Source organism: Serratia sp. JUb9 (assembly GCF_014298095.1).
GTDB classification, from domain to species: Bacteria; Pseudomonadota; Gammaproteobacteria; order Enterobacterales; family Enterobacteriaceae; genus Serratia_B; species Serratia_B rhizosphaerae.
Genome location: NZ_CP060416.1, coordinates 4,761,181 through 4,876,523, shown reverse-complemented (window position 1 = coordinate 4,876,523; position 115,343 = coordinate 4,761,181). Strand labels below are relative to the sequence as shown.

Here is a 115,343-nt window from a genome sequence, read left to right as displayed (position 1 = left end):
CAACCAGCGCAGTTACCTCGGCAGCGCCACGCTGGACGCCAACCTCAACTGGCACCGCGGCACCGGGGCCTTCGGCGCCAAACCGGCGCCGGAAGAGGCAATGCACAGCGGCAGCGCCCGCGTCGGCTTCGCCATGGGGGATGTCAGCCTGAACCAGCCATTCGCCCTGGGGCAGCAGCCCTGGCGCTATTACACCAGCCTGCGCGGTCAGTGGAGCGCCAACGCCCTGACGCCGCAGGAGCGGATGGCGATCGGCGGCCGCTACACCGTACGCGGCTTCGACGGTGAATTGTCGCTGTCCGGCGAGCGCGGCATGGTGTGGCGCAACGAACTGGCGTGGAACGTACAGTCGCGCGGCCATGAACTGTATACCGCGCTGGACTACGGCCGCGTGGGCGGCCCCAGCGCGCGTCGGCTGGTCGGCAAACAGCTGACGGGGGCGGCGCTGGGCGTGCGCGGCGCGCTGTGGAGGCGCTTCAGCTATGACCTGTTCGCCGGCGTACCGCTGAGCAAGCCGGATGCGTTCCACACCTCGGGCGCCACCGCCGGCTTCAGCGTCAATCTGGAAATTTAATCTGCCGGATGGCCGCGGGCTGTTCACTGGATGGATCTTTTACACGGACGTGACTCATGAATAAACATTGCTATCGCCTGATTTTTAGCCGCACCCACGGGGAGCTGCGGGTGGTTTCCGAACTGGCGCGCAGCTGCAGCGCCGAGCCCGGCCAGAGCCGCGGCGGGCATGCGCCGCGCCTGTGGGTGACGGTGCGCCGGGCGGTGTGGCTGCTGGGGCTGGCATTGTTCACCGGCCCGGCCTGGGCGGGCGGCATCGTGGCCGATGGCCCGGCGGGGCAGCGCCCTGAGGTGATCGCCACCCAGAACGGGCTGCCACAGGTCAATATCACCGCGCCCAACCAGGCCGGGGTGTCGCATAACAAATACCAACAGTTCGACGTCGATCGGCAGGGTGCGATTCTCAATAACTCGGCGACGATGACCTCAACCCAACTGGGGGGCATGATCCAGGGCAACCCGAACCTGAACCCCAACGGCGCGCCGGCGCGGGTGATCCTGAACGAAGTCAACAGCAATAACCCCAGCCAGCTGCGCGGCTTCCTGGAAGTGGCCGGCGGCCGGGCGCAGGTGATCGTCGCCAACCCGGCGGGGATCGTCTGTAACGGCTGCGGCACCATCAACGCCGGGCGCATGACGCTGACCACCGGCAAACCGCAGCTGAACGCCGACGGCAGTCTGGGCGGTTATCAGGTGGAGCGCGGCATGGTGCGCATCGAGGGCGGCGGCCTGAATGGTGACGCCCGGCATGACACTGAATATGTCGATATTCTGGCGCGCGCGGTGGAAGTGAACGCCGGCGTATGGGCCAAACAGGGGCTGAAGGTGGTGGCCGGACGCAACCGCGTCAGCGCCGACGGCAACACGGCGACGCCGCTGGCTGCCGACGATAAAAAACCGGAACTGGCGATCGATATGGGCCAGATGGGCGGCATGTACAGCGGCTATATCCAGATGATCGGCACCGAAGCGGGCGTCGGCGTGCGCAATCAGGGCGGCCATCTGCAGGCGGGCAAAACGCTGACCGTCAGCAGCGAAGGCAAACTGAGCTGGCAGCCGGCAAAACAGGAGGCGGTCACCCAGGCCGGCGGCGATATCCAACTGGCCGCCCGCGACGACATTGACTACCACGGCAAGCTGCACAGCGGCGGCACGCTCTCGGTGCAGAGCCGTGACGGCGAGCTGCGCCAGTCCGGCACGCTGGCGGCGGCCGGCGACGTGCGGCTTAACGCCGCGCGCGGCATCCGCAGCAGCGGCAACCTGCTGGCCGGCAGCGATATTAACAGCCAGCTGGTGCGCGAGGCGGATCTGACGCTGGCCAGCCAGGGCGAGGTGCAGGCAAGCGGTCAATTACTGAGTAAGAAAACGCTGAAGGTCAGCGGCCGGCAGGCCGATCTCAGCCAGGCGACGCTCAGCGCGCGCCGTGCGGAAGTCAGCGCTACGGCAGGCGGCGTGGCGCTGCGGCAGGCCACTGTGGACAGCCGGGAACTGGCGCTCAGCGCGACGGGCGATATCGACGCGCAGCAGGCGCACATCAAGGCCGGGCGCTGGGACGTCAGCGGCAATAACCTGTTCGGACAAGGAGCGATCTGGTCGCAGAGCGGGGACGGCGACAGCCGTTTCGCGCTGGGCGGCGCATTGGATAACAGCGACGGCAGCATCGAAGCCCGACGGCTGCAGCTGGATGCGGCGTCTTTGAATAATCAGCGCGGGCGTCTGGTGGCGCTGGATGACGCAGCTCAGCGCTGGCAGATCGGCGGCTTGCTGGATAACCGCAGCGGCGTATTGGGCGGCAACGGCAGCCTGACGCTGACGGCGGGTGAACTGCATAACCAGGCCGGCGTGGTGCAGAGCCAGTCGGCGCTGGATCTTACCTCGGCGGCGGGGATCGACAACGATCGCGGTCAGCTGCTGGCCGGCCGGCAGCTGATGTTGAACGCCGGCGGTGCGCTGAGCAACCGCGACGGCGATATCAACGCTGCAGGGGTGAGGCTGACGACGCACAGCCTGAACAACGCGCAGGGCCGGCTGGTCAGCCAGCGCGGGCTGCAGCTAACGGCACACGAAGGGCTGGACAACCGGCAGGGGCTGCTGGAAGCGGGCGAAGAATTAACGGTTAACAGCGCGGGCGACTGGGATAACCGCGGCGGTCGCGCTACCGGCGGAAAACGGGCGACCGTTACCGCCCGCCAGATCAATAACGACGGCGGCAGGCTGCAGTCCGGCGGCGCGCTGACGCTCAACAGCGCCGGCAACGTCAGCAACCAGGGCGGGCTGTTAACGGCGCAGCAGGGGCTGAGCTGGCAGGGCGCTGCAGGCAGCCGGCTGAACAACGACGGCGGCAAGGTGCTCAGCGACGGCGATCTGTCACTGCAGGGCGGCAGCCTGAGCAACCGGCAGCAGGGACTGATGCAGAGCCGACAGGCGCTGACGCTGGGTCTGGACGGCGGCTGGGATAACCGGGACGGCACGCTGCTTGGCGGCGGGATGACGCGGGTGCGCGCCGGCAGCCTGCTGAACGCCGGCGGCGCGGTGCAGTCGCTGGACGCGCTGGATATGCAGTTTACCCGCCAGCTGGATAACGGCAACGGCAAGATTTTCAGTCAGCTGTCGCAGACCCTGCGGGCGGAAGATCTGCTGAACCATCAGGGCTGGATGGGCAGCCAGGGCGGCTGGTCCGCCGTCGCCCGGCGTTTTGACAACCGGGACGGCAGCGTACAGAGCCAGCAGGATGCGCAGCTGGCGAGCGACGCGTTGGACAACCAGCGCGGCAGCATTCAGTCAGCGGGGGCGCTGGTGCTGCATATCGGCCAGGATGTGGATAACCGCGGCGGTAAGCTCAGCGCGCAGGGGCAGCTGGCGCTGCGCGGCGCGAACGCGGACGAGGCCGCCGGCACGCTGCACAACGCGGCGGGTCAGCTGCTGGCCGGCGATGCGCTCAGCGTGGCGGCGCAGAGCCTGGACAACCAGCAGGGCGGCCTGCTTTACAGCCAGCGGGCGATGCGGCTGAACCTGAACGGCGCGCTGGATAACCGCCGGGGGCGGCTGCAGAGCGGGGAGCAGCTACAGCTCGACGCGCAGTCGCTGCTCAATGAAGGCGGCACGCTGGATGGCCAGCAGCAGGTGGCATTGCGGATCCTGGGGCTGCTGGACAATACCCGCGGCGCGATCAGAAGCAACGGCGCGCAGCAGGTTAGCACGCAGCAGGTCGAGAACCGCGAAGGTGTATTCAGCAGCCGTGGCTCGCTGGCGCTGAGCGCCGGGCGGCTGGATAACCTGAACGGCACGCTGATTGGTCAGGGCGACGGCGACTACCGTATCGACCTGCTGAATAACCAGCAGGGCAAGATCCACAGCGGTCAGGCGCTGACGCTGCGCGGCCAGCAGTTGAACAACCAGGGCGGGCAGCTGGTTTCCACCGGCGTCCAACGGCTGGAGGTGGTGCAGATCGATAACCGCGGCGGCGCCGTTACCAGCCAGGATCGGCTGTCGCTGCAGAGCAGCGGCCTGAACAACCGCGACGGCGGCCTGCTGATGGGCACGACGCATACCGACGTAAGCGCGCAGACGCTGGATAACGGCGGCGGCCGCCTGCAAAGCGCCGGTTCGCTGACGCTGTCGCTGCTGGATACGCTGAACAACCAGCAGGGGCGCATAGTGGCCAACGGCGCGCTGGCGATTAACGGCGAACAGCGCGCCGTCTCCGTCCTGAAGCTGCTGAACCAGGGCGGGCTGATCCAGAGCGGCGCCACGCTGGCGGTGGACGCCGGCACGCTGGACAACCAGGGCGGCACGCTGCTGAGCCAGCAGGCGCTGACACTCTCGCTGCAGCAGGATTACACCCAGCGCGCCGGCGATACGCTCAGCAGCAACGAAGCGCTGACGCTGACGCTGGCCGGCGGCCTGACCAACCTGACAGAGTGGCTGCTGCCGGGCAGCCTGACCGTCAACAGCACGCATATCACTAACCTGGGTTCGCTGGTGGGGAAAACGCTGCGGCTGACGACCGGCGCGCTATTGAACAAGGGGCGGCTGGAAGCCGACAGCATGACGGTCGACGCCGACACGCTGGATAACCTGGCGACGGTGATGGGCGATGACATCACGCTGCGCGGCAAAACCATCGACAACCATGGTCGCGATGCGGTGATCGCCGCCACCGAGCGGCTGCATCTGCAGGCCGGCGAACGTCTGACCAATCGTGACGGCAGCCTGATCTACAGCGCCGGCAGCCTGCATCTGGGCAGCGGCGATTTGATTGAGAACCGGGCGAGCAATATCGAGGCGGACGGCGACGTGACGGTGGAGGCCAAGCGGCTGGACAACCTGCGTGAAGGGCTGGAGATTGAGCGCGAGGCGGAAAGCAGCGACTACAAGTGGCACCGTTACAACTACTACTGGCGTTCTTACGGCTCCAAGGTCAACCCCGACAAAGAGACCATGGCGCCGACCACGCAGAACCTGACGTTCCGTGATGACGCGGCGGCGGACAGCAACCCTTACGGCACTCTGTTGGCGATTGACCCGGCGGGCAAACGCGCGCAGGTGCGGGTAAAAAGCGCGCAGGGAGAGATGCTGGAGGTCTGGGTAAACTACCTGGCGCTGAAGCCGAACGACGACGGCGGCTACGCCATGACCTTCTACGAGACGCGCGGCTTCCGGCAGAACAGCGTGCCGACGCCGTACCACAATACGGTGTGGCGCGAGCACGATCGCGGGCGTCTGGAACAGTGGGACCCGGAAAAGCACCTCGATATCATCAACGCGCCTTTTGTTACCGATTACAGCAACTTCCGCGAGCGCACCACCACCGGCACGGTCACGCGCGACCGGCTGGTTTCCGCCGGCATCGGCGGGCAGATCCTGGCGGGCGGCAATATGGTGCTGCGTATCGCCAGCCAGCTGTTGAACGACGCCAGCACCATCGCCGCCAACGGCAACCTGACGATTGACGGCGACGGCAAGGTGATCAACCGCGGCTATTCGGTCAATGAGCGGCGTCAGGAATATATCGTCGATCACTATGACAAGGATACCCACCACTGGTACCCGACGTTTAACCGCGACGAGACCACGGCGCTGACCACCATTGACGGCATTATCAGCGGCAACGGCAGCGTCGCCATTCGCGGCGCCAGCATTGAGAACACCACGGTCAACCAGGCGCAGATCGGCAGCGTGGAGGCGGCGCAGAAGGCGGCGGAGGCCGAACGCGCGGAGCTGGAGCGCAATCCGCTGGCGGTGACGGTTGACGGCGTGGAGTGGCAGTCCGGCGATACGCAGCTGACCCCCGGTGGCCGGCCGCTGACGCCGGGCGAGCTGGCGCTGACCGACAAGCAGCATCTGGGCGACGTGGCGACCGCGATCCCGGACAATGGCCTGTTCCGTCAGCATCTGGAAGCGGACAGCCCGTATCTGGTGGTGACCGACGAGCGTTTCACCAGCCGCAGCAAATTTATCAGCAGCGACTATATGCTGCAGCGGGTGGGCTACGACCCGGCGCAGGTGCATAAGCGCCTGGGTGACGGCTTCTATGAGCAGCGCCTGGTGCGCGAGCAGATGCTGAAGCTGACCGGCCGGCCGTCGGTGCGCGGTGAAGACGCGATGGCGCAGTACCAGCGCCTGATGAACAACGGCATCAAGGTGGCGCAGGACTTCCAACTGGTGCCGGGCGTGGCGCTGCGTCCTGAACAGATTGCGGCGCTGACGCAGGATATCGTCTGGCTGGTGAGTGAGACGGTGCAGACCGCCAATGGCCCGCAGACGGTATGGGTGCCGAAGGTTTATCTGGCCAATAACACGCTGCGCCTGAACGGCGACGGCGCGCTGATCGCCGGCGGCGAGCTGCAGCTGTCGGCGGACAGCATCCACAACGCCGGCAACCTGTTTGCCGATAAGGCGCTGACCATCGACGCCGGCCAGCTTATGCATCAGAGCGGCGATATCCGCGCCGACCGCATCAACGTGCAGGCAGACAGCCTGACCATGAGCACCAACCTGCAGGACGCGCTGCGCCAGGCGTCGATGAGCGCCAATGACATCAGCCTGAGCGGCGGCGATATCCGTCTGCAGGGGGCGAAGCTGGACGCGACGCACAACCTGAGCCTGAGCGCGCGTAACAACCTGGAGATCGGCGCCGCCAGAAGCAGCCACACGGCGGATCTGCAGGTGATTTCCGGCGCGATGGGCAACCGCACCAGCGGCGGGCTGGAAGAAGCCGGCTCGCGGATGGCGCAGGTCAGCGGCGAGTGGCAGCAGGCGCTGGGCAGCACGCTCAGCGCCGGCAACAACCTGACGCTGAAGGCCGGGCAGGATATTACGCTGCAGGGCAGCCAGGCCAAGGCCGGCGGCCAGCTCGGTGTACAAGCGGGCGGCGACGTTAAGCTGCTGGCGGAGAGCACCACCAACCGCACCAACCTGAAGGCTGACAGCCGCACCTCGTCGGTGAACAACAGCCGTGAGGAAGAGCGTCTGCTGCTCAGCACCCTGAGCGGCGACCAGGGCGTGACGCTGACGGCGGGCAACAACCTGCTGGCGGAGGGCGCGCAGGTTGACAGCCAGGAGGGACGCATCGGCCTGAGCGGGCAGAACGTGACCATCAAAGAGGCGCGGCAGCAGGTTAACGACCGCGACAGCGAGAACAAACGGGTCGGCAAGACCAAGAGCCGGCGCGAGGAAGAGAGTTCGCGCAGCGAGGCGCTGGGCAGCACCTTCAGCGGCCAGAACGGCGTGACGGTGGTGGCGCGCGACGGGGATGTGACGGTCACCGGCAGCACGCTGCACAGCGACGACGGGGCGATCGCCCTGCAGGCGAAAAATGACGTCATGCTCAACAGCGCCACCGAAAGCGAGGCGACGTACTCGGAAGAGCGTTCCGAGAAGAAAGGCTTCCTGAAGAAGCAGAGCAGCCGCACGGTGAAAAACGACCGGGTGACGCGCGAGAAGGGCAGCCTGCTGAGCGGCGACAGCATCAGCATCAGCGCCGGCAACGATCTGACGGTGAGCGGCTCGGCGGTTGTCGCAGACCATGACGTCAACCTGCAGGCGGGCAACAACGTCGATATTTCCGCCGCCACCGAGACCGACGCGCACTACCTGCTGGAAGAGAAGAAAAAGAAAGGGCTGCTGAGCGGCGGCGGGCTGGGCTTCACCATCGGCAGCCAGTCCAGCCGGCATCAGATTGACGAGAAGGGCACCACCCAGAGCCAGAGCGTCAGCACGGTGGGCAGCAATCAGGGCAACGTGAACATCACGGCGGGCAAGCAGCTGCATATCGGCGGCGCCGATCTGGTGGCCGGCAAGGATATGACCCTGAGCGGCGACAGCGTGCAGATCGACCCGGGCTATGACCAGCGCACCCGTACGGAAACCTTCGAGACCAAACAGAGCGGGCTGAGCGTGGCGCTGTCGGGCGCGGTGGGCAGCGCGCTGAATACCGCGGTGAGCACCGCCCAGCAGGCGCGCAAAGAGAGCAGCGGCCGGCTGCAGGCGCTGCAGGGCACCAAGGCGGCGCTGTCCGGCGTACAGGCGATGCAGGCCAATGAGCGGGTCGGACTGGAAGACGGTGAAAAAGGCAGCGGCTTTGCGGTGAGCGTATCGCTCGGCAGCCAGAAGTCTTCGTCGACGCAGAAGCAGGAACAGAGCATGGCCAGCGGCTCAACGCTGAATGCCGGTAATAACCTGACGGTGACCGCCACGGGCAAACACGGCGAGGCGGGCAGCGGCGATATTGCTATCGGCGGCAGCCAGCTGAAGGCCGGGGGTGACGTGACGCTGGACGCCCAGCGCGATCTGCTGCTGAGCGGCGCGGCGAACATGCAGAAGACCGAGGGCAGCAACAAGAGCAGCGGCGGCAGTGTGGGGATGAGCCTGGGCGTGGGCAAGAACAGCGGCCTGAGCATCTTCGCCAACGCCAACTCGAGCAAGGGTTCGGAACACGGTGATGGCACCAGCTGGAACGAGACCACTATAGACAGCGGCAACAAAGTCACGTTGCACAGCGGGCGCGACACCACGCTGAAGGGCGCGCAGGTGAGCGGCGAGCAGGTGAGTGCGGACGTCGGGCGCAACCTGACGTTGCAGAGCCAGCAGGACAGCGATCGCTATGACGCGAAGCAGACCAGCGTCAGCGGCGGGGTGAGCGTGCCGATCGGTGCGGGCAGCGGTTCAGCGAACCTGAGCGCCAGCCGCGACAAACTGCACAGCAACTACGACAGCGTGCAGGAGCAGACGGGGATCTTTGCCGGCAAGGGCGGTTTTGATGTCAAGGTGGGCGAGCACACCCAGCTGGACGGGGCAGTGTTAGCCAGTACGGCGGACAAGGAGAAGAATCGTCTGGAGACGGGGACGCTGGGGTGGAGCGACATCCACAACAAGGCGGACTTTAAGGCCGAGCACAGCGGCGGTTCGCTGAGCACCGGCGGCCCGGTGGGTAAAGATTTGCTGACCAACATGGCGGGCGGCATGCTGTCGGGTGCTAATAACAGCGGTCATGCGGAAGGCACCACCAAGGCGGCGGTGAGCGAAGGGACGATTGCCATTCGCGAGCAGGATAAACAGCAGCAGGACGTGGCGGAACTGAGCCGGGATACGGAGAATGCCAACGGCAGCATCGGGCCGATCTTTGATAAAGAGAAGGAGCAGAACCGGCTGCGGGAAGCGCAGCTGATTGGCGAGATTGGCGGTATGGCGATGGACGTCATCAGCACGCAGGGCGATCTTATCGGGCTGAAGGCGGCGAAGGAAAAGCATCAGGGACTGAGTGCGGATGAGCTGCGGGAGACGAAAGAGTACCAGGCGGCGATGAAGGAGTACGGCACGGGCAGCGATCTGCATAAGGCGGCGCAGGCGCTGACCGGGGCGCTGACGGCGCTGGCGGGCAACAACCTGGCGGGTGCGCTGGCAAGCGGCGCGTCGCCGTATCTGGCGACGGAAATCAAGAAGCGGGTGGGTGAAGATAACGTTGCGGCGAACGCGATGGCGCATGCGGTGCTGGGGGCGGTGACCGCGCAGTTGAACAACCAGTCGGCGGTCGCTGGTGGGTTGGGGGCCGGCGGTGGCGAGCTGGCGGCACGGTATATCGCCGGCCAGCTGTTCCCGGGCAAGAAGGCAAGCGAGCTGAGTGAAAGTGAGAAGCAGCAGGTGAGCGCGCTGAGCCAGTTGGCGGCAGGACTTGCGGGCGGACTGGCGACGGGCGATACTGCAGGTGGCGTGACGGCGGCGCAGACCGGGAAGAATGCGGTTGAGAATAACTTGCTGGGTGCGATTGCCGGCGGTGTTGCAGAGGGCGCAGTGGTTGCGGGCGGTGTTGGCCATGGTAGTCAATCGTCAAACAACGCTGATGAAGCCTGGGATGCTGACGATGGGAGCTATGACCCAAGCAAATCTCGTGAAGAGAATGCGCGACAACCGAATGTGGCGCAGGATCTGACGGATGAAGAGAAAGCAGAGTTGGGTGGAGCAGGATCTGGAACTCCGGGCGGTCATGGGCCGGAGGATGAAGAGAATGCGCGGAACAGTGAAAAGCAGAATATTACCGTTGAGGATTTAACCTCGACATCATCGAAAGGTAATGAGACTACAGGTCGTTCAAAACTCTTTGAAAGAACAGGCGGTAGTAACGCTGCTAATAAGGAGTTCGATGCCTTATCTCCTACAGAAATTAAAGACATACCAGGTGGAAGAGTCGGTAAGCTACCTGATGGGCGAATGGTTATAGTACGTGAGCGTAGCACTGATGGTCGTCCAACATTGGAGATCCAATCAGGGAAGAATAGGATCAAGTTTAGGTATGACGAGTAGCCATATATGACTGAAAAATTGATTAAAATCCCCCTTTCTGAGGGTTCTCTTCAAGATAGCCAACTAGAGGATTTTCACTATTCCTCTGGTTCCCTTGAGCTGATTCTCTCTTCTGAGAATAATGCAGAAGGCAGCAAAGTTAAGGTGTTGTTCGATTGGATTTATTCCTTCCGAGTGACTGATGAAGGCGACCTATTGAAAATGCAGGAAGAGCAGAAAGGGGAGATGCTTACTGGGCTTTATCGCGTTGAAAAATCTAAGTATCTAGAATGGTTTAATGAGCAAAATGGTAATGTGCACGATGGAATCGTTCATTATATGCTCTCGACGGTGGACGATGTTATAGATATCTTAGCCTCCATTAGTCCTTCAATATCAATCAGTAAGTAACATTATCTCCGGCAAGTGACTGGAGTTAATGTTACCTAAACGCGTTCACTTCCTGTCATCGCAGCCCGGCCATTGAGCCGGGCTTTTTTATGCAAGTCAGTCGACAGAGCTAAGCCATATAGTCAAAAATTGATTACAAACTTATATACGAAATTATGCAAAAGTGAATACAACGAAACCTGCAAACTAATCGCTTAATCGGTGAAATTGATCGATCTATAATCCAAACACATAAAAAATTTAGCAACCAAAAGAGAGTGATTGAAAATGGCCTTTGTCTCTTTATCTAATATTGCAGCGAAGACCGGGCGTATAGCTCAGAGCAATCACGTCACGGTCACACAAAACAAACGGGCGAAGACAGGTGCTGTTGAACTGGGCTTCCGTCTCAGCCGTTCAGCGATGGACGCAGCGGGTATCAACATTGGTGACCGCGTTGACATCCTTCACGATGCAGAATCTTCGTTATGGATGATAAAAAAAGTTACTGACGGTGGTTTCGCTGTGGCTGGTCAGAAAAATAAAGCGGGAGAGTACTCATCTTGTGCCATCCGCCTGACAATGCGCCCTGGCTTCCCGCGTCTGTCGGACGATGATGATGCATCAGAAAAACAGTTTTCACAGGATTCAGACACGCAGATGGAGAAAGGTCAGATTATCTTCAGGCTGGGTGATGAGTAGGAAGGCAATGTAAGGAAGCAAAGGCAGGGAACAGATCTATAGTTTGGCGACTTGCTCTGAACCCTGCCTTCTCTGACCATCGTAATTCCAGAAAGGTAGTACGAAAGGTTGTGCCTAATATTAGGCTCAACAGTGTACTTCTGGCTAGCATTTTCAGGTTAAGTAATTTTAACCATGGTGCTGTCATGGGTGTTGCGAATGGTCATCCTGAATGTCTTATTGTTTAAAATCAATAGAGAATAGGTGTCCATATGGCTCTTTTAGAAGTCCCTCCCTCCGTTGCCCGTACAGAATTAGGCAACATGTTCTCTTCAAATCCTGCCATGTTGTTGCAGATTAACGCTATGCGGGACTCACTCGTAGTGGTTCTGTGTTCCTTGCTGCGTGGAGATCGGCTGACGACTGCGGGTAATAATGTTCCGGCTGACTATGAAGTATTACGTCTCTCTGCTGCCATCGAAGATCTGGAGAAAAAGTATTTTATTCCAATCCAACATCGCAATGTAAGTACGGTATCTGTTGTTGCTGGCGGCAAAAAAACCAATCAGATGTATTACGACATGGATAAAGATGTAATCGCTCGGCTGCAATCAGATCCAGAACCTGTGCTCAGGGAGCAACGAAAAGATCTTTCTTCCAAAGAATGGATGAGGAAACAGAAGAAACTTGATGATTTACTCAAGAATCACGGTGGAGTTACAGAGACCTTCTTGACTCTAGTTCACCATGCATACAAGGATAAGCCGTTGAGCAATGAAAAGTGGGCAGAGCTTGAGGCGAAGTTCAGGGATTTACTGAATGGACTGGATGCAGCGTAATATTATACTGAATTAAACAACAGCCCCGGCTTCAAGTCGGGGCTGTTGCGTTGTAATAACCGTTACGTTATTGAAAGGATCAGTGGGAGGGTGAAAATGATGTTCATACGTCCCCCTCCGTGGTTGGCGCTATGCGGATGATCAACTGACCAGGTTCGGTGATCACCTCGATCTTCTGCCCGGTGGTAAAGCCCAGCGGCTCCAGCCATTTACCGGTGAGGGTGAGCTGCGGGGGCGGGTTGGGCCTGCCGCCGTTGGGGCGATAGCCGATAATATGTCTGCGGGCTTGGGGTGTGGCGGGTTCTGACTTATGATGTTGCTAAGCCATATCAATGAGTTGCGCTGAATACGGCGGTGAGCACCGCCCAGCATACGCGCAAAGAGAGCAGCGGCCGGCTGCAGGCGCTGCAGGGCACCAAGGCGGCGCTGTCCGGCGTACAGGCGGTGCAGGCCGGGCGGATGGATGCGGCGAAGGGTGACGATCCGTCGAACAATAATTCGGTGGGGATCAGCCTGTCTTACGGCAGCCAGTCTTCCAAGTCCGTGCAGCACAGCGGGCAGAGCTCCGCGCAGGGTAGCAGCCTGACGGCGGGCGACAACCTGACCATCCGCGCCAGAGAGGGCGACGTCAACGTGACGGGCAGCCAGCTGCAGGCGGGCAAGGACGTCAGTCTGGAAGCGGCGCGGGATGTGAACCTGGTGTCGGCGAAGAACAACGAGGTCCTGACTGGTAAAAACAGCAGCAAGAGGGCAGCGTCAGCCAGTGCGTTAACCTTGTCGCGACATCAAAAAACCACCGGCGGTACAGTTTGCCGGCTCAACGTCGCCGCCCGCTGCAAGGCGTGCCGATCGCCTTGCTCGCTTTCGGTTTTTTCCCCGGAGAAAGTACGCAGCGCCAGCATCTTGCCGACTTTTTCGCCGTCAACGGCAAACAGCTGCTCGGCCTGGGTGCCCATATGCGTTTTGGAGGTGACATAAATCGCAGGCCGGTTGTTAACCGTGACGAAAGCGGCCTTGCCGAGCGCCCTGCCATAATAGCGCACGGCCGTCATGCCTGAGAACGTCTCGTTGGCCCCGATGCGCACCAGATAAGGCTGTTCATCAAACCCGGCGTCGACAATCAGATTGACCACGCACAGATCGTTGGCGCAATCGACGATGTGTAATTTGGGTTTTCGCCCTTCCTTGATGACGTTGGTCCAACCGCCTTTTTCCATGCTGTCGCTATAGGCCTGATAAAACGCGGAGCGAAAGGCGTCTTGCCTGTCCGGCGTCAGCGTTATCGGGGCGGCGTTGGCAAGGGCCGGCAGGCAGGCGGTGATGCCGAGCAGCACTCCGGCCAGTTTTCCGAACCATTTATTGCTGTTGGCTGATTGTCGGTAAGGCATGCGGCGTTCCCTCTCATTGAAAAATATCTCGGCGCCACAAAAGTGTAGCAGCGCCAGAGAGGGGATGCTTGACTACGCTCCCGGCCCGATCAACTGCCGCTGGACTGCCGCGCCGGGCATCATCGCCTCCAGTCCCTGGATCAGCGCGTCGCCGGCCTGCTGCAGCGCCTCGAGCGGCATCTCCGGCAGGCTTTCGAGGATAAACCACATCAGCGGGCTTTCCACGCTCAGGCGGGTTCTGACGCCCTGACGCCAGTTCCAGCGCCGGCAGGTGACGCCGGTATCATCACGCCATACCACTTCCCCCGCTTCCGGCGCTTCGTGGGCCGGCTGCCCCTCTTTGATGGTGTCGAACAGCTCTGTGCCGTCGGCGATGACCAGCCGCGGCTGACCGGCGTAGGCGGCCAGGTTCTCGCCGCCGACCGGCACCGCATAGCGCAGGCTGACCGCGTTGTAGAGATCCACCACCGGGTCGATGGCGGGCATCATGCCGTCGCGCTGTACGCGTTTGCGCAGCGCCAGTGCCGAACAGGGGGTGCGTTTGGGTTTGGCGCCGAATGCCTTGAACACGTTATCCCAGGCCGCCAGATGCGCGTCCGCCCACGTCGGCTCGCCGGCCATCACCGCCTGGCAGGCCTGCTGCAGCGCGGTTTCCCCGACGTCAGGGTGGCGTACCGGCGCGGGTTCCACCAGAATGCTCAGCGCCCGGAAGGCTGGCGCAAGGCGGGTAATCTGCGGATCGATTGACGGGGTGACGCTAGGCATAGAATAATCCTGTAATGACCAATTTATTGCATACTAGCGACCAATGACCAAAAAAGTCAATAAAACGACCGAGGCGGGGGCCGATGTCGTCTCGGTAAGCGCCGCCGTCGCCGGGCGTATCCGGGAGTTTCGCCGTCAGCAGAAGCTGTCGCTCGACGAACTGTCGCGCCGCGCCGGCATCAGCAAAGGCATGCTGGTGGAGGTGGAGAAAGCGCAGGCTAACCCCAGCATCGCCATTTTGTGCAAAATCGCCGCCGCGATGGGGCTGTCCGTCGCCGATATTGTCGATGTCGCCAGTAAACCGCAGGCGCACCTGATCCCACAGCAGGATATCCCCACGCTGTGGCGCGGGCCGCAGGGCGGCAGCGCCCGGCTGCTGGCCGGCACCAGCGGCCCGGATATGCTGGAGCTCTGGCGCTGGGACATGCAGCCCGGTGAAGATTTTGCCTCAGAGGGGCATCCGGCAGGCACCACGGAACTGCTGCATGTTGAAAGCGGTAGTCTGACCGTGCAGGTCGGCGATGTGTCGCTGACGGTGCCGGCGGGCAGCTCCGCCGTCGCCAAAACCGATGTGCCGCACGCCTACCGCAATCAGGGCGCGGATGTGCTGGTGTTCACCATGACGGTGATGGAACGCCATATTTATCAGTAGCCTGATAACGTGATAGCGGCCGTAGTGGCCGCCGCCGTTGCCGTGATTTACCGCTTGTAAAACATTTGGTGATATGTGAGCCAGCACTTTTATCACGATGAACTATAGTTAACCTTCATCACGGAGGGGGAGCTATGCGCTTTATCGTCATCAGGCATGCAGAATCACAGGGAAGTCGCGAAGGGATCATTCAGGGACAGCATGACAGCCCGGTGACGGCCGATGGCTATCGCCAGATCGCAGCACTGATGGCGGCGCTGAAAGACACCACGCTGACGCAGATTTTCAGTTCTCCTTCCGGCCGGGCAATGACCACCGCGCAGGCGCTGGCGGCGCACTGCAAGTGCGTTGTGCGCAGCGATGAGCGCCTCTATGAACAACATTTCGGTTGTTATCAGGGCCAATCCTACCATCAGGCCATCTCCAGCGACCCAAGCGGTTTCGCCCGTATTTTTGCCGGCGAACCGACGGCGACTGCGCCGCAGGGCGAGTCGGCGCTGCAGGTGGTACAGCGGCTGATGTCTTTTTTCCGCAGTTTCCCCGCCGGCTCCTGCGGCACCGCCGGGGTGGTGACGCACGGCCATGCCATTCAGGCGCTGATCTGGCAGTTACAGGGCGCCAACCCCAAAGAAGAAACCAGCAAGTACGGCCATCTGAGCGGCAGCTATTCGATTGTTGAAGCCGGCAGTCAGGGGCTGACGCTGCAGCACTGGGGCATCGCCAGCCATTTACGCGCGTTGCGCCGCTCGCCGATCTGAGCAACGCTCAGACAAACCCCAATAAACGGAAAGCATCATCCTGCGGGTGATAATCCAGCAGGCGGGAGGTTTCCTCCAGCGACAGCCGTTTGTAGCGGTTGTCGGAGATGCCGTGCACTACCGCATAATGCACACCATCGACGCGAATACAGCGGTCCAGCAGGTCGGCAGCGTCGCGGTGGCTGAGGAAGGCGCTCATATCGCGGGCGCTGACCTGCTGGCCCGGCTCCAGCGTGCAGAAGTTGGCGAGACGCACCGACAGCGCGGATAATCCCTCCTGATAGGCAAAATAGGCGGCGATGCCTTCGCCGAACGCCTTGCTGGCACCGTACAGGTTTTTCGGTCGCGGCGCGTCGTCCGGCCGCACCTGATAATCCAGCGGATAGCCTTCCACCGCCTGCGCGCTGCTGGCGAACACCACGCGCCGGCAGCCGGCGTCTTTGGCGGCGCGGAAGATATTAAAGGTGCCGAGGATATTGTTGTCTTTGAGCGAGCCGCAAAAATCGGCGTCGGGCGAGGGGGCGGCGGCCAGGTGCAGCACGGTGTCGATGCCGTCGCAGGCGCGGCGGCAGGCCTGCAGATCGCGGATGTCGCAGGCGATGATTTCATCATGCGCGCCGATATCGGTCAGGAGGGCGGTATCGCGCTCCGCCAGCCGCAGCGCATGGCGTCCGGCGATAGCCCGTCGATAGACGGTGGCCACCCGGCCTCCGGCGCCGGTAATCAGGATACGTCCTATCTCATTACGCAACGTCATGGCTTTTAATCCCTAAAGCAAATTACGCTGGTCCAGTAATAATCCCATGAAGTATTTTTGTCCAGAATAATATTAATAATTCTGATGGTTATTGTTGGTAAGACCGCTGAAGGGATAGGTAACGCGCTGATGTAAAATATTTTACATACAGACGGCTGAAAATAACGCTATTTTACGTCAGGGTATGGATATAAATACCGAGTTTTCACCCGGTTATTTCTCCGCCACCGCCGGCAGCGCACGCCTGGTGGCAGATTATTTAGTTAGTTAAGCTTATCTATTTGCGGGTGTTGTCCGGCGCTCAGGCGGATGCGCGTTCACTGTCGCGGTAGCGCTGACGCGCATGCTCAAACCAACTGGCGGGTACGCTGTGCGGCGGCAGCAGCAGCGCCGCCAGCCCCTGTTCGACGATATGGTGGGCCTGCTGCCAGAGTTGGCGATCCCCTTCGGTCAGGACTTCCAGCAGGCGCTGTTTTTCAATCAGATAGGTGCGGGCGAAGTGGCTGTCGTAGGTCAGCAGCGAGCGGGTGTTGTCGATCAAATCCGCCAGCTTGATGGTTTTTGCCTGCGGTGAGGCCTGCGCGCTGTGGCGTCGGTCGTCATTCTTACGCTGGTAACGGTTGCCGCTGCCGGGCGTGCTGACGTTGGTCAGCATGCCGACCAGTTCCGCCACCTGCGGGCCAAAGCGGCTTTCCAGGTCGGCCAGCGTGGTTGGCGTGTCTTCCACCGTGTCGTGCAGCCAGGCCGCCGCCAGCATTTCGTCGGTATGGGGAACGCTGCGGACCAGCTCCATCACCGCCTGCGGATGCACAATATAGGGATCATTGGTGTATTTACGGCGTTGATCGATGGCCGCATGCGCCTTGGTGGCATAGCGGCGCGCACGTTCTACCAGCGTTGCGCTCATGGCTGTTCCCTCCCGTCCTGTGGCACGCAAATGCGTTCCTGTAAATAAAAAAATAGCACAATCGTCGGGTGTTAGCTTGCTATTTTATCGTGTGCTATATATGTTTAAACAATGAAAGATAACAATACATTCAACGAAAAAAACGCGCTGCAGCTCGATCAACAGATGTGTTTCGCGCTCTACTCGGCCAACCTGGCGCTGCATAAGGTGTATCGCAAACTGCTCAGCCAGCTGGAGCTGACCTATCCGCAATATCTGGTGATGCTGGTGCTGTGGGAGCGGGATGAGATCACCGTATCCGATATTGGCGAGCGGCTGTTTCTGGACTCCGCCACGCTGACGCCGCTGCTGAAACGTCTGGAGGCCGCCGGGCTGTTGGTGCGCTATCGTGCCGCCGCCGACGAGCGGCAGGTGATTATTGCGCTGACCGACGCCGGCCGTGCGCTGCGCGCCAAGGCGCAGTCGGTGCCGGAAGCGGTGATGTGTGCTTCTGCCTGTAGCCTGGAGGACGTACAGAGCCTGAAGCAGCAGCTGGAAACGCTGCGCGGCAACCTGCTCGGACAGGTGTAACGCTGGGTGGCGGGCAGCACGCACGATCGTCGATCGTGCGCTAAACTGAAAATGAGTCTGTTAAGTATATAGCGTGCGATTTAATCGCGAGCTCATCTGGCGCCGCGGCATCTATGACGGGCGACGCCTGTTGGCCCACTCGAAAAAAGGAAGCAAAGATGTCTATTGAAAAAGTTGTGTACCGCGCTCATGCAAAAGCCACCGGCGGCCGTGATGGTCGTGCTACCTCATCTGACGGCGTACTGGACGTGAAACTGGGCGTGCCGAAAGAGATGGGCGGCGCCGGCGGCGAGGTCACCAACCCGGAACAGCTGTTTGCCGCAGGGTATTCCGCCTGTTTTCTCGGCGCGCTGAAGTTCGTCGCGGCGAAGGAAAAGGTCAAAATTCCTGCCGATGCCGCCATTGAGGGCACGGTGGGCATCGGAGAAATCCCGAACGGTTTCGGCATTGAAGTGCAGTTGGATATCAGTCTGCCGGGGGTTGAGCGCAGCGTGGCGGAAGATCTGGTGCAGAAAGCGCACGTGGTTTGCCCATATTCCAATGCCACCCGTGGCAATATTGATGTTATATTAAACGTGAAATAACGCGTTCGAGCGCTGATCAATGGAGGGGAAACCCTCCATTTTTTGTTTTTTCTCCTGCCTCGCCCCGCGTCCTGAAGCGGCAACACGCCCATTGCTTAAGAATCATCCTGATTCTCGACTAAAAAATAGGGCTTATTGTCGATCGGCTGAACCTGCCGACGCATTGAGTGTCTGAATGGTTTCAGAACAGTTTAAAAGTCCCCCGGAGTTACCGCGTTGCATGAACAAAGTTAAATCGCTATCACAGCAGAATTTATCGTTATTGTTAGCGATCTATATCGGCATCTTTTTAAACCTTTCCGTTTTTTATCGTCGTTTTGATTCATTTGCGCACGGCATTCAGGGGATTAAGGTTGTTTCCGCAATAACGGAAGTTGTTGCTATCGTTCTGTTCACCTTCTTTATCATGCGTCTGATATCGCTGGGCGGCCGGTTGTTTTACCGCATCGTCGCCTCGCTGCTGGTATTGATCTCGGTGGCGGCCAGCTATTACATGACCTTCTTCAACGTGGTGATCGGCTACGGCATTATCGTGTCGGTGATGACCACGGATATCGATCTGTCGAGAGAAGTGGTCGGCATGCACTTTGTGGTGTGGATGCTGGTGGTCAGCGCGTTGCCGCTGCTGCTGATCTGGCGCAACGACCTGCGTGATACGCTGATTGAACAGCTGAAAACGCCGGGCCGGCGGCTGAAGCCGCTGCTGGTGCTGCTGGCGGTGGTTGCGCTGGTGTGGCTGCCGCTGCGCACGCTGGATAAAGAGCAGACCGCGCAGGAGAAAATCACCAATATCGACCTGCCGAGCTATGGCGGCGTGGTGGCGCACTCTTACCTGCCGTCCAACTGGCTGTCGGCGCTGGGGCTGTTTGCCTATACCCGCTACGATGAAAGCCAGGACGCCGCCAATATGTTCGACCCGGCGCAGCACTTTACCTACGTGGCGCCGGACGGCCTCGATGATACCTATGTGGTGTTTATCATCGGCGAAACCACCCGCTGGGACCATATGGGCATGCTGGGCTATGAGCGTGACACCACGCCGAAGCTGTCGAAAGAGAAAAACCTGGTGGCGTTCCGCGGCGAGTCCTGCGATACCTCGACCAAGCTGTCGCTGCGCTGCATGTTTGTGCGCGAAGGCGGCACCTCGGACAACCCGCAGCGCACGCTGAAAGAGCAGAATATTTTTGCGGTGCTGAAAGAACTGGGCTTTACCTCCGAGCTGTTCGCCATGCAGAGCGAGGTATGGTTCTACAACAACACCGACGTGAATAACTACTCCTTCCGCGAGATGATCGCCTCCGAGAAGCGCAATGACGGTAAATCGGTCGACGATATGCTGCTGGTGGATGAGATGAAAGAGTCGCTGGCGCGCTATCCGAAGGGCAAGCACCTGGTGGTGCTGCATACCAAAGGCTCGCACTACCTGTACTCGCAGCGCTATCCGCGCAGCTATGCGCGCTATCAGCCGGAGTGCATGGGGGTGGATGATTTCTGTTCCAAAGATCAACTGATCAACGCCTATGACAACACCGTGCTGTATACCGACAGCTTTATCGATAAGGTGATTGACCAGGTGCGCGATAAGAAAGCCATCGTGTTCTACGCTGCCGATCATGGCGAATCGATCGGCGAGAACTCGCACCTGCACGGCACGCCGCGTGAGATGGCGCCGCCGGAGCAGTTCCGCGTGCCGATGATCGTCTGGGCCTCGGACAAATATCTGGCGGACGACCATAACCGCAGCGCGTTTGAGCGTCTGCAGGCGCAGCAGCGGGTGGGCAAATCCCACCGTCACGTCGAGCTGTTTGACACCATTCTCGGCTGCCTGGGCTATACCTCGCCGGACGGCGGTATCGTCGCCAAGAATAACTGGTGCAACAACCCTAATGCGGCACCGGTATCGGCCAAGGCGACGCCTGCTCCATCGGCGCCGGCTGCCGGCGCGGTCGCCAAGCCGTAACCTGACCGACCGGGCGCCGTCGCTGCTTTTTTGGCAGATTCGGCGCTTTTATCGCCGTTTGCAACGGCGGGGCGAAAAAGTGATTGACGCCCCTGTGCGCCAGCAGTAAGATGCGCCCCGCATCGGCGAGTAGCGCAGCTTGGTAGCGCAACTGGTTTGGGACCAGTGGGTCGGAGGTTCGAATCCTCTCTCGCCGACCACCATTCGAAAAACCTGCTTTTTAAAGCAGGTTTTTTTTCGTCTGTAGCGGATAGAGGATGAGACAAAACTGTCGGGAACAGTTTTGAACAACGCGTTAGCGTTGGCCCGTAAGGGTGAGCGCAGGATGCGCGAAATAGCCTCCGAAGGAGGTTTGAGCCGAGCGCAGCGAGACCACGTTGCGCAGCAACGCCCGAAGGGGGCGCATCTTTGATGCGCATAATCCTCTCTCGCCGACCACCATTCGAAAAACCTGCTTTTTAAAGCAGGTTTTTTTTCGTCTGTCGATCGGCCATACCGTGGCCGTGAGGATGGAGATACGCCGCCACAGGCTCCCCCCACTTTTTTCCCTGCGCGCAGATAGTTGCCGAGCGGCGCGAAAAAAGCGCGCATCGGACTCACTCTTTCGGGGTATTCGTCAGCATTTCGTTCTGCTTTTGCAGCCAATCGTAAAAATAACCGTTCAGATTTTCAGCATTTAACAACAAACTTTTTTAGTTTTTTCTCGGAGTTTAACGCTGGTTAATTTTTGTTACTCAGGGAATCACACTGAAAAATTGTCACATAGCATAAGTTTAATGCTGTATATGTTAACAAATGGTTTTTTTTATGTTTGTTTGCTGTTTCTCACAGTCTGCGTAAAACCCCACTGGTTATATTGACGCCACCCTCAACAGTTGGCAACTTGATAGCCTTAGGGGTTAGAGCGAGAGCTGTTTGAGTGGCGACCACCCGCTTAAACGCCTATTTCCGGATGCGTTCCATCCGGCTCATTTCTGACCCTGGCCGCCGCACAGACCGCGCAATAAAAAAATACAGGTCTGGCGGACATTAACCCCCACGATTTCATGCTGCAGGAAAGCGGCACCCCAGAACGGCGCACTGCCTTGGCAGTGGGCCGGGTAAGGGCCGCCGCCGCACCGGCCAGCGGAAACGTGACGGGTATACACACATCACATCACAAATGGAGCACTAACGATGACGAGTTCCTTGACCAAATCGGGGATGCTGAAATTCGGTATAGGACTGGTGGCGCTGACCGTCGCCGCCAGCGTACAGGCGAAAACGCTGGTTTACTGTTCTGAAGGTTCGCCGGAAGGTTTTAACCCGCAGCTGTTCACCTCCGGCACCACCTATGACGCCAGCTCGGTGCCAATCTATAACCGTCTGGTGGAGTTCAAGCTCGGCACCACCGAAATCGAGCCGAGCCTGGCCGAAAAATGGGACGTCAGTGAAGACGGCAAAACCTACACCTTCCACCTGCGTAAAGGCGTGAAGTGGCAAAGCAGCAAAATCTTTAAGCCGACGCGCGATTTCAACGCCGACGACGTGGTCTACTCCTTCGAACGCCAGCAGGATCCCAAACACCCGTACCACAAGGTCTCCGGCGGCAGCTATGAGTACTTCCAGGGCATGGGCATGCAGGATTTGATCGCCAAGGTGGAGAAGGTGGACGATCACACCGTGCGCTTTGTGCTGACCCGCCCGGAAGCGCCGTTCCTGGCCGATTTGGGCATGGATTTCGCCTCGATTCTGTCGGCGGAATATGCGGACAACATGATGAAAGCCGGCACGCCGGAAAAAGTGGACCTCAACCCGGTCGGCACCGGTCCGTTCCAGCTGCTGCAGTACCAGAAAGACTCGCGCATCCTGTATAAAGCGTTTGACGGCTATTGGGGCACCAAGCCGAAGATCGACCGTCTGGTGTTCTCCATCACCCCGGATGCCTCCGTGCGTTACGCCAAGCTGCAGAAAAACGAATGTCAGGTGATGCCGTATCCGAACCCGGCCGACCTGGCGCGTATGAAGCAGGACAAAACGATCAACCTGATGGAACAGCCGGGGCTGAACGTCGGCTATGTGTCGTTTAACGTCGAGAAAAAGCCGCTGGATAATGTGAAGGTACGTCAGGCGCTGACCATGGCAGTCAACAAGCAGGCCATTATCGATGCGGTCTATCAGGGCGCCGGTCAGGCGGCGAAAAACCTGATCCCGCCGACCATGTGGGGCTACAACGACGCGGTGAAGGATTACGCCTACGACCCTGAAAAAGCGAAGGCGCTGCTGAAAGAGGCCGGCATGGCGGAAGGCTTCACCATCGACCTGTGGGCGATGCCGGTACAGCGTCCGTACAACCCGAACGCCCGCCGTATGGCGGAGATGATTCAGTCCGACTGGGCGAAGATCGGCGTCAAGGCCAAAATCGTTTCCTATGAGTGGGGTGAATACCTCAAGCGCGCCAAAGACGGCGAGCACCAGACGGTGATGATGGGCTGGACCGGCGACAACGGGGATCCGGATAACTTCTTCGCCACGCTGTTCAGCTGCGCGGCGGCGAAGGACGGTTCCAACTATTCACGCTGGTGCGACAAGTCGTTCGAAGCGCTGATTCAGCCGGCGCGCGCCGCCTCTGACCATAACAAGCGCATCGAACTCTACAAGCAGGCGCAGGTGGTGATGCACGACCAGGCGCCGGCGCTGATCATCGCCCACTCCACCGTTTACGAGCCTGTGCGTAAAGAAGTCAAAGGCTACGTGGTGGATCCGCTGGGTAAACATCACTTCGAGAACGTATCCCTGGATTAATGCGTAACCGGGCCGGGTTTACCCGGCCCTGACAAGCCGGGGATGGCGCATCAGCCGCAGGCACAACGCGTTGCGCCTGCGGCTGCCCGTCCCCGCCAGGATCTTTTCAGAAGATGTGAGCTTAATAAGCCCGGCGGACGATGAGCTGTCGGGCGCCTATACAGAGAGTTCGGGATATGTTGCAGTTCATACTCCGACGTTTGGGGTTAGTTATCCCAACGTTTATCGGCATTACTTTGCTGACTTTTGTCTTTGTGCACATGATCCCCGGCGATCCGGTGACGATCATGGCCGGGGAACGCGGGATCTCCGCAGAGCGCCATGCGCAGATCATGGCGGAAATGGGGCTGGACAAGCCGCTGTATCAGCAATATTTCACTTACGTATCCAATGTGCTGCAGGGCGACTTGGGTACGTCCCTCAAGAGCCGTATTTCCGTCTGGGACGAGTTCGTGCCGCGCTTTAAGGCGACGCTGGAGCTGGGCATCTGCGCGATGATATTCGCCGTGCTGGTGGGTATTCCGGTCGGCGTGCTGGCGGCGGTGAGGCGGGGATCGATTTTTGACCATACCGCGGTGGGCATCTCGCTGACCGGCTATTCGATGCCGATTTTCTGGTGGGGCATGATGCTGATCATGCTGGTATCGGTGCAGCTGAACCTGACGCCGGTCTCCGGCAGGATCAGCGATACGGTGTTCCTTGACGATACTCTGCCGCTGACCGGCTTTATGCTGATCGACACCCTGTTCTGGGGCGAGCCCGGCGATTTTGTCGATGCGGTGATGCATATGATTTTGCCGGCAGTAGTGCTGGGCACCATTCCGCTGGCGGTGATCGTGCGTATGACCCGTTCGTCGATGCTGGAAGTGCTGGGGGAGGACTATATCCGCACCGCGCGCGCCAAGGGCGTCAGCCGTATGCGGGTGATTGTGGTGCATGCGCTGCGCAACGCGCTGCTGCCGGTGGTGACGGTGATTGGTCTGCAGGTCGGCACGCTGCTGGCGGGCGCCATTCTGACCGAAACCATCTTCTCCTGGCCGGGCCTTGGCCGCTGGCTGATTGAAGCGCTGCAGCGGCGCGACTACCCGGTGGTGCAGGGTGGGGTGCTGCTGGTCGCCTGTATGATCATCCTGGTTAACCTGCTGGTAGACGTGCTCTACGGCGTGGTTAACCCACGTATTCGTCACAAGAAATAAGGGGCGCCGTAATGACTCAAGTAACTGAGCCGGTAGCCGCCGGCGCGCCGAAGCCCATGACGCCGCTGCAGGAGTTTTGGCACTACTTCAAGCGCAATAAAGGGGCCGTGGTCGGCCTGGTCTATATCATCATTATGCTGGTTATCGCGCTGGGCGCCGGTTTCCTGGCGCCGCATGCGCCGGCGGAACAGTTCCGCGACGCGCTGCTCAAACCGCCGGTCTGGCAGGAGGGCGGCAGCTGGCAGTTTATTCTCGGCACCGACGACGTGGGCCGCGACGTGCTGTCGCGCCTGATGTTCGGCGCACGCCTGTCGCTGCTGGTCGGCTGTCTGGTGGTGGCGCTGTCGTTGATTATGGGCGTGGTGTTCGGCCTGCTGGCCGGCTACTGCGGCGGCGTGGTGGACGCCGTCATCATGCGCGTCGTCGATATTATGCTGGCGCTGCCGAGCCTGCTGCTAGCGCTGGTGCTGGTGGCGGTATTCGGGCCGTCGATCGTCAATGCGTCACTGGCGCTGACCTTCGTCGCCCTGCCGCACTACGTGCGCCTCACCCGCGCGGCGGTGCTGGTGGAGGTCAACCGCGACTACGTCACCGCCTCACGGGTGGCGGGCGCCGGGGCGCTGCGCCAGATGTTCGTCAATATTCTGCCTAACTGTCTGGCGCCGCTGATCGTGCAGGCGTCGCTCGGTTTTTCCAATGCCATTCTCGATATGGCCGCGCTGGGTTTCCTCGGTATGGGCGCACAGCCGCCGACGCCGGAATGGGGCACGATGCTCTCCGACGTACTGCAGTTCGCGCAAAGCGCCTGGTGGGTGGTGACCTTCCCGGGGCTGGCGATTCTGCTGACGGTGCTGGCGTTTAACCTGATGGGGGACGGTTTGCGCGATGCTCTCGACCCCAAACTCAAGCAGTAACTGAGGAATGGATCATGGCGTTATTAAATGTAGATAAGCTTTCGGTGCACTTTGGTGACGAAGGCGCGCCGTTCCGCGCGGTTGATCGCATCAGCTACAGCGTGGAGCAGGGGCAGGTAGTGGGCATTGTCGGCGAATCCGGCTCCGGCAAGTCCGTCAGTTCGCTGGCGATTATGGGGCTGATTGATTATCCCGGCCGGGTGATGGCCGATAACCTGGCGTTCAACGGCCAGGATTTGCAGAAACTGTCAGAGAAAGAGCGCCGCCAGCTGGTGGGCGCCGAAGTGGCGATGATTTTCCAGGACCCGATGACCAGTCTGAACCCGTGCTACACCGTCGGTTTTCAGATTATGGAAGCGCTGAAGGTGCACCAGGGCGGCAGCCGCCGCACCCGGCGTCAGCGCGCGGTCGATCTGCTGACGCAGGTGGGGATTCCCGACCCGGCGTCGCGGCTGGACGTCTACCCGCATCAACTGTCCGGCGGTATGAGCCAGCGCGTGATGATCGCCATGGCGATCGCCTGCCGGCCCAAGCTGCTGATTGCCGATGAGCCGACCACCGCGCTGGATGTCACCATCCAGGCGCAGATCATCGAGCTGCTGCTGGAGCTGCAGCAGCGTGAAAACATGGCGCTGGTGCTGATTACCCACGACCTGGCGCTGGTGTCGGAAGCGGCGCAGCACATTATCGTGATGTACGCCGGCCAGGTGGTGGAGTCCGGCAAGGCGTCGGAAATCTTCCGCGCGCCGCGCCATCCGTATACCCAGGCGCTGTTGCGCGCGCTGCCGGAGTTTGCCGCCGACAAGGCGCGCCTGGCGTCGCTGCCGGGCGTGGTGCCGGGCAAGTATGACCGCCCGGGCGGCTGTCTGCTCAACCCGCGCTGCCCGTACGCCACCGAGCGCTGCCGCAATGAGGAGCCGGAACTGCGCAGCATTCCCGGCCGTCAGGTTAAATGTCACACACCGCTGGATGATGCGGGGAGGCCGACCGTATGAGCCAGAATCAACCTTTACTGCAGGCCACCGGGCTGAAGAAGTATTACCCGGTGAAGAAAGGCCTGTTTGCGCCGGAGCGGCTGGTGAAAGCGCTGGATGGCGTCTCTTTCACCCTGGAGCGCGGCAAGACGCTGGCGGTGGTGGGGGAATCCGGCTGCGGCAAGTCCACGCTGGGCCGCCTGCTGACCATGATTGAGACGCCGACCGACGGCGAGCTGTACTATCAGGGGCAGGATCTGCTGAAGCCGGACGTCACGGCGGAAAAGCTGCGCCGGCAGAAGATCCAGATCGTGTTCCAGAACCCCTACGGATCGCTCAACCCGCGCAAGAAGGTCGGGCAGATCCTTGAGGAGCCGCTGCTGATCAACACCTCGCTCAGCGCCGCCGAGCGGCGGGAGAAGGCGCTGGCGATGATGGCCAAAGTCGGGCTGAAAACCGAGCATTACGACCGCTATCCGCATATGTTCTCCGGCGGCCAGCGGCAGCGTATCGCCATCGCCCGTGGGCTGATGCTGAATCCGGACGTGGTGATCGCCGATGAGCCGGTCTCCGCGCTTGACGTGTCGGTGCGGGCGCAGGTGCTTAACCTGATGATGGACCTGCAGCAGGAGCTGGGGCTGTCCTACGTGTTTATTTCGCACGACCTGTCGGTAGTGGAGCATATCGCCGACGAGGTGATGGTGATGTATCTGGGGCGCTGCGTGGAGAAGGGCAGTAAGGACGCCATTTTCAACAATCCGCGCCATCCGTACACTCAGGCGCTGCTGTCGGCGACACCGCGCCTGAACCCGGATATGCGTCGGGAGCGCATCAAGCTGAGCGGCGAGCTGCCCAGCCCGATGAACCCGCCGCCGGGCTGTGCGTTCAACGCCCGCTGCCGCCGGGCGTTCGGCGCCTGTACGCAGCGCCAGCCGCAGCTGCGCCAGTATGGCGAGCAGATGGTGGCGTGTTTTGCCGTCGATCAGGATGAGGAGCGCGGATAACCCGTAGGGGAGCAGGGGCCGTAGCGGCGGCCCCTGTTATTCAGCCAGGCAGAAATAAGGTCGCCGGCGACGAGCGGATAAGGAATACGGCCATTTTTCCTGATGTCGGAAAGGTTAAATAGCGTCGCCTTTTTATGTCATAAAATGGCGAAAGTATGCAGAGTGACTAGCAGGGTAATTATTTTTTTACCGCGGTTAAAAACAAGAATAGTATTTGTATTCAGAATGTTCCTAGTCTCGATTTTGACATGATTCAAATAAAACGGGCGCATATTTTATGCGCCCGTTTTCTCTTTGCCATCCTTGCTATTGCGGGTAGGGCACCCAGTCGCCGCCGTTAAGGCGAATATAGGTTTTACCCTGATATTGCATCACCACCGCATTATCATTCTCAGAGATTGGCGCGGTCTGCGGCAGCCCCTGAGTCAGCGTCTGCCAGTCCACCTGGTCGGCGCTAAAGGCTTTGCCGTCCACCAGGCGCGCCACCAGTTCGGAAATTGCCAGATAGCTGCTTGGTGTTTTCACCTGCAGCGGGCTGCCCGGGTGCGCCGCTGTCATGCCGACCAGCTTAATGCCGACCGGAATATGGGTGATGCTCGGGCTGGGGATATCGCGCAGGCCGGACATCTGCATTTTGTCGCCGACCAGCGCCGCGCCGTGCTCCGGCACGATGACCACCATGACTTTACGGCCGGACTTCTCCAACTGGTCGAGGAAGGTGTTCAACTGGTCGAACAGCTGCTGCGCCCGCGGCGCATAGTCGGCGGTCTTTTTCGAACCGACGAAGCGGTTGCCGTCGTGCAGCGGAATCAGGTTGAAGAAGGTCGCGGTGCGCGCTTCGCCGCCGTTTTTCTGCTGTTCCAGCCAGCGGCTCAGCAACTGCAGATCGTTGTAAATCGGTTCGCCGTCAAACGAGCCCAGCTCATTGCCGATGCCGTTCTGCGACATCAACGGCGCCTGCATATCACCTTCCTCGCGCAGCTCTTTCAGGTAATTGCCGAACACGCCGGAGTGGTCCATCATCAGTTGCTCTTTGAAGCCCAGTTTCGCCAGGTTATCAAACAGGTAGCACTGCTGGTTCACCGGCTGGTACAGGTCGCGGTGCGACGTCTGGCCGCAGCTGGCGCGCAGCAGGCGAATCGACGCCGGGCCGCTGTAGGCGGTCGCCGAGTTGAAGTTGTCGAACATGATGTCCATTTTGGCCCACAGCGGGTGATTCTGCAGCCCGGAGGCCTCAATATCCGACCAGGCCAGCGAGCAGATATTGATCACCAGCAGGTCGAACGGCTGGGCATCGGCCGGCAGCGACGCCGGGAAGGCGGTGGCGCGCTTTTTCTCCTGCTGATAGAACCGATCGAGGTAGGCCGTCAGATTAGCGCTGGTGGGCGGCCCGCTGGCGGCGGGCAGCTGGCCGTTGGCGGTGTCGTCGCCGGACGCCGGCGTAGCGGCAGGCCCCGGCGTCGCCGCGGTGCTGGGGGCGGATGGCAGCAGGGAAAACGCCGGGCCGCCGATGGCCAGCAGGTTGAGCCAGACCAGCGCCGCGACGGTAAATACCGTCACGCGGATCCACTGCGACAGGAACAGGTAGCCGATCAGCGCCACAAAAGCCGCGCCGACCATTTGCCAGTTGATAAAGCGTGTTACCAGTTCCAGCAGGTAGTCGGCGCTGAAGCCGGTGAGCTGCGAGCCCTGGCTGAGAATGCTGCTGATACCCGGTAGCCAGGTGTCGTGATAGAACAGCGCGAAACCTATCGGGATCGCCAGCCAGTGGCGCCAGCGGTGCAGCCGCAGCGAAGGGAGCGGCATCAGCAGGAAAGCCATAAATACCAGGTTGGCCAGCGGGTGGAAGTTCAGATATCCGAACCACAGCAGACCGAATTTAATCAGAAAATAGTAGTTCCAGCCGCCGAGACCGCGCCAGTAGCGCCACAGCGCGTGCGTGGTGTGCGTCGTGTTTTTATCGTTCATTGCGGTTTCTTACGCTTAGTCTGAGAGGTGGAACCATCGCGCGACCACAGTCCGGCCGACTGCAGATAACGCGGTGAAAGAAAACGGTTTTTTATATTGCGCCAGCCGTGGGGGAAGCGGCGGTGCAGTCCATAGCCCAGCGGGAGAAAGATAATCGCGCACAGCAGCACCAGCTGTACGATGTCGTCCAGATTGATCATGCCTGTTTCTCCTGAGCGACGGGCAGGGTGATGGCCACCGGCTGACGGCGCACGGGCGGCGCGGCGTCCGCGTTTTTCTCCGCCGTTTTGGCAGCGATCGGCGTTTCCTGCCGGGCGGCGGGGGTAGCGACGCCCTGCGCCATACGCTTGATTTCCGAGTTGATATCGACGTCCTGATACCATACTACGCGGTTGCTGAACGCCTCCTCCACCGGCAGGCGCAGGATGTGCCGCAGCGCGGTGTCCAGATCGTTGATGCGGCAGGTGGAGAGAAACAGCAGCAGCCGTCCCTGCGCCACGGTCATCACGTCGCCGAAACGGCGCAGCTGGCACAGCGTCATCGCCTGTTCGGCGCGCAGCCCCGGCGCCGGACGCAGCGCCACCATCACGCCTTTGCCGTCTTCCGGCAGCAGGGTATTGCCCATCAGCGAGCGCACCGCCGCCGTAAACGCCTCAGGGCGCAGATAGCCTTTCAGCTGCAGCGGGCGCAGGCCGGACAGCAGCACGTCGATATCTGCCGGCACGTGGCGTGAGAAGCGCTGCCCCTGGATGCCCTCCAGCATGGTGAGAAAGCGCGACAGCGGCGCGACGTGCGGCACAATCAGGTTGGCGCCGCAGGCCAGCAGCAGGCGTTCGTCGCTGTAGCGCAGGCTGGCGCGCATTTCACGCACCACGATTTTCAGACCGTTGCCGCGCTGCCGGCGCAGGCTGTGGATCTGCTGCGCCAGCGTATCGATCTCTTCGCTGTGGTACAGGGCGAACACCAGCGTGGCAGACAGCATCAGCATGCCCTGCTGCGCCAGTTGGGCGTTGTTTTCCAGCAGTTGCCAGTTGGCGGACAGCGGCGGCGCGCCTTCCAGCACGCGCTGTTCCGCCAGGTAGATATGATCGTCGTTGCGTGCGGCGCTGGGGGCGGGTTTCTGGTCGTCTTCCCCCTGCCAGCCCTGCTGCGCGGCGTACAGCGTCAGCAGTTGATTGGCGTTGACGCCGTTTGCCGTGCCCCACCAGTTCACCAGGTACTGCGCGCTGTCCTGCTGCCACAGCAGGCTGGCCAGCCCGTCCAGCGCGCGATGCTGTGCCGCCAGCTGGCCGCGCAGTTTATTGACGCCGTTGCCATGGCTGAGCACCACCAGGGTGCACTGCCGGCGGCGCAGCCAGTGACCCAGCTCGCGCAGCCAGGCGTGGAGCTCTTCACGGGTGAAGGTTTGCCACAGGCTGGCGTGGGCCAGCAGGATCAGCAGACGGTTGTGTGGCTTCAGGGCGCGGGTCAGATCGTCGCTGAGGCTGAGCAGGGCGGCTTTTTTTTCCGGCAGGGTATACAACGGCAGCTTGTGCAGCGCCGGCGCAGCCAGTTCGCTTAACAGTGCGTCGGGTTTGTCGCCGCTGCAGATCAAGGCGCCGCGGCTGTCTGCGGATTGCGCGGCGATGATTTGACGGCAAAGCAGGTTGGCGTCGGGTTGGCGGTCGCAGTTAATCCAATAAAATCCAGGGGACTGCATGACAGAAAGTTCTTCCCAAATCTGTCGTATTCCTAATGAGAAAGAGTGCGCCATAGGTTTTTCTACTTTCGTTGAAAGCGTCGCGGGTCAATAACTGGCAACTGGATTAAATTAATAAACGATTGTAACATTGTCATCAATAATAACAAATTCGCCACCTGAGTAATAATATCCGACGGGATTTATCTTATTGGGCGTTTCTTTCCATATCATTGCTATAGTTATGTAATATTAGCCTATTTTCAGAGACCGCAGGATGGATAATCAATTAATACGCTCCGATGCGGATTTATCGTCAGAAACGCCGGATGACCTGCAGGCGCTGCGTCACGCTTTCTCCTTACCCCCATTACGTTATATCGATATTTTGCAGCAGGAACGTTTAATGCAAATGATGACGCGTTGGCCGCTGCTGGATGAATTGTCCAAAGAATCAGGGAGTCACTAATTTATGCCGGTAATTGCGCTGCAGGGGATGCGGGGCGGAATAGGAACGACGTCGGTCACGGCGGCGTTGGCCTGGGCATTTCAGCAACTGGGTGAATCGGTGCTGGCGATCGACTGTTCGGCGGATAATTTACTGCGCCTGCATTTCAACACGCCGTTCGCGCTGGCGCGCGGCTGGGCGCGCGCGGAGCTGGACGACGGTGACTGGCGACAAGGGGCGATGCGCTATAGTGAAAACCTCGACTTTCTGCCGTTTGGCCGGCTGAGCGATGCGGAACGCCGCAATCTGCAGCAAAGCCCGACGCCGTGGCGGGAAAAGATCCGTCAGCTGCAGGACGCCGGGCGCTATCGCTGGATCCTGCTGGACGTCCCGGCGGGCGACGATGCGCCGGCACGGCAGGCGCTCGACGCCGCCGACCGGGCGTTTGTACTGCTGACGCCGGACGCCAACTGCCATGCGCGCCTGCATCAGCAGCCGTTGCCGGAGCACGGCCATTTTCTGATTAACCATTACAATCCGCACAGCCAGCTGCAGCAGGATCTGCACCAGCTGTGGCTGCAAAGTCTGCATAACCTGCTGCCGGTGATGGTGCATCGCGATGAGGCGCTGGCGGAGGCGCCGGCGATGAAACAGCCGCTGGGGGAATACCGCCCAGAGAGCCTGGCGGCGGATGAAATTCTGACGCTGGCCAACTGGTGCCTGCTGCATCTGCAGGACAGCGCTGCATGAGCCGGGTGATGCATCTGCTGCTGATGCCGCCGGTCTATCAGGCGGTGCAGACGCGCTATCGCGGCTACCGGCGCAACGGTTCGTCAGCGCTGACCGCCCTGCTGACCACGCTGCTGGTCGCCTGCGGCTGGGCGCTGCTGCGCTTTGAATCACCGTCCTGGCAGCGCATTCGCGCCGGCCGGACTTACTGGTTCCCGCATCTTTCCTCTACCCGGCCGCGTCCGGCCGACGCGCTGCGCTATCTGCTGCAGGCGCTGTGGCTGCTGCTGTTTCGCAGCGGGCGCGGGTCGCGCACACGTTTTACCTTCAGCGGCTGGCGCACGCTGCGCCTGCGCTACCTCAACTGGATGCAACGTTTGCCGCACCGGCTGGCGGACGCCGGCGTCGAGCAGCAGACTACGGCGCGCCTGGGGCGGATGAACCGCCATCTGCGCCGCATCCTGTTTATCTTTGCCGGCGTGCTGGCGGCGATCCTGGCGCTGCTGTGCATCTCCCAGCCGTTCGATCTGTCCGCGCAGTTTGTGTTTGTGCTGCTGCTGTGGGGCATTGCGCTGGTGGTGCGGCGGGTGCCGGGGCGTCTGCCGGCGCTGATGCTGATCGTGCTGTCGCTGACCGTCTCCTGCCGCTATCTGTGGTGGCGCTATACCGCCACGCTGAACTGGGATGACCCGCTCAGCCTGATCTGCGGCCTGTTGCTGCTGGTGGCGGAAACCTACGCCTGGGTGGTGCTGGTGCTGGGCTATTTCCAGACGGTGTGGCCGCTGAACCGTCAGCCGGTTGAGATGCCGCCGGACAGCCGCCAGTGGCCGACGGTCGATCTGATGGTGCCGACCTATAACGAAGATCTCAGCGTGGTGAAACCGACTATCTATGCCGCGCTGGGCATCGACTGGCCGCGCGACAAGCTGAATATCTTTATTCTGGACGACGGCAACCGCCCGGAGTTCCGCGCTTTCGCCGAAGAGGTGGGGGTGAAGTATATTGCGCGCGCCACGCACGAGCACGCCAAGGCCGGTAATATCAACCACGCGCTGCAGCACGCCAGCGGCGAATTCGTGGCGATCTTCGACTGTGACCACGTGCCGACGCGCTCTTTCCTGCAGCTGACCATGGGCTGGTTCTTTAAAGACCGCAAGCTGGCGATGCTGCAGACGCCGCACCACTTCTTCTCACCGGATCCGTTTGAGCGCAACCTGGGCCGCTTCCGCCAGACGCCGAACGAAGGCACGCTGTTCTACGGGCTGGTGCAGGACGGCAACGATATGTGGGACGCCACCTTCTTCTGCGGTTCCTGCGCTATTTTACGGCGTTCGGCGCTGGATGAAATTGGCGGTATCGCGGTGGAAACCGTCACGGAAGACGCGCATACCTCGCTGCGCCTGCACCGTCTGGGCTACACCTCGGCCTATATCCGCATTCCGCAGGCGGCCGGGCTGGCGACCGAGAGCCTGTCGGCGCATATCGGTCAGCGCATCCGCTGGGCGCGCGGCATGGTGCAAATCTTCCGGCTGGACAACCCGCTGTTCGGCAAGGGGCTGAAGCTGGCGCAGCGACTGTGCTACGCCAACGCCATGCTGCACTTCTTGTCGGGCATCCCGCGGCTGATCTTCCTGACCGCGCCGCTGGCATTTCTGCTGCTGCACGCCTATATCATCTTCGCCCCGGCGCTGGCCATCGCGCTGTACGTGCTGCCGCATATGATCCACTCCAGCCTGACCAACTCGCGCATTCAGGGCAAATACCGCCACTCGTTCTGGAGCGAAATCTACGAAACGGTGCTGGCGTGGTATATCGCCCGGCCGACCACCGTGGCGCTGCTCAACCCGCACAAGGGTAAGTTTAACGTCACCGCCAAGGGCGGCCTGGTGGAAGAGGAACACGTCGACTGGGTGATTACCCGGCCATATATGGTGCTGGTGCTGCTGAATCTGGCCGGCCTGTGCTTCGGCGTCTGGCGCATGATGTACGGCCCGGCGGATGAAATCATGACGGTGATCGTCAGCCTGGTGTGGGTGCTGTACAACATGACCATTCTCGGCGGGGCGGTAGCGGTGGCGGTGGAAGCCAAACAGGTGCGTCAGTCGCACCGGGTGGAGATCGCCATGCCGGCCGCGCTGTCGTGCGAAGACGGCCACCTGTATCCCTGCACGCTGCGCGATTACTCCGACGGCGGCGTCGGGGTGGAAATGCGCCTGCCGGATCGGCTGCAAGAGGGCGACAAGGTCGGGCTGCTGCTCAAACGCGGCCGGCAGGAATACAGCTTCCCCTGCGTGGTGACGCGCGCCTTCGGCGCCAAGATCGGGCTGCGCATGGTGGCGCTGACCACCCGCCAGCACATTGATTTTATTCAGTGCACGTTTGCCCGCGCCGATACCTGGGCGCTGTGGCAGGACGGCTTCCCTGAAGACAAGCCGATTGACAGCCTGCGGGACGTGCTGGCGCTGGGCTTCCGCGGCTATCTGCGGATGGCGGACTATGCGCCGCCGCTGGTGCGCGGCGTGCTGGTCGGCGCGATGTCGCTGCTGAGCTGGCTGCTGTCGTTTATCCCGCACGGCGTCGGGCGCAGCGCGACGTTCAGCCAGAAAGAAACCGTGGTGTAGGCCGTGTAACAACAGCCGGCGGGCTTCCGCGCCGGCGCTAACTTTGATGATGATACGATGACGAGAAAAATTACCTGGTTAACCGCGCTGGCCTTAGGCATCAGTACGTTGTCGCAGGCCGCACCCGCCACCGCGCCGGAGGTGACGCCGCCGGCGAACGCCGATGCGCCGCTTGTCGCGCCGCTCAACCCGGCTGCGCCGCAGGATCCGAACGCGCCGGTGCGCGACGTACAGCTGCCGTTTGCGCAGATTGCGCCGCCGCCGGGCACTTTTACCCTGCGCGGCACCCATCCTGACGGGCAGATTGAGTTCGGCGTGCGCAGCGACGAGGTGGTGTCGCAGGCGATGCTGGACCTGGAGTTTACCCCGTCGCCGGCGCTGATCCCGGTAGAATCGCACGTCAAAGTGTACCTTAACGACGAACTGATGGGCGTCACTACCCTGACCAAAGAGCAGCTGGGTAAGCCCAATCGTGTCCAGATGGCGATCGATCCGCGCTATATCACCGATTTTAACCGCGTGAAGCTGGTTTTTGTCGGCCACTATCAGAACATCTGTGAAAACCCGGCCAGCAGCGCGCTGTGGCTCGACGTCGGCAAGGGCAGTTCTCTGAAGCTGCGTTACCAGACGCTGCCGCTGAAAAATGAGCTGTCGCACTTCCCGGAGCCATTCTTCGACAGCCGCGACAACCGTCCGCTGACGCTGCCGATGGTGTTTGCCGGCCAGCCGGATATCACCCAGCAGCGCGCCGCCGGTATTCTGGCTTCCTGGTTCGGCAGCAAGGCGCAGTGGCGCGGGCAGTCCTTCCCGACGCTGTTTAATCAGCTGCCTGAACGCCACGCGGTGGTGTTCGCCACCAACGATCGGCGGCCGGATTTCCTGCGCGATTACCCGGCGGTGAAAGGCCCGACGGTGGAGATGATCAGCCATCCGGATAATCCTTACGTCAAGCTGCTGCTGATTCAGGGCCGCGATGACAACGATCTGGTAACGGCGGTGAAGGGTATCGCCCAGGGCAATATTCTGTTCCGCGGCCAGAACGTGTTGGTGGACAAGGTGGAACAGCTGCAGCCGCGGCAGCCGTACGACGCGCCGAACTGGGTGCGCACCGACCGGCCGATGACCTTCACCGAACTGCAGCAGTATGCCGAGCAGCTGCAAACCAGCGGCATTCAGCCCGGCCCGATTTCGCTGACCATGAACCTGCCGCCGGATCTGTATCTGATCCGCAGCACCGGCATCGATATGCGCCTGAAATATCGCTATACCCCGCCGCGTATTCAGGACGGCTCGCGGCTGAACGTCAGCCTGAATAACCAGTTTATGCAGGCGTATTCACTGCTGCCGGAGCATGAACAAGGTTCGCAGTTGCTGCGTCTGCCGTTGACGCAGGGGCTGATCGACTCGGATAAGAACGTCAATATCCCGGCGCTGCGGCTGGGGGCGATCAACCAGCTGCGCTTCGATTTTGATTACACCACGCTGCTGGCCAGCGGTGCGGAAGGGCGCTGTGAGACTTACTCCTTTACGCAAAACCACGCGGTCATTGACGGCAATTCGACCATCGACTTCTCCGGCTACCGCCACTTTATGGCGATGCCGGATCTGCGCGCCTTCGCCAACGCTTCGTTCCCGTTCAGCCGCCTGGCGGATCTGTCGCAGACGCTGGTGCTGGTGAATAAACAGCAGCAGCCGGCGCAGGTCAGCGCCATGCTGAACGCGCTGGGTAATATCGGCGCGCAAACCGGCTACCCGGCGCTGGCGGTCAAACTGAGCGACGACTGGGGACAGGCCAAACAGGCGGACAGCGATCTGCTGCTGATCGGCGCTATCCCGCCGGAGTTGCGTGACGATAAAAAAGTCAGCCTGCTGGTGGATGCAACGCAGAGCTGGGTGAAACAGCCGCGTCGCCAGCCGACGCTGCCGATGGCGGACGTGCAGGCGGAAGATGCGCAGGCCGACAGTAAAACCAGCGTACGTTCGGAAGGGGCGATGTCGGCGATTATCGGCGTGCAGTCGCCGTTTGATAAGCAGCGCAGTATGGTGGCGCTGCTGGCCGACAGCCCGCGCGGCTATGAACTGCTGAACAACGCGCTGCTGGACAGCGGCAAGCGCGCCGCGATGTTCGGTTCGGTGGCGGTGATCCGTGAGTCCGGCGTCAACAGCCTGCGCGTGGGCGATATTTATTACGTCGGCCACCTGCCGTGGTGGGAGCGCATCTGGCATGCGCTGTCGACCCATCCGGTGCTGCTGGCGGTGCTGGCGGTGATTGTGGTGGTGATCCTGGCGCTGATGCTGTGGCGCGCTCTGAAAGCCTACAGCCGTCGTCGTCTGGCGCCGGAAGATCGGGATTAACGCCATGGGCGTGCTGTTGAAATATTCCCTGAGCCTGCTGCTGCTGTGCGCGTTCGGCGCGGCAGCCGGCTGCGACTGGCCGGCCTGGCAGCGCTATAAGCAGGACTACATCAGCGAAGGTGGCCGGGTGATCGATCCGAGTTCGCCCAACCGCATCACCACCTCGGAAGGGCAGAGCTACGGCCTGTTCTTTGCGCTGGTGGCCGGCGACCGCCCTGCCTTTGACCGCCTGCTGGGCTGGACCGAAGACAATCTGGCGCAGGGCGATCTCAGCGCCCGCCTGCCGGCCTGGCTGTGGGGCGAAAATGAGCAGAAAACGTGGACGGTGCTGGATGACAACTCGGCATCCGATTCCGATCTGTGGATTGCCTACAGTCTGCTGGAGGCCGGCCGCCTGTGGGACAGCCGCCGCTATCAGACGCTGGGCACTCTGTTGCTGCAACGCATCGCGCGCGAAGAGGTGGCGGATATTCCCGGGCTGGGGCCGATGCTGCTGCCCGGTAAAGTCGGCTTTGTGAAAGATGACGGCTGGCGGCTCAACCCGAGCTACCTGCCGCCGCAGCTGCTGGCGCGTTTTGCCGCGCTGCGCGGACCGTGGCAGGCGATGCGCGAGTCCAATCAGCGCCTGTGGCTGGAGAGTGCGCCGCACGGCTTCTCGCCGGACTGGGTGGTATGGCGCAAAGCGCAGGGCTGGCGGCCCGATGAGGCCAAGCCGAACGTCGGCAGTTATGATGCCATCCGCGTTTACCTGTGGGCGGGCATGCTGGCGAACGACGATCCGCTCAAGGCCGCGCTGGTGCGGCGCTTTCAGCCGATGGCGCAGCTGACCGCACAGCAGGGCGTGCCGCCGGAAAAAACCGATACCGCCAGCGGAAAAACCCACGGCAGCGGCCCGGTGGGCTTTTCCGCCGCCCTGCTGCCGCTGCTGGCAGAGCAGCCTGAGGCGCTGGCGGCGCAGCGGCAGAAAGTCATCGACCACCCGCCGGGCAACGACGCCTACTTCAGCGCGTCGCTGACGCTGTTTGGCCAGGGTTGGGATGAACAACGTTACCGTTTTAACCGTCAGGGTGAACTGCAACCTGCCTGGGATCGTCAATGCGCAACTTCAGAATAAATTGGCTGGGGCTGTTTCCCCTGAGTCTGGCCCTGCTGCCGCCGGCGCTGGGGGCGGATGCCGTATCGCCCGAAAGGTGGCTGTTGGAACAGGTGCGGGTTGGCGAAGCCAGCCATAAAGACGAGCTGGTGCGCCAGTCGCTGCACCGGCTGGAGCTGATGGATCCGAATAATCCCGAGGTGATTTCGGCGCGGATGCGTCTGGCGCTGCGTCAGGGCAACCACGTGCTGGCGCAGCAGCAGCTGGAGAAATTAAAGAGCGTTGCGCCGCAGTCGGCTGCCTACCGGCAGGCGCAGATGAATATGCTGTTGACCCAGCCGGAAACGCGGCAGCAGCTGCAGCAGGCGCGGCTGATGGCGACGGCGGGACGGCTGCCGGAAGCGAAGGCCGCCTACGACGCGCTGTTCAAGGGCGAACCGCCGACGCTCGATCTGGCGATCGAATATTGGCGGCTGGTGGCCCGGCTGCCGGGGCAGGAAGCGGCGGCGGCGAGCAAACTGCAGGCGTTGGATAAACAGTATCCCGGCAGCGTGCCGCTGCGCATGGCGCTGGCGCGTATGCTGTTCAGTCAGGATAAGGACGCGCAGGCCTACGCGCTGCTGCAACAGGTGGCGGCGGACAGCGCCGGTCGGGGTGAAGCCGCCGATCTGTGGCTGGATAAGGTGAAGGCGATGCCGGTCAGCAACGACAGCGTGGCGGCGCTTAACCGTTTCCTCGGCGTGTTCAGCAGCGGCGATCAGGCCGCCGGCGCCCGGCAGGAGCTGGCGCGGCAGCAGACGCTGCTGGCGGATCCGGCCTATCAGGCGCGGGCGCGCGGACTGGCGCAGGTCGGCAAGGGCGGCGGCCGCGCCGCGATCCCGGAACTGAAAAAGGCGCTGGCCGCCTCCCCGGACGATCCGGAAGTACTGGGGGCGCTGGGGCTGGCCTATGCGCGCGCCGGCAACCGCGCGCAGGCCATCGCGCTGTTTCGTCAGGCGCAACAGGCCGACAAGAGCGGCTATGACGGCGGTAAATGGCAGAGCCTGATCAAAACCAACAGTTACTGGCTGGCGGTTGCCGAAGGCGACCGGGCGCTGAAGGCCGGCAATCTGGCGCGAGCGCAGCAGCAGTACCTGCGGGCGCGCCAGATCGATAACAGCGACAGCGACGCCCTGATCGGCCTCGCCGACGTGGCGGTGGCGCGTCATGACGACGCCGCGGCGGAGCGTTATTACCAGCAGGCGCTGCGTCTTGACCGCAACAGCGGCAGCGCGCGGGCTGGCGAATATCTACCAGCGTCAGTCGCCGCAGAAGGCGCTGGCCTATCTCAATAGCCTGCCGCGCGCGCAGCAGAACCAAATGCGCAGTACGCTCGACGGCCTGCGGCTCGATATGCTGAAGCAGGACGCCGAGGCGCTGGCGCAGCGGCAGCAGTGGCACCAGGCGGCGGAGAAATACCGTCAGGCGCAGCGGCAGGATCCGGACGATGTGTGGCTGACCTACCGTTATGCGCAGGCGTTGCGTCAGGCCGGACAGCCGCAGCAGGCCGACGAGCTGTTCCGTTCTCTGGCGCAGCGGCACCCCGACAGCCCGCAGCAGGCGTATGCCTACGCGCTGTATCTCTCCGCCAGCGATCGCGACCGGCAGGCGCTGGCGCAGCTGGATACGCTGCCCCGGGCGCGCTGGAATGACGATATCCGCCAGCTGGCGCAGCGGCTGCGGCTGCAGGCGACGCTGGAGCATGCCGAACAGCTGCGCAGCGGCGGCGATGAGGCGGCGGCGATCGCCTACCTGAAACGGCAGCCGACGGCCACGCGTATCGATCTGACGCTGGCCGACTGGGCGCTGGCGAACGGCGACTACCAGAGCGCGCTGGCGGATTACCGGCGCGTGCGGGCGCGTGAGCCAAACAATCCGGATGCGCGGCTGGGCGAGATTGAAGCCTATGTGGCGCAGGGCGATCTGCCGGCGGCGCGTCAGCGGCTGCAGAGTGCATCACCGGCGCAGGATACGTCGCTTAACGGCCGGCGCCGCGAGGCCAACGCCTGGTATGCGGTGGGCGAGCGGCAGAAGGCGGGTGAGATCTTCAGCCAGCTGAAGACGGTGGCGGCGCAGGAAGAGAACGGCCAGGGCAAAGCGCTGATTTACCGTGATGCGGCCAGGCTGGAGCGCGAACAGCGGCAGCCGGATCTGGCGCGGCAGGATTATCAGCAGGCGATGGTGGCCGGCGGCATCACGCCGGGCATTCCGCAGAATAATGACGATTATACCCGCCTGACGCGCAATACGCCGGGCGATGACTGGCTCAAACGCGGCATCCGCGCCGACGCGGCGGATCTGTACCGTCAGCAGGATGTGAATGTGACGCTGGATCACGATTATTGGGGCTCCAGCGGCACCGGCGGCGTGTCGGACTATCGGGCGCATGACACCATGCTGCAGGTGGACCTGCCGCTGTACGACGGGCGCGCCTTCCTGCGCACCGATACCGTCCAGCTGAACGCCGGGCGCTTCTCAACCCGCGACGGCAAATCGTACGAAACCTTCGGCACCTGCCATGATGTGGGCTGCAGCGGCGATGAGCGGCAAAAAACCAACGGCACCAGCGTGGCGGCGGGCTGGAAGAACGACCGCTGGCAGGCGGATATCGGCACGACGCCGATGGGCTTCGAGGTGGTCGACTGGGTCGGCGGCCTGGCCTACAGCGGCGACTGGCGGCATATCGGCTGGACGCTCGGCGCATCAAAGCGGCCGATCTCCAGCTCGCTGCTGGCCTACGGCGGCACCCGCGATCCCAATACCGGCAAAACCTGGGGCGGCGTCCGCGCCACCGGCGTCAGCCTGAGCGCCAGCTACGACCGCGGCGAGGCGCACGGCGTCTGGGCCGATCTCAGCGCCCATCAGCTAACCGGTAAAAACGTGGCGGATAACCAGCGTGAACGTCTGATGGCCGGCTATTACTACAAGCTGATCAACGAGGACAACCGGCGGGCGACCATCGGCCTCAATACCATGCTGTGGCACTACCAGAAGGATTTGAGCGGTTATTCGCTGGGGCAGGGCGGCTACTACAGCCCGCAGCGCTATATGTCGCTGGCGCTGCCGGTCAACTATCGCCAGCGCACCGAGAACTGGTCGTTTGAGGTGGGCGGTTCGGTGTCGCTGTCCCACTCGAAAACCGACAGCCAGCGGCGTTATCCGCTGCAGGGGCTGATTCCGGATTCGCTGCCGGATAAACAGGCCGTTGAAAGCGGCAGCTCCTCCACCGGGGTGGGCTATACGCTGCGCGCCATCGTCGAGCGCCGCCTGACGTCGCACTGGACGCTCGGCGCCGGCGTGGATATCCAGCAGGCGAAAGACTACACGCCAAGCCATGCGCTGATTTATCTGCGCTATTCGCAGGGCGGCTGGCAGGGCGATCTGGATCTGCCGCCGCAGCCGCTAACGCCGTACGCCGACTTCAAGTAATGCGCCGGCCGGCGCGGGTTCCCCTCCCGGGGTAACGGCGCGCCGGCCTCTTTTCATCCCCGTCCGCCCCCGGAAATAATCAGACAGATTCAGAGTGTCGCCCACAGGGTAGTTTTGCTACCCTGTGTTCAGGTTAGGAAAAGACTGAAACCCGCGTATTTCTAAGTTCTTCCATAACAATGGCAAGATAAAAACACGCAGCGATCGCGTATACTCGAACCGATTCAAAAAGGGCGTGGCGTGACTCTCGTCCCTGATTATTCTTTCAGTCCGATTAACGGAGAGCAGATTTGCGCGTCAGGCGTTCATTAACGATTAAGCAGATGGCGACGGTGTCCGGCGTGGCGCTGGTGACGATCTGTATTTTTATCGTGATTCAGTTGTTCCATTTTGTGCAGCAGCGCAGGGATGACTACGCCCAACAGCTGGAGAATATCGCCCATTCTGTGCGTCAGCCGCTGGCGGACGCGGTGCTGCGCATGGATATGCGGGAAAGCAAACGGGTGCTGAACTCGCTGCTGCCGGTCGGTATTCTGACGCAGGCAGATATTGTCTTGCCGAATGAACTGCAGGCGCTGCACGCCAACTTCCCGCCGGAACGCCCGGTGCCGGCGGCGATCGCGCGGTTGTTCGACCTGCCGGTACGCATCTCGGTGCCGCTCTATTCGCTGGAGCGGGTGCCGGCCAATCCGCAGCCGCTGGCCTATCTGGTGCTGCAGGCCGACTCCTACCGCATGTACAAATTTATCCTCAGCGCGCTGTCGACCATGCTGTCGACCTATCTGCTGCTGGCGCTGATTCTGTCGATCGCCATCACCTGGTGCATGAACCGGCTGATAGTCTATCCGCTGCGCGCGATGGCGAAAGAGCTGGAAAATATCTCCGAAGAGGATGCGCCGTATCATCAGCTGATGCTACCGACGCTGCATCAGGATGACGAACTGGGCCTGCTGGTGCGCAATTACAACCGCAATCAGCAGAGGCTGGCGCGGGCATATGCGGATATGAGCCGCCTCAGTACGCGCAACTCGGTCACCGGGCTGCCGAATCAGGTACTGCTGACCGCCCTGCTGGAGCAGCATATCGCGTCGACCCTGCGTCCCCAGCGGTTTAACCTGCTGGTGATCGGCATTGAAACGCTGCATGAGGCCACCGGCGTATTGTCGCAGCAGCAGCGGGAAAAGCTGCTGCTGGCGCTGACAGAAAAATTACGCCAGTGCCTGGATAAGGATTCGCTGCTGGCGCAGCTGAGCAATGCCGAGTTCGCCATTCTGGCAAAGGGCGTTGAACGGCCGTTTCACGCCATGCAGCTGGCGCAGCGCATCATGCGGCAGCTTAATGCGCCGCTGAGCATTGAGCCGTTGTCGCTGCGGCCGAGCGCCAGCATCGGCATCGCCCATTACCTCCAGCCGGGGGAAAACGCCGAACAGCTGTTGCGCAGCGCCATGTCGGCGATGATGTCGGCCCACCGCGACGGCAAGAACCGCATCCTGTTCTTTGAGCCGCGGCTGACGGAACGCACGCAAAAGCGCCTGACGCAGGAAAGCGAAATTCTGCACGGTATCGAACATAACCAGTTTGCCCTGTTTCTGCAGCCGCAGATGGCGATGCGCAGCAACACGCCGGTCGGCGCGGAAGCCCTGCTGCGCTGGCAGCAGTATGACGGCAGCTTCAGCCTGCCGGCGGATGTCATCCCGCTGGCGGAAGAGCTGGGGGTGATGGTGCCGCTGGGCAACTGGGTGCTGGAAGAGGCCTGCCGCATGCTGGCCGACTGGCGGGCGCGGGGCATCGGCCTGCCGCTGGCGGTAAATATTTCACCGCTGCAGATGCGCGACGCCGGGTTTATCCCCCATCTGAAACAGCTGCTGGCGCAGCACCAGATCGACCCGCGTCAGCTGCAGCTGGAAATCACCGAAACGGTGCGTATCGACGACTTTGACCACCTGCTGGCGAAGCTGCGCGAGCTGCATGAGCTGGGCTTGTCTATCTCACTGGACGATTTCGGCATGGGGTATTCCAACCTGCATTACCTCAACCGCCTCAAGAGCCTGCCGGTCGATCAGATCAAGATCGACAAAAGCTTCATCTGCAGCCTGCCGGCGGATGATGCCATGGCGCGCATTATCGGCCAGATTTCGCAGGTGCTGCAGTTGCCGGTGCTGGCGGAAGGGGTGGAGACGGCGGCGCAGCGAGACTGGCTGCTGCAAAACGGTATCGAACACGGCCAGGGCTTCCTGTTCTCGGCCCCGCTGCCGCGCGACGAGTTTGAACGGCGGTTTATCGCCGGCGGCGATAAATAGGCCGTTATTGCGTCCATCTGCGGTTATCGGTGTGTTACTGCTCGCATAAATAGAAACTTTTTCTCAACAAGGCCGTAAACAACCCTTATGCTGGCGTCTTGGTTGGCACATTTTGTTACAAGCTGCCACATTTGATGACCAAGGGATGCGAAATTCATGGCTGATACTCCTCTGACACCCTCTACTTCTTCGCCGGCGACGCGGCGCGGGCTGCTGATTCTGGCGGCCGACTGCGTGCTATTTGCGGTTTTGCTCTACACGCTGCCTTTTTCCCCGCAGGAAAATACCGGCCTGGCGCTGCTGGCGTTTATCGGCATTCTCTGGCTGACCGAGGCGATCCACGTCACCGTGACGGCGCTGCTGGTGCCGGTGATGGCGGTGGCGCTCGGCATGATGAATGTCGATAAGGCGCTGGCGTCGTTCGCCAACCCGACCATCTTCCTGTTCTTCGGCGGCTTTGCGCTGGCGACGGCGCTGCATATCCAAAAGCTGGACCGGCTGATCGCCAACCGGCTGCTGTTGCTGGCGGGCGGTAAAATGCTGCTGGCGGCGCTGATGCTGTTTGGCGCGACGGCGGTGTTGTCGATGTGGATCAGCAATACCGCGACGGCGGCGATGATGCTGCCGCTGGCTATGGGGATCCTGAGCAACCTTGACCGCGAACGGGATCACAATACCTACGTCTTCCTGCTGCTGGGCATCGCCTACAGCGCCAGTATCGGCGGCCTGGGCACCATGGTCGGCAGCCCGCCGAACGCCATTGCCGCAGCGCAGCTGGGGTTGGATTTCGTCGGCTGGATGAAGTTCGGCGTGCCGGTGATGATCGTGCTGCTGCCGCTGATGGTCGGCACGCTGTACCTGATGATGCGGCCGAATCTGAAGCACCGCTTTGACATCACGCTGGAAAACTTCCCGTGGACGCGACCACGCTGGATTACGCTGGGTATTTTCCTGCTGACGGTCTTTTGCTGGATCCTCAGCAGCCAGATCAGCGCGCTGCTCGGCGGCGTGAAGCAGTTCGACACCCTGGTGGCGGTAGGTGCGGCGGTGCTGATCGGCACCAGCGGCGTGGCCAGCTGGGCGCAGATTCAGCAGAACACCGAGTGGGGCGTGCTGATGCTGTTCGGCGGCGGCCTGACGCTGAGCGTGATCCTTAAAGACTCCGGCGCTAGTGCGGTGATGGCTGAAGGGATGGCGTCGCTGTTTGGCGCCAGCCACTGGTTTGTGATTATTCTGGCGGTGGCGGCATTTATTATTTTCCTGACCGAATTCACCAGCAACACCGCCAGCGCCGCGCTGCTGGTGCCGGTGTTCGCTACGGTGGCGGAAGCGCTGGGCATGCCGCCGGCGCTGCTGACCATCGTGATCGGCATTGGCGCGTCCTGTGCCTTTATGCTGCCGGTGGCGACGCCGCCGAACGCCATTGTTTACGGCACCGGCGAGATCCGCCAGAGCGAGATGGTGAAAGTCGGCTTTTGGCTGAATATCCTCTGCGTGTTGGTGGTGTCGCTGTTCGCCTGGTTTATCTGGCGCTGACCCCTGCTGCCGGCGGCGTTTTGCCGCCGGCAGGCTGTCTATCTCTGCGCCCCGGTCTGCGGGGCCACAATACAATCTTCTGTAAAAAACGCGCGTAAACCCGGTTTTACGCTGTTTTTTCGTTTCATTTCTGCTGTACCGTTTCAGCTCTTAAATTCATATCAACGACAGGCGCGATCTCAGCAAATTGTTCCCATCTTGTTAATCGGGTGTTATTTTCGCGCAGGCGTTGAGCAGGCATGAAAAGTACCGATAACCGCCTGTCCGCGTCCCCTTCAAAGGATGTTCATATGAAAAAAAATATCTTTAAGAGCCTTTATTTCCAGGTGCTTATGGCCATTACGCTGGGTGTGCTACTCGGCCATTTCTACCCTGACCTCGGCACTCAGATGAAACCTCTGGGTGATGGATTTGTTAAGTTAATCAAAATGATTATCGCGCCGGTGATCTTCTGTACCGTGGTAACCGGCATCGCAGGCATGGAGAGCATGAAGGCCGTCGGCCGCACCGGTGCCATTGCGCTGCTGTACTTTGAGATAGTCAGCACCATCGCGCTGATTATCGGCCTGGTGGTGGTGAACGTGGTACAGCCGGGAGCGGGGATGAACGTCGATCCCGCTACGCTGGATGCCAAAGCCGTGGCGGTGTACGCCGAACAGGCCTCGCAGCAGGGGATTATTCCGTTCCTGTTGGATATTATTCCCGGCAGTGTGATCGGCGCCTTCGCCAGCGGCAATATCCTGCAGGTGCTGCTGTTTGCGGTGCTGTTCGGCTTTGCGCTGCATCGCCTGGGAGAAAAGGGGCAGCTGATCTTTAATGTGATCGAAAGCTTCTCCAACGTGATTTTCGGCATCATCAATATGATCATGCGTCTGGCGCCGCTGGGCGCTTTCGGCGCGATGGCGTTCACCATCGGTAAATACGGCGTGGGCACTCTGGTGCAGTTGGGGCAGCTGATTTTGTGCTTCTACCTCACCTGTATCCTGTTCGTGGTGGTGGTGCTGGGGGCGATTGCCCGCGCCAACGGCTTCAGCATCTTCAAGTTTGTTAACTACATCAAAGAAGAGTTGCTGATCGTGCTGGGCACCTCGTCGTCCGAATCCGCGCTGCCGCGCATGTTGGACAAGATGGAGCGGCTGGGTTGCAAGAAATCGGTGGTGGGGCTGGTGATTCCGACCGGTTACTCCTTCAACCTGGACGGCACCTCGATTTATCTGACCATGGCGGCGGTGTTTATCGCCCAGGCCACCAATGCTCATATGGATATTATGCATCAGATTACGCTGTTGATAGTGCTGCTGCTCTCCTCGAAAGGGGCGGCGGGGGTGACCGGCAGCGGCTTTATCGTGCTGGCGGCGACCCTTTCCGCAGTCGGTCATCTGCCGGTGGCGGGGCTGGCGCTGATTCTCGGCATCGACCGCTTTATGTCGGAGGCGCGTGCGCTGACCAACCTGGTGGGCAACGGCGTGGCGACGGTGGTGGTGGCCAAATGGTGCAACCAGCTGGACAGCCAGCAGCTGAAAGATACGCTGAATAACAAACGGCCTGCCGGCGTGGCGGACGAGAGCCAACGCTCGACGTGACGGCCGGTTGTTGAAGTCAAGCCATCGGCTGTTGTGGCGGCCGATGGCGTTTTCCACCTTTTCCGCTTGTAAAACTCCCTCAACGACTATTTTTCGCCGCATTGGGTAACATCGAACAAGGCGCGCGGTCCAACACAATGGTACACTTTCTACTTTCCGCCCCACTGTGAAACTCAGGGCGTGCTTTTATGATTCCAGTGAATGGAATACGTGTATCAAAGATAAATTGGATAGCCATTAAGTAGGGGTTCACATGCAGGGCACCAGAATTCATCTTCTTGTGGGTGGGCTGTTGTTGGCGGCCGCCAGCGGCAGCGTGCAGGCTGAAGCGCTACAACCCGATCCTGCCTGGCAGCAGGGAAAATTGGATAACGGGTTTTCCTGGCAGGTGCTGGATACGCCGCAGCGGCCAAGCGACCGCATTGAACTGCGGCTGCTGGTGAATACCGGATCGCTGGTCGAATCTTCCCAGCAGATCGGTTTCGCCCACCTGCTGCCGCGCCTGGCGATGGCGCGCAACGAAAGTTCGCCGCAGCTGCGTTCGCTGTGGCAGCAGGGCGTGGATGACGAACAGCCGCTGCCGCCGGCTATTAGCTCGTATGATTTCACCCTCTATAACCTGAGTTTGCCGAATAACCGCCCGGATCTGCTGAAAGAGGCGCTGAGCTGGCTGGCGGAAACCAGCGGCAAGCTGCCGATCGACGAGCAGACGGTGCATAAGGTGGTGAATTCCGGTGCCGATCCGATCGGCCTGTTCCCTGCCAATACCCAGGATGCCTGGTGGCGCTATCGGCTGAAAGGCTCTACGCTGCTGGCGCACGACCCGGGCCAGGCGGTGAAGCGGCCGGTCAATCTTGAACAGCTGAAAGATTTTTACCAGCAGTGGTACACCCCGGACATGATGACCTTGTATGTGGTCGGTCGGGTGGACAGCCGCAGCCTGAGCGAGCAGATCAACAAGGCCTTTTCACCGCTGAGCGGCAAACGGGAAACGCCTGCCACCATGCCGACCCTGGCGCCGCTGCCGCCGCAGCCGGTCAGCCTGATGAATGAGTCTATCCAGCAGGATATGCTGTCCATTATGTGGGATACGCCATGGCAGCCGATTCGCGACTCCCAGCAACTGAGCCGCTACTGGCGCAGCGATCTGGCGCGCGAGGCGCTGTTCTGGCACCTGCAGCGCGCGCTGGAAAAGAGCCCGCAGAAGGATGCGCAGCTGGGCTTCGACTGCCGGGTGCAGTATCAGCGTTCACAGTGCGCTATTCATCTCAACACCAGCAACGCCAACCTGAAGTCCGCGCTGGAGTTTGTGGCGACGGAAATGGCGGCGGTGCGTGATAACGGGCTCAGCCAGCAGGAATTTGATGATTTGCTGGCGCAGAAGAACGATCAGCTGAGCAAGCTGTTCGCCACCTATGCCCGTACCGATACCGATGTGCTGATGAGCCAGCGTCTGCGTTCGCAGCAGAGCGGCGTGGTGGATATTTCCCCGGAGATGTATCAGAAGCTGCGTCAGGCGTTTCTGGCGTCGCTGACGCCGGAATCATTGCACCAGGCGCTGAAACTGCAACTGTCGCAGGACGCTACGCTGGTGCTGCAGCAGCCGAAAGGCGAAGCGGAAACCAATATGAAGCAGCTGCAGGATGTTTACAACGGCATTATGGCGCCGCCACCGGCGGTGGTGAGCGAAGAGCCGAAGCCTGAAGGCGAAGCGGCGACGCCGGAGAACGGCGCGCAATAACGCCCCGGCGGCGCCCCTTCGGGCGCTGCCGGTCAGTTGCGGTACAACACCTTGATAATGTGGTAGCCGAACTGGGTTTTCACCGGCCCGTACGGTTTGAGCAGCGGGATGCTGAACACCGCTTTATCAAACGCCGGCACCATCGCGCCCTTGTTGAATTCGCCCAGTGAGCCGCCGTTACGTTTCGACGGGCAGGTCGAGTATTTGCGCGCCAGCGTGTCGAAGCTGACGCCGCGCTTGAGTTTGGCCAGCAGTTCATTGGCCAGCTTCTCGTTATCAACCAAAATATGCAGTGCGGATGCGCTCTTCGCCATGGTATTACCCTGTGTGCTTACGGTGGAGGGCGCATTATACCCGTTTTATCCGGGCAGGGCGGCATTGACGCGACGGGTATCAATCTTGCCGGCGCTTTCTGCTACACTGCCTGTCCCACGTTAAGATTGTCGAGCCATAAAGCCCCATGCGATTAAACCCCAGCCAACAACAAGCCGTTGAATTCGTTACCGGTCCCTGCCTGGTTCTGGCCGGCGCCGGCTCGGGCAAGACGCGCGTAATCACCAATAAAATCGCCCACCTGATCCACCATTGCGGCTATCAGGCGCGGCATATCGCCGCGGTGACCTTTACCAACAAGGCGGCGCGCGAGATGAAAGAGCGCGTATCGCAGACGTTGGGGCGGAAAGAGGCGCGCGGCCTAATGATTTCGACCTTCCATACGCTGGGGCTGGAGATCATCAAGCGCGAATATAAAGCGCTGGAGATGAAGTCCAACTTCTCGCTGTTTGACGACCAGGATCAGCTGGCGCTGCTGAAAGAGCTGACGGAAAAATGGCTGGAAAATGACAAAACGCTGGTGGCGCAGCTGATCTCCACCATTTCCAACTGGAAGAACGATCTGGTGGACCCCCAGCGTGCTGCCGAGCTGGCGCGCTCCGAGCGCGACAAGCTGTTTGCCCACTGTTACGGTTTGTACCATGCGCATATGCGCGCCTGTAACGTGCTGGATTTCGACGATTTGATCCTGCTGCCGACGCTGCTGCTGCAGCGCAACGAAGAGGTGCGTGAACGCTGGCAAAACCGCCTGCGCTATCTGCTGGTGGATGAGTATCAGGATACCAACACCAGCCAGTATGAGCTGGTGAAGCTGCTGGTGGGCAACCGCACCCGTTTTACCGTGGTGGGCGATGATGACCAGTCAATCTACTCCTGGCGCGGCGCGCGGCCGCAGAACCTGGTGCTGCTGAAAGAGGATTTCCCGGCGCTGCAGGTGATTAAGCTGGAGCAGAACTACCGCTCCAGCGAGCGAATTCTGAAAGCGGCCAACATTTTGATCGCCAATAACCCGCACGTGTTTGAGAAACGGCTGTTTTCCGAGCTGGGCTACGGTGAAGAGCTGAAAGTAGTGACCGCCAATAACGAAGACCACGAGGCCGAGCGGGTGGTTGGCGAGCTGATCGCCCACCACTTTGTGAAGAAGACCAACTATGGCGATTACGCCATTTTGTACCGCGGCAACCACCAGTCGCGGGTGTTCGAAAAAATGCTGATGCAGAACCGCATCCCGTACAAGATTTCCGGCGGTACCTCGTTCTTCTCCCGCCCGGAAATCAAGGATCTGCTGGCCTACCTGCGGGTGCTGACCAACCCGGACGACGACAGCGCCTTTCTGCGCATCGTCAATACGCCGAAGCGGGAAATCGGCCCGGCGACGCTGCAGAAGCTGGGAGAGTGGGCCAACCTGCGCAATAAGAGCCTGTTTGCCGCCAGCTTCGACGTGGGGTTGGGCCAGCACCTTACCGGCCGCGGCCTGGAGTCGCTGCAGCGTTTTACCCAGTGGATGGACGGCATCGCCCGGCAGGCCGAGCGCGAGCCGGTGGCGGCGGTGCGCGACCTGATTCGCGGCGTCGACTACGAAAGCTGGCTGTTTGAAACCTCCGCCAGCCCGAAGGCGGCGGAAATGCGCATGAAAAACGTCAATACGCTGTTCGGCTGGATGACGGAAATGCTGGAAGGCAGCGATCTGGAAGAGCCGATGACGCTGACGCAGGTGGTCACCCGCTTCACGCTGCGCGACATGATGGAGCGCGGCGAAAGCGAGGAAGAGCTGGACCAGGTGCAACTGATGACGCTGCACGCCTCCAAGGGGCTGGAGTTCCCCTATGTGTTCCTGGTGGGGATGGAGGAGGGTTTACTGCCGCATCAGAGCAGTATTGATGAAGATAATGTCGAGGAAGAGCGGCGTCTGGCCTATGTGGGGATAACCCGCGCCCAAAAAGAGCTGATTTTCACCCTGTGCCGTGAGCGCCGACAGTATGGTGAATTGGTGCGTCCGGAGCCGAGCCGTTTCCTGTTGGAGCTGCCGCAGGATGATTTGGCGTGGGAAACGGAGCGTAAGGTAATTAGCCCGCAGGAACGGATGCAAAAGGGGCAGAGCAACGTCGCCAATATCCGCGCCATGCTGGCGAAGGCCAAGGGCGGCGGCTGAGTCGCGGGGAAAAAGCGGGGTTCGCCTGGGCGAACCCGCATCGGGTTAGGCCTGTTCTTCCAGCATCAGCGGCCAGTGGACATAGCTCTGCCAGCGGCTTTCCTGCTCCAGTTCTTCACCACGCAGCGGATGCTGCTCCAGCCAGCCGTGCGGCACAATCACGCGCAGCGCGTCGTCGTTCTGGTGGCCGCGCAGTCTGACCGCCGGCAGCGTGTCGTCGCGGCGGCGGCTGGCGAAGATAATCGCCAGGCGCAGCAGGCGGCACAAATGCTGGGCGATGCGCGGCGGCACGGCGTTTTGCTGGCTGAGCAGCGTGAGATCGAGCGTGTTGCTCTGGTTTTGCAGCAGGGCGGCCAGTAGTTTTTTCTGCGCCGGGGTAAAACCGGGCAGCGCCAGATGGCGAATCAGATAGGCGGCGTGCTGCGGCGCCTGTTTGAAGTCGACGCTCAGACCGATTTCATGAATCAGACAGGCGGCGTGCAGCAGTTCACGGCTGCGGGTATCCAGCTGCCACTCATTGGCTACCTGCTGTGAGAAGTTACTCGCCAACTGGGCAACGCGGGCCGCCTGCTCGGTATCCAGCAGGTAGCGCCGCTGCAGATTGCGAATGGTGCGGTGGCGGATATCCTGCTCCACCGGCAGGTGCAGCATGCCGTACACCAGCCCTTCGCGCAGCGCACCGCCGGAAAGCAGCATGCTCTCAATGCCCAGCTCCTGGAAGATCGCCAGCAGAATCGACAGCCCGCTGGGGAACACCAGCGCGCGCTCCAGCGTCAGGCCTTCAATTTCCAGCTCTTCCAGCTTGCCGCATTGGATGGCGCGCTGTTTGAGCTGGCGCAATTTCGGCAGGGTAATGCGTTCGTCCATACCCTGCGCCACCATGATTTCCTGCAGCGCCTGCACGGTGCCGGAGGCGCCGACGCAGATCTGCCAGCCGTGCTCACGTAAAGCGGAGGCAATCGGTCGCACCATTTCGCGCGCGGCCAATTCGGCGCGGTCAAAGTTGTCGCGCCCGAGGTTACGGTCGCTGAAGAAGCGTTCCAGCCAGGTGACGCAGCCCATCGACAGGCTGTACAGCTGCTCGGCCTGGGCGCCGCTGCCGGCCACCAGTTCGGTGCTGCCGCCGCCGATATCGACCACCAGACGCCGATCGGGGCCGCCGGTAGTGTGCGCCACGCCGTGGTAAATCAGGCGCGCCTCTTCTTCGCCGCTGATCACCTGTACCGGGCAGCCTAAAATTTGCTGTGCGGTATGCAGGAACTCATCGGCGTTATTCGCCAGACGCAGCGTGGCGGTCGCCACCACGCGGATCTGTTCGCGCGGAATATCCTGCAGACGTTCGGAAAACAGCCGCAGGCATTGCCAGCCGCGCTGCATGGCGTCGTGCGACAGGTTATTGTCCCGATCCAGCCCGGCCGCCAGCCGGACTTTGCGTTTGATACGCGCCAGCGTCTGGATACTGCCGGCGACCTCGCGCACTACCAACATATGGAAGCTGTTGGACCCCAGATCGATGGCGGCATACAGCGTGCTGGAACTGAGCATAATTTATCTCCCTGAAGTTTCACATCGCATCGTGGCTGTCAGCCCGCCGTTGCCGAGCGGCGCCGGACTGTGGGGAAAGTAACCTTGGCTGTCGGGATGCAATGTGAAATTCATGGAGTTATCTCAGCCTGAACGTTTACGGTTGTTGCGCGGCGCGCCGCCGCTGCGGCGTTGCGACGAATTACGGCGCGAATTGTTGCCGCCGCGCGGGCGCGACAGGCGTTTCGGCGCCGGCAAATCATCCAGCAGTGCGTCGCTGTTGTATTTGCTGACCGGAATGCTGTGGCCGGTATAGGCTTCGATCGCCGGCAGGTTGAGGGCATATTCCTCACAGGCCAGGCTGATGGAGTGCCCGCTGGCGCCGGCGCGGCCGGTACGGCCGATGCGGTGGACGTAGTCCTCGCAGTCGTCAGGCAGATCGTAGTTGAAGACGTGGGTAACCGCAGGAATATGCAGGCCGCGCGCAGCAACGTCGGTGGCCACCAGAATATCCAGGCTGCCTTTGGTGAAGTCTTCCAGAATACGCAGGCGTTTTTTCTGGGCGACGTCGCCGGTCAGCAGGCCCACGCGGTGACCGTCGGCGGCCAGATGGCCCCAGATGTCTTCGCAGCGGTGTTTGGTGTTGGCGAAGACGATGGCGCGATCCGGCCATTCTTCTTCAATCAACGTCTGCAGCAGGCGCATTTTCTCTTCGTTGGACGGGTAGAACAGCTCTTCTTTGATGCGGTGGCCGGTTTTCTGTTCCGGTTCGACTTCCACATATTCGGCATTGTTCATCTGCTCGAACGCCAGCTCGCGTACGCGGTAGGAGAGGGTGGCGGAGAACAGCATGTTCAGACGCTGATCGGCCGATGGCATGCGGCGGAACAGCCAGCGGATATCTTTGATAAAGCCCAGATCGTACATGCGATCGGCTTCATCCAGCACCACCACCTGAATGGCGCTCAGGTCGATATAGTTTTGTTTTGCGTAGTCAATCAGTCGGCCGGTGGTGCCGATCAGAATATCTACGCCCTTTTCCAGCACTTTCAGCTGTTTGTCGTAGCCGTCGCCGCCGTAGGCCAGGCCCAGCTTCAGTCCGGTGGACTGCGACAGCATTTCCGCATCGGCGTGGATCTGCACCGCCAGCTCGCGCGTAGGCGCCATGATCAAGGCGCGCGGTTGGTTGGTCTGGCGATCCTGTTTCGCCGGGTGGGAGAGTAAATAGTGAAAAGTAGACGTCAGAAATGCCAACGTCTTTCCGGTACCGGTTTGCGCCTGACCTGCAACGTCACGCCCGGAGAGCGTGAGCGGTAATGCCAGCGCCTGAATAGGCGTGCAGTTGTGAAACCCTTTTTTTTCAAGGGCTTCAAGGACTAACGGGTGCAGGGCGAAGTCGGAAAACTTCTGTTCAGTCAAGTGTGTTTTGCTCATAGTGTGGTAGAATATCAGCTAACTATTGCTTTACGAAAGCACATCCGTTGAAATAAACGCGGTGAAATAAAATCACCTTGAGTTGGTTTAATGCTACACCAACAAGGTAGACATAATCCTGTGGAGTAGAACATGAGCGATAAAATTATTCACCTGACTGACGACAGCTTTGCTACAGAGGTGCTGAATGCCGAAGGGCCAATCCTGGTCGACTTCTGGGCTGAGTGGTGTGGTCCGTGCAAGATGATTGCTCCGATTCTTAATGAAATTGCCGAAGAGTTCGACGGCAAATTGACTATCAGCAAACTGAACATCGACGAGAACCCGGCTACCGCACCTAAGTACGGTATCCGCGGCATCCCAACGCTGTTGCTGTTCAAGAACGGTGAAGTGGCGGCGACCAAAGTGGGCGCACTGTCCAAAGGTCAGCTGAAAGATTTCCTGACCGCCAATCTGTAACCGGGCGGGATGCCCCGGGTCTGGCGTCCGGTCGCGAGTTTTCGCATCGGCGCCGGCCCAATTTTTCCGGTTTGCGGCGGCAGTGTCCGCGGCTCTCCAGGCAGGCTCCGCACGGCGATGTGGGTAAACATGGCCCGTCTGCGACTAAAGATGCAGTTTGCTTGCGGCGGCTATAGACGCCCGCCGAGAAGCGTGTTAAGTTTAATCACACTGCATATAGAACTTGCCCGAAGTTTTAAGTCTAAAGAGTTTGAATCTAAAGCGTTACTCTGTGTCATAGCATCGGCGTTGTCTTCATACCTGGACTTGGCCCGCGCGTTGACAATCAATGGTTTTGCAAAAATCAGTTTTAAGGCACCTTCGATCCTAAACCGCCAGCGTGCGCGTCCAATGTAAGCCATCTCTTACCACGACGGCTAAGCGGCCCGGTGATTGAACGTCCAGTAAACAGGCACGAAAATCCCGATGCGGGAACATCACGCTGCCATACTATTCACGTTAAAGTTCGAGACATACCCCGATTTTAAGAACCCACCACTATGAATCTTACCGAATTAAAGAACACGCCGGTTTCTGACCTGATCACACTCGGCGAAAATATGGGGCTGGAAAACCTGGCCCGCATGCGTAAGCAGGACATTATCTTTTCCATTCTCAAGCAGCATGCGAAAAGCGGAGAGGATATTTTCGGTGACGGCGTGCTGGAGATATTGCAGGATGGATTTGGTTTCCTCCGCTCCGGAGACAGTTCCTACCTCGCAGGCCCCGACGACATCTACGTATCCCCTAGCCAAATCCGCCGCTTCAACCTCCGTACAGGTGACACCATTTCCGGTAAGATTCGTCCGCCAAAAGAAGGCGAACGTTACTTTGCCCTGCTGAAGGTTAACGAAGTCAACTACGACAAACCGGAAAACGCCCGCAGTAAAATCCTGTTCGAAAACCTGACGCCGCTGCATGCCAACTCGCGTCTGCGTATGGAGCGCGGCAACGGTTCAACCGAAGACCTGACCGCTCGCGTACTGGATCTGGCATCGCCGATCGGTCGCGGCCAGCGCGGCCTGATCGTCGCACCGCCGAAAGCCGGTAAGACCATGCTGCTGCAGAACATTGCCCAGAGCATTGCCTACAACCACCCGGACTGCGTGCTGATGGTGCTGCTGATCGACGAACGTCCGGAAGAAGTCACCGAGATGCAGCGTCTGGTGAAGGGCGAAGTGATCGCCTCAACCTTCGACGAACCGGCTTCCCGCCACGTGCAGGTTGCGGAAATGGTGATCGAAAAGGCCAAGCGTCTGGTTGAGCACAAGAAGGACGTGATTATCCTGCTTGACTCCATCACCCGTCTGGCGCGCGCTTACAACACCGTGGTGCCGGCTTCCGGCAAGGTGCTGACCGGTGGTGTGGACGCCAACGCCCTGCACCGTCCGAAGCGCTTCTTCGGCGCGGCGCGTAACGTGGAAGAGGGCGGCAGCCTGACCATTATCGCCACTGCGCTGGTGGATACCGGCTCGAAGATGGACGAAGTGATTTACGAAGAGTTCAAGGGCACCGGCAACATGGAACTGCACCTGTCGCGTAAGATTGCGGAAAAACGTGTCTTCCCGGCGATTGATTACAACCGCTCCGGTACCCGTAAGGAAGAGCTGCTCACCAGTTCTGAAGAGCTGCAGAAGATGTGGATCCTGCGCAAGATTATCCACCCGATGGGGGAGATCGACGCGATGGAATTCCTCATTAATAAATTGGCGATGACCAAGACCAATGATGAGTTCTTCGATATGATGAAGCGCTCATAATTACATAAAAAATTTAATCAACGCCACGCCAAGCCGTGGCGTTTTTTGCTTTTGGCAGATAGGATACGCGGCAGAAATAGAAATTTAATTTACTTTTTCGACTACGGCGTGTTTGATCGGATTTTTACACTTGTCCATTTGTGATGCTTAAGCTCTAAAGTGGGGAATGACAAATCGTGTAATGAAACTTAGTCGCGTTTGTCATAGGAAATGACTGAAAGGAAGCGAAGACATCTGGTACTGGGGTTAACCAGTGTTAAGCTGCCTTATCTTCTCAGAGATTTGTTAACAGTGAACTACTCACATGAGTACTGAAATTCTATTTGTTTTTTTATTCTCCTTGGCGTTTTTATTTGTTGCCCGCAAAGTGGCAAAGCGGGTTGGTTTGGTTGATAAGCCTAATTACCGTAAACGACATCAAGGGTTAATTCCGTTGGTCGGGGGGATTTCGGTTTATGCCGGGCTGTGCTTCGCCTTCCTGATCTCTGACCAAACGATCGCACACAGTCAGTTATATCTTGCCTGCGCCGGTTTGCTGGTATTTGTTGGCGCTCTGGATGACCGTTTCGATATCAGCGTAAAAATCCGCGCCTTTGTTCAGGCGCTGGTCGGCGTGGTGATGATGGCGTTTGCCGGCCTGTATCTGCATAGCTTCGGCTATATTCTGGGCGGATGGGAAATGCAGCTGGGGCCGTTTGGCTACTTGTTGACGCTGTTTGCGGTGTGGGCGGCGATTAACGCCTTCAATATGGTGGACGGCATCGACGGCCTGCTGGGCGGTTTGTCCTGCGTGTCATTCGGCGCGCTGGGCGTGCTGCTGTATCTCAACGGTCATTCTGAGCTGGCATTCTGGTGTTTTGCCATGATCGCCGCCATCGTTCCCTATATCTTGCTGAACCTCGGCATTCTTGGCCGTCGCTATAAAGTGTTTATGGGCGACGCCGGCAGTACGCTGATCGGCTTTACCGCCATCTGGCTGCTGCTGCAAAGTTCGCAAGGCCAGACGCCGGCGATTCGTCCGGTGACCGCGCTGTGGATCATCGCGATTCCGCTGATGGATATGATCGCCATTATGTATCGCCGTTTGCGTAAGGGCATGAGTCCGTTTTCCCCCGACCGGCAGCATATTCACCATCTGATTATGCGTGCCGGCTTTACGCCGCGTCAGGCTTTTGTCCTGATTACCCTGGCTGCAGCGCTGCTGGCGGCGGTCGGCGTGCTGGGCGAATGGTTAACATTTATCCCGGAATGGTTCATGTTGGCATTATTCTTGCTAGCATTTCTGTTCTACGGTTATTGCATCAAGCGCGCCTGGCGTGTTGCGCGTTATATTAAGCGCATCAAACGCCGTATGCGTCGCTCGGTGGACAATAAGCAAGTACCTTAAACCAGAGGCTTTTGGGCAGTGATGATTCCAGATACAACGTCAGACAAGAACCGCCCGGCGGTAGATAACGAACTCGATATTCGTGGCCTGTGCCGCACTTTGTGGCGCGGCAAGGTCTGGATTATTGGTCTTGCCGTTTTGTTTGCAGCGGTCGCGCTGGCGGTCTCTTACCTGGTCAAGCAGGAGTGGAGCGCAACGGCGATCACCGATCGGCCGACCGTGAATGCGTTGGGCGGATACTACTCCCAGCAGCAGTTCCTGCGTAATCTGGATGTGCGCACCATGCCGGCCGTGGCGACCGACCAGCCGAGCATTGCCGATGAAGCCTACAAAGAGTTCATCATGCAGCTGGCGGCCTACGATACCCGGCGCGATTTCTGGCTGCAGAGCGATTACTACAAGCAGCGGCAGGAAGGGGATGAGCGCGCGGATGCCGCGTTACTTGATGAATTGATCGCCAATATTCAGTTTACGCCGCGTGATGATAACAAAGTGCCGAACGACGGGGTTAAACTGACGGCTGAAACGGCGTCGGATGCCAACCGTTTACTGCGCGAATATGTGCTGTTTGCCAGCCATCGCGCGGCGCTGCATCTGAACGAAGAGATTCAGGGCGCCTGGGCGGCGCGCACCACCTCGATGAAAGCGCAGGTTAAGCGCCAGGAAGCGGTGGCGGACGCGATTTATAAGCGTCAGCTGAGCTCGGTGCAGCAGGCGCTGAAAATCGCCGAGCAGCAGGGCATCGCCCGTGCGCAGACCGATACGCCGGCCGAACAGCTGCCGGACTCCGACCTGTTCCTGCTGGGCAAACCGATGCTGCAGGCGCGTCTGGAAGGTTTACAAGCCTCCGGTCCAAGCTATGATTTGGATTACGATCAAAACCGCGCCATGCTGGCGACGCTGAACGTCGGCCCGACGCTGGATAAACAGTTTCAGACTTACCGCTATTTGCGCACGCCGGAAGAGCCGGTAAAACGTGATAGTCCAAGAAGAGTATTTTGGCTGATCCTGTGGGGCGCTATCGGTGCGATGGCCGGCGCCGGGGTGGCTTTGGTTCGTCGTTCACGCAATTGAAAATATTATAATAATTCGTTGATGGGCGCGTAAGCGCCCTCTTTGCAGGTTTGCCTGCGATAACTGACCAAAAGAGATCCGCTGTGAAAGTGTTGACCGTTTTCGGCACCCGACCTGAGGCCATCAAGATGGCCCCGTTGGTACATGCCTTGGCTCAGGACGAAGCCTTTGAAGCAAGAGTCTGTGTGACCGCCCAGCATCGTGAGATGTTGGATCAGGTCTTGCGCTTATTTGAAATTGTTCCTGATTACGATCTCAATATCATGCAACCGGGGCAGGGGCTGACGGAGATCACCTGCCGCATTCTGGAAGGGCTGAAGGGCGTTCTGGAAGAGTTTAAACCGGATGTGGTGCTGGTGCACGGAGATACCACCACCACGCTGGCCACCAGCCTGGCGGCATTTTATCAGCGCATTCCGGTCGGCCACGTCGAGGCCGGCCTGCGTACCGGCAATTTATATTCCCCCTGGCCGGAAGAGGCGAACCGTACGCTGACCGGCCACCTGGCGATGTTCCACTTCGCGCCGACGGAGAATTCACGTCAGAACCTGCTGCGTGAGCAGGTGCCGGACAGCCAGATTTTTGTCACCGGCAACTCGGTGATTGACGCATTATTCTGGGTGCGCGATCGCGTGATGAGCGATACGCAGCAGCGCGACGAACTGGCGCAGCGCTACCCCTTCCTGGATGATGACAAGAAACTGATTCTGGTAACCGGCCACCGCCGTGAGAGCTTCGGCGGCGGTTTTGAGCGTATCTGCAGCGCGCTGGCGGAAATTGCCCGTCAGCACCCTGACGTACAGGTGGTGTACCCGGTGCATCTGAATCCGAACGTCAGCGAGCCGGTTAACCGTATTCTGAAAGGCATCGACAACATCATGCTGATCGACCCGCAGGATTACCTGCCGTTCGTCTATCTGATGGCCAGATCGACCATTATCCTGACGGATTCCGGCGGCATTCAAGAGGAAGCGCCGTCGCTTGGCAAGCCGGTATTGGTGATGCGTGAAACCACCGAACGCCCGGAAGCGGTTGATGCCGGCACGGTGCGTCTGGTAGGCACCGACGTGGCGAAGATCGTCGAAGCGGTGGGACGTCTGCTGACGGATGAAAACGAATATCACGCAATGAGCCGGGCGCATAACCCTTACGGCGATGGTCATGCCTGCCAGCGTATCCTCGAAGCGTTAAAGAATTATCAGGTGACATTATGAGTTTTGACACGATTTCAGTTATCGGCCTGGGTTATATCGGCCTGCCGACGGCGGCGGCGTTTGCCTCACGCAAGAAGCAAGTCATCGGCGTTGATGTTAATGCCCACGCGGTGGCAACCATTAACCGCGGTGAGATTCACATCGTCGAGCCGGATCTGGACAAAGTGGTGAAGGAAGCGGTCGACGGCGGTTATCTGCAGGCGGTGAACAAGCCGGTAGCGGCGGATGCCTTCCTGATCGCGGTGCCGACGCCGTTCAAAGGCGATCACGAGCCGGATCTGGCCTTTGTGGAGTCCGCCGCCAAATCGCTGGCGCCGGTGCTGAAAAAGGGCGATCTGGTGATTCTGGAATCGACGTCGCCGGTTGGCGCTACCGAACAGATGGCCGCATGGCTGGCGCAGGCGCGCAGCGATCTGAGCTTCCCGCAGGACGCCGGCGAAGAGGCGGACATCAACATCGCCTACTGCCCGGAGCGCGTATTGCCGGGGCAGGTGATGGTGGAACTGATTCAGAATGACCGCGTGATTGGCGGGATGACGCCAAAATGTTCCGAGCGCGCCAGCGCGCTGTATAAAATTTTCCTGGAAGGCGAGTGCGTGATCACCAACTCGCGCACGGCGGAAATGTGCAAGCTGACGGAAAACAGCTACCGTGACGTCAACATCGCCTTCGCCAATGAACTGTCGCTGATCTGCGCCGATCAGGGGATTAACGTCTGGGAGCTGATCCGCCTGGCCAATCGACATCCGCGCGTCAATATTCTGCAGCCCGGTCCGGGCGTCGGCGGCCACTGTATCGCCGTCGATCCGTGGTTTATCGTGGCGCAGAACCCGCAGCAGGCGCGTTTGATTCACACGGCGCGGCTGGTCAACGACGGCAAGCCGCTGTGGGTGGTCGACCGCGTGAAAGCGGCAGTGGCAGATTGCCTGGCGGCCACCGACAAGCGGGCGTCCGAACTGAAAATCGCCTGCTTCGGTCTGGCCTTCAAACCCAATATCGATGACCTGCGTGAAAGCCCGGCGGTAGAAGTGACCCAGCTGATTGCCGACTGGCATCAGGGCGAAACGCTGGCGGTAGAACCGAACGTGGAGCAACTGCCGAAGGCGCTGGCCGGCCAGGTCACGTTGAAAAGCATCGGCGATGCGCTGCAGCAGGCCGATGTGCTGGTGATGCTGGTGGATCACAATGAGTTCAAGGCCATCGCGCCGGAAGCCGTCAAGCAGAACTGGATCGTCGATACCAAAGGCGTCTGGCGTTAAGCGCCGCCTTCGCCCCGTCGGCAGATTAGCCGCCGGGGCGGAGCTTGTTTCCTACACTCTGGCGCAGACGTCGGTCATCAACTGAATGGATAACGCTATGATTCTCCGCGCTACCGTCGACCCGTTAACCTGGGAAAGCGACTATTTCCGTATTAACAGCGCCAGGTTGAATATTGCCGCATCGGCGCCGCCGCTGACCGCCGCCGCGCTGGATCGCTTTACGCTGGTTCAGGCTAAAATCCCGTCTCACCGCCTCGATCTCGCTGATGCCCTGACTACGTTTGGTTTTCAGCTGGCGGAGGGGGAAGTCGATCTGGTTATGCAGATTGGCACGGAAACTGCTTCTAAAACGGCTTCCGACGTGCGATCGGCGGCGGCCGACGATATTCCCGTTTTACAGGCCGCCGCCGCGCAGGCGTTCGCCGCCAGCCGTTTCCGCGCCCCCTGGTATCGGCCGGCGGACAGCGGGCGATTTTACGCCACCTGGATTGAGAAAGCGGTGCTTGGCACGTTTGACCACCTTTGCCTGCTGGCGCTGGATCGTCAGGGGCAGCCGGAAGGATTTGTCAGCCTGCGGGATATTGGCGACGGTGAGGCGCGTATTGGCCTGCTGGCCGCGTTCCCCGGCGCCGGTGGCAAAGGTATTGGTTCGCGGCTGATGACCGCCGCCGCCGCCTGGTGTCAGCAACAACAATTACAGCGCCTGCGGGTAGCGACACAAATCAGTAATATTGCCGCGCTACGGCTTTATCAACGGCACGGTGCCGTTATCGACAGCACCGCGTATTGGTTATACAGAGGTTCACATGATTCCATTTAACGCACCACCGGTTGTTGGCACGGAAATCGACTATATGCAGGCTGCCATGGGCAGCGGGAAGCTGTGCGGCGACGGCGGCTTTACCCGCCGCTGCCAGCAGTGGATGGAGCAGCATTTCGGCGCGCGCAAAGTGCTGTTGACGCCGTCCTGCACCGCGTCGCTGGAGATGGCGGCGATTTTGCTGAACATCCAGCCGGGCGACGAAGTGATCATGCCAAGCTTTACCTTTGTCTCCACCGCCAACGCTTTTGTGCTGCGCGGCGCCACCATCGTATTTGTCGACGTGCGTCCGGATACGATGAATATTGATGAAAGCAAAATCGAAGCGGCCATCACCGATAAAACCCGCGCGATCGTACCGGTGCACTACGCCGGCGTTGCCTGTGAAATGGACGCCATTATGGCGCTGGCGAAAAAGTACAACCTGTTCGTGGTGGAAGACGCCGCGCAGGGCGTAATGTCGACCTACAAGGGCAAGGCGCTGGGCACCATCGGCCATATCGGCGCGTTCAGCTTCCATGAAACCAAAAACTATACCGCGGGCGGCGAAGGCGGCGCGACGCTGATCAACGATCCGGCGCTGATTGACCGGGCTGAAATCATTCGCGAGAAAGGCACCAACCGCAGCCAGTTCTTCCGCGGCCAGGTGGATAAATATACCTGGCGCGATATCGGTTCCAGCTACCTGATGGCCGACCTGCAGGCGGCCTACCTGTGGGCGCAGCTGGAGGCGGCTGAGCGTATCAACCAGCGCCGGCTGAAGCTGTGGCAAAACTATTATGATGCGCTGAAGCCGCAGGCTGACGCCGGGCGCATCGAGCTGCCGGTGGTGCCGAAGGACTGCCGCCATAACGCCCATATGTTCTACATCAAGCTGAAAGACGTGCAGGATCGTACGGCGTTTATCAACTACCTGAAAGAGGCGGAAATCATGGCGGTGTTCCACTATATTCCGCTGCATGAATGTCCGGCGGGCGAGAAGTTCGGCCACTTTGCCGGCGAAGACCGCTTTACCAGCAGCGAGAGTGCGCGTCTGGTGCGTCTGCCGCTGTATTACAACATGTCCGATGTTAACCAACGTACGGTGATTCATACCATTTTGAGCTTCCTCGCCTGATATGTCCCTGGCAAAAGCATCCATCTGGACCGCCGGTTCCACGCTGGTCAAAATCGGCGTGGGGCTGCTGGTGGTGAAACTGCTGGCGGTGGCGTTCGGGCCGAGCGGCGTGGGGCAGGCGGGCAACTTCCGTCAGCTGATCACCGTGCTGGGCGTACTGTCCGGCGCCGGCATCTTCAACGGCATCACCAAGTATGTTGCGGAATATCATCAGGATCCGCAGCGTTTACGCCTGGCAGTCGGCACCGGCTCCAGCATTGTGCTGGGCTTCTCTACCCTGCTGGCGCTGGTGTTTCTGTTTGCCGCCGAGCCGATAAGCCAGGGGCTGTTCGGCCATACGCGCTATATCAACGTGGTGCGCGCGCTGGCGTTTATGCAAATGGGCATCGCCTACGCCAACCTGTTTCTGGCGATTCTGAAAGGCTATCGCGACGCCATGGGCAACGCGCTGGCGGTGATCGGCGGCAGCCTGATAGGTCTGGTGGCCTTTGTGCTGTGCTTTAAACTGGGCGGCTATGAAGGTGCGCTGGCGGGGCTGGCGCTGGTACCGGCGCTGGTGGCGCTGCCGGCCGCTACGCTGCTGTGGCGGCGTAAAACCCTGCCGCTGCGCTATCTGGCGCTGGCGTGGGATAAGGCGTTGGCCAGCCACCTGGGCAAGTTCACCATTATGGCGCTGATCACCTCCGTGACCTTGCCGGTGGCGTATGTCATGATGCGTAACCTGTTGGCGGCGCACTATAGCTGGGATGAAGTGGGCATTTGGCAGGGCGTCAGCAGCATTTCCGACGCGTATCTGCAGTTTATTACCGCCTCTTTCACCGTATATCTGCTGCCGACGCTGTCGCGGCTGAGCGATAAGGCGGCGATCGGCCGTGAAATCGTCCGCGCGCTGAAGTTCGTGCTGCCGGCGGTGGCGGCGGCCAGTTTTACCGTGTGGCTGCTGCGTGATTTCGCCATCTGGCTGCTGTTTTCAGACAAGTTTATCGCCATGCGCGATTTATTCGCTTGGCAGCTGGTGGGCGATGTGCTGAAGGTTGGCGCCTATGTGTACGGCTATCTGGTGATCGCCAAGGCGTCGCTGCGCTTTTATATTATGACTGAGGTCAGCCAGTTCCTGCTGCTGACGCTGTTCTCGCACTGGCTGATCCCGCAGCACGGGGCGCTGGGGGCGGCTCAGGCTTATATGGCAACTTACATCGTGTATTTTACGCTGTGTAGCTGCGTATTTATTCTTTACCGTAGACGAGTATGACCACACTGATTCACGTATTGGGATCTGATATCCCGCACCATAATCAGACGGTGCTGCGCTTCTTCAACGACGTGCTGGCCAACCAACTGCCGTCGCAGCAGGTGAGCCGGTTTATGGTCGCCGCCAAAGACGTGGCCGCGCTGGGGGAGTACCCGGCGTTGACGATTGACAGCTATCCGGATAAGAAGAGCCTGGCGGAGGCGGTGATCGCCTGCGCCAAAGCCGACCGCAGCCGCCGTTTTTTCTGGCACGGGCAGTTTAACCCGACGCTGTGGCTGGCGTTGCTGAGCGGTAAAATCAAGCCGCAGCAGGTCAGCTGGCATATCTGGGGGGCCGATTTGTATGAAAACGCCACCGACTGGAAATTCCGCCTGTTCTATCTGCTGCGTCGGGTGGCGCAGGGGCGGGTTGGGCATGTGTTCGCCACGCGCGGCGATCTGATTCACTATCAACAGCGCCATGCGCGGGTGCCGGCATCGCTGCTTTACTTCCCGACGCGTATGGATCCGGCGCTGACCGGCGTTGAGGTCGAGAAAAACGTCGCCGGGCCGATGACCATTCTCGTGGGCAACTCCGGCGACCGCACCAACCGCCATATCGAAGCGCTGACTGCTATCCATCAGCAGTTCGGCGACAATGTGCGGGTGATTGTGCCGATGGGCTATCCGGCCAATAACGACGACTATATCGAGCAGGTGCGCAGCGCCGGCCTGCGGCTGTTCAGCGAAAGAAATCTGCAGCTGCTCACCCAGCAGGTGGCGTTTGACGATTACCTGAATATTTTGCGCGAGTGCGACCTCGGCTACTTTATCTTCGATCGCCAGCAGGGCATCGGCACGCTCTGCCTGCTGATTCAGTTCGGCGTGCCGTTTGTGCTCAGCCGGCAGAACCCGTTCTGGCAGGATCTGGCCGAGCAGCACCTGCCGGTGCTGTTTTACGGCGATACGCTGGATGAGGCGGTGGTGCGTGAAGCGCAGCGTCAGCTGGCGTCGGTGGACAAGCAGGATATTGCCTTCTTTAACCCGAACTATGTTGACGGCTGGCGGCAGGCATTGGCGCTGGCGGCGGGAGAAACGGCATGACGCTGGCCCAATTTGGCGGTTTGCTGGTGGTTTACCTGATTAGCGTCACCTTTATTCTGACGGTGACCTATCAGGAGTTCCGGCGCATTCGTTTTAACTTTAACGTATTCTTTTCGCTGCTGTTCCTGCTGACGTTTTACTTCGGTTTTCCGCTCAGTTGTCTGTTGGTGTTCCGCTTTGACGTGGCTATCGTGCCGGTCGAGTTTCTGCTGTACGCCATGCTTTCCGCCACCTGTTTCTATGCTATCTATTACGTCAGCTATAAGACCCGGCTGCGCAAGCGCAGCACCGAGCCGCGTCAGCCGCTGTTCAACATGAACCGGGTGGAAACCAATCTGACCTGGGGATTGCTGGCGCTGGTGGCGATCGGCACGGTGGGCCTGTTCTTTATGCAGAACGGTTTCCTGCTGTTTAAACTGAACTCCTACAGCCAGATCTTTTCCAGCGACGTTTCCGGCGTGGCGCTTAAACGCTTCTTCTACTTCTTTATCCCGGCGATGCTGGTGGTGTTCTTCCTCAGACAGAGTCTGCGCGCCTGGTTCTTCTTCCTGGTGGCGACGGTGTCGTTCGGCCTGCTGACCTATGTGATCGTCGGCGGCACGCGCGCCAATATCATTATCGCGTTTGCCCTGTTCCTGTTTATCGGCATCGTGCGCGGCTGGATCACGCTGTGGATGCTGGCGGCGGCGGGCGTGATGGGCATTGTCGGCATGTTCTGGCTGGCGCTGAAACGCTATGGTTTGGACGTCAGCGGCGATGAAGCGTTTTACACCTTCCTGTATTTAACGCGCGACACCTTCTCCCCCTGGGAGAACCTGGCGCTGCTGCTGCAGAACTACGACAAAATCGACTTCCAGGGGCTGGCGCCGATCGTTCGCGACTTCTACGTCTTCATCCCTTCCTGGCTGTGGCCGGGGCGGCCGGACGTGGTGCTGAATACCGCCAACTACTTTACCTGGGAAGTACTGGAGAATAACTCCGGCCTGGCGATTTCACCGACGTTGATCGGATCGCTGGTGGTGATGGGCGGCGCGCTGTTTATTCCGCTTGGCGCGGTGGTGGTCGGGCTTATCATCAAATGGTTCGACTGGCTGTACGAGCTGGGACGCCATGAGCCAAACCGCTATAAGGCGGCCATTTTGCAGGGCTTCTGCTTTGGCGCGGTGTTCAACATCATTGTATTGGCGCGCGAAGGGCTGGATTCGTTCGTTTCGCGCGTGGTGTTTTTCTGTTTGATTTTCGGCGCCTGTCTGGTGCTGGCGAAGTTGCTGTACTGGCTGCTTGATACGGCAGGTCTGATCAAGACGCGTATGGGCCCCCGCCCGCCTGCGGCGCAAGCGACCGCCGCATCGGGGTCCGACAGCCTACTGCAAAGGTAATGAGAATAATGGATACAAAGGTTTCGGCTCCAGAGTACGCGCTGCGCGGCATTAAGCTTTGGGGATTTCGCAATATGGCGCACTGCCTGGACTTCCTGTTTGACGGCGGCCGGATGAAGCAGGGGACGCTGGTGGCGATGAACGCCGAGAAAATGCTGGCGGCGGAGCAGGACGCTAATCTGCGGGCGCTGCTGGACGGCTGCGAATTTAAATATGCCGACGGCATCAGCATGGTGCGTGCGATGCGACGTAAATATCCGGGGGCCGATGTTTCGCGCGTGGCGGGCGCCGACCTGTGGGAGGCGCTGATGCAGCGTGCCGGGCAGGAGGGTACGCCGGTATTTTTGGTCGGCGGTAAACCGGCGGTACTGGCGGAAACCGAAGAGAAACTGCGTCGCCAATGGAACGTCAACATTGTCGGCAGCCAGGACGGTTACTTCACGGCGCAGCAGCGTGAAGCGCTGTTTGAACGGATTCATGCCAGCGGTGCGGCGATCGTAACCGTAGCGATGGGGTCACCTAAGCAGGAAATCCTGATGCGCGACTGCCGCAAGGTGCATCCGCAGGCGCTGTATATGGGCGTAGGCGGCACCTATGACGTATTTACCGGCCATGTGAAGCGGGCGCCAAGGGTGTGGCAGAACCTCGGGCTGGAGTGGCTGTATCGCCTGCTGTCGCAGCCAAGCCGCATCCGCCGGCAGATCAAACTGCTGCGCTTTGTCGGCTACTATTACGGTGGCAAACTGTAACCTCGCCGGCCGGGGCTAATGCTGCCCCGGCATGGCTGCTCGCCGCTATTGTGCGGCAGTTGTATAAAATCGCCGCACAACTATAACCTCATCTAAGAATTATCCCTTCATTTATTCCATAAAGTTTTAATTCGCGGTTTGCTTATAGCAGCAAAATACGGAACGATACCGTCCGGAAATCACCCCAGGCCGCTGATGCCGCTAATCGCAGTGCTGAATACCCTATTTTTCGCTGTCAATTTGCCCTCATCCTTGCTGGCGATCGGTCGCGCCGGCGGGAGTGATGCCGCTTTCTGTTTAAAACAATAAGGCCGTTGCAGGTCGATGCACGCACGACGCAGACATAACGACTGAGGATCTATGCCAACTAAAGATAAACCGCAAGGACTACATCGCGGGCTGGAAGCCCGGCACATTGAACTTATCGCGCTCGGCGGCACGATCGGCGTCGGCCTGTTTATGGGCTCGGCCAGCACCCTGAAATGGGCAGGGCCTTCGGTGCTGCTGGCATACATTATCGCCGGGCTGTTTGTGTTCTTTATTATGCGTTCGATGGGCGAGATGCTGTTTCTGGAGCCGGTGGCCGGTTCGTTTGCGGTCTATGCCCACAAATATATGGGCCCTTATTTCGGCTACCTGACCGCTTGGGGCTACTGGTTTATGTGGATTGCGGTCGGGATTTCGGAAATTACCGCCATCGGCGTGTATGTGCAGTTCTGGTTCCCGGAGATCCCGCAGTGGCTGCCGGCGCTGTTGGCGGTGGCGATGGTGGCGCTGGCCAACCTGGCGGCGGTGCGGCTGTACGGCGAGCTGGAGTTCTGGTTTGCGATGATTAAGGTCACCACCATTATCGTAATGATTCTGGTGGGGCTGGGCGTCATCTTCTTTGGTTTTGGCAACGGCGGCGTACCGACCGGGTTCGCCAACCTGACGCAGCACGGCGGCTTCTTTGCCGGCGGCTGGAAAGGCTTCCTGTTTGCGCTGTGTATCGTGGTGGCCTCTTATCAGGGCGTAGAGCTGGTGGGCATTACCGCCGGTGAGGCGAAGAACCCGCAGGTTACCCTGAAGCGCGCCATCAACAATATTCTGTGGCGCATCCTGATTTTCTATGTCGGCGCAATTTTCGTTATCGTCACTATCTTCCCGTGGAACGGCATCGGCACCGCAGGCAGCCCGTTTGTGCTGACCTTTGCCAAAATCGGCATTGTGGCCGCCGCCGGCATCATTAACTTTGTGGTGTTGACCGCAGCGCTGTCCGGCTGCAACAGCGGTATGTACAGCGGCGGACGTATGCTGTATGCGCTGGCGAAGAATCGACAGCTGCCTTCCGCGTTCACCAAACTGTCCGCCAGCGGCGTGCCGGTAAACTGCATCGCTATTACCATCGTCTGTTTGCTGGCCGGGTCGGCGCTGAATTACCTTATCCCGAACCCGCAGCAGGTGTTTGTGTATGTCTACAGCGCCAGCGTACTGCCGGGCATGGTGCCGTGGTTTGTGGTGCTGATCAGCCAGCTCTACTTCCGCCGTGAACATAAAGAGGCGATCAAAAACCACGGTTTTAAATCGATAATGTTCCCGTATGTGAACTACCTGACCATCGCTTTCCTGGCGTGTGTGCTGGTTGGCATGGGCATTAACCCGGATACGCGTATTTCTCTGCTGGTCGGGGCGATTTTCCTGGCGGCGGTCAGCCTGTGCTACTTCGCCTGCGGGATGCATAAAAAACGCCATCAGGCTGAAATTGGGATAAAAAACCAGCAGTAAAGGTGAAAAAGGGGCTGCGGATTGCGCTTTTATGCGTAGGAGTGAGCAAAGCGTAATCAAACGCAACATTTCTGCGAAAAAGCACTAGACAGGATTGCTTTAAATCCGTAGTATCCCCACCCGCAACGGCGCTACGCGCCCGTAGCTCAGCTGGATAGAGCGCTGCCCTCCGGAGGCAGAGGTCTCAGGTTCGAATCCTGTCGGGCGCGCCATTTAGTTTGTGCGCAAGAGCTGCGGTGGTATGATTACCGCGTGAAGTAGTAAAGAAATGGTGGCTATAGCTCAGTTGGTAGAGCCCTGGATTGTGATTCCAGTTGTCGTGGGTTCGAGTCCCATTAGCCACCCCACTTTACCCTAGGGGTAGAGTAGAAGATAAAAAGCTGTTTTGTGACCGTGCGAAGGTGGCGGAATTGGTAGACGCGCTAGCTTCAGGTGTTAGTGTTCTTACGGACGTGAGGGTTCAAGTCCCTCTCTTCGCACCACACAAAACGTCATGTAAATCTTAACGATTACATGGACATGGGCTTTAAAATCTTGTAGTATCAGCACCACAGAATCGGCGAGTAGCGCAGCTTGGTAGCGCAACTGGTTTGGGACCAGTGGGTCGGAGGTTCGAATCCTCTCTCGCCGACCAATTCGAAAAACCTGCTTTTTAAAGCAGGTTTTTTTTCGTCTGTAGTTTATCCTCCGCCTGCCATCTTTTCCGTGTCCATCCGCCGCATCCACCCGCTGTTTAGACCGTGGGCATGCCCGCTATTTGTCTGCCGTTGGTTTTTAGCGACAACAGAAAGGCCGCCTGTCGTCGGTGAGAGACACGCAATGCATTGAAAAATAATATAAAAAATAACTTTACCTTAAGTCGTCGTTTTTTGGCGACAGGCGGGCCGATGGCCGCGATGACGGGATGGATAGGCACCGGCCGCAGGGTGATAGGAAAGTTAAAAATAAACCTTTTGAATTCAGGTGATTAAATTTATTTTTTACAAGACTGACGCCAGAATGGGAGAGTTGGCACGCGAAGTGCAATATCTATAGCGTAGATGCTCATTCCACTTCTTATGTTCGCCCTAGGCCTCATAAACCCTGGGAATGACGCAGAGCCGATTTAGGGTGCCTATTGCCCACCAGAACGATGAAAGCCTCGCTTGCGACGCCGACATCACACTGCGGGCACAACGTTGAGTGAGGCACCACCCCTGTTGTCCTAGACCTGATTGCTTCTTTATGCACTTGCCGGACCGGCAAGTGTTTTTTTTTGCCCATACCCGTCATACTTCAAGCTGCAGGTGCGTTGGCTGCGCTCAGTCACCCGAATCACTGACCAGAGTCAGCTCATCGGGATTCCTTCCCTTGCCGCCTTCCTGCAACTTGAATTATTTAGGGTATCTACCCGCCATACTTAAAACAGCAGATGCGTTGGCTGCGCTCAGTCACCCGAATCACTGACCAGAGTCAGCTCATCGGGATTCCTTCCCTTGCCGCCTTCCTGCAACTTGAATTATTTAGGGTATCTACCCGCCATACTTAAAACAGCAGGTGCGTTGGCTGCGCTCAGTCACCCGAATCACTGACCAGAGTCAGCTCATCGGGATTCCTCTGCAACTCGAATTATTTAGGGCATATTGCCGCGTAAAGGGACGCGGGCGAAAAAAAAGCGTGGCCATAGCCACGCTTTGGTCAGCGGTTTATCCGGCGTTATTCGCCGTTTTGCCGCAGGGTCAGCATCAGGCCTTCACGGCGCATTTGTGCTGCCTCCTCGGAGCGGTGCAGCTTTTCCAGTACGTCGGCCAGCCAGGCATAGTCATAGGCATCCGGACGCTGTTTCAGCGCTTCTTTGAAGGCGTCGTTGGCCTGTTGCCATTCACCGTGCTTCATCAGCAGCTGGCCCAGCGTGCTGTTAAGCAGCGGCGTGGCGCCATGCTGTTTGATCTGCTGACGCAGCGCTTTTTCCAACTGCTCCGGGTTGCCGGATTTGATGCGCGGAATCAACAGAACCAGGCGCTCGTCATACTGGCGTTTCAGGCCGTCGAGGACGATCTCCTGCGCCATTTCATGATCGTTGCATTCGATCAGGTGCTCCACCATGGCGATCTGCAGCGGTACTTCATGGCGTACTTTGCGGCTTTGATTCTTCCACCAGCGTTTCAGACCGTCGCTGCCTTCCTCCGCCATCGCCTGGTTCATCAGGCCGAGATAGGCCTGCTGTTGCAGCGCCTGCAGTTTCTCTTCGTCATGCAGCTTGATTTTGCTCATCGACGGCAGGATTTCCAGCAGGGAAGCGTAAGCGCCGGTGCGCAGGTAGGCCTGCTCCGCCAGACGCAGCACTTCCGGGTGGCGCGGCGCCTGATTCAGCAGACGATCGACACCGTGGCGCGCGGCATGTACTTCACCCTGCGCCAGCTGAATGCGTACGCGGGTAATGTCGACCGGCAGCTGGTCGGTGTCTGCCGCTTCGGCGGCGCGTTCCAGATACTGGTTGGTGCGGAACTCGTCGCCGCGCTGCTGTGCCGCTTCTGCCGCCAGCAGGTAGTTCACCACCGGCTGTTCGGCATGATCGGCATTGCGCGTCAGCAACTGTTCGACCTGTTTATGGTCGCCTTCCGCCAGCTTAATCAGCGCCGCTTTGGTTTGAGCGCGCGCGCGGCTGCGTTTACGGCCGAGGAACCAGCCGCGGGTGCGGGCGCCGGTACGGAAAATGCGGCGCAGGATCCATTCGATAATAAACAGCGCCACAAACAGCAGAATGCCCATGATCACCAGACCGGTGACGCTGGTTTCAATGTTGTAGTTGTCGGTCTGGATCAGGACATAGCCCTGATGACCGGCCAGCATCGGCCCGAGCACCACGCTGGCGATCAGCACCAGAAACAGGAATAACACGCGTAACATGGCTTATCCCTCCTGGTGAGTGGCGGCAGCGCCTTGCGCCAGCAGATTGCGTACCCGGGTCTGCATCAGTTTTTCCAGCAGCGGCTGGCTCTTCAGCTGATCCGGCACGTCCATCGATACGGACTGCTGGCTCAGGGCGTCAAGCTCTTCCAGGAAGGCTTTGGTGGCCGGATCGCTGGTATCGAAATAGGCGCGCACCCAGGTAGAGATGGTTTCCAGCGACTGCTTATACACTTCGTTCTGATGGCGCGGCACCGCCTGGGCGGCGACCAGCAGGCGGGAGCGGATATTTTCGCGCAGGTAGATGTCCTGATTCGGCGCCAGCAGCGGCTCTGCGCCGGTGTCGCGGCGGCGGATGGTAATGAAGTTGGCCATAAAGTTATGCCAGGACTTGGTCAGGTTCTGTCGCCATTCGCTCAGCGAGGCGGACAGTTCGCCGCTGTCTTCATCCATCGGCGCTTCGTCGCTGTCGTTATCTGCCAGGCGCAGGTTGTCGACCTGGTTAGACAGCTGGTTCACCTTCAGAATGATGCCGTCAAAATCGACCTGGGACAGGGTGGACAGCCCGCTGATATCTTCGGTAATGGCGCGACGCACGTTCATCAGGCTGGGATCGTTCATATCCGCCAGGCTGGCATCGGCGCTTTTCAGCAGGGTGGCGGCGGTGGTGACGTCCTGATCGCTCCACAGCTTGCGGCCGGCCATTTTGACCAGGAAGTCAGCCTGCGCCAACAGCCAGGTTTTGGCGTCGCTGCCGGAAATGGTGGCGACTTTTTCTTGCAGTTCGCTGAGCTGACGCGCCAGCGAGGTCTGCTCGCGGTCAGCGGCGTCGAGGGTTTTACCCTGCTGCTGCAGCAACCCTTCCAGCGCGCTCTTCTCCTGTTGCTGGCTCTGCTTCAGATCCGCCAGCTGTTGCTGCAGGGACTGGTTTGCCGCAATCAGCTGCTGTGCCTGTCGGTGTGTGTGGTAGTAACCGCCGGCGGCCAGCGCAATAACCAGCACGATGGCGATCGCGCCGAGCACCGGGCCGCTGTTTTTACTTTTACGGCTGCCGGTCTCTGGCTGTTGGGGACTCTCAACCGCCTGGTTGTTCTCTTCAACCGGTGCGGATGGGGTATTTTGTTCCGTCATAGTGGCGCATCCCATTGTCAGGTTTATTGTAGCGCGCGTAGCAGCGCGTCATTATCGGCATTTTCAGCTACCCGAATGCTGCTCCAGCCCAGTTCCCGGGCCAGGGTAGCCAGACGTTCGCTGACCACTACCAGGCGGCAACGCAGCAGCCATAAAGAACGGTAGTAATCAGGAACTAAAGTATACAACTGTTGTAACATTTCACCGCTGGTGACCACCAGCGTATCAATGCCCACGCGTTGCCAGTGGGCGCTCTGTTCCGCGCCGTCATAATGGACGGGACTGCGCTGGTAACATTCATAATAGCTGACATTGGCGCCGCGCTCGCGCAGCGTATCGCCGAGCAGCTCGCGTCCGCCGTTGCCGCGCAGGATCAGCGCCTGCTTGCCCGTCAGTTTTTGCAGCGCGGGTAATAATAGTAGCGTTTCGCTGATTTCGCGCTCGTGCGGATAGTCCACCGGCAGGCTGGTGATGCGGTGCAGCGCCAGCGCGGTGGTGCGCCCGATGGCGTAATAGGCGGGCTGGGCCGGCCAGGCGATGCCCGTGCGCCCGATCACCGAGTCGGCGTAATTCACCGCGTGCTGCGACAGGACGAACACCAAATCGCTGGCGCTCAGGTTGTGCAGTGCCGACGCCAGCCGTGGCAAATCGGCACCGGGGGCGAAATCAATCAGCGGGGCATGATAGGCAACCCGGCCGAGCGCGCGCAGCCGGCTGACCAGTTGCTCCCCGGAGGGGGAAGGGCGGGTTACCAAAATCGTCATACCGGCGGATTCCCCTGATACACGTCCTGCAGGATTTCACGGGCGCCGTTGGCCAGCAGCTCTTCCGCCAGCGAGACGCCCATTTGCTGCGCCTGCGCCGCCGGGCCGCGGCGTTCGCCGCGCACCATCTGGCTGCCGTCCGGCGCGCCGACCAGTGCGCGCAGCCACAGCGTGTCGCCATCCAGCTCGGCATAGCTGCCGATCGGCACCTGACAGCCGCCTTCCAGGCGGGTGTTCATGGCGCGTTCAGCGCTGACGCGCAGGGCGGTCGCCTCATCGTTCAGCGGCGCCAGCAGCGCGCGGGTCACCTCGTCATCCAGCCGGCATTCGATGCCGACAGCGCCCTGACCGACGGCCGGCAGGGATTCTTCCGGGCTCATCGCGCTGCGGATGCGCTGCTCCAGCCCCAGCCGCTTCAGGCCGGCGACCGCCAGAATAATGGCGTCATACTCGCCGTTATCCAGTTTGGACAGGCGGGTGCCGACGTTGCCGCGCAGATCGCGTACGATCAGATCGGGACGACGTTGGCGCAGCTGACACTGGCGACGCAGGCTGGAGGTGCCGACCACGCTGCCCTGCGGCAGTTGGTCGAGGGATTCGAAACGGTTTGATACAAATGCGTCGCGCGGATCGTCACGCTCGCAAATGGTCACCAAACCCAGCCCCTGCGGGAATTCTACCGGCACGTCTTTCATCGAGTGAACGGCGATATCGGCGCGGCCTTCCAGCAGCGCCAGCTCAAGTTCTTTGACAAACAAACCCTTACCGCCGACTTTCGCCAGCGGCGTATCCAGAATGATGTCGCCGCGCGTCACCATCGGCACCAGCTCTACCTGCAGGCCGGGGTGGCTGTCCATCAGGCGTTGCTGCACATAGTGCGCCTGCCAGAGCGCCAGAGGGCTTTGTCGGGTGGCAATTCGAATAATTTTGTCTAACATGCTTGTTACCGTTTTTATATTTCGCCAGCCATCCTACCACTGAGGACGAAAACTGTCAGTGCAAGAAGGAAGGGGGCCAGAAAAGGACAACGGAATCAACAGGACGTGTGATGTGTTTTGGGCAGTTAACACCGCGGATACGTCGTTTAGGGTGAGGCGATAATAAGTGTGTCGCGTTACTTTCTTTACGGTCAATCAGCAAGGTGTTAAATTGATCACGTTTCCAGCAATAAGTCGTCAAATACTCTTTCTAACCTAACGACGCTTATGGAATACGGGTTTTTTTCTAAGCACCGGGATAATCAGGCGAGACGTCTTGTACCTTTATATCGAGACATTGAAGCAGAGACTGGATGCGATCAACCAACTACGTGTCGATCGCGCCCTGGCGGCCATGAAACCTGCCTTTCAACGGGTATACAGTCTGCTGCCTACCTTACTGCACCACCACCACCCGCTGATGCCGGGTTACCTGAATGGTAACGTTCCCCATGGCATTTGCCTCTACACGCCTGATGAAAACCAACAATCTTATCTGCACGATCTGGAAGACAAGTGGGGCAGCCCGTTTGAAACGCTGGCCAGCGGCGAACTGCCGATCACCGGCGTTTACTCCATGGGCAGCACCTCCTCGATCGGGCAGAGCTGCAGTTCGGATCTGGATATCTGGGTCTGCCACCAATCCTGGCTTGATAACGAAGAGCGTAATCGCCTGCAGCAAAAATGCAGCCTGCTGGAGAAGTGGGCGGCCTCGATGGGCGTGGAAGTCAGCTTCTTCCTGATCGACGAAAACCGCTTCCGCCATAATGAAAGCGGCAGCCTGGGCGGTGAAGACTGCGGTTCTACGCAGCATATCCTGTTGCTTGACGAGTTTTACCGTACCGCCGTGCGCCTGGCCGGCAAACGCATCCTGTGGAATATGGTGCCGTGCGAAGAAGAAGCGCATTACGATGAATATGTGCTGTCGCTGTACGCGCAGGGTGCGCTGACGCCGAACGAGTGGCTGGATCTCGGCGGGCTTGGCACGCTGTCGGCGGAAGAGTACTTCGGCGCCAGCCTGTGGCAGCTGTATAAAAGCATCGACTCGCCGTATAAGGCAGTGTTGAAAACCCTGCTGCTGGAAGCTTACTCCTGGGAATACCCGAACACGCAGCTGTTGGCGACGGGTATCAAACAGCATCTGCACGAGGGTGAGATCGTCTGCTTCGGTCTGGATGCCTACTGTATGATGCTGGAGCGCGTCACCCGCTATCTGACGCAGATTAACGACACCACCCGCCTCGATTTGGTCCGCCGCTGTTTCTACCTGAAAGTGTGTGAAAAACTGTCTCATCCGCAGACCAGCGTCGGCTGGCGGCGGGAGATCCTCAGCCAACTGGTCAGCGAATGGGGTTGGGACCAGGAACGGCTGGCGATGCTGGATAACCGCGCCAACTGGAAGATCGAACGGGTACGCGAAGCGCATAACGAGCTGCTGGATGCGATGATGCAAAGCTACCGCAACCTGATTCGCTTTGCGCGCCGCAACAACCTCAGCGTCAGCGCCAGCCCGCAGGACATCGGCGTGCTGACGCGCAAGCTGTACGCCGCCTTTGAGGCGCTGCCGGGCAAGGTAACGCTGGTGAATCCGCAGATTTCGCCGGACCTGTCAGAAGGCGATCTCACCTTTATCCACGTGCCGATCGGCCGCGCCAACCGCACCGGCTGGTACCTGTACAATCAGGCGCCGGCGATGGACTCCATCGTCAGCCATCAGCCGCTGGAATATAACCGCTACCTGAACAAGCTGGTGGCCTGGGCCTATTTCAACGGCCTGCTGACGTCGCGTACGCGGCTGCATATCAAGAGCGCCAACCTGTGCGACAGCGAGAAACTGCAGGAGCTGGTGGCCGACGTGTCGCACAGCTTCCCGCTGCGCCTGCCGGCGCCAACGCCGAAAGCGTTGTACAGCCCGTGTGAAATCCGCCATCTGGCGATTATCGTCAATCTGGAAAACGACCCGACCGCCGCCTTCCGCAATCAGGTGGTGCACTTTGATTTCCGCAAGCTGGATGTCTTCAGCTTCGGCCAGCAGCAGCAGTGTCTGGTCGGCAGTATCGATCTGCTGTACCGCAACTCGTGGAACGAAGTGCGTACGCTGCATTTCAGCGGTGAACAGTCAGTGCTGGAAGCGCTGAAAACCATTCTGGGCAAAATGCACCAGGATGCGTCGCCGCCGGAGTCGGTGGAAGTGTTCTGCTACAGTCAGCATCTGCGCGGACTGATCCGCACCCGTATTCAGCAACTGGTCTCCGAATGCATCGAGCTGCGCCTGTCCAGCACGCGGCTGGAGCCGGGCCGCTTCAAGGCGGTGCGCGTGGCCGGCCAGACCTGGGGCCTGTTCTTCGAACGTCTGAGCGTCTCGGTGCAGAAGCTGGAAAACGCGGTGGAATTTTACGGCGCGATTTCCAACAACAAGCTGCACGGCCTGTCGATCAAGGTGGAAACCGATCAGGTGCATCTGCCGCCGGTGGTGGACGGCTTCGCCAGTGAAGGGATTATTCAGTTCTTCTTTGAGGACGCCAAGGACGATCAGGGCTTTAATATCTACATTCTGGATGAGTCAAACCGCGTTGAGGTGTATCACCACTGCGAAGGCAGCAAGGAAGAACTGGTACGCGACGTCAGCCGTTTCTACTCCTCCTCACACGACCGTTTCACCTATGGCTCCAGCTTTATCAACTTCAACCTGCCGCAGTTCTATCAGATCGTGCAGATCGACGATCGCACGCAGGTGATCCCGTTTCGCAGCAACGCGCTGTCCAACCTGTGCGTTACCGTCAGCGACGGCGCCGCCGCGCAGCCGCTGAAGCAACAATATCAACTGCACTGATAACGTCAGGCGCGCTCCTTCGCACCCGTGATGACGGTCAGGCGAATTCGATCGTCTCGCCGGCCTGCTGCGTCGCCGCCTCGCTCAACAGTTGGGAGAATGACCAGCCGCTGCGGTCGCATAGCCAGGTGCCGTCGCGGTAGTCGAAGTGATAGCCGCCGGATTTGGTCGCCAGCCAGACCTGATGCAGCGGCTCCTGACGGTTGATGACGATCTTACTGCCGTTCTCGAAAGTCAGCGTCATCACGCCGGCGTTGGTTTCGTAATCGATGTCCGCATCGCCGTCAAAATTATCCAGCGTTTGCTCAATATCCTGCATCAGCTGGTCGGCCAACTGGTGAAACTCACTGTCGTTCATATTCGATTCCTATTGCTTTTCATGATCCACCTGCGATTATATACCCTTCATACTTGCCGCCTTGCTGCAACGCCGATTATTTTGGCTATGGCAGGCTCGGACGCATAAATTACAGGCATTAATGCAAATGAAAAAACAACTACGCTATGCGCTGCTGGCGGTTCTGGTCGCCGGTCTCTCTGGTTGCGGTCTGAAAGGCCCGCTGTACTTCCCTGATGATGCGAAAGGCGAGAAGACGGCGCAGCCGGTACAAACCGGCGATCAGGTGCAGAAAAATCAGCAGGAAGCCGCCGGCTCTCAGCAAAAACCGTCGATGAGCGCCGAATAACGCGCTGCACGGCGGAGGCGAGCGCCGCCGTGAATGACCGACGGCTAGCGCGTCCAGAAAGCGGAGTATGATATGCAGTTCTCCAAAATGCACGGTCTGGGCAACGACTTTATGGTGGTCGATGCCGTGACACAGAATGTCTATTTTTCCCCGGAGCTGATTCGCCGGCTGTCTGATCGGCATCTGGGCATCGGTTTTGACCAGATGCTGGTGGTGGAACCGCCTTACGATCCGGAACTGGATTTCCATTATCGCATCTTCAATGCCGACGGCAGCGAAGTGGCGCAGTGCGGCAACGGCGCGCGCTGTTTTGCCCGTTTTGTGCGGCTGAAAGGGCTGACCAATAAGCGCGATATCCGCGTCAGCACCCAAACCGGCCGCATGGTGCTCAGCGTGACCGACGACGATCGGGTATGCGTCAATATGGGCGAGCCTAACTTTGAACCGCAGGCGGTGCCGTTCCGCGCTGCCAAGGCGGAGAAGACCTATATCATGCGAGCGGCCGAGCACACGGTGCTGGCCGGCGTGGTATCGATGGGCAACCCGCATTGTGTTTTGCAGGTGGATGATGTAAAAACCGCCAAAGTGGAACTGCTTGGCCCGGTGCTGGAAAACCACGAACGTTTTCCGGAGCGCGCCAATATCGGCTTTATGCAGGTGGTCAGCCGCGAGCATATTAAGCTGCGCGTTTACGAGCGCGGTGCCGGTGAAACGCAGGCTTGCGGCAGCGGCGCCTGCGCCGCCGTGGCAGTAGGGATTCAACAGGAATTGCTGTCAGAAGAGGTGCATGTGGAACTGCCGGGCGGCAGTCTGCACATACGCTGGAAAGGGCCGGGCACGCCGCTGTTTATGACCGGCCCGGCCACCCATGTTTATGACGGATTTATTCATCTATGAAAAGCGTTGAGGACCAGGCCGTCGCAGCCATTGCGCTTGATGACGACGCCGTAATGCAGTACCTGCAGCAGAACCCGGATTTCTTTATGCGCAATGCGCGCCAGGTTGAGCAGATGCGCGTGCCCCACCCGGTGCGCGGCACCGTATCGCTGGTGGAGTGGCATCTGGCGCGACAGCGCAACCATATTGACCGGCTGGAAGAAGAGATTACGCTGCTGATGGAGCAGGCCAGCGCCAATGAAAACCTGTTTGGCCGGCTGCTGCATCTGCAGGCCAACCTGGCCACCGCCGACAGCCTGCAGGATATGCTCAATCGCCTGCAGCGCTGGGCGCGCGGCTTCGGGCTGGCCGGCGCCAACATCCGCCTGTTCAGCGACCGCTGGCAGATCGGCGCGCCGTCGGACTTTACCCACCTGGGCATTGCGCGCTCGGCATTTGAACCGCTGCGCATTCAGCGCCTGGGGGATGACCACCACTTTCTCGGCAGCCTGAACGGCCCGGAACTGCTGCTGCTGTTGCCGCAGGCCAAACAGGTCGGCTCGGTGGCGCTGTCGCTGCTGGGCGAGGACGGCGATTTGGGCATGGTGATCTTCAGCAGCCGCGACACGCAGCACTATCAGCCGGGTATGGGCACCGTAATGCTGGCCCAGCTGGCGCGCATGCTGCCGGAGCTGCTGGAACGCTGGATCGAACGCGCATGACGGGCCCAGCGGCCGGCCTGCAACCGCCGGTGGACGCTTTTCTGCGCTACCTGAAAGTGGAACGCCAGCTCAGTCCGCTGACCCAGATTAACTACTCCCGCCAGCTGCAGGCGCTGTGCTCGTTGGCCGGCGGGCTGGGCGTCAGCGCCTGGTCGCAGCTGGATGCGGCGCTGGTGCGGCAACTGGTGGCCCGTAGCAAGCGGGCGGGGCTGCATGCCGCCAGCCTGGCGCTGCGTCTCTCCGCGCTGCGCAGTTTCCTCGACTGGCAGGTGAGCCAGGGGCAGTTGCCCGCTAACCCGGCGAAGGGCATCCGCACGCCGCGCAGCGGCCGCCATTTGCCGAAAAATATCGACGTCGACGAAGTGAGCCAACTGCTGGAGATCGACGTCAACGACCCGCTGGCGGTGCGCGACCGCGCGATGCTGGAAGTGATGTACGGCGCCGGACTGCGTCTGGCGGAGCTGGTGGGGCTGGACTGCCGGCACCTCGATCTGGCCGCCGGCGAGATCTGGGTGATGGGGAAAGGCAGCAAGGAGCGCAAGCTGCCGATCGGCCGCACCGCCGTCACCTGGCTGGAACGCTGGCTGGCGATGCGCGATCTGTTCGCGCCGGGCGACGATGCGGTATTTCTCTCCAATCAGGGCAAGCGCATCTCCACGCGCAATGTGCAAAAGCGCTTTGCCGAGTGGGGCGTCAAACAGGGCGTCAGCAGCCACATTCACCCGCACAAGCTGCGCCACTCCTTTGCCACCCACGTGCTGGAATCCAGCGGCGATCTGCGCGCGGTGCAGGAGCTGCTGGGGCATGCCAACCTGACCACCACGCAAATCTACACCCACCTCGACTTTCAACACCTGGCCAACGTGTACGATGCGGCGCATCCACGCGCCAAACGGGGGAAATCCTGATGCATTTTTACCGGCCGCTGCGCCCGCTGGCGGCGCTGACGTTCGATCTGGACGATACGCTGTACGACAACCGCCCGGTGATCGTTGAGACGGAGCGGCAGTCGGTGGCCTTTTTACAAGATTACCATCCGGGGCTGAAAGACTTTCAGTCGGCGGATTTTCACCGCCTGCGGCAGGAGCTGCGCGCCCATGAGCCGGAAATTTACCATGACGTCACCCGCTGGCGCTGGCGGGCCATTCACCTGGCGCTGAGCCGGCAGGGGCTGGCGGAAGGCGACGCGGCGGAAGGAGCTGACGCCGCCATGCGGCACTTTGCCGACTGGCGCAGCCGCATTGAGGTGCCGGCGGCCACCCACGCCACGCTGAAGGCGCTGGGTGCGCGTTACCCGCTGGTGGCGATCACCAACGGCAACGTCGATCCGGCGCGCTGCGGCCTGGACGGTTATTTCCGCTTTGTGTTGCGTTCTGGGCCGGACGGGCGCGCCAAGCCCTATCAGGATATGTATCAGCTGGCCGCCGAACGGCTGGCGATCGCGCCCGCGCATATTTTGCACGTGGGCGATGACCTGACCACCGACGTAGCGGGAGCGCTGCGCGCCGGTTTTCAGGCCTGCTGGATCAATGACCGCCGGCGCAGCCTGATGCAGGCCGCCGACAGCCGTTTGCTGCCACATATTGAGGTTTCGCAGTTGGCATCGCTGACAGCGTTGTTATAATCCCTCCATAACTCTGTATAAATTCACAGTGAAAGCCGCGCCGGCGCGGTTTTCCCTTACCACGTAATGGTGCCTATGGACGTTTCCGACCTGCTCAACAGCATGAATGACAAACAACGTGAAGCCGTGGCGGCGCCACGCAGCAACCTGTTGGTGCTGGCGGGCGCGGGAAGCGGCAAAACCCGGGTGCTAGTGCATCGCATCGCCTGGCTGCTGGCGGTAGAGAACTGCTCGCCGTATTCGATTATGGCGGTCACCTTCACCAACAAGGCGGCGGCGGAGATGCGTCACCGTATCGAGCAGCTGATCGGCACCAGCCAGGGCGGCATGTGGATCGGCACCTTCCACGGTCTGGCGCACCGTCTGCTGCGCGCCCACCATATGGACGCCAACCTGCCGCAGGACTTCCAGATTCTCGACAGTGAGGATCAGCTGCGGTTGCTCAAACGCATTATCCGCGCGCTGAACGTGGACGAGAAACAGTGGCCGCCGCGTCAGGCGATGTGGTACATCAACGGCAAAAAAGATGACGGCCTGCGTCCGCAGCATATTGAAAGCTATGGCAATCCGGTGGAAGCCACCTGGCTGCGTATCTATCAGGCCTATCAGGAGGCCTGCGATCGCGCCGGGCTGGTGGACTTTGCCGAGCTGCTGCTGCGCGCCCACGAGCTGTGGCTGAACAAGCCGCACATCCTCAACCATTACCGCGATCGCTTCACTAACATCCTGGTGGACGAATTCCAGGATACCAACCGCATTCAGTACGCCTGGATCCGCCTGCTGGCGGGCGACCGGGCCAATGTGATGATCGTCGGCGACGACGACCAGTCGATCTACGGTTGGCGCGGTGCGCAGGTGGAGAATATTCAGCGCTTCCTGAAAGACTTTCCGGGCGCCGAAACCATCCGTCTGGAGCAGAACTACCGTTCGACCAGCAATATCCTCAAGGCCGCCAACACGCTGATCGCCAATAACGACGGCCGCATGGGGAAAAACCTGTGGACCGAAGGGGCGGAAGGGGAGCCGATTTCGCTGTACTGCGCGTTCAACGAGCTGGATGAAGCCCGCTTTGTGGTCAACCGCATCAAAACCTGGCAGGAAAACGGCGGCGCGCTGAACGACTGCGCAATCCTCTACCGCAGCAACGCCCAGTCGCGCGTGCTGGAAGAGGCGCTGCTGCAAACCGCCATGCCGTACCGCATTTACGGCGGCATGCGCTTCTTCGAGCGGCAGGAGATCAAAGATGCGCTGGCCTACCTGCGTCTGATCGCCAACCGTAACGATGATGCGGCGTTTGAACGCGTGGTGAACACGCCGACGCGCGGCATCGGCGACCGTACGCTGGACGTGGTGCGCCAGACGGCGCGCGACCGCCAGCTGACGCTGTGGCAGGCCACGCGCGCGCTGCTGCAGGACAAAGTCCTGGCCGGACGCGCCGCCTCCGCCCTGCAGCGCTTCACCGAGCTGGTGGATTCGCTGGCGCATGAAACCGCGGATATGCCGCTGCACGTGCAGACCGATCGGGTGATCCGCGACTCCGGCCTGTTCCTCATGTATGAGCAGGAAAAGGGTGAAAAGGGCCAGGCGCGGATCGAAAACCTGGAGGAACTGGTGACGGCGACGCGCCAGTTCAGCTATCAGGATGAAGATCAGGATTTAATGCCGCTGCAGGCATTTTTATCGCACGCGGCGCTGGAGGCCGGTGAAGGGCAGGCCGACGCCTACCAGGACGCGGTGCAGCTGATGACGCTGCACTCGGCCAAAGGGCTGGAGTTCCGCCAGGTGTTTATCGTCGGCGTGGAAGAGGGCATGTTCCCCAGCCAGATGTCGCTGGAAGAGGGCGGCCGGCTGGAAGAAGAACGCCGTCTGGCCTACGTCGGCCTGACGCGGGCGATGGAAAAGCTGACGCTGACCTACGCCGAGACGCGCCGGCTGTACGGCAAGGAAGTGTACCACCGGCCATCGCGCTTTATCGGCGAGATCCCGGAGGAGTGCGTGGAGGAAGTGCGGCTGCGCGCCAGCGTGTCGCGGCCGGTGAAACACCAGCGTATGGGCACGCCAATCAGCGAGAACGATACCGGCTACAAACTGGGTCAGCGGGTGCGCCATCCGAAGTTCGGCGAAGGCACCATCGTCAATCTGGAAGGCAGCGGCGAGCACAGTCGGCTGCAGATTGCTTTCCAGGGCGAAGGAATCAAATGGCTGGTGGCGGCCTACGCCAAGCTGGAGGCGCCGTAATCCCCCGGCGCCCGGCGGCCTCAACCCGGGTAGCGGTCTCCTTCCTGTGCGGTCGCGTACCAGCGCAACACCGCCTCAATGCCGTCGCCGCCTTCGGGCGGCGCCCAGCGCATGCAGTCTTCCGCCGTTAACGGCTGATACGGCCCCGGCTTCACCTCGAACAGCACCCCGCCGGCATCGACCGACAGCACGGTATGCCAGACGTTGGCAGGCATTTCCAGCAGCCGGTTCTCTTCGCCCAGCATAATGCGCCGGATCACCGCGCCGTGGTCGTCAAATTGCAGCACCACAAAGCGGCCGCGCAGCGGCGTCAGCAGCTCCCAGCTTTGCGGGTGGCGGTGCGGGCGAATATAGGTGCCCGGCTCCATGGCAATGGTCATTCTCTGCACCGGCTCATTCATATCGTCATGCAGCAGGTGGTGGGTGCGCAGGCGCGGCAGTTGGGCGGCCTGCTCGCCCATCGCGTTCATCTGTTGTTGGGTTATTAATTTCATTAAGGAAATCCGCAAGCTATCGATGTAGTGATTCTAGCAACTTTCCCGGCGCGGGGCGTTGCGCGCGGTCATTTCTTTGCGCCGGCACGCGGATTTTTATGGCATTGTCATCGTGGTGAATTGTTGGGTATTTATCCTGTTTAACGTGTTGACAGGCTTTTTCCTCTCGGCGTAACATGCGCGCACGATTATCAATGAGGACATTCGCCTTGGACACACCCAGTAGATGCTGGCTCACTGACCTGGATCCCAACAGGTACAACTTCTAAGGCTATCCCATTACGCTGATAGCCTTCGTGGTTGTCGGCGACCCCTCCGTGCGTCGCTCTGAGTCAGATCTCTTTATGGTCTGAAACGAGCGTGGCCTGTGTGCCTCCCCCGTTTCTGTGCTTCAACGCGTTGTCTGCCTAAAATGATGTGAGTTGCATCAGTGGGTTTGGGCGTTCTGTCGCCCGGGATGATGCAACTCCAATGAATGCAGGGTATCCCCTCACCATTAGGGAGTTTTAGCACATGCTAAGCGCTTTCAAATTAGATAACAGCCGCTTGTCCCGCCTCGAGCTGGATGAGGCAGAAGACCTGACCACCTCACTGTGGGTAGACCTGGTCGAGCCGGAAGAAAGCGAGCGCGACCGTGTGCAACATGAGCTGGGACAAAGCCTGGCCACCCGTCCGGAACTGGACGACATCGAGGCCTCGGCGCGTTTTTTTGAAGACGAAGACGGTCTGCACATCCACTCCTTCTTCTATTTCGAAGATGCGGAAGATCACGCCGGCAACTCCACCGTGGCATTCACCATCCGTGACGGCCGACTGTATACGCTGCGCGAGCGCGAGCTGCCGGCGTTTCGCCTGTACCGCATGCGTGCCCGTAATCAGATGATGGTGGATGGCAACGCCTATGAACTGCTGCTGGATCTGTTTGAAACCAAAATTGAACAGCTGGCGGACGAAATTGAGAATATTTACAGCGATCTGGAAAAGCTCAGCCGGGTGATAATGGAAGGGCATCAGGGCGATGAGTACGACGAGGCGCTGTCGACGCTGGCGGAGCTGGAAGACATCGGCTGGAAGGTGCGCCTGTGTCTGATGGATACCCAGCGCGCGCTGAATTTTCTGGTGCGTAAGGCGCGGCTGCCAACCGGCCAGCTGGAGCAGGCGCGTGAGGTGCTGCGCGATATCGAATCCCTGCTGCCGCACAATGAGTCGCTGTTCCAGAAGGTGAACTTCCTGATGCAGGCGGCAATGGGCTTTATCAATATCGAACAGAACCGCATCATCAAGATCTTCTCGGTGGTGTCGGTGGTGTTCCTGCCGCCGACGCTGGTGGCCTCCAGCTACGGCATGAACTTCGAATTTATGCCGGAGCTGAGGTGGTCGTTTGGCTATCCGGGTGCGATCAGCCTGATGATTCTGGCCGGCCTGGCACCGTACCTGTACTTTAAGCGTAAGAACTGGCTGTAAGCCGGTGCGCTTCCCGGCCTGCCGGCGTCAAGCCGCAGGCCGGGGCGGCGTAGCGCCTGCCGTATCGTGATTTCACGCCGTTAGCCTGCTAAGATAATTCCCTGCAAAATTATTTGAAGGCAATCCTTCCCATGGAGAGGTTCCCCGCGGTACTGCAATGGCTGATCCTGCTGCTGGCGTCGCTGGCGCTGGGCTTCGCCCTGCTGGCGTTCCATATTCCCGCCGCCCTGTTGCTGGGGCCGATGATCGTTGGCGTGACCATGGGGCTGCTGGGCGCGTCGGTACGCATTCCTAAACCGCTGTTTATCGGCGCGCAGGCCGTGCTGGGCTGCATGATCGCCCAAAGTCTGTCCCCTTCCATTCTGACGCCGCTGCTGGCCGACTGGCCGCTGATTTTACTGGTATTGCTGGCGACGCTGCTGGCCAGCGCCATCTCCGGCTGGTGTCTGGTACGCTTTAGCGATCTGCCCGGCCCGACCGGCGCCTGGGGCGCGTCGCCCGGCGGCGCCTCGGCGATGGTCGCCATGGCCGGCGACTTCGGCGCGGACGTGCGTTTGGTGGCGTTTATGCAGTATCTGCGCGTACTGTTTGTCGCCACGGCGGCGGCGGTAGTGGCGCGTATCGGTCTGGGGGATGAAGCGGGGCAGAGCAGCGCCGCATTGGTCTGGTTCCCGCCGCTGGACTGGCGCTTTCTGGCGACGCTGGCGGTGGCGGCCGCAGGCGCCTGGCTGGGGCCGCGGCTGCGTATTCCTTCGGGAGCGCTGCTGCTGCCGATGATTATCGGTGCCGCGCTGCACTCCAGCGGCGCGATGACGCTGCAGATCCCGGAATGGCTGCTGGCGCTGGCCTATACGCTGATTGGCTGGAGCGTGGGGTTGCGTTTCACCCGGCCGATCCTGTTGCTGGCGATGCGTACGCTGCCGCAGATGCTGGTGTCCATCGCCGCGCTGATGCTGTTTTGCGGCCTGCTGGCGTGGATGCTGACCTGTTTCCTGCCGGTAGACATGATGACCGCCTACCTGGCCACCAGTCCCGGCGGGCTGGATACGGTGGCGATTATCGCCGCCGGCAGTCGGGTGGATATGTCATTTGTGATGGCGCTGCAGACGCTGCGGCTGTTCACCATCCTGCTGACCGGGCCGGCGATCGCGCGTTTTATTTCCAACCACGCGACGCCGGCCTCCAGCTCATCGTAGCTTGCGCTGGGTGTACAGGGCGTCGAGGGTAAACAGCACCAGTGCGGCCCAGATAAAGCCGAAGGTCACCAGTTTATCCTGACCGACGGTTTCCCCGTAGAAGGTGACCGCCAGCAGGAACATCAGCGTCGGGCCGAGATACTGGAAAAAGCCCAGCGTCGACAGACGCAGACGGGTGGCGGCGGCGGTGAAGAACAGCAGCGGCACGGTGGTGACAATGCCGGCGGCGACCAGCAGCAGGTTCAGCGACCAGGGGTTGGCGCCGAGATGGCTGGTGGCGCTGTCGGCGATAAAGAACAGATAAACGGCGGCGACCGGCAGCAGCCACAGCGTCTCAATCAGCATACCGGTTTGCGCGTCGATGGCGATTTTCTTGCGCAGCAGGCCGTAAAACGCAAAGCTGAACGCCAGCCCCAGCCCGATAACCGGCAATGAGCCGAACTGCCACAGCTGCACCAGCACGCCGGTAAACGCCAGGGCGACCGCCACCCACTGCATCCGGCGGAAACGCTCGCCGAGAAATAGCACCCCCAGCAATACGTTCACCAGCGGGTTGATGAAGTAGCCCAGGCTGGCTTCCAGCATATGGTGATTATTCACCGCCCAGATAAACAGCAGCCAGTTGCCGCCGACCAGCAGCGCGGTGAGCGCCAGCAGCAGCAGGCGCTTGCGGTTGGCGCAGGCGGCGCGCACCTTCGGCCAGTTACGCCCCAGCGTCACCAGCGCCAGCATAAAGAAAAACGACCAGATAATCCGGTGGGTAAGGATTTCGTCGGCCGGTACTTGCTGGATAAGTTTGAAATAGGCCGGGGCGATGCCCCAAATAAAATAGGCGGCCAGGGCAAAGAAGATGCCCTGACGCGTTTGCTGTGCGTCCATGACGTGACCTGGAGGTAAGGGTTCGGATACGGTGAGTGTACTGAAGACGCTCACCGGGCACAATCAGCCAACCAGATAGGTGGCGGTGGCGCTGGCGATATGCAGGCCGTCGTTGTTATGCAGCTCGACGCGGGCGACGGCCACCTTGTTGCCGCTGCGCAGCACCGAGGCGGAGGCGATGAAATGTTCGCCGCGGCCGGGGCGCAGATAGTCGACGCGCAGGTCGATGGTGCCCATGCGCGACAGGCGCGCCGCCAGCTCCTCTTCAATCAGCGATTCCTGACGCATCAGCACGCTGCCGACGCATGCCAACCCGGCGGCGACGTCCAGCACCGAGGCGATCACGCCGCCGTGCAGGATCTTCTGCGCGGCGTTGCCTACCAGTTTGTGCTGATTGGTAAAGGTCAGTTCGACGCCGTCGTCGTCAAAATGGCGCAGCTCCAATCCCAGCTCGCGGTTAAACGGCATGTGATAAACAAAGATTTCGCCAATTTTCTGGCGAGCGGCTTCCGTTGTAAGAGGCATGGTCGACATAATGGTGATTCTTCTTATTGATAGATGGGTTTAGGATACTGGTCAGTCCAGGTTAATGACTTGTTGATTTTATGCTTAACCTTTGTTGCTTTCCAGACTATTCCAATAAAAGCGCCCCGGACTGCTGTAAACGCTGCTTTGTGTGTAAAATGGCCTGTTTTTATTTCAGGGTGTGTTTTTATTTGCTGGAGTGATGAGAATTATGCGTATTCTGTCAGGGGCCGTAATGGCAACGCTGCTGGCCCCGGCGCTGGTTCAGGCCGAAGAAGCGAAACAACAAGAAATACATGATAAACCGGCGGTTAACGGCAGCATTATCGCCAATATGCTGCAGTCCCACGATAACCCGTTTACGCTCTACCCGTACGAACCTAACTACATACTGTATAGCTACACCAGCGATCTCAATAAAGAGGCGATCGACAGCTACAGCTGGGCGAACCATGCGCGCAAAGACGAAGTGAAATTCCAGCTCAGCCTGGCGTTTCCGCTGTGGCGCGGCATTGTTGGTGAAAACTCGGTGCTCGGCGCGTCCTATACTCAGCGTTCCTGGTGGCAGCTCTCCAACAGCGGTCAGTCCTCGCCGTTCCGTGAAACCAACTATGAGCCGCAGATTTTCCTCGGTTGGGCAACGGATTACACCTTTGCCGGCTGGACATTGCGCGACATCGAGGTGGGGCTTAACCACCAGTCGAACGGCCGTTCGGAGCCGACCTCGCGCAGCTGGAACCGCGCCTACGCGCGCCTGATGGCGCAGAACGGCAACTGGCAGGTCGATGTCAAACCCTGGCTGCGTTTCTCTGAAAGTGCCAGCAGCGACGACAACCCGGATATCACCAAATATATGGGCTACTACCGCCTGAAAGTCGGTTATACCTGGGGCGAGAGCGTCTTCAGCGTGGACGGCCACTACAACTGGAATACCGGCTTCGGCGGAGCGGAACTGGGCTGGAGCTATCCGATCACCAAGCATGTCCGCTTCTATACCCAGGTATTCAGCGGCTACGGTGAATCGATGATTGATTACAACTTCCGGCAGACACGCGTCGGCGTTGGTGTCATGCTGAACGATATTATGTAATCATATCCCCACGTCCCTGAGGCCGCCGCAAATCTGGCGGCGGCTTCATTTATCGGGGTACTCAGAATTTAACATGGGGAAGTGTGTGTCTACCGCAGCAGTGATAAACAGCGAATTGCTGGCAGAGCAGGTGTTACGCGACACCTTTGGCTATCAACAATTCCGTCCGGGACAACAAACGATTATCGACGCGGCGACCCGCGGCCAAGACTGCCTGGTGGTGATGCCGACCGGCGGCGGCAAATCGTTGTGCTATCAAATCCCGGCGCTGATGCTGGAGGGCCTGACCCTGGTGGTCTCCCCGCTGATCTCCCTGATGAAGGATCAGGTGGATCAACTGCTGGCCAACGGCGTGGCGGCGGCCTGCTATAACTCGACGCAAACGCGCGAACAGCAGTTGGAAGTGATGGCCGGTTGCCGCAGCGGCGCGATTAAAATGCTGTATATCGCCCCTGAACGCCTGATGATGGACAGCTTCCTGTCGCTGCTCGACAGCTGCCCGCCGGCGATGCTGGCGGTGGATGAGGCGCACTGTATTTCCCAGTGGGGCCACGATTTCCGGCCGGAGTACCGCGCGCTTGGCCAGCTGAAGCAGCGCTTCCCGGCGATGCCGGTGGTCGCACTGACGGCGACCGCTGACGAGACTACGCGCAATGACATTTCGCGCCTGCTGGCGCTGCAGGATCCGCTGATTCAGGTCAGCAGCTTCGACCGGCCGAACATCCGTTATACGCTGGTGGAGAAGTTTAAACCGCTCGATCAGCTGTGGCGCTTTGTGCAGGACCAGCGCGGTAAAAGCGGCATTATCTACTGCAACAGCCGCGCCAAGGTGGAAGACACCGCCGCCCGTCTGCAGAGCCGCGGCCTGAGCGTGGGGGCATACCACGCCGGCCTCGACAACGCGCGGCGTGCGCAGGTGCAGGAAGCCTTCCAGCGCGACGATCTGCAGGTGGTGGTGGCCACGGTGGCGTTCGGCATGGGGATCAACAAGCCCAACGTGCGTTTCGTGGTGCACTTCGATATTCCGCGCAACATTGAGTCCTACTATCAGGAAACCGGCCGCGCCGGCCGTGACGGCCTGCCGGCGGAGGCGATTTTGCTGTATGACCCGGCCGATATGGCCTGGCTGCGCCGCTGTCTGGAGGAGAAACCCGCCGGGCAGCAGCTGGATATCGAGCGTCATAAGCTCAACGCCATGGGCGCCTTTGCCGAAGCGCAAACCTGCCGGCGTCTGGTGCTGCTCAACTACTTTGGCGAAGGCAAACAAGAGGCCTGCGGCAACTGCGATATCTGCCTCGACCCGCCGAAGCGCTATGACGGGCTGGAGGACGCGCGCAAGGCGCTGTCGGCGATTGGCCGCGTCGGTCAGCGTTTCGGCATCGGCTACGTGGTGGAAGTGCTGCGCGGCTCCAATAATCAGCGCATCCGCGAGTTCGGCCACGACAAACTGCCGGTGTACGGCATCGGTCGCGATCACACCACCGAACATTGGATCAGCGTGCTGCGCCAGCTGATCCATCTGGGTTTTATTACCCAGAACGTCGCCATGCACTCGGCGCTGCAGCTGACCGAAGCCGCACGTCCGGTACTGCGCGGCGAAGTGGAGCTGCAGCTGGCGGTGCCGCGTATTCAGAGCCTGAAGGCGCGCGGCGGCGCGGCGCAGAAATCCTACGGCGGCAACTACGACCGCAAACTGTTCGCCAAGCTGCGCAAGCTGCGTAAATCGATCGCCGATGAAGAAAATATTCCGCCGTACGTGGTGTTTAACGACTCGACGCTGCTGGAAATGGCGGAACAGATGCCGATCCGGGCCAGCGAACTGCTGAGCGTCAACGGCGTCGGCCAGCGTAAACTTGAACGTTTCGGCGCGCCGTTTATGGCGATGATCCGCGACCATATGGATAACGATGAGGATTAATCATGCTGATGCTGTTTCTGACCGTCGCGCTGGTGCACCTGATCGCCCTGATGAGTCCGGGGCCTGATTTCTTCTTTGTGTCACAGACCGCCGCCAGCCGATCGCGCCGCGAGGCGATGATGGGCGTGCTGGGCATCGCCCTGGGGATTGTGGTGTGGGCCGGCGTGGCGCTGATGGGGCTGCACCTGATTCTGGCGAAGATGGCCTGGCTGCATCAGATCATTATGGTCGGCGGCGGCATCTATCTGTGCTGGATGGGCTGGCAACTGCTGCGTTCGGCGCGCGCCAGGCGCGGGCAGCCGGCGGCGCAGCCTGATGAGGCGCAGGTGGCGCTGGCCAAGCCGGGCCGCAGCTTTATCCGCGGTTTTCTCACCAATCTGTCCAACCCGAAAGCGGTGATCTACTTCGGCAGCGTGTTTTCGCTGTTTGTCGGCGACAGCGTCGGCGCCGGCGCGCGCTGGGGGCTGTTTCTGCTGATCGTGGCGGAAACTTTTGCCTGGTTCAGCCTGGTGGCGATGATTTTTGCCCTGCCGGCGATGCGCCGCGGCTACCAGCGGCTGGCGAAATGGATCGACGGCCTGGCGGGCGTCCTGTTCACCGGTTTCGGTTTACACCTGATTTTTACCCGCTAAGCGGTCGGCGACAGCGGAAGGAAAGCATGTCATGACGGCGTTTATACTCAGCCCCGATGAGTGGCTCACGCGTGAAACCCAGTTTGCGGCCTTTGCCACCGGGCCACTGCTGGATTTCTGGCGTCAGCGTCAGGAAGGCGAGTTCAGCGGCGTTGACGATGTGCCGATCCGCTACGTGCGCTTTAGCGCGCCGCAGCACCAGCGGGTGGTGGTGATAAGCCCCGGCCGCATCGAAAGCTATGTGAAATATCCGGAAGTCGCCTACGATCTGTTTCAGCGCGGCTACGACGTGATGATTATCGACCACCGCGGGCAGGGGCGATCCGGGCGCCTGCTGGCGGACAGTCATCGCGGTCACGTGGTGAACTTTGCCGATTACGTCGAAGACTTTACGCGTTTTTATCAGCAGGCGGTGCTGCCGCTGGGATATCGCCAGCATTTTGCCCTGGCGCACTCGATGGGCGGCGCGATTCTGGCGCAGTTCCTCGCCCGGCAGCCGCAGGCGTTTGCCGCCGCCGCGCTGTGCGCGCCGATGTTTGGCATCTTTTTACCGATGCCTGACTGGATGGCGCACCGTATCCTGAACTGGGCGGAAAAGCGGCCGAATGTGCGCGATTACTACGCGGTGGGCACCGGACAATGGCGGCCGTTGCCGTATGTGGTCAACGTACTGACCCACAGCCGTGAACGCTACCGGCGCTCGGTGCGTTATTATGCCGACTACCCGGAGCTGCAGGTGGGCGGGCCGACCTACCACTGGGTGCGGGAAAGTATTCAGGCCGGGCAACAGGCGATTGCCGAGGCGAAAGACATCACCACGCCAATCTTGTTATTGCAGGCCGGTGAGGAACGGGTGGTTGATAACCGTTCGCACCAGGCTTTTTGTCAGGCACTGTCAGACGCGGGACACCCTTGTGAAGGGGGCGAACCGCGGGTTATCCAGGGCGCGCGCCATGAGATCCTGTTTGAGCGGGACGCTATGCGCGCCGAAGCGTTGAACGCAATCCTGCGTTTTTATGCCCAACACGCTTTCAGCGGCGCTGATGCCGCCGACAACTCCATTAGAGGTTGAACGTATTTATGTATCATGTTGTTGCTTCCGACCTGGATGGCACCCTGCTGTCCCCTGACCATACTTTGTCGCCTTATGCCAAGGAGACGCTGAAGCTGCTGACGCAGCGCGGCGTGCACTTTGTGTTTGCCACCGGACGTCACCATATCGACGTGGGGCAAATCCGCGATAATCTCGGCATCAGCGCGTTTATGATCACCTCCAACGGCGCGCGGGTGCACAACACCGCCGGCGAACTGATCTTCAGCCATAACCTGGACGGCGATATTGCCCGCGATCTGTACGGCATCGTCCATAACAGCCCGGATATCACCACCAACGTCTACCGCGACGATGACTGGTTTATCAACCGCGAAAGCCCGGAGCAGAAGGAGTTTTTCCGCGAGTCGGTGTTTAAATATCAGCTGTTTGAGCCGGGTCTGCTGGAAACCGACGGCGTCTGTAAGGTGTACTTCACCTGCGACGACCACGAACAGCTGCTGCCGTTGGAAGAGGCGATTAACGCGCGCTGGGGCGACCGGGTGAACGTCAGCTTCTCGTTCCCGACCTGTCTGGAAGTGATGGCCGGCGGCGTGTCGAAGGGGCATGCGCTGGAAGAGGTGGCGAAAATCATCGGCTATTCGCTGAAGGAGTGCATCGCGTTCGGCGACGGCATGAACGATCTGGAAATGCTGGCGATGGCGGGCAAAGGCTGCATTATGCGTGACGCGCATCAGCGCCTGAAGGACAAACTGCCGGAGCTGGAGGTGATTGGCTCCAACGTGGATAACGCGGTGCCGCATTATCTGCGCGAGATGTTCCTCTCCTGAGTGATGCAGGCGGGGATGTCCCCGCCCGCATTGACAACGTCGCTGGCCTGCCGGCCAGCCGCGTGTATTACCGGTGCTGCCCCTGTTTTTGCAGGAACTGCACGCCTTTGTCCGGGAAGTCGGTGAATACTCCGTCAACGCCGGCCTGGTTATAAATCACGTCGTACAGCTGATTGACGTCGGTGACGTACTTCGGCAGCGCGTCGGCGCGGATGGTAAACGGATGCACCGCCAGCTTGTTGGCGTGCGCTTCTTTCACCATATCGGTCAGTACGATGTGGCCTGGTTTGGACTTCTCGGCGGCCACCAGCATATGGTAATCAGGCCCGATGCCGTCGGCATACTGGGCGATCTGCTTCATCGCACCCGGCTTGAACATCCAGTCGTAGTCGTAATTAACCCACTTACCGTCGGCGTTCTGCTCGTAGGTTTCATTCCAGTCGTTATAGGCGATCAGCTGCACCAGCTTCAGGTCCATGCCCAGCTTCGGCTCCAGCTGGGTTTTGATGCGTTTCAGCTCGTTGGCGTCGAAGCACTGCAGGTACACATTGTCATTTTTACCGGTATAGCCGTACTGCTTCAGCACCGCCAGCACCTTGCTGGAAATGTCTTTCCCTTCCTGCTGGTGGAACCACGGCGCCTTGATTTCCGGATAGATGCCGATGTTCTTGCCGGTTGAGTGGTTCAGGCCCTGCACGAACTCAATCTCTTCCTGGAAGGTGTGGACGCGGAAATCGGATTTACCCATCGGGAAGCGGCCCGGGTAGCTCTGCACCTGCTTGCCGTCTTTGATATCAAAGCCTTCGGTGAACTTCAGCGATTTGATCTCGGCCAGGGTAAAGTCGATGGCGTAGTAGCGGCCGTCTTTGCGTGCGCGATCCGGGAAGCGTTTGGCGACGTCGGTGACGCGGTCCAGGTAGTGATCGTGCAGCACCACCAGTTCGTCGTCCTTGGTCATCACCAGATCCTGCTCGAGGAAATCCGCGCCCTGCGCGTAGGCCATGGCCTTGGCCGGCAGCGTGTGTTCCGGCAGGTAGCCGCTGGCACCGCGGTGGGCGATCACCACCTTGTCGGCGGCGAAGGCGGCGCTGCTGAGGGTCGTCGCCAGAATAATCCCTGACAGCAGGGCTTTAACGTGAGTCCGCATAGTCTTCTCCTTAAGTGGCAGGGCAGCCGCAGGCGGCATCGTTGCCAGTGGGTGGGGAATAAAAAGGCCGCGGTGCGGCCTTTGGGCATATACCCGTCATACGCCAAGTGACCGGTGTGTTGGCGGCGCTCAGTCACCCGAATCGCTTACCTGAGTAAGCTCATCGGGATACCTTCTCTTGCCGCCTTCCTGTCACCCGGGTTATTTCGGGTATAGTGCGTGGTTTTCGTGACGATTAGCCGCGTTTCGCCGCAATGTCTGCGTGATGTTTCTTCTCGTTCAGCATGGTCAGCAGCAGCAGGATAACTGCGGCGATGCTGCCGCCGATCATCACCATAAAGCCGCCGTCCCAGCCAAAGAAGTCCACGGTGTAGCCGACGATGGCGCTGGCGGCGACCGAGCCGCCCAGATAACCGAACAAACCGGTGAAGCCGGCGGCGGTGCCTGCGGCTTTCTTCGGCGCCAGTTCCAGCGCGTGCAGGCCGATCAGCATCACCGGGCCGTAAATCAGGAAGCCGATGACCAGCATACAGAGCATATCGATCGTCGGGTTGCCCGCCGGGTTCATCCAGAAGACGATGGTGGCGATGGTGACCAGCGTCATAAAGAAGACGCCGGTGGCGCCGCGGTTGCCTTTAAACACTTTATCCGACATCCAGCCGCACAGCAGGGTGCCCGGGATACCGGCATATTCGTACAGGAAGTAGGCCCAGGAGGACTTATCCAGCGCGAAGTGCTTCACTTCTTTCAGGTAGGTCGGCGACCAGTCCAGAATGCCGTAGCGCAGCAGGTAAACGAACACGTTGGCGACCGCGATATACCACAGCAGCTTGTTCGGCAGGATGTACTGCATGAAGATCTGCTTGGCGGTCAGTTCTTCTTCCGCTTTTTCGCTGTAATCGTCCGGGTAGTCGTTTTTGTACTCTTCCACCGGCGGCAGGCCGCAGGACTGAGGCGTATCGCGCATCAGGCCGAAGGCGATCAGAGCCACCAGAATGGCGCCGAAGGCCGGCATGTACAGCGCGGCGTGCCAGTCGTTGAACCAGGCCATGCCGAGCAGGAACAGCAGCGGCGGCAGGCCGCCGCCGACGTTATGCGCGCAGTTCCAGATGGAGACGATCTGGCCGCGTTCTTTCTGCGACCACCAGTGCACCATGGTGCGGCCGCACGGCGGCCAGCCCATGCCCTGGAACCAGCCGCACAGGAACAGCAGCACGAACATCACGGCGATGCTGGAGGTGGCCCACGGAACAAAGCCCATAAACAGCATGACGCAGGCGGCCAGAATCAGACCGGCGGGCAGGAAGACGCGCGGGTTAGAGCGGTCGGACACCGAGCCCATGATAAATTTGGAGAAACCATAAGCGATGGAGATCCCTGACAGGGCGAAGCCCAGATCGCCGCGGCTGAAGCCTTCTTCGATCAGATAAGGCATCGCCAGGGTGAAGTTTTTACGTACCAGATAGTACGCGGCGTAGCCGAAGAAAATTCCCATAAAAATTTGCCAGCGCAGTCGGCGATAGAGCGGATCTACCTTGTCGACCGGCACACGAGAAATGTGTGCGGCTGGCTTAAAAATACTCAACATGAGCGCCTCCGATGGCTTTATCAGTATGACACGCTCAGAGCAGGCGTTCTGAGTCGTGTTTGAGCGGATATCTAGAGTGTTGCTTTTTGTTCTATAACGAGCGCCATGCTAGACAAAACCCCTGGTTGGCTCTGTGATGGATGGCGCATTTGTTACACTTTTATAAAACAACGGCGAATTTTGAGCGATTCGTTAACGTTATGAAATAGACAAAGCCAAAAAAGTCGTGATGACGATCACATAAGTGGATTTTTATAGACATTTCTCTTTCGTTTTATGTTCGTTATTGTTCCTTATCAAACAAATTCCACACTAACTATGGATCAATAGCCCCATAATCAGCGTCATTGGGGGTGGAAATGAGCCACGCTTCACCGGTAACTGAAACGGATGTCATCATTATAGGCGGCGGCGCGACCGGCGCCGGCATTGCCCGCGACTGCGCGCGCCGCGGCTTACGCTGCCTGCTGCTGGAGCGTCACGATATTGCCACCGGCGCCACCGGGCGCAACCACGGCCTGCTGCACAGCGGCGCGCGTTATGCGGTGACCGACGGCGAATCCGCCCGCGAGTGCATTGAAGAAAACCGCATTCTGAAACGTATTGCGCATCACTGCATCGAGCGCACCGATGGCCTGTTCATCACGCTGCCGCAGGATTCGCTGGCGTATCAGCAACAGTTTATCCAGGCCTGTCAGCAGGCCGGCATTGACGCACAGGCGATTGATCCGCAGCAGGCGCTGCGCCTGGAGCCGGCGGCCAACCCGGCGCTGATCGGCGCCGTGCGGGTGCCGGACGGCACGGTCGACCCTTTCCGGCTGACCGCTGCCAATATGCTGGACGCGCGCGAACAGGGCGCGCAGATCCTGACCTACCATCAGGTGGTGGGGCTGTTGCGCGTGGGCGATCGCGTGCGCGGCGTGCGCGTTTACGACCATCAGCAGCGGCGTCAGTATGAAATTCATGCCGAGGTGGTGGTCAACGCCGCCGGCATCTGGGGCCAGCAAATTGCCGAATACGCCGATCTGCGCGTGCGCATGTTCCCGGCGAAGGGGGCGCTGCTGATCCTCGGCCATCGCATTAACAACATGGTGATCAACCGCTGCCGTAAACCGGCGGACGCCGACATTCTGGTGCCGGGCGACACCATCTCGCTGATCGGCACCACCTCGACGCACATTGATTACGATCAGATCGACAACATGCTGGTGACGCCGCAGGAAGTGGATACGCTGATGCGTGAAGGGGCGCTGCTGGCGCCCGCGATGGCGCAGACCCGTATTCTGCGCGCCTATGCCGGCGTGCGGCCGCTGGTGGCCAGCGATGACGATCCGTCCGGGCGTAACGTCAGCCGCGGCATTGTGCTGCTCGACCATGCGCAGCGCGACGGCCTGGAAGGCTTTATCACCATCACCGGCGGCAAGCTGATGACCTACCGGCTGATGGCGGAGTGGGCCACCGACCTGGTGTGCGAAAAACTCGCCGTCAACGCCCGCTGCACCACCGCGGAACAGGCGCTGCCCGGCTCGCGTCAGTCGGCGGAAGAAACCGTGCGCCGCGTGGTGTCGCTGCCGGCCAGCATTCGCGGTTCGGCGGTGTATCGCCACGGCGACCGCGCCGGATTGGTGCCGGCCGAGAATCGCCTCGATACCAGCCTGGTGTGCGAATGCGAAGCGGTGACCGCCGGCGAAGTGCGCTACGCGGTAGAGTCGCTGACGGTCAATAATCTGGTGGATTTACGCCGCCGCACCCGCGTGGGAATGGGCACCTGTCAGGGCGAGCTGTGCGCCTGTCGCGCCGCCGGCCTGCTTTCCCGTTTTAACGTCAGCACGCCGCAGCAGTCCATCACCCAGCTCTCCCATTTTCTGAACGAACGTTGGAAAGGCGTGCGGCCGATCGCCTGGGGCGATGCGCTGCGCGAAAGCGAGTTCACCAGTTGGGTCTATCAGGGACTGTGCGGGCTGGATGCGTGCGGCGACGGCAAACAGGAGGCGGATGATGCAATTTGATGTCGTGGTGATCGGCGGCGGACTGGCGGGCTTGAGCTGCGCGTTGCGTCTGAGCGAGCAGGGCCGGCGCTGCGCGGTGGTGAGCAACGGGCAGAGCGCGCTCTATTTTGCCTCCGGTTCGCTGGATCTGCTGGCGCAGTTGCCGGATGGCACGCCGGTGGCGGCGCCGCTCGACGCGCTGCCTGCGTTGGCGCAGCAGGCGCCGCAGCACCCTTACAGCCTGATAGGCGCGTCGCAGGTGGCCGCGCTGGCGAACGAGGCGCAGCAGCTGCTGCAGCGCTGCGGCCTGGCGATGCAGGGCGACAGCCGGATGAACCATCTGCGCGTTACGCCGCTGGGCACGCGGCGGGCGACCTGGCTCAGTCCGCAGGCGGTGCCGACCACGCCGCTGGACGCGCCGCTGCCGTGGCGCAGCATCGCGCTGCTGGGCATCGAAGGCTTTCTGGATTTCCAGCCGCAGTTGGCGGCCAGCTCGCTGCAGCGCCAGCAGGGCGTTGACGTTCGTGTCGGCTATCTGCATCTGCCAGCGCTCGACCGTCTGCGCAATAACCCCAGCGAATTCCGCGCGGTCAATATCGCCCGGGTGCTGGATATGCCGGAACAACATGCCGCGCTGGCGGAGGAAATCCGGCGGCTGGCGGACGAGGCGGAGGCCGTATTCCTGCCGGCCTGCCTGGGACTGGAGGATGACCGTGCGCTGCAGGCGCTGCAACAGCGGCTGGGCAAGCCGGTAATGCTGTTGCCGACTCTGCCGCCTTCGGTGTTGGGTATGCGCCTGCACCAGGCGCTGCGTCAGCGTCTGGTGCAGCTGGGCGGCGTGCTGATGCCCGGCGATCGCGCGCTGCGCGCCGAGTTTGACGGCGGGCGGGTGACGGCGCTGTATACCCGTAACCACGGCGATATTCCGCTGCGGGCGCCGCAGCTGGTGTTGGCCGGCGGCAGTTTCTTCAGTAACGGCCTGAGTTCGGATATCAACGGCATCCGCGAGCCGGTCTTCGGGCTGGATGTTTACGACCGCGCCGAGCGCGCCGACTGGTGTCAGCGCGACCTGTTCGCGCCGCAACCCTATCTGCAGTTCGGCGTGCGCACCGACGCGCAACTGCGAGCCGTCAGGCAGGGGCAGGCGCTGGATAACCTGTACGCCATCGGCGCGGTGACCGGCGGCTACGATCCGCTGCAGCAGGGATGCGGTGCCGGCGTGTCGCTGTTGGGGGCGCTGCATGTCGCCCGACATATTGTTGAACAGGGAGGGGACGCATGAGCCTGACGAGCGATAACAGCTTTGAAAGCTGCATCAAATGCACCGTCTGCACCACCTATTGCCCGGTGGCCAAGGTGAATCCGCTCTATCCGGGGCCGAAGCAGGCGGGACCGGACGGCGAGCGTCTGCGGCTGAAGGATCCGGCGCTGTATGACGAAGCGCTGAAGTACTGCACCAACTGCAAACGCTGCGAAGTGGCCTGCCCGTCGGAGGTCAAAATCGGCGATATTATTCAGCGGGCGCGTGCCGATCTGAGCCAGAGCAAACCGAGCCTGCGCGACGCCATCCTCAGCCATACCGACATCATGGGTTCGCTGTCGACGCCGTTCGCGCCGATCGTCAATGCCGCCACCGGTCTGAAACCGGTGCGCAAACTGCTGGATAAGGCGCTGAAAATTGACCATCGCCGCACGCTGCCGAAGTACTCGTTCGGCACCTTCCGCCGCTGGTATCGTCAGCAGGCGCAGCAGCAGCGGGGCTATGCCGAGCAGGTGGCGTTTTTCCACGGCTGCTTTGTTAACTACAACCATCCGCAGCTGGGCAAGGATCTGATCCGCGTGTTTAACGCCATGGGGATCGGCGTTCAGCTGCTGCAGCGGGAAAAGTGCTGCGGCGTGCCGCTGATCGCCAACGGTTTTATCGAACAGGCGAAAAAACAGGCGACGGTGAACGCCGAATCCCTGCGCCAGACGGTGCTGGAGCAGGGCATGCCGGTGGTGGCGACCTCGTCGAGCTGCACCTTTACCCTGCGCGATGAGTATCCGCACCTGTTAGGCGTGGACACCACGGCGGTGCGTGACCGCGTGGAGCTGGCGACGCGTTACCTCTATCGTTTGCTGAGCGAAGGGCGGACGCTGCCGCTGCGCCATACGCCGCTGCGCGTGGCCTACCATACGCCGTGCCATATGGAGAAAATGGGCTGGACGGCCTACACCCTGGAACTGCTGCGGCAGATCCCCGGGCTGGAGCTGGTGGTGCTGGATTCGCAGTGCTGCGGCATTGCCGGCACGTACGGTTTTAAATCGGAGAATTACGCCACCTCGCAGGGTATCGGCGCATCGCTGTTTCAGCAGATTGAGCGGAGCGGCGTCGATTTGGTGATTACCGATTGTGAAACCTGCAAATGGCAGATTGAAATGTCGACCAGCAAGCGCTGCGAACATCCGATCACGCTGCTGGCGCAGGCGCTGGCCTAACGCGGGGGAGAACGGGGCCGGCTGCGCCGGCCCGCGGAGGATTACTGCTTGAGCTTCAGCGTGTTGATAATCGCGGAGGCGTCGGTCTGCGCCTGCTGCTGATTATCCGCCGGCAGCGTCACCTGAATGGTCAGCAGGTGGTTGTCCAGCGTGCCGATCAGGATAGATGAGTAGGCTTTCTCGCCGCCGCTGCTGAGGATGCTGTCCAGCTGGCGCAGCGGAACGCCGTCGACCTCGATGGCCTTATTGGTCACTACCTGCAGGTTGGCGTCGCGTGCGCGCTGCGTGGTTTCCAGACGCTGCGCCAGCGTTTCCAGGCTCTCGGCGGTCTTATCGCCCAGAATGACGATCACCGCGCGCTGGCCGGTGCTGTCGGCATACACGTGCATATTGTTGGCCTGATTGCCCAGCTTGCCGCTTTGGTCGGACATGCCGGTCGGCAGGGTAAACGCCAGTTTACCGTCCAGCAAATTCACCTGTTGTGCGGCCGCACTGCTGCTGGCGGCGTCGCCGGCCGGCGCCTGCGCGTCTTTGGTGTCGCCGTCGCAGGCTGCCAGGCCAAGTACCAGCAGGCTGATACCCATTAATTTTGCTACTTTACGCATTGGGCTTTCTTCCTTTTCTTCACGGGTTATACCCTGAATCATGCAAATGCAGGGCAGCGCATAACGCTAAGGTTCCTGTTACCTGAAGTATGACGGATCGCGTGTCTCTTTGCTCGATCGCAACCTATTGAGCAGCGAAATGCAAGAAGGATGTTGTCATAAAATTTTTTCCAGTAATAGCCGATAATCAGCCACTTCGCCCTTCTTTTCCAGCGCAATAATCTGATAGTGGCGGCTGACCAGCAGCGTCAGCATCGCGCGGAATTGATTGCGCGTTTTCACCGTCAGCCGGGTAAAGCTCTGCATGCGCGCCCAGCGCTCCTGCTCTTCCAGCAACCGTCCGGCGACGCCGCAGCGGCGGAAGGCGGGCAGCACGCCGCCCAGCCAGCTGTAGAAGGTATCGTCACCGGTTTGATAACCCAGCTTGAAACCGACCGGCTGACCGTCCAGCTCGGCAATCAGCGCGTAATGCGCGGCGTCGCCGATGCGCAGCTGCAGATCCTGCAGGCTGTGTGCGGCGGCAAACTCGGGGATGTGCTGATAGATCTGCTGGATTTGTGCCAGCGTGGCAGGGCGGGTGGTTAACATCTTGGCGGCCTCCGTCATTGCGCAGACCGCCATCATAGCTTAACTGGTCTGCAGCGCGCCGTTCTGATGACGGCTGGCGAGATATTTCAGCAGCATGTTCAGCAGCACGCCGTACATCGGCAGGAAAAACAGCAGGCAGATCATCACCTTGAAACTGTAATCCACCAGGGCGATTTCCACCCAGTGGGCGGCCATAAACGGATCGCTGCTCTGGTAGAAGGCGATAAAGAAGAACGACAGCGTATCGCTGATATTGCCGAGGAACATCGCGGCGGCGGGCGCGACCCACCAAGCGCTGCGCTGGCGCAGGCGGTTAAACACGTGCACATCGAGGATCTGGCCGAGCACATAGGCCATAAAGCTGGCGACTGCGATGCGTGCAACAAACAGGTTGAACTGACCCAGCGCCGCCAGCCCCTGCCATTCGCCCTGAAACGTCACGGTGGAAATCACGTAAGAGATAAACAGCGCCGGCACCATCACCGCCAGAATGATCTTTCTGGCCAGCGGCGCGCCGAAAATGCGCACGGTCAGATCGGTAGCGAGAAAAATAAACGGAAAGGTAAAAGCGCCCCAGGTGGTGTGGAAGCCGAAAATGGTAATCGGCAGCTGCACCAGATAGTTGCTGGAGGTAATGATGAGGATGTGGAACAGCGACAGCCAAAGCAACGCGCCGGTGCGCTGTTGCGGAGTAAAAGCGTACATAAATGACCTTTTTGAATGAATGGGGTGAGGGAACCCATACCGACGATGCTCACCCTGCAGTGTGCGGGGCGATCAATAAATTGTACGGCCGCTTTTTTTGTCAGCCGCGCGGCGCATGATACGCGTTTGCGCAACCAATGCAATCAACGGTGCGGTTAAAATACACGCAAACGTTAACGCATGTTGCACAGAAAAACCACCGGCGTAAACTATGCCGTTATGAGATCCGGCGAGCGTTCGCCGATCGTAGTTGATCGAGATTAATAACATGAGTGACATCTTTTCCCAGGCAGACCAAACGCTCGATGCGCTTGGCCTGCGCTGTCCAGAACCGGTCATGATGGTGCGTAAAACCGTACGCCATATGGACAATGGCCAAACGCTGCTGATCATTGCCGACGATCCGGCCACCACCCGCGATATCCCCGGCTTCTGCCGTTTTATGGAGCATACGCTGGTGGCGCAGGAGACTGAGCAGACCCCTTACCGCTATTTGCTGCGTAAGGGCACCGCTGCTGCCTGAGGCCGGCGTGCCGCCCGTCAGCGCTTTTCCAGTATCTGCCGGGCGTCTTCGGCCCGGGCGTGCAGCGCCAGGGCGCTGAAGTCTTTCGCCGTATAGTAGGGCGACGGCGGCGGCAGATGACGCGGGGAACTGCCCGGCCAGAGTTGTAACTCTCCGATATCATCCAACGGAATGCCGTAGCGCTGCTGCGGCAGCATCAGGCGCTGCGGCGCGGTGCGTTCGAACGGCACCGGCGTCGGCAGACGGTTGTCGCCGGTGTCATAGTTGCGTTTCAACACCAAAAATTTTTCCGGCACCCGCCGGTGGCTGTCCCACCAGTCGCCGTCGATAGCGGCCAGCTGCCGCCGGGTCTGCGTGGCGGATACCGCGCCAAGCTGATTAAGCGCCGCAGGCAGCAGGCTTTCCATCGCCCGGTTATAGCTGCCGACCGAAACCGCGCCGCCCTGTAAAATTGCATCGATCGCCAGCCGCGCGCCCAGCAGGTTGGAATAGAGATCTTCCGGCGAAAAGGCGGAGATCTCCTCGGAAAAACCGGGTACGGACTGGTAACCGTACCACTGGGCGATTTCATGCCAGGCGGCCAGCTGGTACGCCAGTTTCCCTGCCAGATAGGCCGCCAGCGTATAGCGCTGTGCCGCGTCTGTCGGCGGCGTAAAGGCGTTGAGCTGAATCCGCCGCTGCGCCAGCTCCTCCCCCAGGGAGAGCTGCCAGCGTTGGCCGAGCCGTGGCAGGATCTGGCTGAAGAGGTACAGGGTGTTGTCGGCGGTGTCGCGTACGTGGGCGATATCGATAAACCCGCCGCGGCGGGTGTACAGCAGACCGTCCCGCTCGCTGCTCAGCCCCAGCACATTGCTGACGGCGCCGAAGGCGCTGTCGTTATAGCGGTGATGGCCAAGCTGATTGGCGTCCACCACGTTACCCAACTGATAAAAGGGCACCGGAATGCCCAGCGCCTGAACCTTGAGATCGAAGCCGAAGGCGCAGCATGGCCGCAACCCGTCCGGCGCGGACAGCGGGGGCGTTACCGGCCAGGCGATGCGCGTGGCGCGGGTCGGCTGCGCTGTGATAGTGGTTTCCGTCGCCGCGACGGCCTGTGCCGTATTCAGAAACATGATGAATATCAGCGCACTATAACGCATTAAAAAGCTTCTCCTACCTGAAAATAGAACCCGCTGCTCTGACGCCCGACGCCGAAGTCGAGGCGTACGTTCATCCGCGGTTTAAACTCAAAACGGTAGCCGGCACCGACGGTCGGCAGCCAGTCCCGTCCCAGCTCGCCGGCGTCGCGGCTCATGGTGCCGGTGCCGGCCCACAGCACATAGCCGTGCCGCCAGTTGAGCTTGCGGCGGTATTCGATCTGCCCGCTGAAGGCGTTGCGATCGCGGTAGCGTCCCTGATAGTAACCACGCATACGGTTATCGTTGCCCAGTTCCGACAGGCGATCCCATGGCACTTCGCCGCTGGCAAAACGGCCGTAGAGATCGAGTGCCAGTACGCTTTTGGCGCTCAGACTATGGTACAGATTGTACTGCGATTCCAGCGTTTCGAACCGGCTGTCGCTGCCTAGTTCAGGGGCGAAATGGGTGTAGGTCAGGTTGAAGTACTGTCCACGGCTGGCGTTGGCGACAAAGTCCCGCGTATCGTAACTGAAATGCGCGCTGACGCCGGAACTGATCGAAGACGGCCCGGCCGCTTCCGACAGAAACAGGCTGTGGTCGCCGTTGTCCGGATCGTCGGCGTGGGTTGAGGAGAAATCCCAGCCGAGTCCCAGGTAGGTAGCATCGGCAATGCGGTACATCACGACAGGCGCGACCTGCAGCGACTGCTGGGTATATTTTTCCTTGTTGCTATCATGCCGGCCGGCCTGATAGCCGGTGCCCCAGTAATAGGTGGGCATATTTTTCATGCTGCCGGTGGTGAAAAAACGCCACTGGTCGTTGGCAAAGAAGCTGTAGTTTTCAAAGCCCATGCCGAACGCGCCGGTCGAACTGAAAAAGCCCTTGAGCGCCAGCGTAGAGTTTTGGCTGACGCTGTCGCTGCTGTCCGGGCGATACATGCCGACCACGGCGGTGCCAATGCCCAGACCCAGTTCCGGAGTATAGAACGGCCCCGGCAGTACGCCCCAGTCGATGGTCTTACGGTGGTCAAAATGGTTGTCTGCGCCCAGCGGGCGCAGCAGGTCGTCAATCTGCTGCCGGCTGGGCAGCACGGCGCAGGCCGCCGTTTGCACCGTCAACAGCAGAAGGGGAAGCCAGCGTAACATCAGAAGCGGTATTCAGCGGAAACCATCGCACTGTTGCGCTCGCTAAAGCCGATTTCCGTCATCACGTTGAAGTTCCGGGTGATCTCATATTGCGCGCCGACCAGCACGTTCCACGGTGACTGCAGGTGTTGCTTGACCCGGAAGCGCCCTTCACCGCGCTGGTTGGCGATAGCGATCAGCGGCTGCAGAGCGGCCGGCATATTCAGATCCCCCAGGCTGCCTTTAAACTCTTGCTGCACGTCCTGATACATGCTGCCGACCCACAGGTTCAGGTGGCTGGTGCCGCTGATGCCCGGCATCTGGAAACGGTAGCCGACGCGCGGCGTCACGGTGAGCGCCGAAATTTGCCCGTCGAGAATGTTGAAGTCGGTACGGGTGTAGTTGGTGTCCAGCGTCGCGAACCAGTTTTCGTAACCGCCGGCCAGCGTAAAGCCGGCGCCGTAGGTAGTGCCTTTAAAATCCAGATTGAAATCCAGATCTTTCAGCTGACCGCTTTTGTTCATTTGGTGCACTGCTGAGGCGATGATCCTGTCCATCAGATTGGTGTACTGGCTGGGATCGGCATCGACGGAGACGATCGAGTGGGAGCTGCCACGGGTATGGCCGACGATGCCGTAGACGTTCAGGAACGGTAACACCCAGGCGTCGAGACGCATCGTTTCGGTTTTACTTTTCTCGCGGCTGTTTTCGGCTTTGATATTAAACAGGTCGCCCGGCATCTGGAAGGTGTCCCAACCCAACCCGGAGAAGGCGATACTGCTGACCTCAATATTCTGCCGCATATTCATATGGTTAATGCCGATACCGAAGGTTTCCGGCAGGTCGTAACCGCGGGCGCGCGCTTCATCGCCCCAGAAAGGCAGCATGTGATGTTGCGACTGTGATTGCAATTGCGGTGTGACCGGCTGGGTTGGCGGTGTGACGTCCTGCTGGCTGGCCGCCGGCAATGCGCCTTGGGAAAAAGCGGGGCGCTGGGCGTTGTCAATCAGCCGTTCGGTGTCTTCAGAAGTGGGTTGTTGCGCAAATGTTACCGCTGAAAACAAAGCAACGGGAACGAAAATAACGTTTTTATAGTTAAAGGGTTTCATCATTCAGGCTCTTTGCATGTGAATACGTTTAAAAAAGCAGAGTATTCTTATGGTAAGAGCGTAAGGATATAATAACTAAGGGTGTGTAGGCGTACATTAAATGCGCCTATTGTGCTCCGCGCGTGGCGCGGAGCACAATAAGATCACTGACGGATTTTTAACAGCCGGATCGCATTCAGCGTCACCAGCGCGGTGGCGCCGGAGTCGGCCAGCACCGCCAGCCACAGCCCGGTGAAGCCCAACAGGCTGGTGACCAGGAAGATTGCCTTCAACCCCAGCGCAATGGTGATGTTTTGCCGGATATTGGCGTGGGTGGCGCGTGAGATGCGTACCATCTCGGCGATGCCCAGCAGGCGGTTGTGCGTCAGCGCCGCATCGGCGGTCTCCAGTGCGACGTCGGTGCCGCTGCCCATGGCAATACCGATGCTAGCGGCTTTCATGGCCGGCGCATCGTTGATGCCGTCGCCGAGCATCGCCGTCGGCCGTTGCCGGTTCAGTTCCGTCACCGCCGTGACCTTATCTTCCGGCAGTAGCCCGGCGCGGTAGTCGATGCCCAGCTCACGGGCGATGGCGGCCGCCGCGCGCGGGTTGTCGCCGGTCAGCATGACGCCGCTGATGCCCATTTGGCTGAGCTCGGCGATCGCCTGTCGCGCGTCGCTACGCAGCGTATCGCGCAGGGCCAACAGGCCGACGGGCTGATTATCCTCCAGCGCCACTACCACGGTTTTCCCTTCGCTTTCCAACTGTTCCAGACGCGTTTGCCAGGTAATGTCCAGCAGCCCCGGCGCCAGTTTGGCCGGCGCGCTGATGCGCACCGTTTTGCCGTCAAGCTGCCCCTCGATGCCCACGCCGGCCAGCGCGCGACGGCTGTCGGCCAGCGGCAGCGGTGTGCCATATTGTTCGGCCCGGCGAACGATCGCCTGCGCCAACGGGTGATGTGAACCGGCTTCGACCGCAGCCGCCAGCGTCAGCAGTTGCTGTTCGCTCAGCGCGCCGATCGGCAGCACGTCGGTGACTGTCGGTTTACCTTCGGTCAGGGTGCCGGTTTTATCAAACGCGATGGTTTGCACCTGTCCCAATTGTTCCAGGGCGGCGCCGCCTTTAATCAATGAGCCGCGGCGGGTGGCCGCCGCCAGGCCGGAGGTGATGGCCGCCGGCGTTGAAATCACCAGCGCGCACGGGCAACCGATCAGTAACAGCGTCAGGCCACGATAAATCCAGGTTTCCCATGGCTGGGAAAACAGCAGCGGCGGCAACAGAATGACGGCCAGCGACAGCAGCATGATTGCCGGCGTGTAGTAGCGGCTGAAGCGGTCAAGGAAGCGCTCAATCGGCGCGCGGCGTTCTTCCGCCTCTTCAATCAGCTGCAGGATGCGGTCGATGGCATTCTTGCCCGGCTCGGAGACCACTTTCATCTGCACCGACTGATCGACCGACAGGCTGCCCGCCGCCACTTTTTCTCCCTGCTGGCGTTCCACCGGTACGGACTCGCCGGTCAGTGCACTTTCGTCAAAGCTGGCGAACGGGTCGATCAGCTCGGCATCGGCCGGCAGCCGGGCGCCGGGGGCGATTTCAATCACATCGCCCGGCCGCAGGCTGCTGACCGGTACGCGCCGGCGCTGGCTGCCGCTCAGCAGCACCGCCTCTTCCGGCACCAGCGCCATCAGCGCGGTGACGCCGCGTCGCGCCCGGTTGGCGGCATAGGATTCCAGCAGTTCGCCGACCATAAACAGCAGCAGTACCATGGCGGCTTCGGCGGTAGCGCCGATAAACAGCGCGCCGATGGCGGCGACGCTCATCAGGGTTTCAATGGCGAACGGCGTACCGGAGCGGATTAAACGCAGCGCTTTGCGCGCGATCGGCGCCAGCCCGACCAGCGTGGTGGCGATAAAGGCGATGCTGCCCCATTGCGGGTTGATGCGGTCGAGCGCCCAACTGAGAATCATCAGTGCCGTCAGCAGCAACAAAGGATAGTAGGGTGCAAAACGTGATTCGTTGCCCGGCGCCGTCTGCGGCTGGCCGCCGATGCCAAGCAGGGTAAAGCCGGCCTGTGCGACGGCCTCCTGCACGCGTTGGCTGATATCGCTCTGCGCATCCACCACTAATTTCTCGGTGGCAAACAGTACGCGTGCGTTGCTGACACCGGGTACGGCGGTGACGGCATTCTCGATTTTTTTGGCGCAGCTTGGGCAGTCCATGCCGTTGACCTTCCAACTAAAACGCTGGCTGCCGGCTGGGGGAGCGGCGGCTAACCTGTCGCTTTCCTCATCCGGGTCGCCGCTGTCGCAGCAGCTTGCGCCGTGCTGATGCTGGTGGCCGTCGCTGCAGGCGTGGCCTGCGGCGTCAGCCGGTTTTTCACTGCTGCAGCCGTGTTGGGTTTTGGCGTGGCTGTGGTTGCAACCGCAGCCGCCGTCATGGTGGTTGTGTTCGTGGTGCTGATGTTCTTTATGAGTATGCATAACGCCCCCAGGCAGTTAACGATCATTATCGTGGCAAACTTTACACCTTGGAGCCAACTCCAGAGTCAAGGGGAATAAAATAGACGAGTGATTAATTAATCAGGCCGGGTTTGTTTAGCATGCTAATAATATGAAACTCAATCCAGAGGTTTTTATTATTGATTTAGTCATTATTTTGCTTTCTATATTTTATTTTTAGCACGTCAAATATGTTCGTTGTGGATATTTAATTTGTGTTCAAAATAATATTTGTGATCAATTTATCATTTAATAAAATAAAACTTCAGGCAATATGAAAAGTGCCAGCATGAAACACTCGTTGCCCGATGTGGCGTTCTTATTGGGCTTTGTCTCTTTCTTGTCGTTATTTTTGTGTTTCATATGTGTTTGTTTCATGTTTTTCTAGATAAAAACACTTTCGTAAAGCATTTAAAAAGTTTTTAATTCTGAGATTCATTCAATATCGCTACCTATACTTGGAAACGATTACCATTTGGGATGGTGATCTTATTTACTGATTGTTATGTATTAATTCCTTATCTATTCAAGCCATCACTGGCGCATACGCGTCTTCCCAGAGATCTGCGGGATGTACTTACGCAGTAACAGGGAAGGTTATGTTTATCTATTTGATCGTTAACGATCAAATAATGCGTGGAATCGAACCAATGCAATCGAAGAAAAAAGCGATAGAAGTGAATGAATCCAGCCTGGCGGCGACCAAAACTGGTTATGATGCCGTTAATGATTTACTGCATTATCACCAACGCGGTAATGGGATTCAAGTTAATGGCAAGGACTCATTTTCTACTGAAGAGGCCGGGTTATATATTACCCGCACTAACCAAACCTGGAATGGAAAAGGCGTATTTGATACCCCGGTAAAACTGACCTTCTCATTTCCCGACTATCAGTTCAATTCCGCCAATGACGGCGGCGATCGCGGCTTAAGCAAGTTCAGCGCTGAACAGCAGCAGCAGGCCAAACTGTCGTTGCAGTCCTGGTCTGATGTGGCCAATATCACTTTTACCGAGGTGTCCGGCACGCAAAAAGCCAACATTACCTTCGGCAACTACAGCCAGGATCAGTACGGCCAGACCGACTATGACACCCAGGCCTACGCCTGGCTGCCGGGCTCCGGCAGCGTCTCTGGTCAAAGCTGGTACAACATTAACCAGTCCAATATTCAGCATCCGGCCTCTGAAGATTACGGCCGTCAGACCTTTACCCATGAAATCGGTCATGCCTTGGGGCTGAGCCACCCTGGCGACTACAATGCCGGCCAGGGCAACCCTTCCTATCGTGACGCCAGCTATGCGGAAGACAGCCGCATGTTCAGCCTGATGAGCTACTGGAGCGAAAGCAACACCGGCGGCGACAACGGCGGCCATTATGCCGCCGGCCCGCTGCTGGATGACATTTCGGCGATCCAGCACCTGTACGGCGCCAATATGAGCACCCGTACCGGTGATACGGTATACGGCTTTAACTCCAACACCGATCGCGACTTTTTCAGCACCAGCAGCAACGCGGAAAAAGTGATCTTCTCCGTGTGGGATGCCGGCGGTAACGATACCTTTGACTTCTCCGGCTATAGCGCTGACCAGCGCATCAACCTGAACGAGACGTCATTCTCCGACGTTGGCGGGCTGAAGGGCAACGTGTCGATTGCGGCCGGCGTGACCATTGAGAACGCCATCGGCGGCTCCGGCAACGACGTGCTGGTCGGCAATCAGGCCGACAACGTGCTGAAAGGCGGTGCGGGCAATGACGTGTTGTTCGGCGGCGGCGGTGCCGATGAGCTGTGGGGTGGCGCCGGCAATGACACCTTTGTGTTCTCTGCCGTCGGTGACTCCACCCCGGATGCGCCGGACTGGATCCGTGACTTCCAGAAGGGTATCGATAAAATCGATCTGTCATACTTTAACAAGGGCGGTGATGCGATTCACTTTGTCGACCAGTTCAGCGGTGCGGCGGGTGAGGCTCTGCTGACTTATGATGCCGCCAACAATGTCAGCGATTTGGCGGTGGACTTCGGCGGGCATAGTACGCCGGATTTCCTGGTGAAAATCGTTGGGCAGGCGGATGTAGCCACCGATTTTATCGTCTAGGCAGTAATCAGGCAGTTGCCGGTTGACCGGCAGGACGGGTGCGGCCCTTGTGCCGCGCCCGCCACGTTTACGGTGAACAGACCATGAGCAAACGACGGATGCGCGCCACCCTGGCGGTGGCCGCGATGATGACATATTACATAACGACAGGAGCCGCTATGGCCAGCAGTTTGGTTCTTCCTTCCGCGCAGTCGCTGGCGGGTGAGTGGCAGGTCGCCAAGGGCGACACACAGTGCCGGGTTGCGTTGCGGGCTGACAAACAGCCGGCTGCCAACGGTTATCAGCTGCAGGATGCGCAGCAGTGTCTGCAGACGCTGCTGAGCGCGCCGGCGGCCGGCTGGCGTCCCGCACCGGACGGTATCGCGCTGCTGCAGGCCGACGGCAGCACGCTGGCGTTTTTTTCACGTGACGGCGATATTTATCGCCACCGCATCGGCGATGAGGACGGCCTGACGCTGAAGGCGCTGGACTGAATGGCGGGTTCGCGGCTGCGAACCCGTAAGCTTACAGATAGAGCGAACGCACGATCAGGAAGTGGCCGACAAAATAACAGAAGGCGACGATAGCGTCGGCGGCGCGAAACTTGGTGCGATAATGGCTCACCAGCCAGACAATGCTTGCTAGCAGCAGTAACGAGGTGCCGGTCAGCAACGAGAAACCGTAGTCGGTGCTGCGCAGGAAATATTGTTCCCCGGCCAGCCAGACCATCAGCAGCGTCATGCCGACGTAGGCAACGACCGCCCAGCGCTGCTCGGCGATCCGCGTCCACAGCGCCGCCAGCAGCAGCACGCCGATAATCAGCAGCGCCAGCGGCAGTGGCCAGAACAGGCTGAAGGTCATCTGGCTGGCGAAGCTGAGGGCATACAACAGATGAGCAAGGAAGAATGCGCCGAGGGCGTACAGTATCTGCTGGCGGGGCAACTGCAGCAAGGCATCGCCCGCCAGGGTTGCCAGCAGGCCAAAGACGATCAGATAACCGGCGGCGCCGAGCACCGGCGCCTGCCAGGCGAGCAGCAGCAATAGCAGCAGCGTGACGGGTTTGAACACCCAGCGTTGCCAGCTCGGGCCGCGATAGGCGGCGTCAACGTATAACCAACCGGAAAAGAATACGGCAAGGAATGGCCAACTCATATATCTTCCTTATTAGTCATCAGCGCCATAATCGGGCGGCGCGAAAAATGTCACCTGCGTCACTTCTTCAGTGTATACCTGGAATCAGGACCGCGATGTTATTTGTCCGGCTATAGAGAAGCACGTTGCGGTGCGGTAAGGTTTTTCACTGAGTGCTATGTTTACCCGCTTTTAGCGGCGAAGGGAATGGGAAAGAGATGAGTAAACCACCGCTGATTTTTATCGCCGTGGTGGCGCTGATTGCCGTACTGGCAACGCAGCGTTACTTCAGCCAGCGTAAGCAGGAGGCGGCGAACGACCGCGAGCCGGTGCGCGCCACGCAGGTTGTGGTGAGCGACAAACGCGCCTTTGCGGCCAGCACCAACCGCTCGCGCCAGCGTGAGCATATCGTCAATGAAGCGATGCGCTATGAGGTGACCTTTCAGCCGCAGCGCGGTGGTGAAAATATTGTGGTGCGGCTGAAGCAGCCGCAGTATGACCTGATAACGCCCGGTGCGCACGGCACCCTGAAGATGCAGGGCACGCGCTTTATCTCTTTTACCGCGCAGCGGTAAATGCGGAAGGTTACTTCTTCTTCAGCGGCGGCTGTTTTTTCTGCCAGGCCAGTAGCTCAAATACGCCGAAAATAAATATTTTGGCTTCCTGCCAGTAGCTGATGGGCTGATCCTTCGGCTGGGTGGATTTCAACAGCATCACCTGAAACCCGTGCATTATCACCATAAAGAACAGCGCCACGTCGATAAAGTACTTCAGCGGCTTGGGGAACGGGTGAATCAGGTTGGTCAGCAGGAAGCCCCATACGCATAACATCAGCAGGCGACCCAGATTAATCAGCATTTTCAGTTTTCTCTTTGGCGGAACGAATATAAAGACGATAGGCCACCTGTCCGGCGACCTTTTCACGGTGCAGCGCCCAGTTGGCCGGCACGTCGGCCGCGGCGCTTTCGGCCTCGGCCTCCACGTATACCCAGGCCTCATCGGCCAGCCAGCCTTGCTGCTCCAGCAGGTTGACGGTTTGCGCCAGCAGCCCCTTGCGGAACGGCGGATCGAGGAATACGACGTCATAGGCTGCGCCGGCGTTGGCCAGCCAGCTCAGCGCATTGGTATTGATCACCTGGCCGTTGCCGTTAAGCAGCGCCAGATTTTTTTCCAGCTGCTGGGCAACCGGGCGTTCGAATTCCAGCAGCGTGGCGCTGCCGGCATAGCGTGACAGCGCTTCCAGCCCCAGCGCGCCGCTGCCGGCAAAACAGTCCAGACAGCGCGCGCCCTGAATCACCGGCGCCAGCCAGTTAAACAGCGTCTCACGCACCCGATCGGTGGTAGGCCGCAGCCCGGCGCTGTTCGGCACCGGTAATTTACGTCCGCGCCACTGGCCGCCGATAATGCGGATTTGTCCGGCCGCGGCCGCCTGCGCTTTGCGGGGCGCGGGCCGTGACGATAGTCTTGCCATAAAAAGTCTTAATGTATTTCGCAGATCGAGAAAAGTTAACGCTATTCTAACGGGGAGAGCGTCCCGGGGAAATAGCGCGCTGTCTGGCAATTTGCGGTTTATGCGGCGGGATGTGCCGGCGAAGAGGCGTCGAGCAACGGCCATTGGCGGATTTTCACCTGCCGGATGCGTGTTGCTCCGCGAGGGAAAGTGATAGACTCGGGGGTTAAATTATTTTCGTTATTCAGCCATTGGTACGGAGTTAGGGTCACAGCATGGCAAAAGAAAAGAAACGTGGGTTTTTCTCCTGGCTGGGTTTCGGCCAAAAAGAAGAGAAACAGCCGGAACCACAGGCTGAACAGGCCGAGCCTGAAGCGGCGGCGGTAGAACCTGCGCCGGCGACCACGCTGGATGATAAGCTCCCCGCGCAGGAATCCGAGCCTGCCGCTTCTGTCGATCTGCCGGGCGAATGGGACGGCAGCACCGAACAGGTTGCCGAAAATGTGCCGGATATTGCGGCGCACGCTACGCCGGCGGCAGAAGCACAGGAAGAAGACGCTGAGACGGCGTCGGAAAGCGCTGCGCCGGTGTATACGCAGGACGAGATCGTTGAGGCGGTGATGCCGC

General features: G+C 60.0%; 91 protein-coding genes, 5 tRNA genes, 1 other RNA gene and 2 pseudogenes (2 of these 99 only partly in view). 68 read left to right on the top strand and 31 right to left on the bottom strand.

The window, feature by feature from the left end; translation table 11 throughout:
* From HF675_RS22970 to HF675_RS22950, 5 genes are all read left to right on the top strand, one after another.
* Nucleotides 1-574: the 3' portion of a ShlB/FhaC/HecB family hemolysin secretion/activation protein gene (locus HF675_RS22970; RefSeq protein WP_187043838.1), read on the top strand. 1,157 nt of this gene lie to the left of the window's left edge; only the last 574 of its 1,731 coding nucleotides appear in the window; the start codon falls outside the window, past its left edge; the stop codon is at nucleotides 572-574.
* A 56-nt stretch (nucleotides 575-630) separates the two neighbouring features.
* Nucleotides 631-10,374 (top strand): hemagglutinin repeat-containing protein, encoded by a 9,744-nt coding sequence (locus tag HF675_RS22965; RefSeq protein ID WP_255427314.1) that lies wholly within the window; start codon nucleotides 631-633, stop codon nucleotides 10,372-10,374.
* Nucleotides 10,375-10,380: 6 nt separating this feature from the next.
* Nucleotides 10,381-10,764 carry a hypothetical protein gene (locus tag HF675_RS22960; protein WP_054305992.1) on the top strand — a complete coding sequence of 128 codons (384 nt, stop codon included), beginning with the start codon at nucleotides 10,381-10,383 and terminating at the stop codon, nucleotides 10,762-10,764.
* Nucleotides 10,765-11,031: 267 nt separating this feature from the next.
* Complete coding sequence (locus tag HF675_RS22955) at nucleotides 11,032-11,445, top strand: hypothetical protein (RefSeq protein WP_054305991.1); 414 nt, start codon at nucleotides 11,032-11,034, stop codon at nucleotides 11,443-11,445.
* Between the two features lie 251 nt (nucleotides 11,446-11,696).
* Nucleotides 11,697-12,263: a hypothetical protein gene (locus HF675_RS22950; RefSeq protein ID WP_187043837.1), complete on the top strand. Its 567-nt coding sequence runs from the start codon at nucleotides 11,697-11,699 to the stop codon at nucleotides 12,261-12,263.
* A 103-nt stretch (nucleotides 12,264-12,366) separates the two neighbouring features.
* Here the strand turns inward: HF675_RS22950 and HF675_RS22945 are convergent, their stop codons facing one another.
* Entirely contained in the window at nucleotides 12,367-12,537 is a 171-nt protein-coding gene (locus HF675_RS22945; protein ID WP_187044789.1) for a SymE family type I addiction module toxin, read from the bottom strand.
* A gap of 185 nt (nucleotides 12,538-12,722) precedes the next feature.
* Between HF675_RS22945 and HF675_RS24025 the strand changes: the two are divergent.
* Nucleotides 12,723-13,010, top strand: a pseudogene (locus HF675_RS24025) (hemagglutinin repeat-containing protein); the annotation flags it as partial.
* 38 nt (nucleotides 13,011-13,048) lie between these two features.
* Here the strand turns inward: HF675_RS24025 and HF675_RS23905 are convergent.
* Together HF675_RS23905 and HF675_RS22935 are read right to left on the bottom strand one after the other, a co-directional pair.
* A complete protein-coding gene (locus HF675_RS23905) occupies nucleotides 13,049-13,651 on the bottom strand; it encodes a hypothetical protein (RefSeq protein WP_255427313.1) in 603 nt (200 codons plus the stop codon).
* Between the two features lie 72 nt (nucleotides 13,652-13,723).
* The gene (locus HF675_RS22935) at nucleotides 13,724-14,416 is read right to left on the bottom strand and encodes a B3/4 domain-containing protein (protein ID WP_160029198.1); all 693 of its coding nucleotides are present in this window, start codon (nucleotides 14,414-14,416) and stop codon (nucleotides 13,724-13,726) included.
* A gap of 43 nt (nucleotides 14,417-14,459) precedes the next feature.
* Between HF675_RS22935 and HF675_RS22930 the strand changes: the two genes are divergently transcribed.
* Nucleotides 14,460-15,068, top strand: coding sequence for a helix-turn-helix domain-containing protein (locus tag HF675_RS22930; protein ID WP_187043835.1), 609 nt, complete (start codon nucleotides 14,460-14,462; stop codon nucleotides 15,066-15,068).
* Nucleotides 15,069-15,202: 134 nt separating this feature from the next.
* Complete coding sequence (locus HF675_RS22925) at nucleotides 15,203-15,826, top strand: histidine phosphatase family protein (protein ID WP_105229295.1); 624 nt, start codon at nucleotides 15,203-15,205, stop codon at nucleotides 15,824-15,826.
* A 7-nt stretch (nucleotides 15,827-15,833) separates the two neighbouring features.
* Here the strand turns inward: HF675_RS22925 and HF675_RS22920 are convergent, their stop codons facing one another.
* Both HF675_RS22920 and HF675_RS22915 read right to left on the bottom strand, forming a co-directional pair.
* Nucleotides 15,834-16,583, bottom strand: a complete 750-nt coding sequence (locus HF675_RS22920; protein ID WP_187043834.1) for an NAD(P)-dependent oxidoreductase — start codon at nucleotides 16,581-16,583, stop codon at nucleotides 15,834-15,836.
* Between the two features lie 301 nt (nucleotides 16,584-16,884).
* A complete protein-coding gene (locus HF675_RS22915; RefSeq protein ID WP_105229297.1) occupies nucleotides 16,885-17,490 on the bottom strand; it encodes an HD domain-containing protein in 606 nt (201 codons plus the stop codon).
* Nucleotides 17,491-17,601: 111 nt separating this feature from the next.
* Between HF675_RS22915 and HF675_RS22910 the strand changes: the two genes are divergently transcribed.
* The 10 genes from HF675_RS22910 to dppF all read left to right on the top strand — a co-directional run bounded on the left by HF675_RS22910 (nucleotide 17,602) and on the right by dppF (nucleotide 27,476).
* On the top strand, nucleotides 17,602-18,060 hold the full coding sequence (locus HF675_RS22910) for a MarR family winged helix-turn-helix transcriptional regulator (RefSeq protein ID WP_105229298.1): 459 nt from the start codon (nucleotides 17,602-17,604) through the stop codon (nucleotides 18,058-18,060).
* 158 nt (nucleotides 18,061-18,218) lie between these two features.
* On the top strand, nucleotides 18,219-18,644 hold the full coding sequence (locus tag HF675_RS22905; protein WP_105229299.1) for an organic hydroperoxide resistance protein: 426 nt from the start codon (nucleotides 18,219-18,221) through the stop codon (nucleotides 18,642-18,644).
* A gap of 220 nt (nucleotides 18,645-18,864) precedes the next feature.
* Nucleotides 18,865-20,604 (top strand): kdo(2)-lipid A phosphoethanolamine 7''-transferase, encoded by a 1,740-nt coding sequence (gene eptB, locus HF675_RS22900; RefSeq protein ID WP_105229300.1) that lies wholly within the window; start codon nucleotides 18,865-18,867, stop codon nucleotides 20,602-20,604.
* A gap of 123 nt (nucleotides 20,605-20,727) precedes the next feature.
* Nucleotides 20,728-20,804 (top strand) — tRNA-Pro (locus tag HF675_RS22895).
* 113 nt (nucleotides 20,805-20,917) lie between these two features.
* Nucleotides 20,918-21,045: non-coding RNA, RtT sRNA (locus HF675_RS22890), on the top strand.
* Between the two features lie 735 nt (nucleotides 21,046-21,780).
* The gene (gene dppA, locus HF675_RS22885; protein WP_105229301.1) at nucleotides 21,781-23,388 is read left to right on the top strand and encodes a dipeptide ABC transporter periplasmic-binding protein DppA; all 1,608 of its coding nucleotides are present in this window, start codon (nucleotides 21,781-21,783) and stop codon (nucleotides 23,386-23,388) included.
* A 176-nt stretch (nucleotides 23,389-23,564) separates the two neighbouring features.
* Complete coding sequence (dppB, locus tag HF675_RS22880) at nucleotides 23,565-24,584, top strand: dipeptide ABC transporter permease DppB (RefSeq protein ID WP_105229302.1); 1,020 nt, start codon at nucleotides 23,565-23,567, stop codon at nucleotides 24,582-24,584.
* Between the two features lie 11 nt (nucleotides 24,585-24,595).
* Nucleotides 24,596-25,498 carry a dipeptide ABC transporter permease DppC gene (gene dppC / locus HF675_RS22875; RefSeq protein WP_105229303.1) on the top strand — a complete coding sequence of 301 codons (903 nt, stop codon included), beginning with the start codon at nucleotides 24,596-24,598 and terminating at the stop codon, nucleotides 25,496-25,498.
* Between the two features lie 14 nt (nucleotides 25,499-25,512).
* Nucleotides 25,513-26,493, top strand: a complete 981-nt coding sequence (gene dppD, locus HF675_RS22870) for a dipeptide ABC transporter ATP-binding protein (RefSeq protein WP_105229304.1) — start codon at nucleotides 25,513-25,515, stop codon at nucleotides 26,491-26,493.
* Complete coding sequence (dppF, locus tag HF675_RS22865) at nucleotides 26,490-27,476, top strand: dipeptide ABC transporter ATP-binding subunit DppF (RefSeq protein ID WP_105229305.1); 987 nt, start codon at nucleotides 26,490-26,492, stop codon at nucleotides 27,474-27,476. Before dppD ends, dppF begins: the two co-directional genes overlap by 4 nt.
* A gap of 306 nt (nucleotides 27,477-27,782) precedes the next feature.
* On the opposite strand, the gene bcsG is transcribed toward dppF, so the two are convergent.
* Genes bcsG through bcsE form a run of 3 tightly spaced genes read right to left on the bottom strand, consistent with a single transcriptional unit; the run spans nucleotide 27,783 to nucleotide 31,197 of the window.
* The gene (gene bcsG / locus HF675_RS22860; protein WP_187043833.1) at nucleotides 27,783-29,444 is read right to left on the bottom strand and encodes a cellulose biosynthesis protein BcsG; all 1,662 of its coding nucleotides are present in this window, start codon (nucleotides 29,442-29,444) and stop codon (nucleotides 27,783-27,785) included.
* On the bottom strand, nucleotides 29,441-29,644 hold the full coding sequence (gene bcsF, locus HF675_RS22855) for a cellulose biosynthesis protein BcsF (RefSeq protein ID WP_105229307.1): 204 nt from the start codon (nucleotides 29,642-29,644) through the stop codon (nucleotides 29,441-29,443). The genes bcsG and bcsF overlap by 4 nt, the downstream gene beginning before the upstream one ends.
* A complete protein-coding gene (gene bcsE, locus HF675_RS22850) occupies nucleotides 29,641-31,197 on the bottom strand; it encodes a cellulose biosynthesis protein BcsE (RefSeq protein ID WP_187043832.1) in 1,557 nt (518 codons plus the stop codon). The genes bcsF and bcsE overlap by 4 nt, the downstream gene beginning before the upstream one ends.
* A 202-nt stretch (nucleotides 31,198-31,399) precedes the next feature.
* Between bcsE and bcsR the strand changes: the two genes are divergently transcribed.
* From bcsR to HF675_RS22800, 10 genes and pseudogenes are all read left to right on the top strand, one after another.
* On the top strand, nucleotides 31,400-31,591 hold the full coding sequence (gene bcsR, locus HF675_RS22845; protein WP_105229309.1) for a cellulose biosynthesis protein BcsR: 192 nt from the start codon (nucleotides 31,400-31,402) through the stop codon (nucleotides 31,589-31,591).
* Between the two features lie 3 nt (nucleotides 31,592-31,594).
* Nucleotides 31,595-32,320 (top strand): cellulose biosynthesis protein BcsQ, encoded by a 726-nt coding sequence (bcsQ, locus tag HF675_RS22840; RefSeq protein ID WP_105229310.1) that lies wholly within the window; start codon nucleotides 31,595-31,597, stop codon nucleotides 32,318-32,320.
* Nucleotides 32,317-34,920, top strand: a complete 2,604-nt coding sequence (gene bcsA, locus HF675_RS22835) for a UDP-forming cellulose synthase catalytic subunit (RefSeq protein WP_105229311.1) — start codon at nucleotides 32,317-32,319, stop codon at nucleotides 34,918-34,920. Before bcsQ ends, bcsA begins: the two co-directional genes overlap by 4 nt.
* A gap of 57 nt (nucleotides 34,921-34,977) precedes the next feature.
* Nucleotides 34,978-37,275, top strand: coding sequence for a cellulose biosynthesis cyclic di-GMP-binding regulatory protein BcsB (gene bcsB / locus HF675_RS22830; RefSeq protein ID WP_187043831.1), 2,298 nt, complete (start codon nucleotides 34,978-34,980; stop codon nucleotides 37,273-37,275).
* 4 nt (nucleotides 37,276-37,279) lie between these two features.
* Nucleotides 37,280-38,389: a cellulose synthase complex periplasmic endoglucanase BcsZ gene (gene bcsZ, locus HF675_RS22825; RefSeq protein ID WP_187043830.1), complete on the top strand. Its 1,110-nt coding sequence runs from the start codon at nucleotides 37,280-37,282 to the stop codon at nucleotides 38,387-38,389.
* Nucleotides 38,371-41,836, top strand: a pseudogene (gene bcsC, locus HF675_RS22820) (cellulose synthase complex outer membrane protein BcsC). Before bcsZ ends, bcsC begins: the two are co-directional and overlap by 19 nt.
* Before the next feature lie 290 nt (nucleotides 41,837-42,126).
* On the top strand, nucleotides 42,127-44,136 hold the full coding sequence (hmsP, locus tag HF675_RS22815; protein ID WP_187043829.1) for a biofilm formation regulator HmsP: 2,010 nt from the start codon (nucleotides 42,127-42,129) through the stop codon (nucleotides 44,134-44,136).
* 156 nt (nucleotides 44,137-44,292) lie between these two features.
* Complete coding sequence (locus tag HF675_RS22810) at nucleotides 44,293-45,672, top strand: DASS family sodium-coupled anion symporter (protein WP_187043828.1); 1,380 nt, start codon at nucleotides 44,293-44,295, stop codon at nucleotides 45,670-45,672.
* A 290-nt stretch (nucleotides 45,673-45,962) separates the two neighbouring features.
* Nucleotides 45,963-47,255 carry a dicarboxylate/amino acid:cation symporter gene (locus tag HF675_RS22805; RefSeq protein ID WP_105229316.1) on the top strand — a complete coding sequence of 431 codons (1,293 nt, stop codon included), beginning with the start codon at nucleotides 45,963-45,965 and terminating at the stop codon, nucleotides 47,253-47,255.
* A gap of 253 nt (nucleotides 47,256-47,508) precedes the next feature.
* On the top strand, nucleotides 47,509-48,996 hold the full coding sequence (locus HF675_RS22800) for a pitrilysin family protein (RefSeq protein WP_187043827.1): 1,488 nt from the start codon (nucleotides 47,509-47,511) through the stop codon (nucleotides 48,994-48,996).
* 32 nt (nucleotides 48,997-49,028) lie between these two features.
* Here the strand turns inward: HF675_RS22800 and ppiC are convergent, their stop codons facing one another.
* Nucleotides 49,029-49,310, bottom strand: coding sequence for a peptidylprolyl isomerase PpiC (gene ppiC, locus HF675_RS22795; protein ID WP_105229318.1), 282 nt, complete (start codon nucleotides 49,308-49,310; stop codon nucleotides 49,029-49,031).
* Between the two features lie 146 nt (nucleotides 49,311-49,456).
* Between ppiC and rep the strand changes: the two genes are divergently transcribed.
* Nucleotides 49,457-51,481 carry a DNA helicase Rep gene (rep, locus tag HF675_RS22790; RefSeq protein ID WP_187043826.1) on the top strand — a complete coding sequence of 675 codons (2,025 nt, stop codon included), beginning with the start codon at nucleotides 49,457-49,459 and terminating at the stop codon, nucleotides 51,479-51,481.
* A gap of 45 nt (nucleotides 51,482-51,526) precedes the next feature.
* Here the strand turns inward: rep and ppx are convergent, their stop codons facing one another.
* Both ppx and rhlB read right to left on the bottom strand, forming a co-directional pair.
* Entirely contained in the window at nucleotides 51,527-53,026 is a 1,500-nt protein-coding gene (gene ppx / locus HF675_RS22785) for an exopolyphosphatase (RefSeq protein WP_172606242.1), read from the bottom strand.
* A 123-nt stretch (nucleotides 53,027-53,149) separates the two neighbouring features.
* A complete protein-coding gene (gene rhlB, locus HF675_RS22780) occupies nucleotides 53,150-54,439 on the bottom strand; it encodes an ATP-dependent RNA helicase RhlB (protein ID WP_105229321.1) in 1,290 nt (429 codons plus the stop codon).
* A gap of 132 nt (nucleotides 54,440-54,571) precedes the next feature.
* On the opposite strand from rhlB, the gene trxA reads away from it, so the two are divergent.
* From trxA to HF675_RS22695, 17 genes are all read left to right on the top strand, one after another.
* Entirely contained in the window at nucleotides 54,572-54,898 is a 327-nt protein-coding gene (trxA, locus tag HF675_RS22775; RefSeq protein WP_105229322.1) for a thioredoxin TrxA, read from the top strand.
* Nucleotides 54,899-55,437: 539 nt separating this feature from the next.
* The gene (gene rho, locus HF675_RS22770; RefSeq protein ID WP_015344121.1) at nucleotides 55,438-56,697 is read left to right on the top strand and encodes a transcription termination factor Rho; all 1,260 of its coding nucleotides are present in this window, start codon (nucleotides 55,438-55,440) and stop codon (nucleotides 56,695-56,697) included.
* A 304-nt stretch (nucleotides 56,698-57,001) separates the two neighbouring features.
* Nucleotides 57,002-58,084 carry a UDP-N-acetylglucosamine--undecaprenyl-phosphate N-acetylglucosaminephosphotransferase gene (gene wecA / locus HF675_RS22765; protein ID WP_187043825.1) on the top strand — a complete coding sequence of 361 codons (1,083 nt, stop codon included), beginning with the start codon at nucleotides 57,002-57,004 and terminating at the stop codon, nucleotides 58,082-58,084.
* Between the two features lie 21 nt (nucleotides 58,085-58,105).
* Complete coding sequence (gene wzzE, locus HF675_RS22760) at nucleotides 58,106-59,158, top strand: ECA polysaccharide chain length modulation protein (protein ID WP_105229324.1); 1,053 nt, start codon at nucleotides 58,106-58,108, stop codon at nucleotides 59,156-59,158.
* A gap of 83 nt (nucleotides 59,159-59,241) precedes the next feature.
* The gene (gene wecB / locus HF675_RS22755; RefSeq protein WP_105229325.1) at nucleotides 59,242-60,372 is read left to right on the top strand and encodes a non-hydrolyzing UDP-N-acetylglucosamine 2-epimerase; all 1,131 of its coding nucleotides are present in this window, start codon (nucleotides 59,242-59,244) and stop codon (nucleotides 60,370-60,372) included.
* Nucleotides 60,369-61,631: a UDP-N-acetyl-D-mannosamine dehydrogenase gene (gene wecC / locus HF675_RS22750; RefSeq protein ID WP_105229326.1), complete on the top strand. Its 1,263-nt coding sequence runs from the start codon at nucleotides 60,369-60,371 to the stop codon at nucleotides 61,629-61,631. Before wecB ends, wecC begins: the two co-directional genes overlap by 4 nt.
* 97 nt (nucleotides 61,632-61,728) lie before the next feature.
* The gene (gene rffC / locus HF675_RS22745) at nucleotides 61,729-62,451 is read left to right on the top strand and encodes a dTDP-4-amino-4,6-dideoxy-D-galactose acyltransferase (protein WP_187043824.1); all 723 of its coding nucleotides are present in this window, start codon (nucleotides 61,729-61,731) and stop codon (nucleotides 62,449-62,451) included.
* A complete protein-coding gene (gene rffA, locus HF675_RS22740; protein WP_105229328.1) occupies nucleotides 62,438-63,568 on the top strand; it encodes a dTDP-4-amino-4,6-dideoxygalactose transaminase in 1,131 nt (376 codons plus the stop codon). The genes rffC and rffA overlap by 14 nt, the downstream gene beginning before the upstream one ends.
* 1 nt (nucleotide 63,569) lies before the next feature.
* Nucleotides 63,570-64,820: a lipid III flippase WzxE gene (gene wzxE / locus HF675_RS22735; RefSeq protein WP_111736208.1), complete on the top strand. Its 1,251-nt coding sequence runs from the start codon at nucleotides 63,570-63,572 to the stop codon at nucleotides 64,818-64,820.
* Nucleotides 64,817-65,902 (top strand): TDP-N-acetylfucosamine:lipid II N-acetylfucosaminyltransferase, encoded by a 1,086-nt coding sequence (locus HF675_RS22730; protein WP_105229330.1) that lies wholly within the window; start codon nucleotides 64,817-64,819, stop codon nucleotides 65,900-65,902. Before wzxE ends, HF675_RS22730 begins: the two co-directional genes overlap by 4 nt.
* Complete coding sequence (gene wzyE / locus HF675_RS22725) at nucleotides 65,899-67,281, top strand: ECA oligosaccharide polymerase (RefSeq protein WP_105229331.1); 1,383 nt, start codon at nucleotides 65,899-65,901, stop codon at nucleotides 67,279-67,281. Before HF675_RS22730 ends, wzyE begins: the two co-directional genes overlap by 4 nt.
* Nucleotides 67,282-67,289: 8 nt before the next feature.
* Nucleotides 67,290-68,030: a lipopolysaccharide N-acetylmannosaminouronosyltransferase gene (gene wecG, locus HF675_RS22720; protein ID WP_187043823.1), complete on the top strand. Its 741-nt coding sequence runs from the start codon at nucleotides 67,290-67,292 to the stop codon at nucleotides 68,028-68,030.
* A gap of 360 nt (nucleotides 68,031-68,390) precedes the next feature.
* Nucleotides 68,391-69,794: an amino acid permease gene (locus tag HF675_RS22715; protein WP_105229333.1), complete on the top strand. Its 1,404-nt coding sequence runs from the start codon at nucleotides 68,391-68,393 to the stop codon at nucleotides 69,792-69,794.
* A gap of 135 nt (nucleotides 69,795-69,929) precedes the next feature.
* Nucleotides 69,930-70,006, top strand: a tRNA-Arg gene (locus HF675_RS22710).
* A 59-nt stretch (nucleotides 70,007-70,065) separates the two neighbouring features.
* A tRNA-His gene (locus HF675_RS22705) sits at nucleotides 70,066-70,141 on the top strand.
* A gap of 48 nt (nucleotides 70,142-70,189) precedes the next feature.
* Nucleotides 70,190-70,276, top strand: a tRNA-Leu gene (locus HF675_RS22700).
* A 75-nt stretch (nucleotides 70,277-70,351) separates the two neighbouring features.
* Nucleotides 70,352-70,428 (top strand) — tRNA-Pro (locus HF675_RS22695).
* A gap of 1,061 nt (nucleotides 70,429-71,489) precedes the next feature.
* Here HF675_RS22695 and hemY read toward each other — a convergent pair.
* From hemY to hemC, 4 genes are read right to left on the bottom strand one after another with little or no spacing between them, the layout of a single operon-like run.
* Entirely contained in the window at nucleotides 71,490-72,683 is a 1,194-nt protein-coding gene (hemY, locus tag HF675_RS22690; protein WP_105229335.1) for a protoheme IX biogenesis protein HemY, read from the bottom strand.
* 3 nt (nucleotides 72,684-72,686) lie between these two features.
* Nucleotides 72,687-73,814, bottom strand: a complete 1,128-nt coding sequence (gene hemX, locus HF675_RS22685) for a uroporphyrinogen-III C-methyltransferase (RefSeq protein WP_105229336.1) — start codon at nucleotides 73,812-73,814, stop codon at nucleotides 72,687-72,689.
* A gap of 23 nt (nucleotides 73,815-73,837) precedes the next feature.
* Entirely contained in the window at nucleotides 73,838-74,578 is a 741-nt protein-coding gene (gene hemD, locus HF675_RS22680) for a uroporphyrinogen-III synthase (protein ID WP_187043822.1), read from the bottom strand.
* Nucleotides 74,575-75,516 carry a hydroxymethylbilane synthase gene (gene hemC / locus HF675_RS22675; protein WP_187043821.1) on the bottom strand — a complete coding sequence of 314 codons (942 nt, stop codon included), beginning with the start codon at nucleotides 75,514-75,516 and terminating at the stop codon, nucleotides 74,575-74,577. The genes hemD and hemC overlap by 4 nt, the downstream gene beginning before the upstream one ends.
* A 316-nt stretch (nucleotides 75,517-75,832) precedes the next feature.
* Here hemC and HF675_RS22670 point away from each other — a divergent pair, with 316 nt between their 5' ends.
* Complete coding sequence (locus HF675_RS22670) at nucleotides 75,833-78,388, top strand: class I adenylate cyclase (RefSeq protein WP_187043820.1); 2,556 nt, start codon at nucleotides 75,833-75,835, stop codon at nucleotides 78,386-78,388.
* Between the two features lie 37 nt (nucleotides 78,389-78,425).
* On the opposite strand, the gene cyaY is transcribed toward HF675_RS22670, so the two are convergent.
* A complete protein-coding gene (gene cyaY / locus HF675_RS22665) occupies nucleotides 78,426-78,746 on the bottom strand; it encodes an iron donor protein CyaY (protein WP_105229341.1) in 321 nt (106 codons plus the stop codon).
* A gap of 127 nt (nucleotides 78,747-78,873) precedes the next feature.
* Here cyaY and HF675_RS22660 point away from each other — a divergent pair, with 127 nt between their 5' ends.
* The 6 genes from HF675_RS22660 (at nucleotide 78,874) to uvrD (ending at nucleotide 84,534) form a co-directional block, all read left to right on the top strand.
* Entirely contained in the window at nucleotides 78,874-79,074 is a 201-nt protein-coding gene (locus HF675_RS22660) for a lipoprotein (RefSeq protein ID WP_281354970.1), read from the top strand.
* Between the two features lie 72 nt (nucleotides 79,075-79,146).
* Nucleotides 79,147-79,971 (top strand): diaminopimelate epimerase, encoded by an 825-nt coding sequence (gene dapF, locus HF675_RS22655; protein WP_105229343.1) that lies wholly within the window; start codon nucleotides 79,147-79,149, stop codon nucleotides 79,969-79,971.
* The gene (locus HF675_RS22650) at nucleotides 79,968-80,672 is read left to right on the top strand and encodes a DUF484 domain-containing protein (RefSeq protein WP_105229344.1); all 705 of its coding nucleotides are present in this window, start codon (nucleotides 79,968-79,970) and stop codon (nucleotides 80,670-80,672) included. Before dapF ends, HF675_RS22650 begins: the two co-directional genes overlap by 4 nt.
* Nucleotides 80,669-81,580, top strand: coding sequence for a tyrosine recombinase XerC (gene xerC, locus HF675_RS22645; protein ID WP_105229345.1), 912 nt, complete (start codon nucleotides 80,669-80,671; stop codon nucleotides 81,578-81,580). The genes HF675_RS22650 and xerC overlap by 4 nt, the downstream gene beginning before the upstream one ends.
* Nucleotides 81,580-82,296 carry a 5-amino-6-(5-phospho-D-ribitylamino)uracil phosphatase YigB gene (yigB, locus tag HF675_RS22640; RefSeq protein WP_111736214.1) on the top strand — a complete coding sequence of 239 codons (717 nt, stop codon included), beginning with the start codon at nucleotides 81,580-81,582 and terminating at the stop codon, nucleotides 82,294-82,296. The genes xerC and yigB overlap by 1 nt, the downstream gene beginning before the upstream one ends.
* Before the next feature lie 75 nt (nucleotides 82,297-82,371).
* Complete coding sequence (gene uvrD / locus HF675_RS22635) at nucleotides 82,372-84,534, top strand: DNA helicase II (RefSeq protein WP_187043819.1); 2,163 nt, start codon at nucleotides 82,372-82,374, stop codon at nucleotides 84,532-84,534.
* Nucleotides 84,535-84,554: 20 nt separating this feature from the next.
* Here uvrD and HF675_RS22630 read toward each other — a convergent pair whose 3' ends face one another.
* Nucleotides 84,555-85,028, bottom strand: a complete 474-nt coding sequence (locus HF675_RS22630) for a WbuC family cupin fold metalloprotein (RefSeq protein ID WP_111736215.1) — start codon at nucleotides 85,026-85,028, stop codon at nucleotides 84,555-84,557.
* A gap of 513 nt (nucleotides 85,029-85,541) precedes the next feature.
* On the opposite strand from HF675_RS22630, the gene corA reads away from it, so the two are divergent.
* A complete protein-coding gene (gene corA / locus HF675_RS22625) occupies nucleotides 85,542-86,492 on the top strand; it encodes a magnesium/cobalt transporter CorA (protein ID WP_105229350.1) in 951 nt (316 codons plus the stop codon).
* A 131-nt stretch (nucleotides 86,493-86,623) separates the two neighbouring features.
* On the top strand, nucleotides 86,624-87,688 hold the full coding sequence (locus HF675_RS22620; RefSeq protein WP_187043818.1) for an AbrB family transcriptional regulator: 1,065 nt from the start codon (nucleotides 86,624-86,626) through the stop codon (nucleotides 87,686-87,688).
* Here the strand turns inward: HF675_RS22620 and rarD are convergent.
* Nucleotides 87,680-88,567 (bottom strand): EamA family transporter RarD, encoded by an 888-nt coding sequence (gene rarD / locus HF675_RS22615; protein ID WP_105229352.1) that lies wholly within the window; start codon nucleotides 88,565-88,567, stop codon nucleotides 87,680-87,682. The two genes, HF675_RS22620 and rarD, sit on opposite strands and share 9 nt — an antisense overlap.
* 63 nt (nucleotides 88,568-88,630) lie before the next feature.
* Complete coding sequence (locus HF675_RS22610; protein ID WP_111736217.1) at nucleotides 88,631-89,101, bottom strand: thioesterase family protein; 471 nt, start codon at nucleotides 89,099-89,101, stop codon at nucleotides 88,631-88,633.
* A gap of 202 nt (nucleotides 89,102-89,303) precedes the next feature.
* Between HF675_RS22610 and pldA the strand changes: the two genes are divergently transcribed.
* The 5 genes from pldA to yigL all read left to right on the top strand — a co-directional run bounded on the left by pldA (nucleotide 89,304) and on the right by yigL (nucleotide 94,613).
* On the top strand, nucleotides 89,304-90,182 hold the full coding sequence (gene pldA, locus HF675_RS22605) for a phospholipase A (RefSeq protein WP_105229354.1): 879 nt from the start codon (nucleotides 89,304-89,306) through the stop codon (nucleotides 90,180-90,182).
* An 85-nt stretch (nucleotides 90,183-90,267) separates the two neighbouring features.
* Nucleotides 90,268-92,100, top strand: a complete 1,833-nt coding sequence (gene recQ, locus HF675_RS22600) for an ATP-dependent DNA helicase RecQ (RefSeq protein WP_111736218.1) — start codon at nucleotides 90,268-90,270, stop codon at nucleotides 92,098-92,100.
* A 2-nt stretch (nucleotides 92,101-92,102) separates the two neighbouring features.
* Nucleotides 92,103-92,732, top strand: coding sequence for a threonine export protein RhtC (gene rhtC / locus HF675_RS22595; RefSeq protein WP_105229356.1), 630 nt, complete (start codon nucleotides 92,103-92,105; stop codon nucleotides 92,730-92,732).
* A gap of 31 nt (nucleotides 92,733-92,763) precedes the next feature.
* On the top strand, nucleotides 92,764-93,804 hold the full coding sequence (gene pldB / locus HF675_RS22590; RefSeq protein WP_105229357.1) for a lysophospholipase L2: 1,041 nt from the start codon (nucleotides 92,764-92,766) through the stop codon (nucleotides 93,802-93,804).
* 8 nt (nucleotides 93,805-93,812) lie between these two features.
* Nucleotides 93,813-94,613 (top strand): sugar/pyridoxal phosphate phosphatase YigL, encoded by an 801-nt coding sequence (yigL, locus tag HF675_RS22585; protein WP_105233179.1) that lies wholly within the window; start codon nucleotides 93,813-93,815, stop codon nucleotides 94,611-94,613.
* A gap of 67 nt (nucleotides 94,614-94,680) precedes the next feature.
* On the opposite strand, the gene glpQ is transcribed toward yigL, so the two are convergent.
* Both glpQ and glpT read right to left on the bottom strand, forming a co-directional pair.
* Complete coding sequence (glpQ, locus tag HF675_RS22580) at nucleotides 94,681-95,760, bottom strand: glycerophosphodiester phosphodiesterase (protein ID WP_105229358.1); 1,080 nt, start codon at nucleotides 95,758-95,760, stop codon at nucleotides 94,681-94,683.
* A gap of 235 nt (nucleotides 95,761-95,995) precedes the next feature.
* Nucleotides 95,996-97,348, bottom strand: a complete 1,353-nt coding sequence (gene glpT / locus HF675_RS22575) for a glycerol-3-phosphate transporter (protein ID WP_105229359.1) — start codon at nucleotides 97,346-97,348, stop codon at nucleotides 95,996-95,998.
* 359 nt (nucleotides 97,349-97,707) lie between these two features.
* Here glpT and glpA point away from each other — a divergent pair, with 359 nt between their 5' ends.
* Genes glpA through glpC form a run of 3 tightly spaced genes read left to right on the top strand, consistent with a single transcriptional unit; the run spans nucleotide 97,708 to nucleotide 101,814 of the window.
* Nucleotides 97,708-99,357 carry an anaerobic glycerol-3-phosphate dehydrogenase subunit A gene (gene glpA / locus HF675_RS22570; RefSeq protein ID WP_105229360.1) on the top strand — a complete coding sequence of 550 codons (1,650 nt, stop codon included), beginning with the start codon at nucleotides 97,708-97,710 and terminating at the stop codon, nucleotides 99,355-99,357.
* Nucleotides 99,347-100,618 (top strand): glycerol-3-phosphate dehydrogenase subunit GlpB, encoded by a 1,272-nt coding sequence (glpB, locus tag HF675_RS22565; protein ID WP_187044788.1) that lies wholly within the window; start codon nucleotides 99,347-99,349, stop codon nucleotides 100,616-100,618. Before glpA ends, glpB begins: the two co-directional genes overlap by 11 nt.
* Entirely contained in the window at nucleotides 100,615-101,814 is a 1,200-nt protein-coding gene (glpC, locus tag HF675_RS22560; protein WP_187043817.1) for an anaerobic glycerol-3-phosphate dehydrogenase subunit GlpC, read from the top strand. The genes glpB and glpC overlap by 4 nt, the downstream gene beginning before the upstream one ends.
* Nucleotides 101,815-101,855: 41 nt before the next feature.
* Here the strand turns inward: glpC and HF675_RS22555 are convergent, their stop codons facing one another.
* The 3 genes from HF675_RS22555 to HF675_RS22545 form a co-directional block, all read right to left on the bottom strand.
* Entirely contained in the window at nucleotides 101,856-102,419 is a 564-nt protein-coding gene (locus HF675_RS22555) for a DcrB family lipoprotein (RefSeq protein WP_187043816.1), read from the bottom strand.
* A 156-nt stretch (nucleotides 102,420-102,575) separates the two neighbouring features.
* Nucleotides 102,576-103,007: a GNAT family N-acetyltransferase gene (locus tag HF675_RS22550; protein ID WP_187043815.1), complete on the bottom strand. Its 432-nt coding sequence runs from the start codon at nucleotides 103,005-103,007 to the stop codon at nucleotides 102,576-102,578.
* A 39-nt stretch (nucleotides 103,008-103,046) separates the two neighbouring features.
* The gene (locus tag HF675_RS22545; protein WP_105229363.1) at nucleotides 103,047-103,712 is read right to left on the bottom strand and encodes a 7-cyano-7-deazaguanine/7-aminomethyl-7-deazaguanine transporter; all 666 of its coding nucleotides are present in this window, start codon (nucleotides 103,710-103,712) and stop codon (nucleotides 103,047-103,049) included.
* Nucleotides 103,713-103,980: 268 nt separating this feature from the next.
* Between HF675_RS22545 and tusA the strand changes: the two genes are divergently transcribed.
* Nucleotides 103,981-104,235 (top strand): sulfurtransferase TusA, encoded by a 255-nt coding sequence (gene tusA / locus HF675_RS22540; RefSeq protein ID WP_015344163.1) that lies wholly within the window; start codon nucleotides 103,981-103,983, stop codon nucleotides 104,233-104,235.
* 17 nt (nucleotides 104,236-104,252) lie between these two features.
* Here tusA and HF675_RS22535 read toward each other — a convergent pair whose 3' ends face one another.
* From HF675_RS22535 to HF675_RS22520, 4 genes are all read right to left on the bottom strand, one after another.
* The gene (locus HF675_RS22535) at nucleotides 104,253-105,347 is read right to left on the bottom strand and encodes a DUF4056 domain-containing protein (protein ID WP_234008606.1); all 1,095 of its coding nucleotides are present in this window, start codon (nucleotides 105,345-105,347) and stop codon (nucleotides 104,253-104,255) included.
* Between the two features lie 26 nt (nucleotides 105,348-105,373).
* On the bottom strand, nucleotides 105,374-106,498 hold the full coding sequence (locus HF675_RS22530; protein ID WP_105229365.1) for a BamA/TamA family outer membrane protein: 1,125 nt from the start codon (nucleotides 106,496-106,498) through the stop codon (nucleotides 105,374-105,376).
* The gene (locus HF675_RS22525; RefSeq protein ID WP_105233182.1) at nucleotides 106,498-107,586 is read right to left on the bottom strand and encodes a hypothetical protein; all 1,089 of its coding nucleotides are present in this window, start codon (nucleotides 107,584-107,586) and stop codon (nucleotides 106,498-106,500) included. The genes HF675_RS22530 and HF675_RS22525 overlap by 1 nt, the downstream gene beginning before the upstream one ends.
* Nucleotides 107,587-107,729: 143 nt before the next feature.
* Nucleotides 107,730-110,045, bottom strand: a complete 2,316-nt coding sequence (locus HF675_RS22520) for a zinc/cadmium/mercury/lead-transporting ATPase (protein WP_187043814.1) — start codon at nucleotides 110,043-110,045, stop codon at nucleotides 107,730-107,732.
* A 668-nt stretch (nucleotides 110,046-110,713) separates the two neighbouring features.
* On the opposite strand from HF675_RS22520, the gene HF675_RS22515 reads away from it, so the two are divergent.
* Nucleotides 110,714-112,156: a serralysin family metalloprotease gene (locus tag HF675_RS22515; protein WP_105233183.1), complete on the top strand. Its 1,443-nt coding sequence runs from the start codon at nucleotides 110,714-110,716 to the stop codon at nucleotides 112,154-112,156.
* Between the two features lie 158 nt (nucleotides 112,157-112,314).
* Nucleotides 112,315-112,629, top strand: coding sequence for an AprI/Inh family metalloprotease inhibitor (locus HF675_RS22510; protein WP_232251578.1), 315 nt, complete (start codon nucleotides 112,315-112,317; stop codon nucleotides 112,627-112,629).
* 31 nt (nucleotides 112,630-112,660) lie between these two features.
* Here the strand turns inward: HF675_RS22510 and HF675_RS22505 are convergent, their stop codons facing one another.
* Nucleotides 112,661-113,287, bottom strand: a complete 627-nt coding sequence (locus HF675_RS22505; protein ID WP_105229368.1) for a lysoplasmalogenase — start codon at nucleotides 113,285-113,287, stop codon at nucleotides 112,661-112,663.
* Nucleotides 113,288-113,484: 197 nt separating this feature from the next.
* Between HF675_RS22505 and HF675_RS22500 the strand changes: the two genes are divergently transcribed.
* Nucleotides 113,485-113,841, top strand: a complete 357-nt coding sequence (locus HF675_RS22500) for a DUF2500 domain-containing protein (protein ID WP_187043813.1) — start codon at nucleotides 113,485-113,487, stop codon at nucleotides 113,839-113,841.
* Nucleotides 113,842-113,851: 10 nt separating this feature from the next.
* Here the strand turns inward: HF675_RS22500 and HF675_RS22495 are convergent, their stop codons facing one another.
* On the bottom strand, nucleotides 113,852-114,124 hold the full coding sequence (locus HF675_RS22495; RefSeq protein WP_105229370.1) for a DUF1145 family protein: 273 nt from the start codon (nucleotides 114,122-114,124) through the stop codon (nucleotides 113,852-113,854).
* Nucleotides 114,114-114,737: a 16S rRNA (guanine(966)-N(2))-methyltransferase gene (gene rsmD / locus HF675_RS22490; protein ID WP_105229371.1), complete on the bottom strand. Its 624-nt coding sequence runs from the start codon at nucleotides 114,735-114,737 to the stop codon at nucleotides 114,114-114,116. Before rsmD ends, HF675_RS22495 begins: the two co-directional genes overlap by 11 nt.
* A gap of 254 nt (nucleotides 114,738-114,991) precedes the next feature.
* On the opposite strand from rsmD, the gene ftsY reads away from it, so the two are divergent.
* Nucleotides 114,992-115,343, top strand: partial view of a signal recognition particle-docking protein FtsY gene (gene ftsY, locus HF675_RS22485; RefSeq protein ID WP_187043812.1) — the beginning only. 1,373 nt of this gene lie beyond the right edge of the window; only the first 352 of its 1,725 coding nucleotides appear in the window; the start codon lies at nucleotides 114,992-114,994; its stop codon lies off the right edge, out of view.

Bases quoted from the DNA above. Each gene is read 5' to 3' on its own strand.
- rsmD (WP_105229371.1), bottom strand. From the start codon at position 114,737: ATGGCAAGACTATCGTCACGGCCCGCGCCCCGCAAAGCGCAGGCGGCC.
- HF675_RS22810 (WP_187043828.1), top strand. From the start codon at position 44,293: ATGGCTGATACTCCTCTGACACCCTCTACTTCTTCGCCGGCGACGCGG.
- HF675_RS22620 (WP_187043818.1), top strand. From the start codon at position 86,624: ATGGAGAGGTTCCCCGCGGTACTGCAATGGCTGATCCTGCTGCTGGCG.
- yigL (WP_105233179.1), top strand. From the start codon at position 93,813: ATGTATCATGTTGTTGCTTCCGACCTGGATGGCACCCTGCTGTCCCCT.
- HF675_RS22960 (WP_054305992.1), top strand. From the start codon at position 10,381: ATGACTGAAAAATTGATTAAAATCCCCCTTTCTGAGGGTTCTCTTCAA.
- bcsE (WP_187043832.1), bottom strand. From the start codon at position 31,197: ATGGCGCACTCTTTCTCATTAGGAATACGACAGATTTGGGAAGAACTT.
- HF675_RS22610 (WP_111736217.1), bottom strand. From the start codon at position 89,101: ATGTCGACCATGCCTCTTACAACGGAAGCCGCTCGCCAGAAAATTGGC.
- HF675_RS22535 (WP_234008606.1), bottom strand. From the start codon at position 105,347: ATGTTTCTGAATACGGCACAGGCCGTCGCGGCGACGGAAACCACTATC.
- hemC (WP_187043821.1), bottom strand. From the start codon at position 75,516: ATGTTAGACAAAATTATTCGAATTGCCACCCGACAAAGCCCTCTGGCG.
- bcsF (WP_105229307.1), bottom strand. From the start codon at position 29,644: ATGATCAATCTGGACGACATCGTACAGCTGGTGCTGCTGTGCGCGATT.
- HF675_RS22920 (WP_187043834.1), bottom strand. From the start codon at position 16,583: ATGACGTTGCGTAATGAGATAGGACGTATCCTGATTACCGGCGCCGGA.
- HF675_RS22515 (WP_105233183.1), top strand. From the start codon at position 110,714: ATGCAATCGAAGAAAAAAGCGATAGAAGTGAATGAATCCAGCCTGGCG.
- HF675_RS22905 (WP_105229299.1), top strand. From the start codon at position 18,219: ATGTCTATTGAAAAAGTTGTGTACCGCGCTCATGCAAAAGCCACCGGC.
- HF675_RS22950 (WP_187043837.1), top strand. From the start codon at position 11,697: ATGGCTCTTTTAGAAGTCCCTCCCTCCGTTGCCCGTACAGAATTAGGC.
- eptB (WP_105229300.1), top strand. From the start codon at position 18,865: ATGAACAAAGTTAAATCGCTATCACAGCAGAATTTATCGTTATTGTTA.
- rffC (WP_187043824.1), top strand. From the start codon at position 61,729: ATGATTCTCCGCGCTACCGTCGACCCGTTAACCTGGGAAAGCGACTAT.
- cyaY (WP_105229341.1), bottom strand. From the start codon at position 78,746: ATGAACGACAGTGAGTTTCACCAGTTGGCCGACCAGCTGATGCAGGAT.
- HF675_RS22550 (WP_187043815.1), bottom strand. From the start codon at position 103,007: ATGTTAACCACCCGCCCTGCCACGCTGGCACAAATCCAGCAGATCTAT.
- bcsQ (WP_105229310.1), top strand. From the start codon at position 31,595: ATGCCGGTAATTGCGCTGCAGGGGATGCGGGGCGGAATAGGAACGACG.
- wzyE (WP_105229331.1), top strand. From the start codon at position 65,899: ATGACGCTGGCCCAATTTGGCGGTTTGCTGGTGGTTTACCTGATTAGC.
- glpB (WP_187044788.1), top strand. From the start codon at position 99,347: ATGCAATTTGATGTCGTGGTGATCGGCGGCGGACTGGCGGGCTTGAGC.
- bcsA (WP_105229311.1), top strand. From the start codon at position 32,317: ATGAGCCGGGTGATGCATCTGCTGCTGATGCCGCCGGTCTATCAGGCG.
- trxA (WP_105229322.1), top strand. From the start codon at position 54,572: ATGAGCGATAAAATTATTCACCTGACTGACGACAGCTTTGCTACAGAG.
- HF675_RS22530 (WP_105229365.1), bottom strand. From the start codon at position 106,498: ATGTTACGCTGGCTTCCCCTTCTGCTGTTGACGGTGCAAACGGCGGCC.
- rarD (WP_105229352.1), bottom strand. From the start codon at position 88,567: ATGGACGCACAGCAAACGCGTCAGGGCATCTTCTTTGCCCTGGCCGCC.
- bcsG (WP_187043833.1), bottom strand. From the start codon at position 29,444: ATGAACGATAAAAACACGACGCACACCACGCACGCGCTGTGGCGCTAC.
- HF675_RS23905 (WP_255427313.1), bottom strand. From the start codon at position 13,651: ATGCCTTACCGACAATCAGCCAACAGCAATAAATGGTTCGGAAAACTG.
- wzxE (WP_111736208.1), top strand. From the start codon at position 63,570: ATGTCCCTGGCAAAAGCATCCATCTGGACCGCCGGTTCCACGCTGGTC.
- HF675_RS22630 (WP_111736215.1), bottom strand. From the start codon at position 85,028: ATGAAATTAATAACCCAACAACAGATGAACGCGATGGGCGAGCAGGCC.
- HF675_RS22800 (WP_187043827.1), top strand. From the start codon at position 47,509: ATGCAGGGCACCAGAATTCATCTTCTTGTGGGTGGGCTGTTGTTGGCG.
- HF675_RS22955 (WP_054305991.1), top strand. From the start codon at position 11,032: ATGGCCTTTGTCTCTTTATCTAATATTGCAGCGAAGACCGGGCGTATA.
- dppB (WP_105229302.1), top strand. From the start codon at position 23,565: ATGTTGCAGTTCATACTCCGACGTTTGGGGTTAGTTATCCCAACGTTT.
- dppC (WP_105229303.1), top strand. From the start codon at position 24,596: ATGACTCAAGTAACTGAGCCGGTAGCCGCCGGCGCGCCGAAGCCCATG.
- hemX (WP_105229336.1), bottom strand. From the start codon at position 73,814: ATGACGGAACAAAATACCCCATCCGCACCGGTTGAAGAGAACAACCAG.
- rhlB (WP_105229321.1), bottom strand. From the start codon at position 54,439: ATGAGCAAAACACACTTGACTGAACAGAAGTTTTCCGACTTCGCCCTG.
- HF675_RS22910 (WP_105229298.1), top strand. From the start codon at position 17,602: ATGAAAGATAACAATACATTCAACGAAAAAAACGCGCTGCAGCTCGAT.
- glpQ (WP_105229358.1), bottom strand. From the start codon at position 95,760: ATGCGGACTCACGTTAAAGCCCTGCTGTCAGGGATTATTCTGGCGACG.
- bcsB (WP_187043831.1), top strand. From the start codon at position 34,978: ATGACGAGAAAAATTACCTGGTTAACCGCGCTGGCCTTAGGCATCAGT.
- wzzE (WP_105229324.1), top strand. From the start codon at position 58,106: ATGATTCCAGATACAACGTCAGACAAGAACCGCCCGGCGGTAGATAAC.
- HF675_RS22965 (WP_255427314.1), top strand. From the start codon at position 631: ATGAATAAACATTGCTATCGCCTGATTTTTAGCCGCACCCACGGGGAG.
- HF675_RS22805 (WP_105229316.1), top strand. From the start codon at position 45,963: ATGAAAAAAAATATCTTTAAGAGCCTTTATTTCCAGGTGCTTATGGCC.
- HF675_RS22925 (WP_105229295.1), top strand. From the start codon at position 15,203: ATGCGCTTTATCGTCATCAGGCATGCAGAATCACAGGGAAGTCGCGAA.
- bcsZ (WP_187043830.1), top strand. From the start codon at position 37,280: ATGGGCGTGCTGTTGAAATATTCCCTGAGCCTGCTGCTGCTGTGCGCG.
- HF675_RS22650 (WP_105229344.1), top strand. From the start codon at position 79,968: ATGAAAAGCGTTGAGGACCAGGCCGTCGCAGCCATTGCGCTTGATGAC.
- uvrD (WP_187043819.1), top strand. From the start codon at position 82,372: ATGGACGTTTCCGACCTGCTCAACAGCATGAATGACAAACAACGTGAA.
- HF675_RS22505 (WP_105229368.1), bottom strand. From the start codon at position 113,287: ATGAGTTGGCCATTCCTTGCCGTATTCTTTTCCGGTTGGTTATACGTT.
- HF675_RS22500 (WP_187043813.1), top strand. From the start codon at position 113,485: ATGAGTAAACCACCGCTGATTTTTATCGCCGTGGTGGCGCTGATTGCC.
- wecC (WP_105229326.1), top strand. From the start codon at position 60,369: ATGAGTTTTGACACGATTTCAGTTATCGGCCTGGGTTATATCGGCCTG.
- xerC (WP_105229345.1), top strand. From the start codon at position 80,669: ATGACGGGCCCAGCGGCCGGCCTGCAACCGCCGGTGGACGCTTTTCTG.
- wecA (WP_187043825.1), top strand. From the start codon at position 57,002: ATGAGTACTGAAATTCTATTTGTTTTTTTATTCTCCTTGGCGTTTTTA.
- HF675_RS22545 (WP_105229363.1), bottom strand. From the start codon at position 103,712: ATGTACGCTTTTACTCCGCAACAGCGCACCGGCGCGTTGCTTTGGCTG.
- glpA (WP_105229360.1), top strand. From the start codon at position 97,708: ATGAGCCACGCTTCACCGGTAACTGAAACGGATGTCATCATTATAGGC.
- HF675_RS22715 (WP_105229333.1), top strand. From the start codon at position 68,391: ATGCCAACTAAAGATAAACCGCAAGGACTACATCGCGGGCTGGAAGCC.
- hemY (WP_105229335.1), bottom strand. From the start codon at position 72,683: ATGTTACGCGTGTTATTCCTGTTTCTGGTGCTGATCGCCAGCGTGGTG.
- HF675_RS22520 (WP_187043814.1), bottom strand. From the start codon at position 110,045: ATGCATACTCATAAAGAACATCAGCACCACGAACACAACCACCATGAC.
- wecG (WP_187043823.1), top strand. From the start codon at position 67,290: ATGGATACAAAGGTTTCGGCTCCAGAGTACGCGCTGCGCGGCATTAAG.
- bcsR (WP_105229309.1), top strand. From the start codon at position 31,400: ATGGATAATCAATTAATACGCTCCGATGCGGATTTATCGTCAGAAACG.
- HF675_RS22555 (WP_187043816.1), bottom strand. From the start codon at position 102,419: ATGCGTAAAGTAGCAAAATTAATGGGTATCAGCCTGCTGGTACTTGGC.
- HF675_RS22525 (WP_105233182.1), bottom strand. From the start codon at position 107,586: ATGAAACCCTTTAACTATAAAAACGTTATTTTCGTTCCCGTTGCTTTG.
- glpT (WP_105229359.1), bottom strand. From the start codon at position 97,348: ATGTTGAGTATTTTTAAGCCAGCCGCACACATTTCTCGTGTGCCGGTC.
- HF675_RS22930 (WP_187043835.1), top strand. From the start codon at position 14,460: ATGACCAAAAAAGTCAATAAAACGACCGAGGCGGGGGCCGATGTCGTC.
- HF675_RS22935 (WP_160029198.1), bottom strand. From the start codon at position 14,416: ATGCCTAGCGTCACCCCGTCAATCGATCCGCAGATTACCCGCCTTGCG.
- yigB (WP_111736214.1), top strand. From the start codon at position 81,580: ATGCATTTTTACCGGCCGCTGCGCCCGCTGGCGGCGCTGACGTTCGAT.
- HF675_RS22495 (WP_105229370.1), bottom strand. From the start codon at position 114,124: ATGCTGATTAATCTGGGTCGCCTGCTGATGTTATGCGTATGGGGCTTC.
- tusA (WP_015344163.1), top strand. From the start codon at position 103,981: ATGAGTGACATCTTTTCCCAGGCAGACCAAACGCTCGATGCGCTTGGC.
- hemD (WP_187043822.1), bottom strand. From the start codon at position 74,578: ATGACGATTTTGGTAACCCGCCCTTCCCCCTCCGGGGAGCAACTGGTC.
- rhtC (WP_105229356.1), top strand. From the start codon at position 92,103: ATGCTGATGCTGTTTCTGACCGTCGCGCTGGTGCACCTGATCGCCCTG.
- pldA (WP_105229354.1), top strand. From the start codon at position 89,304: ATGCGTATTCTGTCAGGGGCCGTAATGGCAACGCTGCTGGCCCCGGCG.
- dppD (WP_105229304.1), top strand. From the start codon at position 25,513: ATGGCGTTATTAAATGTAGATAAGCTTTCGGTGCACTTTGGTGACGAA.
- dppA (WP_105229301.1), top strand. From the start codon at position 21,781: ATGACGAGTTCCTTGACCAAATCGGGGATGCTGAAATTCGGTATAGGA.
- corA (WP_105229350.1), top strand. From the start codon at position 85,542: ATGCTAAGCGCTTTCAAATTAGATAACAGCCGCTTGTCCCGCCTCGAG.
- HF675_RS22730 (WP_105229330.1), top strand. From the start codon at position 64,817: ATGACCACACTGATTCACGTATTGGGATCTGATATCCCGCACCATAAT.
- rho (WP_015344121.1), top strand. From the start codon at position 55,438: ATGAATCTTACCGAATTAAAGAACACGCCGGTTTCTGACCTGATCACA.
- ppx (WP_172606242.1), bottom strand. From the start codon at position 53,026: ATGCTCAGTTCCAGCACGCTGTATGCCGCCATCGATCTGGGGTCCAAC.
- HF675_RS22660 (WP_281354970.1), top strand. From the start codon at position 78,874: ATGAAAAAACAACTACGCTATGCGCTGCTGGCGGTTCTGGTCGCCGGT.
- HF675_RS22915 (WP_105229297.1), bottom strand. From the start codon at position 17,490: ATGAGCGCAACGCTGGTAGAACGTGCGCGCCGCTATGCCACCAAGGCG.
- dapF (WP_105229343.1), top strand. From the start codon at position 79,147: ATGCAGTTCTCCAAAATGCACGGTCTGGGCAACGACTTTATGGTGGTC.
- glpC (WP_187043817.1), top strand. From the start codon at position 100,615: ATGAGCCTGACGAGCGATAACAGCTTTGAAAGCTGCATCAAATGCACC.
- HF675_RS22510 (WP_232251578.1), top strand. From the start codon at position 112,315: ATGGCCAGCAGTTTGGTTCTTCCTTCCGCGCAGTCGCTGGCGGGTGAG.
- ppiC (WP_105229318.1), bottom strand. From the start codon at position 49,310: ATGGCGAAGAGCGCATCCGCACTGCATATTTTGGTTGATAACGAGAAG.
- rffA (WP_105229328.1), top strand. From the start codon at position 62,438: ATGATTCCATTTAACGCACCACCGGTTGTTGGCACGGAAATCGACTAT.
- dppF (WP_105229305.1), top strand. From the start codon at position 26,490: ATGAGCCAGAATCAACCTTTACTGCAGGCCACCGGGCTGAAGAAGTAT.
- pldB (WP_105229357.1), top strand. From the start codon at position 92,764: ATGACGGCGTTTATACTCAGCCCCGATGAGTGGCTCACGCGTGAAACC.
- rep (WP_187043826.1), top strand. From the start codon at position 49,457: ATGCGATTAAACCCCAGCCAACAACAAGCCGTTGAATTCGTTACCGGT.